General features: G+C 46.5%; 95 protein-coding genes and 1 tRNA gene (2 of these 96 cut by a window edge). 54 read left to right on the plus strand and 42 right to left on the minus strand.

Annotated elements, in window-relative coordinates; all coding sequences use genetic code 11:
• The 3 genes from FSB84_RS11265 to FSB84_RS11275 form a co-directional block, all read right to left on the minus strand.
• Positions 1-4637, minus strand: the 5' portion of a protein-coding gene (locus FSB84_RS11265) for a PKD domain-containing protein (RefSeq protein WP_130541459.1). Its footprint begins 163 nt before the window's first position; the window shows 4637 of its 4800 coding nt (coding positions 1-4637); its start codon is at positions 4635-4637; its stop codon lies off the left edge, out of view.
• A gap of 196 nt (positions 4638-4833) precedes the next feature.
• On the minus strand, positions 4834-5250 hold the full coding sequence (locus tag FSB84_RS11270) for a hypothetical protein (protein ID WP_130541458.1): 417 nt from the start codon (positions 5248-5250) through the stop codon (positions 4834-4836).
• Positions 5251-5268: 18 nt separating this feature from the next.
• Positions 5269-6777 carry a carboxypeptidase M32 gene (locus FSB84_RS11275; protein ID WP_165434909.1) on the minus strand — a complete coding sequence of 503 codons (1509 nt, stop codon included), beginning with the start codon at positions 6775-6777 and terminating at the stop codon, positions 5269-5271.
• Between the two features lie 147 nt (positions 6778-6924).
• Here FSB84_RS11275 and FSB84_RS11280 point away from each other — a divergent pair, with 147 nt between their 5' ends.
• Positions 6925-9342 (plus strand): hypothetical protein, encoded by a 2418-nt coding sequence (locus FSB84_RS11280; RefSeq protein ID WP_130541457.1) that lies wholly within the window; start codon positions 6925-6927, stop codon positions 9340-9342.
• 44 nt (positions 9343-9386) lie between these two features.
• On the opposite strand, the gene FSB84_RS11285 is transcribed toward FSB84_RS11280, so the two are convergent.
• Positions 9387-9953, minus strand: a complete 567-nt coding sequence (locus tag FSB84_RS11285) for a hypothetical protein (RefSeq protein ID WP_130541456.1) — start codon at positions 9951-9953, stop codon at positions 9387-9389.
• 194 nt (positions 9954-10147) lie between these two features.
• Here FSB84_RS11285 and FSB84_RS11290 point away from each other — a divergent pair, with 194 nt between their 5' ends.
• The 3 genes from FSB84_RS11290 (at position 10148) to FSB84_RS11300 (ending at position 11238) form a co-directional block, all read left to right on the plus strand.
• The gene (locus tag FSB84_RS11290) at positions 10148-10339 is read left to right on the plus strand and encodes a hypothetical protein (RefSeq protein ID WP_127131092.1); all 192 of its coding nucleotides are present in this window, start codon (positions 10148-10150) and stop codon (positions 10337-10339) included.
• A 170-nt stretch (positions 10340-10509) separates the two neighbouring features.
• Positions 10510-10740, plus strand: coding sequence for a hypothetical protein (locus tag FSB84_RS11295; RefSeq protein ID WP_130541455.1), 231 nt, complete (start codon positions 10510-10512; stop codon positions 10738-10740).
• Positions 10741-11007: 267 nt separating this feature from the next.
• Positions 11008-11238, plus strand: a complete 231-nt coding sequence (locus FSB84_RS11300; RefSeq protein WP_130541454.1) for a hypothetical protein — start codon at positions 11008-11010, stop codon at positions 11236-11238.
• A 201-nt stretch (positions 11239-11439) separates the two neighbouring features.
• Here the strand turns inward: FSB84_RS11300 and FSB84_RS11305 are convergent, their stop codons facing one another.
• The 5 genes from FSB84_RS11305 to FSB84_RS11325 form a co-directional block, all read right to left on the minus strand.
• Positions 11440-11703 carry a helix-turn-helix domain-containing protein gene (locus tag FSB84_RS11305; protein ID WP_130541453.1) on the minus strand — a complete coding sequence of 88 codons (264 nt, stop codon included), beginning with the start codon at positions 11701-11703 and terminating at the stop codon, positions 11440-11442.
• Positions 11704-11767: 64 nt separating this feature from the next.
• Positions 11768-13945, minus strand: coding sequence for a peptidase domain-containing ABC transporter (locus tag FSB84_RS11310; RefSeq protein ID WP_130541452.1), 2178 nt, complete (start codon positions 13943-13945; stop codon positions 11768-11770).
• A gap of 17 nt (positions 13946-13962) precedes the next feature.
• Complete coding sequence (locus FSB84_RS11315; protein ID WP_130541451.1) at positions 13963-15126, minus strand: HlyD family secretion protein; 1164 nt, start codon at positions 15124-15126, stop codon at positions 13963-13965.
• A gap of 211 nt (positions 15127-15337) precedes the next feature.
• Complete coding sequence (locus FSB84_RS11320) at positions 15338-16333, minus strand: hypothetical protein (protein WP_130541450.1); 996 nt, start codon at positions 16331-16333, stop codon at positions 15338-15340.
• A 662-nt stretch (positions 16334-16995) separates the two neighbouring features.
• On the minus strand, positions 16996-18708 hold the full coding sequence (locus FSB84_RS11325; protein WP_130541449.1) for a tetratricopeptide repeat protein: 1713 nt from the start codon (positions 18706-18708) through the stop codon (positions 16996-16998).
• A 144-nt stretch (positions 18709-18852) separates the two neighbouring features.
• Between FSB84_RS11325 and FSB84_RS11330 the strand changes: the two genes are divergently transcribed.
• The 5 genes from FSB84_RS11330 (at position 18853) to FSB84_RS11350 (ending at position 24960) form a co-directional block, all read left to right on the plus strand.
• A complete protein-coding gene (locus FSB84_RS11330; protein WP_130541448.1) occupies positions 18853-19950 on the plus strand; it encodes a Nif3-like dinuclear metal center hexameric protein in 1098 nt (365 codons plus the stop codon).
• A 44-nt stretch (positions 19951-19994) separates the two neighbouring features.
• Positions 19995-20750: a zinc ribbon domain-containing protein gene (locus FSB84_RS11335; RefSeq protein ID WP_130541447.1), complete on the plus strand. Its 756-nt coding sequence runs from the start codon at positions 19995-19997 to the stop codon at positions 20748-20750.
• 101 nt (positions 20751-20851) lie between these two features.
• A complete protein-coding gene (locus FSB84_RS11340) occupies positions 20852-22375 on the plus strand; it encodes a tetratricopeptide repeat protein (RefSeq protein WP_130541446.1) in 1524 nt (507 codons plus the stop codon).
• Between the two features lie 49 nt (positions 22376-22424).
• Positions 22425-24083, plus strand: a complete 1659-nt coding sequence (gene recN / locus FSB84_RS11345; RefSeq protein ID WP_130541445.1) for a DNA repair protein RecN — start codon at positions 22425-22427, stop codon at positions 24081-24083.
• Between the two features lie 64 nt (positions 24084-24147).
• The gene (locus tag FSB84_RS11350; RefSeq protein WP_130541444.1) at positions 24148-24960 is read left to right on the plus strand and encodes an enoyl-ACP reductase FabI; all 813 of its coding nucleotides are present in this window, start codon (positions 24148-24150) and stop codon (positions 24958-24960) included.
• 151 nt (positions 24961-25111) lie between these two features.
• Here the strand turns inward: FSB84_RS11350 and FSB84_RS11355 are convergent, their stop codons facing one another.
• A complete protein-coding gene (locus FSB84_RS11355; RefSeq protein ID WP_014221625.1) occupies positions 25112-25333 on the minus strand; it encodes a DUF2795 domain-containing protein in 222 nt (73 codons plus the stop codon).
• Positions 25334-25561: 228 nt separating this feature from the next.
• Between FSB84_RS11355 and FSB84_RS11360 the strand changes: the two genes are divergently transcribed.
• Positions 25562-26212, plus strand: coding sequence for an ABC transporter ATP-binding protein (locus FSB84_RS11360; RefSeq protein ID WP_130541443.1), 651 nt, complete (start codon positions 25562-25564; stop codon positions 26210-26212).
• On the opposite strand, the gene FSB84_RS11365 is transcribed toward FSB84_RS11360, so the two are convergent.
• The 5 genes from FSB84_RS11365 to FSB84_RS31670 all read right to left on the minus strand — a co-directional run bounded on the left by FSB84_RS11365 (position 26209) and on the right by FSB84_RS31670 (position 28469).
• Positions 26209-26769 carry a cob(I)yrinic acid a,c-diamide adenosyltransferase gene (locus FSB84_RS11365; RefSeq protein ID WP_130541442.1) on the minus strand — a complete coding sequence of 187 codons (561 nt, stop codon included), beginning with the start codon at positions 26767-26769 and terminating at the stop codon, positions 26209-26211. The genes FSB84_RS11360 and FSB84_RS11365 overlap by 4 nt on opposite strands.
• Before the next feature lie 26 nt (positions 26770-26795).
• Entirely contained in the window at positions 26796-27500 is a 705-nt protein-coding gene (locus FSB84_RS11370) for an ABC transporter ATP-binding protein (protein ID WP_130541441.1), read from the minus strand.
• Between the two features lie 10 nt (positions 27501-27510).
• Positions 27511-27807 (minus strand): Asp-tRNA(Asn)/Glu-tRNA(Gln) amidotransferase subunit GatC, encoded by a 297-nt coding sequence (gene gatC, locus FSB84_RS11375; protein ID WP_130541440.1) that lies wholly within the window; start codon positions 27805-27807, stop codon positions 27511-27513.
• A 76-nt stretch (positions 27808-27883) separates the two neighbouring features.
• On the minus strand, positions 27884-28243 hold the full coding sequence (locus tag FSB84_RS11380) for a helix-turn-helix domain-containing protein (RefSeq protein ID WP_130541439.1): 360 nt from the start codon (positions 28241-28243) through the stop codon (positions 27884-27886).
• Positions 28221-28469, minus strand: coding sequence for a type II toxin-antitoxin system HigB family toxin (locus tag FSB84_RS31670; protein ID WP_207234262.1), 249 nt, complete (start codon positions 28467-28469; stop codon positions 28221-28223). Before FSB84_RS31670 ends, FSB84_RS11380 begins: the two co-directional genes overlap by 23 nt.
• A gap of 215 nt (positions 28470-28684) precedes the next feature.
• On the opposite strand from FSB84_RS31670, the gene trpS reads away from it, so the two are divergent.
• Together trpS and FSB84_RS11395 are read left to right on the plus strand one after the other, a co-directional pair.
• Positions 28685-29695 carry a tryptophan--tRNA ligase gene (trpS, locus tag FSB84_RS11390; RefSeq protein ID WP_225980050.1) on the plus strand — a complete coding sequence of 337 codons (1011 nt, stop codon included), beginning with the start codon at positions 28685-28687 and terminating at the stop codon, positions 29693-29695.
• A 124-nt stretch (positions 29696-29819) separates the two neighbouring features.
• Positions 29820-30455, plus strand: a complete 636-nt coding sequence (locus tag FSB84_RS11395) for a deoxynucleoside kinase (RefSeq protein WP_127131122.1) — start codon at positions 29820-29822, stop codon at positions 30453-30455.
• 1 nt (position 30456) lies between these two features.
• Here the strand turns inward: FSB84_RS11395 and FSB84_RS11400 are convergent, their stop codons facing one another.
• The gene (locus tag FSB84_RS11400) at positions 30457-31008 is read right to left on the minus strand and encodes a DUF922 domain-containing protein (protein WP_130541438.1); all 552 of its coding nucleotides are present in this window, start codon (positions 31006-31008) and stop codon (positions 30457-30459) included.
• 144 nt (positions 31009-31152) lie between these two features.
• Entirely contained in the window at positions 31153-32757 is a 1605-nt protein-coding gene (gene pckA / locus FSB84_RS11405) for a phosphoenolpyruvate carboxykinase (ATP) (RefSeq protein ID WP_130541437.1), read from the minus strand.
• Between the two features lie 227 nt (positions 32758-32984).
• On the opposite strand from pckA, the gene FSB84_RS11410 reads away from it, so the two are divergent.
• The 9 genes from FSB84_RS11410 (at position 32985) to FSB84_RS11450 (ending at position 41748) form a co-directional block, all read left to right on the plus strand.
• Complete coding sequence (locus tag FSB84_RS11410; RefSeq protein WP_130541436.1) at positions 32985-34277, plus strand: aminopeptidase P family protein; 1293 nt, start codon at positions 32985-32987, stop codon at positions 34275-34277.
• Positions 34278-34292: 15 nt separating this feature from the next.
• Positions 34293-35063, plus strand: a complete 771-nt coding sequence (locus tag FSB84_RS11415; protein ID WP_130541435.1) for a CDP-alcohol phosphatidyltransferase family protein — start codon at positions 34293-34295, stop codon at positions 35061-35063.
• A 166-nt stretch (positions 35064-35229) separates the two neighbouring features.
• A complete protein-coding gene (locus FSB84_RS11420; RefSeq protein WP_130541434.1) occupies positions 35230-36240 on the plus strand; it encodes a carboxypeptidase-like regulatory domain-containing protein in 1011 nt (336 codons plus the stop codon).
• 126 nt (positions 36241-36366) lie between these two features.
• Positions 36367-36615 carry a phosphoribosylformylglycinamidine synthase subunit PurS gene (purS, locus tag FSB84_RS11425; RefSeq protein ID WP_130541433.1) on the plus strand — a complete coding sequence of 83 codons (249 nt, stop codon included), beginning with the start codon at positions 36367-36369 and terminating at the stop codon, positions 36613-36615.
• The gene (gene rsmI / locus FSB84_RS11430) at positions 36615-37280 is read left to right on the plus strand and encodes a 16S rRNA (cytidine(1402)-2'-O)-methyltransferase (RefSeq protein WP_130541432.1); all 666 of its coding nucleotides are present in this window, start codon (positions 36615-36617) and stop codon (positions 37278-37280) included. Before purS ends, rsmI begins: the two co-directional genes overlap by 1 nt.
• Positions 37281-37339: 59 nt before the next feature.
• The gene (locus FSB84_RS11435; protein ID WP_130541431.1) at positions 37340-37792 is read left to right on the plus strand and encodes a PepSY-like domain-containing protein; all 453 of its coding nucleotides are present in this window, start codon (positions 37340-37342) and stop codon (positions 37790-37792) included.
• A 116-nt stretch (positions 37793-37908) separates the two neighbouring features.
• Complete coding sequence (locus tag FSB84_RS11440) at positions 37909-38829, plus strand: ketopantoate reductase family protein (RefSeq protein WP_207234261.1); 921 nt, start codon at positions 37909-37911, stop codon at positions 38827-38829.
• Positions 38826-39569 carry an SDR family oxidoreductase gene (locus FSB84_RS11445; protein ID WP_130541430.1) on the plus strand — a complete coding sequence of 248 codons (744 nt, stop codon included), beginning with the start codon at positions 38826-38828 and terminating at the stop codon, positions 39567-39569. The genes FSB84_RS11440 and FSB84_RS11445 overlap by 4 nt, the downstream gene beginning before the upstream one ends.
• Positions 39570-39723: 154 nt before the next feature.
• Complete coding sequence (locus tag FSB84_RS11450; protein ID WP_130541429.1) at positions 39724-41748, plus strand: M1 family metallopeptidase; 2025 nt, start codon at positions 39724-39726, stop codon at positions 41746-41748.
• Positions 41749-42018: 270 nt separating this feature from the next.
• On the opposite strand, the gene FSB84_RS11455 is transcribed toward FSB84_RS11450, so the two are convergent.
• The 3 genes from FSB84_RS11455 to FSB84_RS11465 form a co-directional block, all read right to left on the minus strand.
• Positions 42019-42666: a response regulator gene (locus tag FSB84_RS11455; RefSeq protein WP_130541428.1), complete on the minus strand. Its 648-nt coding sequence runs from the start codon at positions 42664-42666 to the stop codon at positions 42019-42021.
• 84 nt (positions 42667-42750) lie between these two features.
• Positions 42751-43398, minus strand: coding sequence for a 16S rRNA (guanine(527)-N(7))-methyltransferase RsmG (gene rsmG / locus FSB84_RS11460; RefSeq protein ID WP_192909909.1), 648 nt, complete (start codon positions 43396-43398; stop codon positions 42751-42753).
• Complete coding sequence (locus FSB84_RS11465) at positions 43368-44501, minus strand: glycosyltransferase (protein ID WP_130541427.1); 1134 nt, start codon at positions 44499-44501, stop codon at positions 43368-43370. Before FSB84_RS11465 ends, rsmG begins: the two co-directional genes overlap by 31 nt.
• Positions 44502-44710: 209 nt before the next feature.
• On the opposite strand from FSB84_RS11465, the gene tgt reads away from it, so the two are divergent.
• The 9 genes from tgt (at position 44711) to FSB84_RS11510 (ending at position 53210) form a co-directional block, all read left to right on the plus strand.
• Positions 44711-45850 carry a tRNA guanosine(34) transglycosylase Tgt gene (tgt, locus tag FSB84_RS11470; RefSeq protein WP_130541426.1) on the plus strand — a complete coding sequence of 380 codons (1140 nt, stop codon included), beginning with the start codon at positions 44711-44713 and terminating at the stop codon, positions 45848-45850.
• Between the two features lie 103 nt (positions 45851-45953).
• Positions 45954-47054, plus strand: coding sequence for an LptF/LptG family permease (locus FSB84_RS11475; protein ID WP_130541425.1), 1101 nt, complete (start codon positions 45954-45956; stop codon positions 47052-47054).
• Between the two features lie 149 nt (positions 47055-47203).
• Entirely contained in the window at positions 47204-48529 is a 1326-nt protein-coding gene (locus tag FSB84_RS11480; RefSeq protein ID WP_130541424.1) for a citrate (Si)-synthase, eukaryotic, read from the plus strand.
• Between the two features lie 267 nt (positions 48530-48796).
• A complete protein-coding gene (locus FSB84_RS11485) occupies positions 48797-49324 on the plus strand; it encodes a YceI family protein (protein ID WP_130541423.1) in 528 nt (175 codons plus the stop codon).
• A gap of 123 nt (positions 49325-49447) precedes the next feature.
• Positions 49448-49521 (plus strand) — tRNA-Ala (locus FSB84_RS11490).
• A 545-nt stretch (positions 49522-50066) separates the two neighbouring features.
• Entirely contained in the window at positions 50067-51278 is a 1212-nt protein-coding gene (locus FSB84_RS11495) for a tetratricopeptide repeat protein (protein ID WP_147122136.1), read from the plus strand.
• Positions 51275-52015: a sensor histidine kinase gene (locus FSB84_RS11500; RefSeq protein WP_147122138.1), complete on the plus strand. Its 741-nt coding sequence runs from the start codon at positions 51275-51277 to the stop codon at positions 52013-52015. Before FSB84_RS11495 ends, FSB84_RS11500 begins: the two co-directional genes overlap by 4 nt.
• Positions 52008-52643 (plus strand): response regulator transcription factor, encoded by a 636-nt coding sequence (locus FSB84_RS11505; RefSeq protein ID WP_130541421.1) that lies wholly within the window; start codon positions 52008-52010, stop codon positions 52641-52643. The genes FSB84_RS11500 and FSB84_RS11505 overlap by 8 nt, the downstream gene beginning before the upstream one ends.
• 168 nt (positions 52644-52811) lie before the next feature.
• Complete coding sequence (locus tag FSB84_RS11510) at positions 52812-53210, plus strand: hypothetical protein (RefSeq protein WP_130541420.1); 399 nt, start codon at positions 52812-52814, stop codon at positions 53208-53210.
• 78 nt (positions 53211-53288) lie between these two features.
• Here the strand turns inward: FSB84_RS11510 and FSB84_RS11515 are convergent, their stop codons facing one another.
• From FSB84_RS11515 to FSB84_RS11535, 5 genes are all read right to left on the minus strand, one after another.
• Positions 53289-54425, minus strand: coding sequence for an L-dopachrome tautomerase-related protein (locus FSB84_RS11515; RefSeq protein ID WP_130541419.1), 1137 nt, complete (start codon positions 54423-54425; stop codon positions 53289-53291).
• Between the two features lie 327 nt (positions 54426-54752).
• Complete coding sequence (locus FSB84_RS31675) at positions 54753-55031, minus strand: restriction endonuclease (protein WP_130541418.1); 279 nt, start codon at positions 55029-55031, stop codon at positions 54753-54755.
• Positions 54940-55443, minus strand: a complete 504-nt coding sequence (locus FSB84_RS11525) for a hypothetical protein (protein ID WP_147122140.1) — start codon at positions 55441-55443, stop codon at positions 54940-54942. The genes FSB84_RS31675 and FSB84_RS11525 overlap by 92 nt, the downstream gene beginning before the upstream one ends.
• Before the next feature lie 209 nt (positions 55444-55652).
• The gene (locus tag FSB84_RS11530) at positions 55653-56750 is read right to left on the minus strand and encodes a Fic family protein (RefSeq protein ID WP_130541417.1); all 1098 of its coding nucleotides are present in this window, start codon (positions 56748-56750) and stop codon (positions 55653-55655) included.
• A gap of 403 nt (positions 56751-57153) precedes the next feature.
• A complete protein-coding gene (locus tag FSB84_RS11535) occupies positions 57154-58284 on the minus strand; it encodes a Fic family protein (protein WP_130541416.1) in 1131 nt (376 codons plus the stop codon).
• Positions 58285-58693: 409 nt separating this feature from the next.
• Between FSB84_RS11535 and FSB84_RS11540 the strand changes: the two genes are divergently transcribed.
• From FSB84_RS11540 to FSB84_RS11580, 9 genes are all read left to right on the plus strand, one after another.
• Positions 58694-60097, plus strand: coding sequence for a TlpA family protein disulfide reductase (locus tag FSB84_RS11540; RefSeq protein ID WP_130541415.1), 1404 nt, complete (start codon positions 58694-58696; stop codon positions 60095-60097).
• Between the two features lie 138 nt (positions 60098-60235).
• Positions 60236-60811, plus strand: a complete 576-nt coding sequence (locus FSB84_RS11545; protein ID WP_158643857.1) for an RNA polymerase sigma factor — start codon at positions 60236-60238, stop codon at positions 60809-60811.
• Positions 60812-60877: 66 nt separating this feature from the next.
• Positions 60878-62155, plus strand: a complete 1278-nt coding sequence (locus tag FSB84_RS11550; protein WP_130541413.1) for a FecR family protein — start codon at positions 60878-60880, stop codon at positions 62153-62155.
• Between the two features lie 215 nt (positions 62156-62370).
• Complete coding sequence (locus FSB84_RS11555; RefSeq protein WP_147122142.1) at positions 62371-65670, plus strand: SusC/RagA family TonB-linked outer membrane protein; 3300 nt, start codon at positions 62371-62373, stop codon at positions 65668-65670.
• A 19-nt stretch (positions 65671-65689) separates the two neighbouring features.
• Complete coding sequence (locus FSB84_RS11560) at positions 65690-67114, plus strand: RagB/SusD family nutrient uptake outer membrane protein (RefSeq protein WP_130541411.1); 1425 nt, start codon at positions 65690-65692, stop codon at positions 67112-67114.
• A 36-nt stretch (positions 67115-67150) separates the two neighbouring features.
• Entirely contained in the window at positions 67151-67891 is a 741-nt protein-coding gene (locus tag FSB84_RS11565) for a DUF4843 domain-containing protein (RefSeq protein ID WP_130541410.1), read from the plus strand.
• Between the two features lie 37 nt (positions 67892-67928).
• A complete protein-coding gene (locus FSB84_RS11570; protein WP_130541409.1) occupies positions 67929-69443 on the plus strand; it encodes a PKD-like family lipoprotein in 1515 nt (504 codons plus the stop codon).
• Positions 69444-69453: 10 nt separating this feature from the next.
• Positions 69454-70548, plus strand: coding sequence for a TlpA family protein disulfide reductase (locus FSB84_RS11575; RefSeq protein WP_130541408.1), 1095 nt, complete (start codon positions 69454-69456; stop codon positions 70546-70548).
• 24 nt (positions 70549-70572) lie between these two features.
• Positions 70573-72699, plus strand: a complete 2127-nt coding sequence (locus tag FSB84_RS11580) for a S46 family peptidase (RefSeq protein WP_130541407.1) — start codon at positions 70573-70575, stop codon at positions 72697-72699.
• Between the two features lie 685 nt (positions 72700-73384).
• Here FSB84_RS11580 and FSB84_RS11585 read toward each other — a convergent pair.
• A complete protein-coding gene (locus FSB84_RS11585; RefSeq protein ID WP_225980051.1) occupies positions 73385-74566 on the minus strand; it encodes an epoxide hydrolase family protein in 1182 nt (393 codons plus the stop codon).
• Positions 74567-74677: 111 nt separating this feature from the next.
• Positions 74678-75412, minus strand: a complete 735-nt coding sequence (locus FSB84_RS11590; protein WP_130541406.1) for a ThuA domain-containing protein — start codon at positions 75410-75412, stop codon at positions 74678-74680.
• A 146-nt stretch (positions 75413-75558) separates the two neighbouring features.
• Here FSB84_RS11590 and FSB84_RS11595 point away from each other — a divergent pair, with 146 nt between their 5' ends.
• From FSB84_RS11595 to FSB84_RS11620, 6 genes are all read left to right on the plus strand, one after another.
• Positions 75559-76140, plus strand: a complete 582-nt coding sequence (locus FSB84_RS11595; RefSeq protein WP_130541405.1) for an RNA polymerase sigma factor — start codon at positions 75559-75561, stop codon at positions 76138-76140.
• Between the two features lie 75 nt (positions 76141-76215).
• Positions 76216-77409, plus strand: a complete 1194-nt coding sequence (locus FSB84_RS11600) for a FecR family protein (RefSeq protein ID WP_130541404.1) — start codon at positions 76216-76218, stop codon at positions 77407-77409.
• Positions 77410-77640: 231 nt separating this feature from the next.
• Complete coding sequence (locus FSB84_RS11605; protein WP_225980052.1) at positions 77641-81189, plus strand: SusC/RagA family TonB-linked outer membrane protein; 3549 nt, start codon at positions 77641-77643, stop codon at positions 81187-81189.
• Between the two features lie 12 nt (positions 81190-81201).
• Complete coding sequence (locus tag FSB84_RS11610) at positions 81202-82572, plus strand: RagB/SusD family nutrient uptake outer membrane protein (protein ID WP_130541403.1); 1371 nt, start codon at positions 81202-81204, stop codon at positions 82570-82572.
• 15 nt (positions 82573-82587) lie between these two features.
• On the plus strand, positions 82588-83526 hold the full coding sequence (locus FSB84_RS11615) for a discoidin domain-containing protein (protein WP_130541402.1): 939 nt from the start codon (positions 82588-82590) through the stop codon (positions 83524-83526).
• A gap of 57 nt (positions 83527-83583) precedes the next feature.
• Entirely contained in the window at positions 83584-84858 is a 1275-nt protein-coding gene (locus tag FSB84_RS11620) for a TlpA disulfide reductase family protein (RefSeq protein WP_225980053.1), read from the plus strand.
• On the opposite strand, the gene FSB84_RS11625 is transcribed toward FSB84_RS11620, so the two are convergent.
• Entirely contained in the window at positions 84756-85079 is a 324-nt protein-coding gene (locus tag FSB84_RS11625) for a hypothetical protein (protein WP_130541400.1), read from the minus strand. The two genes, FSB84_RS11620 and FSB84_RS11625, sit on opposite strands and share 103 nt — an antisense overlap.
• Before the next feature lie 32 nt (positions 85080-85111).
• Here FSB84_RS11625 and FSB84_RS11630 point away from each other — a divergent pair, with 32 nt between their 5' ends.
• Positions 85112-85459, plus strand: a complete 348-nt coding sequence (locus tag FSB84_RS11630) for a CBS domain-containing protein (RefSeq protein WP_158643858.1) — start codon at positions 85112-85114, stop codon at positions 85457-85459.
• A gap of 77 nt (positions 85460-85536) precedes the next feature.
• Here the strand turns inward: FSB84_RS11630 and FSB84_RS11635 are convergent, their stop codons facing one another.
• The 13 genes from FSB84_RS11635 to FSB84_RS11695 all read right to left on the minus strand — a co-directional run bounded on the left by FSB84_RS11635 (position 85537) and on the right by FSB84_RS11695 (position 100919).
• Positions 85537-86463, minus strand: a complete 927-nt coding sequence (locus FSB84_RS11635) for a bestrophin family protein (protein ID WP_130541398.1) — start codon at positions 86461-86463, stop codon at positions 85537-85539.
• Positions 86408-86980 carry a universal stress protein gene (locus FSB84_RS11640; RefSeq protein WP_130541397.1) on the minus strand — a complete coding sequence of 191 codons (573 nt, stop codon included), beginning with the start codon at positions 86978-86980 and terminating at the stop codon, positions 86408-86410. Before FSB84_RS11640 ends, FSB84_RS11635 begins: the two co-directional genes overlap by 56 nt.
• A gap of 173 nt (positions 86981-87153) precedes the next feature.
• The gene (locus FSB84_RS11645; protein ID WP_158643859.1) at positions 87154-88545 is read right to left on the minus strand and encodes a HAMP domain-containing sensor histidine kinase; all 1392 of its coding nucleotides are present in this window, start codon (positions 88543-88545) and stop codon (positions 87154-87156) included.
• A gap of 17 nt (positions 88546-88562) precedes the next feature.
• Positions 88563-89237, minus strand: a complete 675-nt coding sequence (locus FSB84_RS11650) for a response regulator transcription factor (RefSeq protein ID WP_130541395.1) — start codon at positions 89235-89237, stop codon at positions 88563-88565.
• A 117-nt stretch (positions 89238-89354) separates the two neighbouring features.
• Positions 89355-89648 carry a hypothetical protein gene (locus tag FSB84_RS11655; protein WP_130541394.1) on the minus strand — a complete coding sequence of 98 codons (294 nt, stop codon included), beginning with the start codon at positions 89646-89648 and terminating at the stop codon, positions 89355-89357.
• Positions 89649-89837: 189 nt separating this feature from the next.
• Positions 89838-90299: an Hsp20/alpha crystallin family protein gene (locus FSB84_RS11660; RefSeq protein WP_130541393.1), complete on the minus strand. Its 462-nt coding sequence runs from the start codon at positions 90297-90299 to the stop codon at positions 89838-89840.
• Positions 90300-90333: 34 nt separating this feature from the next.
• Entirely contained in the window at positions 90334-91962 is a 1629-nt protein-coding gene (gene groL, locus FSB84_RS11665; RefSeq protein WP_130541392.1) for a chaperonin GroEL, read from the minus strand.
• A 72-nt stretch (positions 91963-92034) separates the two neighbouring features.
• Positions 92035-92316 carry a co-chaperone GroES gene (locus FSB84_RS11670; protein ID WP_127131260.1) on the minus strand — a complete coding sequence of 94 codons (282 nt, stop codon included), beginning with the start codon at positions 92314-92316 and terminating at the stop codon, positions 92035-92037.
• 251 nt (positions 92317-92567) lie between these two features.
• On the minus strand, positions 92568-94034 hold the full coding sequence (locus tag FSB84_RS11675; protein WP_207234259.1) for a TlpA family protein disulfide reductase: 1467 nt from the start codon (positions 94032-94034) through the stop codon (positions 92568-92570).
• A 17-nt stretch (positions 94035-94051) separates the two neighbouring features.
• On the minus strand, positions 94052-95353 hold the full coding sequence (locus FSB84_RS11680; RefSeq protein WP_130541391.1) for a RagB/SusD family nutrient uptake outer membrane protein: 1302 nt from the start codon (positions 95351-95353) through the stop codon (positions 94052-94054).
• An 18-nt stretch (positions 95354-95371) separates the two neighbouring features.
• Positions 95372-98902 (minus strand): SusC/RagA family TonB-linked outer membrane protein, encoded by a 3531-nt coding sequence (locus FSB84_RS11685; RefSeq protein ID WP_158643860.1) that lies wholly within the window; start codon positions 98900-98902, stop codon positions 95372-95374.
• A gap of 214 nt (positions 98903-99116) precedes the next feature.
• Positions 99117-100235: a FecR family protein gene (locus FSB84_RS11690; protein WP_130541389.1), complete on the minus strand. Its 1119-nt coding sequence runs from the start codon at positions 100233-100235 to the stop codon at positions 99117-99119.
• 93 nt (positions 100236-100328) lie between these two features.
• A complete protein-coding gene (locus FSB84_RS11695; RefSeq protein ID WP_130541388.1) occupies positions 100329-100919 on the minus strand; it encodes an RNA polymerase sigma factor in 591 nt (196 codons plus the stop codon).
• Positions 100920-101112: 193 nt separating this feature from the next.
• Here FSB84_RS11695 and FSB84_RS11700 point away from each other — a divergent pair, with 193 nt between their 5' ends.
• From FSB84_RS11700 to FSB84_RS11735, 8 genes are all read left to right on the plus strand, one after another.
• Positions 101113-101664 carry an RNA polymerase sigma factor gene (locus FSB84_RS11700; RefSeq protein ID WP_158643861.1) on the plus strand — a complete coding sequence of 184 codons (552 nt, stop codon included), beginning with the start codon at positions 101113-101115 and terminating at the stop codon, positions 101662-101664.
• Positions 101665-101753: 89 nt separating this feature from the next.
• Positions 101754-102968 carry a FecR family protein gene (locus FSB84_RS11705; RefSeq protein WP_130541386.1) on the plus strand — a complete coding sequence of 405 codons (1215 nt, stop codon included), beginning with the start codon at positions 101754-101756 and terminating at the stop codon, positions 102966-102968.
• A gap of 141 nt (positions 102969-103109) precedes the next feature.
• Positions 103110-106679 carry a SusC/RagA family TonB-linked outer membrane protein gene (locus FSB84_RS11710; RefSeq protein WP_130541385.1) on the plus strand — a complete coding sequence of 1190 codons (3570 nt, stop codon included), beginning with the start codon at positions 103110-103112 and terminating at the stop codon, positions 106677-106679.
• Between the two features lie 9 nt (positions 106680-106688).
• Positions 106689-108101: a RagB/SusD family nutrient uptake outer membrane protein gene (locus FSB84_RS11715; RefSeq protein ID WP_130541383.1), complete on the plus strand. Its 1413-nt coding sequence runs from the start codon at positions 106689-106691 to the stop codon at positions 108099-108101.
• A 20-nt stretch (positions 108102-108121) separates the two neighbouring features.
• Positions 108122-108955, plus strand: coding sequence for a substrate import-associated zinc metallohydrolase lipoprotein (locus FSB84_RS11720; protein WP_130541381.1), 834 nt, complete (start codon positions 108122-108124; stop codon positions 108953-108955).
• A 2-nt stretch (positions 108956-108957) separates the two neighbouring features.
• On the plus strand, positions 108958-110442 hold the full coding sequence (locus tag FSB84_RS11725; RefSeq protein WP_130541379.1) for a DUF4302 domain-containing protein: 1485 nt from the start codon (positions 108958-108960) through the stop codon (positions 110440-110442).
• 20 nt (positions 110443-110462) lie between these two features.
• On the plus strand, positions 110463-111809 hold the full coding sequence (locus FSB84_RS11730; protein ID WP_130541378.1) for a DUF4302 domain-containing protein: 1347 nt from the start codon (positions 110463-110465) through the stop codon (positions 111807-111809).
• Between the two features lie 11 nt (positions 111810-111820).
• Complete coding sequence (locus FSB84_RS11735; RefSeq protein ID WP_130541376.1) at positions 111821-112861, plus strand: isoaspartyl peptidase/L-asparaginase family protein; 1041 nt, start codon at positions 111821-111823, stop codon at positions 112859-112861.
• Between the two features lie 66 nt (positions 112862-112927).
• Here the strand turns inward: FSB84_RS11735 and FSB84_RS11740 are convergent, their stop codons facing one another.
• Positions 112928-115343, minus strand: the 3' portion of a protein-coding gene (locus FSB84_RS11740) for a T9SS type A sorting domain-containing protein (protein WP_158643862.1). It continues 59 nt past the right edge of the window; only the last 2416 of its 2475 coding nucleotides appear in the window; its start codon lies beyond the right edge, outside the window — the gene reads right to left on this strand; the stop codon is at positions 112928-112930.

Here is a 115343-nt window from a genome sequence, read left to right on the forward strand (position 1 = left end):
ACCAGATCTCCCCAGCGGTTGAACACACGGAAGGAGCGGATACTGAACACGCCCTTTCCTCTTGGATAGAATACGTCATTATGCCCGTCTGAGTTGGGCGAGAACGTATTCGGGATAAACAGGTTGCTATTATCGCAGAATACGTGCAAGCTCACCATATCCCTGCTTAAACAACCGCCTTCATTACTCGCTTCCAGGGTGTACATGATTGTTTGCCTGGGAGCCGCAACCGGTGTAAGGCAGTCAGTGCAACTCAACCCTGCTGCGGGCGTCCACCTGAAATAGGTAGCATCGGGCGAGATACTTCCTTTCAGGATAACTGTTGACCCTGTCCCCATTTTCTGATCCTCTCCTGCATTAACCACCGGCCAGGGATACACGACAACCGGTACATAAGCCGTATCTGTAAAACAATTCCTGTCATCTTTCCCCACCACACGATAGGTCACTGAAGCATCGGGCCTTGCCTTCGGCCGGTCTGCGTCTGCTCTGTCGAGCCCTGTGGCAGGATACCATTCATAAAGCTCTGCTCCATTCGCAAACAGGTTAACACTTTCTCCCTTGCAGAGCGTATCTCCCAAATGGGCCTGTACAGTGAATGGTTGTTTTACGGATACACGTATCGTATCAGTGGCTTCACAACCAAACCCGTTGATCCCTCTCACCTGATAGGTGGTATTCACCAAAGGTGATGCCAAAGGTGTGGGGCATTGAAGACAATTCAGGGTATTATCGGTTTGCCATTGATAAGTATTGGCTCCGGAAGCGGTGAGCGAAGCAGTAGCACCGCGACAGATAACCTGGTCAGGACCTGCGTCCAGCGCAGGAAGAGGATAAGCCTGTATATTTTTCAGAACAGTATCTGCGCAACCAGTTGAGTTAGTAACGATCAATTGAACAGCATATTGTCCGGCATTGGTAAATGTGATGGAGCCGGGGCTTTGCACTGTTGCGGTATTCCCATTCCGGAAATCCCATTTCCAGCGAAGGGAAGAAGTATCGGGTTGCAACAGTTTACCTTCAAAGCTCAGCACAGCCGGTATACAGGCGCCTGCAACACCGGAAATATCGGCCACGGGAGCCGCCACGATCTTCACCGGAAGCGGAAGTTGCGCTACATCGGTACAACCCATCCTGGTGGTCACTTTCAGGGAAACGGGATAGAGCCCGGGCTGCTGAAAATAATGGACAGGATTTTTGACACCGGCGCTGCTGCCGTCTCCGAAATTCCAGTCATAGCCAGTGATCTGATCGTTAGACAAAGACTGGTCATTGAACATTACCCTGCCTGAATCGCAGAGCACCTGAAGATTATTACTAAATGCCGCATCAACGTCATAGATCCTGATGGTGTCTTTGCCGGGAATGGGAACGCGGCAACCTTGCGGGTCTTCAAGTATCATTTTGGGGAGATAAACTCCCATTGTTGAATATGCGTGGCTGGATATGGCGCCGTCAGTAGTATTGGTGGTGCCATCATTGAAATCCCAGATGAATTTTGCTGCATTGGCGCTGGTGCCTGTAAATCTGATAGAGGTAGGTGCGCAGCCGGATGTGTTATCATAGGTAAAACTTCCTGTAGGTCCTTTCACATCCATGGTGGCGAATGCGGAATCCTTACAACCACCTGCACTTGTGATCAGCAGCTTTGCGCGGTAGGTACCGGGATAAGTATAAAAATGAGAAGGCGTTGCCAGGTTGGAACCTGTGCCATCGCCAAAATCCCAAACCGCCCTGGTGAAGTACTGGCTCTCATTGGTGAAAGCAGAAACGAGCGGCGGGCAATTGGTAGTTGTCTTATCTACCGAGAATGCCGCCTTCGGATTACGGATAGCAATATACGAAGTACGGATCAGGGAGTCTGAACAACCGATCCTGTCTTTCACTACCAGTTTGATGGTGTATAAGCCTTCCGCCTGGAATGCATGTGAAGGGGCTTTGGCAGCAGAACCTGAGCCGTCGCCAAAATCCCAGGTGTATTGCCCCGCATCGGAAGTGGTTTGATCCAGAAAACGTACCGGAGCGCCCACGCAACTTAGTGTGTCGGGAGCGTTGAACTTTACTACCGGCCTTGAGATGTTCACGGCTTTGGAAAGAGTGCGGCTGTGAGAGCAACCTTTTGAATCGGTAACTGTGAGTTGGATATTATACACTCCCGGAGTGGTATAAGTGTGCTCAAATGGAGCGGTATTACGTGTTTCAGTGGTGCCATCGCCATAGTTCCATGTCCATTTGCTGATAGGATGGGTTCCATCGGAAACTGACTGGTCGTTGATGGTAATGGTAGCGCCCGGGCAAACAGCGGGATTAGCCGGAGCGAATGCTGCAGTTGGTCCATTTACCCTGAGCACATCAGTTTTGGTGATGGCGTCGCCGCAACCGTTTCTATCGGTAATGGTCAGCCGAATGGTATAGTTACCGGATTCGTTGAAGGTAACGCGGGGCTGTTGACCGGTTGGACTGGCATAAGTTGCCCCGTTGCGGAGGATGGTCCAGTTCCAGGCAGTGATCTGTTGCGGATTGCTGGTGATGGCATTCAGCGTAATGGAACTGCCTTTACAGATATCCGTATTGCTGATAGTGAAGTCTGCTTTCTCGTTGATCACCACCACCTGCCGTTGACTGATATGCTCGCAGGTGCCGTTGGTAACGGTTAGCCTTACGGTATAATTCCCCGGTTGTGCGTAGGTGTGAACAGGATGCTGTGTGGTGGAGGTTTGACCATCGCCGAAATCCCATTTCCATCCTGTTGCGCCTTTGGACTTGTCTGTGAAGGAGCGGGTAAGTTTATCGATACAATTGGTGGGAACTGTGAACAGGGAGATCGGAGGGCGAATATGAACGATCCTCTGAATGGTTACAGAGTCTTTGCATCCATTGCTGGTCACTACCAGTTTTGCGTGAAAGTAGCCGGTGTCTGTAAAATAATGCCCGGGGTTCTGGATATTGGCATATCCGCCATCACTAAAATACCAGTCCCATTCATCGATCACCGCGCCGGTACTTTCGTCCCTGAAAAAGATCTGTTGATTGGCGCAGGCATCGGCCGGATTGGCGGAAAATGCGGGAAGAGGCCTCAGGCCTGCTTTTACAGCATCCCGTACCACAACGGAATCTGTACAACCGCCAGCGGTAGTGTATACTACTTTTACGGTGAAAGTGCCGGCGGTGGTATAAGTGTGCTGTGCATTCATTTGATTGGCGGTGCCGCCATCGCCGTAATACCATTGCCAGTTTACGATTGGATCGATAGAAGTAACGGAAACGGATGGTTGAAATACCAGGGGAACACAACCTTCAACAGGAAGGTTATCGATCTTCACCACAGGCGCACTCACCTGTACCAGTTGTTTTTTCTCGAGTGTATCTGTGCAGCCGGCAGCGTTGGTCACTACCAGCTTTACATTGTACATACCATTGGACGTATAGGTGTGGGAGGCAGTGGCGCCGGTACCCTTGCTGCCATCTCCAAAGAACCATTCCCAGCCTACTGCTCCGGTTGTCTGGTCTGTGAAGTTCACGGTATGCGGGGCTTTACAACCAATAGCATTGGTAGCCGTGAATGCTGTGGCTGGTTTGGCCAGCACCTGTACAGGTTTGGTGATACTGTCTTTACAATTACCAAAATCTGCCACCAGTTTAATGGTGAAATTGCCCGGCTGGCTGAACACTTTTACAGGGTGCAGTGCAGTGGAGCTGCTGCCATCACTGAAAGTCCAGACGGAGCTGACCGGAGCGGGAACAGAAGCATTATTGATAGTGACCGGTTGACCTGCACAGATCTGGGCGGGTGTATTGAAATCGGCATTGGTATTTCCGATATTGATCGTATTCACTTTTATAAGGGAATCGCTGCAGCCGGTTGCGTTCTTTACTATCAGCTTTACTGTGTAAGTGCCGTTGGCTGCATAGATGTGCGCTGGATTGAGATCGGTGGATGTTTGTCCATCACCAAAATCCCAGAGATAGTTCAATGTTCCGGTGCCTGAACTGCGATTGGTAAAGCGGATGGTTGCCGGCGCCTTGCAACTGTTGGGAGAAGAGAAAGTAAAATTGGCTTTTACTCCATTTTGCAGGCTGATATAATTTGATCTTGTAAGCGTTTGCTCGCAACCATTGGAGTTCTTCACCCTGAGCGAAATATTGAACTGGCCGGCTGTTGTATAAGTGTGAGAGGGATGCTGATCAGTGGAAATTGTACCGTCCCCGAAATCCCATTGCCAGCTGGTGATGGTACCGCTCCCGGGATCACTGAGATCTGAAAGCTGTACTGGCAGCGGAAAGCAGCCTGTTGTGGAGGAGGCGGAGAAGTTCACGGTTGGTAATGCATCAACTGTGATATAACCAGTGAGTGTAACCGAATCTTTCTGAGTATCGTTACCTGCAACAAGTTTTACTGTGTAAGTGCCGGGATTGAAATAGGTAGTGGCGGGATGCTGGAGAAAAGAAATGGTGCCGTTACCGAGGTCCCACCGCCACCAGGTGGGATTGCCTTTGGAGGCATCGTTGAATTGCACTATAACAGGTGCGCATCCTTTTTGGACGCTTGCCGTGAAGGCAGCAGACATTTGCGCATAAGCCACACTGTTACACATGATAACAGTCAGGCATAGGTTTAGCCAGGCGGTACGTGTCATGATGGTGTTCCCTTATAAGATATTTGGATGATCCGAGACCGGAAGGTAGGATTTTTCTAAGGGTTTACCTGTAAATACAGCCTGGTATTATAAAAAAATATTTTGAGTAAGATCCTCTACAGGAAAGGATCTTAGTGAGTTATAAGTGTTTTTATTTATTCGTTTGATTTAAGTCAATTCGATTTTGGAGATCTGATTATTTTTTTCGAAGATGAAGGATGTTCTTACCGCCCTGAATGCTCATTTCGGCTTCCACATAATCCATGTAGCTGTCCGTTATCTTCCAATGTCCATTCACTTTTTTCAATGGATCGGTAGCCGTTGGAAAAAGGGCGCTGATGGATGCATTTTCGAGATTACCCTGCCATGTGCCTTTGTCGGGCTCATGGCCGTTACGAAGTCCCTGCACTGTTCCATCGCGCTGGAAGCGGAATTCGTAATCGTTGAACGAAGCGGTAATATCGGTTGCGTTCTCCCGGTAATGCTCAACGTACCAGGCGCCGCTGGTGATGGCGTTCATCAATTCGGCCTCGATCTTTTTTTCGATCATTTTTTTGCAGCCGGTTGTTGCTGCCAGGAGCGGCAGCAGGATAAGGAGTAAAAGTTTTTTCATACAGATATTGGATAATTGTTATGCGTAAATACTCTCGTACTTACGTTGCAGGTACTGCAGAAAATAGCTGATGTTCAGCGTTTCTCCCGTTACCTTTTTGCATAACTCCTCACTGTTGTACATCCTGCCGTAACGGTGGATCTGTTCACGCAGCCAGGATAATAACGAATGCGCATCTCCTTTTTGTATCTGTGTATCCAGTCCGGGAATGCTTTTTTCAGCCATGGTAAAGAATTGTGCTGCATAAAAGCTTCCTAAGCTGTAGGTTGGGAAATATCCGAAACTGCCATGGCTCCAGTGCACATCCTGCAGGCAGCCCTGCTTATCATCGGGTACTTTCACGTTCATGTATTTCATGTAGCGTTCATTCCAGAAGGTGGGAATATCGGCGGTAGTAATGGCGTTTTCCAGCAAAGCTTTTTCCAGCTCATAGCGGATCATTACATGGAAATGATAAGTGAGCTCATCGGCCTCGGTGCGGATAAGCGAGGGCGTTACCTGGTTGATGCCTTTGTAAAATTGTTCGGCATTCACAGCCTGCAGCTGTTCAGGGAAATACTGTTGTAATACAGGCAGGTAATGCCGGCACCAGGCCATACTTCTGCCTACATGATTTTCCCAGAGGCGTGATTGGGATTCATGAATGGTGAGTGAAGCGGCTTCGCCGAGCGGCAGGCCATACTGCAGCTCAGGCAGGCCCTGCTCATACATGGCATGACCGGCCTCATGGATACAGCTCCATACCATATTGCCGAGATCGTTCACATCGATGCGGGTGGTAACGCGTACATCGAGGCTGTTGAAATTGGTGGTGAAAGGGTGCTCTGAAATATCCTGACGCCCTGCTTCCATATCGTAGCCGAGCCCGCGGATCAGTTGCATGCCGAAATCCCATTGTTTGTCTTTCGGAAAATGCTGCTGAAGGAAACTGTTGTTCACCTGCGGGCGGCCCTGTATCTTTTGCAGTAATACTTTGAGTGGCTCGCGGATGGTGTCGAAAGTTTTGTCGAGCAACTGCACATTCGAACCTTTATCATAATCGTTGAGCAGGGCATCGTAGCAATGGTGCTGGTAACCGAGGATCTCTGCTTCTTCTTTTTTCAACTTCACCAGTTCTGCCAGATCGCCTGCAAAAACACTGAAGCTATTGGCCTTGCGGGCTTCAATCCAGCTATGATAACTTTTGTTGATCACTTCTGTGAGATGACGTACAAAAGCGGCTGTGAATTTTTTGTTCCGGTTGTAATCCTCAAGTGTGAGCGCTACGTTCCGTTGCTGTTCTGCATCCAGGTCATGCCGCGATGAAAGCTCCTGTAACAGTACTCCCAGTTTGTCTGTGGTGAATTCCTCATGCGCTATTTCGGAAAGTGTGGCCAGTTGCTGACCACGGAAGCCGGCACCTTTGGGAGGAAGATAAGTTTCCTGGTCCCATTGCAATACGGCGGATGCATAACGAATATCCGCAATGCGACGCATCGCGGACTGGTACTGGTTGTATAGTTCGGCTGAATTGGATGATGTGATCATAGTGCCAAATATCATTATTATTTGCCATAATCATGGAGGCGCAGGAAGGAGCACTGCATAACAACATCTCTTTAACAGACCGGAGGTAAAAAAAATTGCAGAGTTTCAATGATAAACGCAGTAATTTGTTGCCTAGAAGTGATACTCATGAAACGACTTATTCTTCCTTACCTGGCAATCTTACTGCTGATGGTGTGCGCCATCCCTTCCCACGCACAAAAAGTGGATTCCATGATCAATGTTTATGGAGAGCGATATCCACAGGAAAAGATCTACGTGCATTTCGACAAGGGAGTGTACAACCCCGGTGAAACAATCTGGTTCAAAGCCTATATCCAGGCCGGATTCCTGCCTTCGAATATCAGCAGGAATTTCTATGCCGAGCTGATCGATCCGTCCAATGGTAAATTACTGCAACGGAAAGTGGTGCCGGTTTACGAATCCTCCACGGCTTCTCATTTCGACCTGCCGCTGAATCTGGACATTCCGGAAGTGGTGTTCCGCGCCTATACCAACTGGATGATGAACTTCGATTCTGCATTCCTTTATACCAAAACATTGCGTGTTGTTACGAAGAGTGATGCTGGAATGGCGCAGGCGGCCGCACCTCCCATTCTGAAATTCTTCCCGGAAGGCGGCGACCTTGTTGCAGGCCTCGCCACCAACGTGGCTTTCAAGGGAACAGACAGCCGCGGCTTTCCCATTAAAGTGCAGGGTGTGGTGAAAGATGCTAAGGGCGCTACAGTGGCCAGCTTCAAAAGCGTGCATGATGGCATGGGTAAATTTGAACTGGAGCCCGTTGCCGGAGCAGCATACACGGCTGAATGGAAAGATGAAAAAGGAACATCCTATAAAGCGGAACTACCTGCTGTGAAGAACAGCGGAGCGATCCTGCAGATCAATGGAACCGGCCCTCGTCGCTCCTTTGTAGTAAAACGATCTATGGACGCAGGCCCGGAAATGAACAAAGTGTTCATCGTGGCCAATATCTATTCGCAGGTGGTGTACAAGGCAACGGTAGATCTCGGCACTAATTTCATGACCAGCGGACTGATCCCGACAGATAATCTTCCCAGCGGCATCCTGCAGGTGACACTGTTCAACAGTAACTGGCAGGCTGTAGCGGAGCGGATCACTTTCGTGAACAATAATGATTATCTCTTTCTTGCAGATATCGTAGACCTCGGCAAGAACCTCAGCAAGCGCGGCAAGAATATTATCAGTGTGGAAGTGCCGGACACCCTTCGTTCCAATCTTTCCGTTTCGGTAACAGACCTGGCAGTGAGTGATGAAGGAAAAGAAGATATCTTCAGCCGTTTCATGCTCACCGATGAACTGAAAGGTTTCATCTATCAACCCGCTTATTATTTTTCTTCTACTGCAGATTCCGTACAGCAACACCTGGAACTGGTGATGCTCACACACGGATGGCGCCGTTTCAAATGGGAAGACCTTGCTGCCGGTAAAGTACCGCAGATCAAATATCCAATCGAGAATTATTTATCACTCAAGGGCGAGCTTGCTGGCCTGAACCCCAGCCAGATCCCACAGGGCACACTGCTGAACCTGTTCATGGAAGCGAAGGATTCTTCCAGGCAGTTGTTCATGTTGCCTGTAGACAATAAGGGAAGGTTTGAGGAAAAAGGACTTGTATTCTTCGATACCGTAAAACTGTATTATTCTTTCAACAAGAACCAGAAGCTTACAGAATCTGCTGTAGTGAACTTCAATAATGGATCGATGCCTTCGCCAAAGCTGGTTACTTTCAATCCGCTCTGGCGTATCTATAACCCGCTGGACTCAAATGCGGTCAAGCGTAGCCGTTATATTGCAACAGAAGCGGAAAGACTAAGGCCGGAAATTGCGAAGCGTGTGAAGACCCTGGAAGCAGTAACTGTAACGGCCAGGCAGAAATCCAAATCGCAGTTGATGGACGACAGGTATACAAGCGGTATGTTCTCGGGAGGCGATGCCTATTCATTCGATATGGTGGATGATCCCTTCGCGATGTCTGCCCGTGATGTGTTCACCTTCCTGCAGGGCCGTGTACCTGGTCTGCAGATCACCGGCGCTGGTGGACCTGATGGACCGGGACTTACCTGGCGCGGACAAACGCCTACGCTCTTCCTGAACGAAATGCAGGTGGATGCGAATATGTTGTCCGGCACGCCGGTGGCAGATATCGCATATGTGAAAGTGTTCCGTCCTCCGTTCTTTGGTGCGTTTGGTGGAGGCGCCGGCGGCGCTATTGCGGTGTACACCAAGAAGGGTGGGGAAGGAAGATCCAATACGAATGTGCCTGGTGGTATGGAACGCAGGACCATGGTCGGCTATTCTGCACCCAAGGAGTTTTACGCACCTGATTATTCCAAAGAGAATGCATTGTACGATGTTCTGGATGTTCGCACTACTTTGTACTGGGCGCCTTACCTGTTAACAGATAAGAGTAACCGAAAAGTGACATTCACTTTCTACAATAACGATATCTCCAAAAAACTGAAAGTGATCGTGGAGGGAATGAATGAAGAAGGAAGAATGACAAGGATCGAAAAGATACTGGAGTAGATCACAGATATAATTATGAAGAGCCCGGCAATTGCCGGGCTTTTTTATTGATCGATGATGGTGATCAGTTTTTCTGCTTTTGACAGGCTGCTGTCTGCGGACTTCAGGGAATCCGGGATGCGTTCATTATAACTTAATACGAAGGCGCCGTACATTTTCATCATAGGGCCGCTGAAGTCGAGTTTTCCATTCTGACTGTCCACCACTCCGTTCAATTGCATTGTGCTGTTGCCGGGATCGGGTTCCAGATCAAGTGTGATACCAAAGGGCTGTCCTTTGGCTGGCTGACTGATCTCGATATCATAGAAGTACCGGTGATCATAATCAATATAGAATGTGGCAGACCTGTGTCCGTTGAATGCGCTGAGGGCACTGTCGGGCGGAATGACCTTGAGCGGGGTGGAGTCCTGATTTGTCCAGCCATTACCTCTGAAATAAACCTGGGCAGGGTTGTAGGCAACATAGAGGGTTGTTTTCATCCTGATGGAATCAGGAGTATCGCCAAAGGTTATGGTATTATGGACTGTTGTTTTGTTTGGCTTCTTAGCCAGGTAATACATGATGCCACCGATCAGCAGCATCGATACCAGAATGATCCAGGTAGTACGCATGTGATTTGGAGATTGTGTGAATAATTTACCACATTTTATGCAATTAGCATGCCCTGATATTACTACAGTAAGTTATCACCATCAAAACAACTACAACTGACAGCTATAATTTAGAATTTTCATGGTTAGGTAATGCCCATTCAAAGCATCAACTTTATGCCAGAAATCCTCCTCATTTCTAAAAAAAGTATGTTATGAAAAACTGTAATCAATTCACTCCCTTGACAGAGAAAGAAGCTCTGGAAATCAATGGCGGTGGTGCTCTTGACGGCATCCTGGATACACTCACCGGTCTGGTAAGTGCTCTTCCGATCGTAGGACCCATCCTCGGCACTGTATTGAATCTGGTAAAAGGACTGCTGGGAAATCTCCCGCTGCCTGTGTAACCGGATAGATCACTTGCGGGAGTCCTGCGAGGGGCTCCCGGCAACTGATCAGCAAGTATCGGGTTTTAATGTATGTAAATGGGAAAGTATAGCCATTAACGTACAGCAAGAAGGCCCGTAGACTCCTGCGGGTCTTTTTTGCTCCCGGTAAATCTCAACAATCAATAACCATGAATACAAACTTTCAAACTCTCACTGACCAGGAATGTCAGGAAATCAATGGCGGCCTCAATGTTACTATCAATTTGCTGGGCATTCCTGTTAACCTCAATATCACCAGTGTGAACAATCTGGCAACCAGCCTGGGCGGATCAATTTTAAGTGTATCCTCTGCAATTAGCGGTCTGCTGGTAAATATTGGAAATATTGCAGGTAACCTGCTGGGTAACCTTGGCAAATAATTTTAGCCTGCTTGCATCAGGCTAACGGTGACAAATAACCGGAATTCCACGTCTTCCGGCAATGCTTACCACTGAAACTTTTTGGACGGGGAATATAGTATCTGGCCATGGTTTTCAGATACTGTAAAAGGGCTCCAGGTTCATGGAGCCTTTTTCTTTCAAATACAACAGTCATCTATAATTTAAACAGTTCATGGTTAGGTAAATAAGGGGAATAGGAGCAATTTTATTAAGCTAAATCTTCCTTCACTTTTTAAAAATGTAATCATGAAAAGCTTAGATCAATTCAACGCTCTGTCTAATCAGGAGCTCATGGAAATCAATGGCGGCGCTGGTCTGAATGACCTGCTTGCAACACTGAACAGTGTTCTGACGCCTACAGTAGCTGCAACATCTGCCAGCCTGCTGATCCTGAGCTCAGGAGCATCTACAGCCCTGAACACCGTTGCTGGTGGACTGGCTGCATTTCTCTCTAAACTCAGTCTTCCAACTCTGTAAAGAATTTCAATGAACTGGCTGCCTCCCGATAGGCAAAGGAGCAGCCAAAAGAAACCATCCCGGACATTGGATGGGGTTGTAGTGGAGACACTATAACTGTCAGGCATACGTGTAAAAAAGGGCTGGGAATTCTCCCGGCCCTTTTGCTTTCGTTCACATAGGAATTTCTTGATAGGTATGTCTGTATGAAATGGTGGTTAGTCAATATCTCGCGCGCTGCCATTCCTGTACTGCAGCTGCTTCTTCTGATTCCAGCAAAGTAGCCGGATTGGTTTGCAGGATGGTTCCGATCTGGTAGAGTCTGTCGATTGTAATGGGTGTTTTGCCATTTTCCAATCTGCTGTATGCATTCTGCGAAATATTCAGCAGCAATGCCATATACTCCTGGGAGTACTCCCTGTTTCTTCTCAGCGTACGGATCTTTGTTGCCACACGTGCTGTATGTGAAATAGTGGTTTGTAACATATTCAGAGGGTTTCGTACATAGAATGTTGTTTACCAGATTCTGGTTTATATAGATTGTAAAGGATTATCCTTCTGCTCCCACCATCATGCCCTGGTGGTGTTGCCATAATTCGGCATAAGTGGTATTGCCTTCCAGCAATTGTGAATGCGATCCCTGCCCCTGCAATTGTCCATTCTTCAGTACAACGATCTTGTCTGCATTCATCACAGTACTGAGGCGGTGGGCGATCACGATGATCGTTTTCCCATTCCTTCTTAGCCGCTGCAATACCAATTGCACCATCTGGTCTGCAATGGGGTCCAGCGATGAAGTGGCTTCGTCCAGGATCAGGATGTCCGGGTCACGGTAAAGCGCACGTGCAATCGCCAGTCTTTGACGCTGACCGCCGGACAGGTTCACGCCATGCTCGCCCAGCCAGGTATTGAAGCCGCCGGGTAACTGCTCAACAAATTCAAGGATGCCCAGCTGCCGGCTGATATCGATCACGCGCTGCATATCGGGCTCAAATTCTCCCACGGCAATATTCTCCAGCACAGATCCGGCAAAGAGATCGATCTGCTGGGGCACCACGCTTACACGCTGGCGCAGGCTCTCATTATCGAAGTAACGGATATCCGTATCCCCGATAGCGATATGTCCGCCTCTCAATGGGTAGAGATTTTGCAGCAGGGAGATCATTGTGGATTTGCCGCTGCCGCTTTCGCCAACAATGGCGGTGATACTGTTACGGGGAATTTCGAGGTTGAGGTTTTTGAAAACATCCACCCTGGTGCCATAGCGGAAGCTCACCTGGTGAAAACTGATATCGCCTGTTTTGCCGGCTTCCAGTTTGATCTTGTTGGTGCTGTCTTCCTGCTCCAGGTCCATGATCTCAAAGAGACGGTCGGCTGCGATCAATGCATCCTGCATGCTCCTGTTGGCGCCGATGATACTCATGGCCGGGCCGGTGAAATAGCCCACCAGCGCATAGAAGGAAAGCAGCTCGCCTGCGCTGAGCGACCTCCCTACCACCATGTAGGCGCCGGTCCAGAGCAAGGCCACTATCAGCAAACCATTTACGAATGCAGCGGCATTGCCGAGATGCACATTGAAAACGCCTGTATGGAAAATGCTTTTGAGCAGTTTGATGAAACGGGATTCGGTTTTCAGGTTGGCATGTTCTTCCAGTCCGAATCTTTTGATGGTAGTGATGGTATTGAGTGATTCCACCAATTGACTGCCGAGCTCGGCATTGTCTTCCATCATCCTTCTTTGCCATTTTTTATTGAAGCGATTACTGATGGCATACATGATGAGGTAGAGCGGTATCACAGCCATCACCAGAAAGGCCAGCTTCCACTGATAGATGAACATTACGATGAAAGAGAAGACCACGATAAAGGCATTCACGATCAATCCCATGGCAGTATCGTTGATGAATACACGAATTTTCACCGCATCTGTGATCCGGCTGGTGATCTCTCCCACGCGCATGGTGTCGAAGAAAGTCTGGGGCAGTTTCAGCAGGTGCTTGTAATAGCCCAGGATCAGGCTGGCGTCCAGATGCTGACTGGTCTTGAGGGCAAAAAGATTTTTCAGGCTGCCGATGAAGAACTGCAGCAGCAGTATCATGATCATGGTCACGCCCATCAGGTTCAGCAGTCTTGTATTGCCGCCGATCAGTACATGGTCTACAATATTCTGAACATAGAGTGAAACTGACAAACCAAGTATCGTGTAAACAGCGGCCCCGAACAATACCTGGAGTGATACTGCCTTATGCGGACGCAGCAGTGTCCAGAACCTGCGGAGATGTGATACTTTCCCGTTCCCTTCGCGGAAGGTTTCTGCAGGCAGAAGTAATACCAGCACGGAGGTCCAGGTTTTCAGGAACTCTTCTTTTTTGATGGTATGGGCCTGTCCGTCTATCGGGTCCATCACCACTACTTCTTCAGGGGTTACCTTATAGATCACTACATAGTGTACGATGCGCTGCTGCACTATCACGTGAGCGATGGCGGGCACAGGCATATCCAGCATGGCTTCATAGCTTCCCTTCACGCCCCTGGCTTCAAAGCCGAGTTTCTGGGCGGCTTCCACCAGCCCAAGGATATTGGTGCCCTTGGTATCGGTGCCGGCCATTTGCCGGATCTGTGCGATGGGTAACTGCAGGTTGTAATGGGCTGCAATGGATTGAAGACAGGCCGCGCCGCAGTCGGTAATATCGTGTTGCTTTACTTTGGTGTTCTTCTTCAGGTGCATAGGATTTGATTGGATGGTTATTTCACTGGCACTTCCCTGCCATGTTTGGAATTTGGATTGATCCAGTTGTCTGTTCTTTCATAGAGCAATTGCAATAAGCCTCTTCTTGCCAGGATAAAGCGGCATTGGAGGGTCATCCCTTTTTTGAGTTTGCCTTCTACGCCATTGGGGAGTGTGAGGGAGGTATTGTTCAGCGCACATTTCACTTTGAAGAATGGCTGATCGTTCATGATGGTGAAATCATTATCGATACTGATCACTTTTCCGTTCAGCGTTCCCCAGGAATTATAATTGAATGCGTCTACCTGGAATTTCACGGGCATTTCCTGGTAGATATAACCGATATCTGCAGGTGAAACGAATGTTTCCGCTATCATCCCTGAATCGGGCGACACATAACCGAGCAGCTCGCCGGTTTGTACACTGCCTCCTGCATATCGTCCATTGAACTGTTGTACAGTGCCGCTTACCGGGGCCTTGATCTCCAGAAGGTCACGTTCCCGCTGCAGTTGGTCTTTGCCGGAACTGTATTGCTGTGCTTCCACGCGCGCCTGTTCCAGTTCCTGCTGCCAGCGGGCGTTCTGTTCGGCTATTCTTGCCTGATAGTTTGCCTTCGCCTGTTCGTAGGCGTATTTCTTTTCTACATACTCTTTTTTCGCGATCACCTTCTCATCATAGAGTTTGGTGTACATATTGAAATCCGAGCGGAGTTTTTCAAGTCCCGCCCTTTGCTCTGAAAGTGATGCCTGGTGCAACAGGTATTGCTGGCGGTATTGTCCTGATTTTACGCGATGGCCTGCGCCGCTGGCCAGTAAGCGGAGATCATTGATATAGGACTGTCGCTTGTTGAGCTCATAGCTGGCCTGGTTGAGCTTACTGTTGGTGATATCCTGCTGCATCAATAAAAGCGGTTGTCCCTGCCTGACAGTTTCGCCATCTTTCACCAGAACCTTGGCAATGGAACCTGTAGTGAGGCTTCTGAGTTCGGTCTTTTCTGTAATGGGACGAATGATTCCGGGAACATTCACACTAACGTCTACTTTGATAAAGATGGCTGCGATCAATGTGATCACAATAGCGCCGAGCACCGTGGTATAGATGATCTGGCTTTTCACTTTGATGCGGGGTAGCCAGGTATATGCAGACTGCTGCATTACCTCGGCTGGCAGGATCCTGGACATGGGATTCGTGTTTTATATACAAACAATAAATCAGGCTTACTTTACTAAGCGCCTACGGAAAATATTTTTGGACTGACTGCGGTTGGGGGAGTTAGCAGTTTTCGAAAGGGACGGAAATGATTATACGGGCAAATTACCAGTTCAGATTTAATTTAATCGCGAAATGGATATTTTGACCTGATGAGGGGTGGTAACTGGAATGATACGGGTATTATGAATGGGATAGCGCTTCAACCTGTGGCACTTCTGAAAAGCCACCGGTTTTGGAGAATTTCATGTTGTGGACGAAGTTTTTGAGAGAGTCCGATGGATCGATAAGTTCGAAGTTTATTCTTGAGAAAGTTTCTGGTACAAAGGCAACAGACAAAATGATCTGCTCCTCCATTTTTCCTGTAGCATTATTCAATAGTTCTGCCTTTGCATTGACAATAACAGATTTCAAAGGAAGTAAAGCGAAAGTTTCCCTTGCAACCCTGAGCATGCAACTGCTGATATAGTCCTGATACAGCTCATTGAACCGCGTGATACCCATCTCCTTTTTTGATAATTTTCCGGTAGATGTTTGTGATAAAACAAACCTGGGGATGATCTGATCTGTGTTTACATGCAGATCCAAAACTCCACGCTCAGCTTGAAATTCTGCTGTAAGTTTAGATCCCAATTCATTGATCTCACCAAAGGGATTGAACTGTTCAACAGCTTCTTTGTAAGCTTCCAATTGTTTCTTCAGAATCCCGTTAGAGATCCTGTTCAGCGTTTTCCAATCCTGTAAATCACTTTCATATTGTTTTTGAGCTGCCTGGAATTCCTGGTTATCTGTCTGTTGGGCTTTGGGGATCGCATTGTCAAGTTTCCTGATCTTCCCGGCTTTGAGTCCGAACAGTTTATCGGTCAGGGATGGACGATAGTTGTTGCGTTTGTTGATCGCTGTTTCTTCATTCTTATTGGAAAGACCGGGAGCCGGGGGCTCGGGCAAACCAGCCAGCGCCTGCCAGTCCATTTCATCGGAAACATCTTTGTGCACAGATTTCAGCACTTCGATATACTCTTCATATTCCTGTACCGCAGCCGTAGCATCTGACAATTCCTGCTCTTTCAATTGTTTCCTGAAGCGGTCTGCTGCTTCCCTGGCTTTTCTTTTTTGATTCCTTTCTACTCTGTTCAGGGTTGCATTGGTGGAGCGTATGAAACCTTTGATCGTAGTCATAGTCAGATTTGGCTTAATGGTGAGAAGACGCTAATATATGTAAAATGTTTTTTCAGTTGCGCCACCTTTTTATAACGAAAGAATTTGCAGGTAAGTATACGCAAAACAAAAATGGCGGTAAACACCGCCATTTTTTAAACCCTTTAAATAATCCTGTCCATTAAACAGGATCAAGGACAACGATCAGATTGGTCTTGATAGGCATTGAATCCAGGGCTCATTGGATATAGATCTGGATTGTCTTCAATAGAATGATGGATATTGCCCTTGTGCCCCTGCCCTTTAACCTATGCTATAATTTATAGCGGAAAACGGAACAGTAATTTTTGTGATAGGATCTTGGATGTTCTTGTTGGTACGCAAATCTTGCGAAATATCAATTCCTTTCAAAAAAATGGGGGAGGACAAATAGTAGATCAATGGAAAAAAATCCATTTGAGGTAGGCAATAGGGGGACATGGAATGGGAGAATGCTGATACTTATTGAAAAATATATGATCGAATGTTTGTATCCGTTAGGCGGGTTTTTCTGAATTATTACGGTGGGCCGTCTCGATCCCGGCTTAGTGTAGCATATACATTCGTTATAGAGTGGTAGATATACGTAAAAAAAGAAGGTAGGGATTGCTCTGGCCCCTGTCAAAAATCATTGGTATTGCACATTACTGTAGTTGCTCGAGGTAAGACCTTAGACTTTCTTCCTCCGTGAGTTTCAGTTTTTTCTTCAACCTGTACCTGGCTTTTTTCACACTCTCAGGCTCAACCGAAAACACACCAGCGATCTCTTTGTTGTTCATCCCTGCTAAAACGAAGCAGGTTAGCTTCACTTCATTGGGAGTGAGATCAGGATGTTTTTTTGTGATCTTGTCGATTGTATGCTGATGCAGCAGATTGAAGCTGCGAATGAATTCACCCCAGTAATCATTATCGCCGATATTGCTTTTGATCTCTTTTGCAAAACGACGGCAGTCTTCATTATTGCTGGTATACAATTTCTCCTGCAGTTGCTGAAGGTATTCTGTTTTATTGGCCAGCAGCACGGACGTTGTGGCAATCTGCGCCTGCAGCGTCCTGGCCTCTTCCCTCACTTTTTCCACAAGCCCCCTGGCTTCATGTACAGCGTCTTCTTTTTCTTTTTCCAGTTGTTCATAAGCTTCGCGGATGGCGATCTGTTTTTCCTGATCAGCTACACGCCTTGCTGTTTCGAGTGCTGCTGCTTTTTCCCGGTTGATATTGGATTTTATCTTTCTGTACCGGAACCAGATCACCAGGCTCAGGCTGCCGAATACGAACAACAATAATGGAGTCAATCTGCTCTGCCAGTTGTTGAGCCCGCCGATACTGGTTTTCTTATAAGGAAGCACACCCGGATAGGATACGCTCTGGATGGGCATCATAGCGGCTTTCCCTTTAGCAGACATGCTGTCGCGCAGCATTTTTGATTGTCTTTCGTACGACTGGCTCAGTATATTATCATTAAGCTTACGATAACAGGTGGCAAGGCCGTCCAGGATGGCGGGCTTGAGATAATTGAAACTGCCTGCACTGTTGATGCCGTTCAGTGCGCGGCGGAGATAATCTGCAGCACGGTTTACACTGTCAAGTGTCAGGTAAATCTCGGCCCTGTCTTTCATGGCCAGTATCGCATAGTGGTCATTGTTATGCTCCATGAAAAGCTGGATAGCGGCCTCGTTCAGTGGCAATGCTTTTACCCACTCTTTGCGGTGATTCCAGAAATACTGCAGTTCATAATTATAGAAGGCAATGAGCGGAAGGTCTTCGGGTTTCTTTGCTGCGCCAAGCAGTGAATCGATCTGTTGAAAGGCTTTGTCTTCCTGTTCTGCTTCAAAATAGCAGAAAGCCTGGAAGAGCGCTGCTTTGGGACGGATCACATGTTGTTCCGGCGAGCTGGCCAGCGATGCATGCTGTAAATAGGTGAGGGCTTCCGCGTATCTGTCGAGCCGGCAAAGCGCTACACCAATATGATAGTTCAGTTCAGGAAGGATTTCTGCCATGTCGGATTCTACTGCCGTTTTCTGTGCTTCCTGGTAAAACAGATGTGCCTGCATGTAATTGCGCTGTTGCTCATACAGTGCTGCCAGTTGCCGGTAGCTGGTCACCAATGAAGCAGTATTGCTCGTTTTCATTCCGATGTCGATGGCAGACATCATGTATTTTTCAGCTTCATGAATGTTTTCGTAACGGGAGATTTGGTAGAGTTGGTGAAGGATGAAGATCTGTTGATCCGGCTTTTTTGTGCGCGAAAGCTTGTTCACCAAAGAGTCGCCCGGATGGGCAATGACTGGCCGGAATGCCAGCAGCATCAGCAAAGTCAGGAGGAATACAGCAGTAGTCCCGGGTTTCAGGTTCAGCATTTTTTTTCTTAGGATTATAGATACAGGGATCTGGTAAGCGGTTTTCCGGGGAATTGGTGAGCGAAATAAAGAAAAAAGCGATTAAAACAAGCTTAAAAAGATTATAATATTATTAAAAGCGACCGTGTTGCCTACCTTCGCAACATGACCATTCAACAAGTGATCAGTTATCTTGAAGGGATTGCCCCGCCTGCTTTGCAGGAGAGCTACGATAATGCCGGACTGTTGACCGGACAGGCCGGATGGCAATGTACAGGCGTACTCTGTACACTGGATGCCACTGAAGACGTGATACTTGAAGCCATCGACAAGCGCTGCAACCTGGTGGTGGCGCATCATCCCATTATTTTCGGAGGGCTGAAAAAGATCAATGGAAAAAATTATGTAGAAAAGACCGTTATCACAGCCATCAAGAATGATATTGCCATTTACGCCATACACACTAACCTGGACCATGTGATCGATGGTGTGAACGGCCGGATGGCAGACAGGCTGGAGCTGATCAACCGCCGCATCCTGGCTCCCAAAGAAGGGACCCTGAAAAAAATATTCACTTTTGTGCCGCATGCTCAGGCTGATAAAGTCCGGGATGCCATTTTCAATGCCGGGGCCGGAGAGATCGGCAAATACAGCGAATGCAGTTTCGGGGTGGAGGGCACTGGTACTTTCAAAGCTGGCGAAGGCACTGATCCTTTTGTGGGTGAACAAGGCAGGCGCCATCAGGAAAAGGAAACCAAACTTGAAGTAATTTTTCCGGCCTGGCTGCAATCCGCAGTGGTCCAGGCCCTTATCAAATCGCATCCCTATGAGGAAGTGGCTTATGATGTGGTGAGCCTGGCCAATGCCCATCCCGGGCAGGGCGCCGGATTGATCGGCGAACTGGCTGCTCCCAAAAGTGAACTGGAATTTCTCAGCCTCCTGAAAGAGCGGTTCGACCTTCATGTGATCCGCCATACACCTTTCACCGGAAAGGCCATCCGGAAGGTGGCGCTTTGCGGAGGCGCTGGTAGCTTCCTGGTTTCCAAAGCATTAGCAGCGGGAGCGGATATTTATATAACCGGCGATATGAAGTATCACGAATTCTTCGATGCCAACGGAAGGATGATCATCGCAGATATTGGCCATTTTGAAAGCGAACAGTTTACCACAGACCTGCTGGTTGATATTTTGCGGGAAAAATTCACTACCTTTGCCGTCCTTAAATCGGGTGTTCCAACCAACCCGGTCAATTATTTTTATTGATCCTGGTGGACCCGAAAAAAACTTTATAATCTTTATCAAACAATATGGCGAACGTAAAAGAATATTCTGTTGAGGAAAAATTATCCTCACTGGTTTCTCTGCAAAAAGTTGAGTCTAAAATAGACGAGATCCAGATCCTGAAAGGAGAGTTGCCAATGGAAGTGAGCGATCTGGAAGATGAAATCCTTGGACTGAATGCCCGCCAGACACGTATTGAGGAAGAGATCAACGGTATCCAGGAGTTCATCAATTCCAAAAAGAACCTGATCAAGGAAGCAGAAGCCCTGATCAAGAAATACGAAAAGCAAAGCGAGAATGTAAAGAACAGCCGCGAGTTCGAAGCGATCAACAAAGAGATCGAAATGCAGCAACTGGAAATGAAGCTGGCTGAAAAACATATCCGCGATGCGAACGAAGAGATCGCCGACAAAGTGGTGGTACTCGAAAAAGCAAAAAAGAACATCGCTAATAAGGATGGTGTATTGAACACCAAAAAAGCAGAACTGGAAAAGATCATCGCCGGAACTGAGAAAGAAGAAAAACACTTTGCAAAGCTGGCTTCCGATGCCCGCGAGAAAGTGGAAGAGCGTATGCTGTTTTCTTTCGATCGCATCCGTAAGAACTACCGCAATGGCCTGGCCGTTGTACCGGTAGAACGTGATGCCTGCGGTGGTTGCTTCAATGCGATCCCCCCTCAACGTCAGAGTGAGATCCGTCAGCGCAAGAAAGTGATCGTGTGTGAGAACTGCGGACGTATCCTCGTTGACAGAGACCTGTTCGATTCAGTTGATGTGAAGTAAGGCCTGCGAACAGCACGATTCCGTGTTTTTGTACCTTAGTAATATTTTGGCAGTAAACTCCTCCCTTATGGGGGGAGTTTTTTTATGTATTATATTGCAGCATGACGAATGTGCTGCTCTACGCCTCCCATCGCCAACAACTTCGCTTGCTTGCTGCAAGCCTGTTCTTCTGTCTCTTTACCTTTTCCTCCCATGCGCAAAAGGTTTTCGATTTCAATAACGAATGCCGTACCGCTTACAAAGAGATACTGAGCCTCAAATTGCAGAATGGACAAAAGATGCTGGATGCCGAAAAACAAAAGCATCCCAATAACCTGGTGCCTTACCTGCTGGAAAATTATATCGACTTCTTCGTGCTCTTCTTCAATGAAGACCCGAAAGAGTATGAGAAAAGATTTCCGAGCCGCGATCAGCGATTGGCGCTCTTTGACCAGGGACCAACTGATTCCCCTTTCTTCCTGTACTCCAAAGCTGTGATCCATTTTCAATGGGCTGCCGTCAGGATCAAATTCGGTTATAGATGGGATGCAGGCTGGGAATTCCGGCGTTCCTTTTTACAGGCGAAAGAAAACCTCGCCAGTTTCCCTTCGTTCTCACCCAATAAATTGTACCATGGCGCCATGCAGGTAACAGTAGGCACTATCCCCGATGGTTACAAATGGTTGTCAAACCTGCTCGGTATGAAAGGGAATATCAAAGAAGGAATGAAAAGCGTTGAACAATTTGTAAGAGGGAACGATGAATGGGAAAATCTCTTCCACGATGAATCCATCTTTTATTACTGCTATCTTCAATTCTATATTCAGAACAATAAAGAAGGTGTGGCGAAGTTCATAAAGAGTCAGCAGCTGGACCTGGTGAACAATCATCTCTTTGCATACCTCGCCAGTAACCTCGCATTGAATAGCCAGGACAGTGAACGTGCGGAAGATATTCTTGAAAAAAGGAATAAAGGATCAGAATATCTTTCCACTTCAATATGGGACCTGGAAATGGGCTATGTGAAATTGCATAAGCTGGAGCCTGATGCCGCACAATATTTTGATAAGTTCCTGAAAAATTTCAAAGGCAAGTTTTACGTTAAGGATGCATTGCAGAAGCTGAGCTGGCATTATTACCTGGCGGGAGATCAGAACAAGGCCAGCTGGTACCGGGCTGAAGTACTCAAACGTGGCAACACAGATACGGAAGCAGACAAGCAGGCGCAGAAAGAAGCCAGGACCGGCAGGTGGCCCAACAAAACTTTATTGCAGGCAAGGTTGTTGAACGATGGAGGCTATTATAAAGAAGCGCTCCGCCTCCTGCACGGGAAATCTGTTTCCGATTATCATGCAGTGGAAGATCAGTTGGAGCTGTCGTACCGCGTTGGAAGGTTGTATGATGATATGGGAGCAGACACGGCAGCTATTCCATTTTATAAGGAAGCCATCAAACTGGGCGAATTCCGTAAAGAATATTTTGCCGCCCGTGCGGCATTGCAACTGGGCATGCTCTATGAAGGGAAAGGAGATAAGGCAACAGCCATTACCTGGTATGAGCGCTGTATGAAGATGCCCGACCATGATTATAAGAACTCATTGGACCAGCGCGCCAAGGCAGGAGTAGCCAGATGCAAGGGCAATTGATATTGAATTTTTCCGATTCTCAGTTTTTCAAATTAATTTGCCTCCACCTATGCTTAAACGTCTTCACATCCAGAATTACGCTATCATCGATGAGCTGGAGATCGCATTCTCTGCAAAGCTGAACATCATCACCGGTGAAACAGGCGCTGGTAAATCAATACTCATGGGTGCTTTGTCGCTGATACTCGGCGATCGTGCAGATCCATCTGTTCTGCTGAATAAGGATAAGAAATGTGTGGTGGAAGGGACCTTTGCTACCGAAGGCAGGAAGGTGATCAAACAATTCCTGCGCGAGCATGATCTAGATGCCGAAGAGGAACTGGTGATCCGGCGCGAGATCGCAGCCAATGGCAAGAGCCGCGCATTTGTAAATGATACGCCAGTTAACCTGGAGCAACTGCGTCAACTCAGCAATGTGCTGGTTGACCTGCATCGTCAGTTCGATACACTGGAACTGGGCGAAAGTCTTTTCCAGCGCGAAGTGATCGATGCCATGGCCGGCAATGCCGATCAACTGCAGCAATACAAAACTGTATTCCAGCACTGGCATCATACCAAACAGGAGCTGGAAGAATTACTGCAACAGAAAAATCAATTCACCAAAGAATTCGATTATAACAAGTTCCTCTTCGATGAACTGCAGGAAGCAGGCCTTCGTGAAAATGAGCTGGAGGAAGCGGAAGCCAATCTAAGATTGCTCAGCAATGCGGAAGGCATCAAGAACACACTCAATAAGGTTTCTTTTGAATTGAGTGAGGGCGAGCAGCCGATGGTACAGCAACTCAAGGCGCTCTGTCATCAATTGCAGTCGTTCTCCGAATTTCACACAGCCATACCCGTTATCCTTCAAAGATTGCAATCTGCGCAGATAGAGATCCAGGATATTGCCGATGAGATCGAAGGACTGAATGATAAAGTGAATTTCGATCCGCAACAACTGGAACAACTCAATGAAAGGATCTCCACTGGTTACAAACTCCTGAAGAAACATGGGGTTAAAACCACCAATGAATTATTGGAGATCCGTGATCAGCTCGATAATAAATTACAGGCTGTACTGAATATAGATGAAGCGATCCTGAGCAAGGAAAAAGCCGCTGCTCAATTGCAGGGCGAAGCTGTTGCGCTTGCATCTAAGCTTACTGCCCAGCGTCAGAAACAAGTGAAGCCCTTGCAGGACACTGTGAACAAACTGCTGTCGCAGGTGGGTATGCCCAATGCAAGATTGCAGGTGGACATTCAGCCTTATGCCAACCTGCAGGACCACGGAGCAGATAATATTGAATTCCTCTTTGATGCCAATAAGAGCAATCGATTTGAGCCCATCCGCAAAGTGGCGAGCGGTGGTGAATTGAGCAGGCTGATGCTTTGCATCAAGTCGCTGGTAGCTCAATCACTTGATCTTGCCACCTTGATCTTCGATGAGATCGATACCGGTATCTCCGGTGAGGCGGCCAAGCAGGTGGGCATCATCATGAAGGATCTGGCAAAGAAGCGCCAGGTGATCAGTATCACACACCAGCCGCAGATCGCCGGAAAGGCTGATGCACACTACTTCGTATACAAAGAGATCCGCGGTGAGCAGATCAAAACGAATATCAGGGAGCTGAGCAGGGAAGAACGTATCACTGCCATTGCGCAGATGCTGAGTGGAGAGAAACCTACCGCTGCTGCGTTGGAGAATGCCCGTGAAATGGTGATGAACTAAAGTGTAAATGTTATACATTTACCCCCGCAAACGAAAAACCTATAATAAAGTACAAACAACCATTATGTCGTACAACTTACTCAAAGGAAAGAAAGGGATCATCTTCGGTGCACTGGACGAAAAGTCTATTGCCTGGAGAACTGCACTGCGTTGTCATGAAGAAGGAGCCCAGCTCGTGTTGACCAATGCTCCTGTAGCCATGCGTATGGGAGAGATCAACAAACTGGCCGAAGCAGTGAACGCCCCTGTAATTCCTGCTGATGTAACCAATATGGACGATCTGAAGAAACTGTTTGAAGGTGCGATGGCGCATTTCGGCGGTAAGATCGATTTTGTTCTGCACTCTGTTGCTATGGGCATGAACGTGCGTAAAGGAAAACATTACACTGATCTCGATTATAATTTCAGTCAGAAAACACTCGATATTTCATCCCTCAGTCTTCACCGTGTGCTGAAAACCGCCTGGGACATGGATGCGCTGAATGAGTGGGGAAGCGTTGCTGCTTTGACCTATATCGCTGCACAGCGTGTATTCCCTGATTACAATGAAATGGCAGATGCCAAGGCATTGCTGGAAAGTGTGGCGCGCAGCTTCGGATATCATTATGGTGTTCGTAAGAAAGTACGCGTGAACACAGTGTCTCAGAGCCCTGTAAAAACAACTGCAGGTGGCGGTGTGAAAGGTTTCGATGGTTTCATGAGCTATGCTGAAAAGATGAGCCCGCTGGGTAATGCTTCAGCAGACAATTGTGCTGATTACCTGGTGACCCTCTTCAGTGATCTCACCAAAATGGTGACCATGCAAAATCTCTTCCACGATGGTGGATTCTCTTTCACCGGCGTAACACAGGAAGTGATTGAACAAATGGAAAAATAAACGCTGTTATTGATAGTTGAAGGTTTTACAATAAGTCCCGGTTACCTCTGTAGCCGGGATTTTTTTTATAGCTTTATTACGGGCATAAAAAAGACTGTCTGTAATCAGACAGCCTTCATTCAATCAATAATTTTAGGATCCGCTCCTGGGATCAATACTCGTCTTCGTTGAAGAAAAAGTCATCCTGGCTGGGATAATCGGGCCAAATGTCCTCAATACCCTCATAGATCTCTCCCTCGTCTTCCAACTCCTGAAGGTTCTCTACTACCTCAATGGGTGCGCCGCTGCGGATAGCATAGTCAATCAGCTCGTCTTTGGTTGCAGGCCAGGGAGCATCTTCCAGGTAGGAGGCTAATTCAAGTGTCCAAAACATGTCTGCCTGTTTTAATTGTTTATCTGGAAATTAGAGAAATTATTAAAAAAGATACGATACCTCAGGGTATCAATTTTTTCGCAAAAGTAACCCTCTAATTGAAAAAACCAAATCAATCTTTGAGAACTGGGCGGAACATTTTCTTAAATTTTCCCGCTCCCCATTTCAACTGGCTTCCGGGCCGATGGATTGTAGTATCTTGACGCCTTATTCGTTAATCCTCAACGTATGTTATCTGCCACAGGCATTCAGAAGAATTACGGTCAGTTATGGGTGTTGAAAGGAGTGGACATCAATATCGCCCAGGGCGAAATTGCCAGCATTGTAGGCCCTTCCGGATCCGGGAAAAGTACACTCCTGCATATCCTGGGCACCCTGGATAAGCCAGACAAAGGCCAGGTGTCCATCAACGGGCAGGCCATCAATTTCCTGAACGACCGGCAGGTTGCGGCCTTCCGCAACAAACATATCGGGTTCGTTTTCCAGTTCCACCACCTTCTTCCGGAATTCTCGGCTTTGGAAAATGTGTGTATTCCCGGCTGGATCGCCGGCAGAAAAAAGAAGGAAGTGGCAGACCGGGCCATACATCTCCTGCAAACCCTGGGCCTTGGAGACCGCACCAATAACAAGCCTAATGAGCTCTCCGGCGGCGAACAGCAACGTGTAGCCGTAGCCCGCGCCCTGATCAACAGTCCAAAGATCGTATTTGCGGATGAGCCTACCGGTAACCTGGACTCTGCCAATGCAAGGGAGCTTCACCAGCTTTTCTTCGATCTGCGCAAACAATTCAACCAAACCTTCCTGATCGTTACGCATAACGAAGAACTGGCGCAGATGAGCGACAGGATCCTTCACATGAAAGATGGGAATATCATCTAACCCCGGGGCTTCCACGCAATCTCGGCAATACCCATGGTATGTCCAACATAGCGGGATAATACGAAGAGGTAATCGCTCAGGCGGTTGAGGTATTGTAAAATGATGGGTTCTACTTCATGACTTTCCAGTTCCAGTCTCACGCAGCAGCGCTCGGCCCTGCGGCAGACGCAGCGTGCAATGTGTAATTGCGATACAGCAGGAGCACCGCCCGGCAGGATGAAGAATTTCATCACAGGCAGGGTCTCATTCATTGTATCGATAGCTTTCTCCAATGCGGTAACATCGTCCGGCTGTAAATCCGGGATCTTCATTTTCGGTTCCTTTTCAGGATCGCAGGCAAGGGCCGCGCCTACAACAAAGAGCCTGTCCTGCACGGATTGCAGCAGCTCACGTGCTGGCTCATCCGTAATGAGGTCGCGGCAGAGGCCGATGAATGAATTGAGCTCATCCACTGTTCCGTAAGCTTCTATGCGGAGATCTGATTTGGGAACTTTGGTGCCGCCGATGAGGGAAGTATTACCCTTGTCGCCGGTTTTTGTATAAATCTTGAGTGACATGATATTGGCGTTGAAAAGTGCTGCGCTTACGCATGCTGGAGAGTGCCTGCCTGCGTCTTGTCGCTTTCAATGAGGCCATCACGCAGCCGCACGATGCGTTTTGCGTGGTTGGCTATATCTTCTTCGTGGGTTACCAGTACAACAGTGTTACCGCCGGCCTGGATCTTCCCGAATATATCCATGATCTCGATGGAAGTTTTCGTATCCAGGTTACCGGTAGGTTCATCCGCAAGGATCAGCGAAGGATTGTTCACCAATGCGCGGGCAATGGCAACGCGCTGACACTGACCACCGGACAATTCATTCGGCTTGTGATGGCTTCTGTCCTGCAGACCTACTTTCCCGATCACATCCATGGCCATTTCCGTTCTCTGCTTGCGGCCGATACCGGCATATACCAGTGGCAGGGCTACATTTTCGAGCGCGGTGAGACGGGGAAGGAGATTGAATTGCTGGAAAACGAAACCGATCTCTTTGTTACGGATATCGGCCAGGTTATCGTCAGCCATCTTGCTCACATCATGGCCATTCAATACATATTTTCCACCTGTGGGGGAGTCCAGGCAACCGAGGATATTCATCAGGGTACTTTTGCCGGAGCCGGAAGGCCCCATCAGCGCTACGTACTCGTTTTTCAAAATATCCAGGTCGATACCTTTCAGTACCTGTAATTCCTGTTTGCCCATGTAATAGCTCTTGCGGATACCTTCGAGGTGGATGATTGATTGCATACGGATCGGTTTAGCCTTCTTTTCTGATTACTTTAGGCACTTTGAAGAAAACACCATCGGTGCCGGGGGCATTCTTCAGGCCTTCTGCTCTTGAGATGGAACCTTTGACCTCATCTTCTCTCAATACATTGAAATTGTCTGTCATGTGTAAAAGGGGAGGCACACCCGTGGTGTCCAGCTCATTCAGTTTGTCGACGAAAGCGATCATTCGTTGCAGATCATTCGAAATAATTTCTTTTTCTGCATCGCTGAACTGGAGCCGCGCCAGGTTGGCCAGGTTCTCTACCATTGCGTCATTTACTTCCATACTTAACAAAAATAACTGGTTTTGCCAGACTTTTCGGGGGAATGGGATAAAAGGTTTGTTTAAAATACTCAGTGTTTTAATAAGGCTGTATCAGGATTTCTGCGGGAATGCGCAGAATGGAATGAATTTTCCTGATCATAGTGAGATTCAGTTTTCGCTTTCCTGAAAGGATCTCTGATTTTCTTGATCTGTAACCAAGAATAACGGAAAGTTCCGATTCGGACATATTCATTTGCTCCATCCGAAATCTGATTGCCTCTAATGGATTGGGTTTTGGAATAGGGAATTGAACGTTTTCGTATTCTTTGATGAGAATGGAAAGCACTTCAACTTCGTCCGATTCCTTTGAATCTGGCTTAAGATCCTTCTGCATCAAAGCGTATACACGCGCCAGTGCTGCTTCGTATTGTTTGTTATTTTTTATTGGCTTGAGCATAGCTGATTCTTATCGCGTCTGTTTTGTCGTATTGTTTGTGTGTGCCGAACCAGACAATGAAAACGATTTTTAACCGGCATTCAATGTCTACTATCAACCGGAATGAATTCCCATGAATATTAAATACAACGCGCTTATTATTCAGAATAGAGGCGCTTCTGAATTGTATTTTCAATTCATTGGCACTATTCCACCAGGCTTCTTCTGCTTCTTCATACCGGAACAATCCCTGTTGTCCCGGTATGAAGAAGCAGAAGAAGCCAGTCTTTTATTGTTTTCACAGCGATTATTCTCATAGGCAAGCACTTCAAAGATACAACATGTTACCAATTTGGTAACATGTTGTATCAATTAAAAATCCAGGAATTTCATCCGCCTTTAACCCCGTTCGCCGTTCCTTTACTCTTTAAAAACCCCAACGTTTCTTATCTTCGCCCCCTTATGGAAAAAGGAGCAGAACAACAGATAGTCATGAGTGGCATCAGGCCAACGGGTTTTCTTCACCTGGGGAATTATTTTGGCGCACTGCGCAATTATGTTCGCATGCAGAACGAATTCACCTGTTATTTCATGGTTGCTGATCTGCACGCCCTTACCACTCTCACAGAAACAAAAGAACTGAAGTCGAATGTAGCCCGCGTTCTGGCGGAGAATATTGCCTGCGGTCTCGATCCTGATAAAGCTGCTTTGTATTGTCAGAGCCATGTATACGAAACCAATGAGCTTTACCTGCTCCTGAATATGCTTGCTTACAAGGGAGAGCTGGAAAAAACAGTAACGTTCAAAGAAAAAGCCAGGTTGCACCCAGATAACGTGAATGCAGGATTGCTCACTTATCCGGTACTGCAGGCGGCAGATATACTCCTTCATCGCGCAACATTGGTGCCTGTGGGAAAAGACCAGGAGCAGCATTTGGAAATGAGCCGCAATTTCGGCAACCGTTTCAATCACCGCTTTGGTGATGTGTTCCCTGAACCACATGCTTTCAACTACGGTGATGAATTGGTGAAAGTACCCAGTCTTGACGGCGCAGGAAAAATGAGCAAGAGCGAAAATCAGTTTGCAACCATCTATCTTTCCGATGATGATGAACTGATCCGCAAAAAAGTGATGAAAGCGAAAACAGACAGCGGTACGCCCGAGCCTGGTACACCCATGGGTGAGAATATTTCAAACCTGTTCAGCCTGATGAAACTGGTTTGCGCGCCCGATGTGATTGAGCAATTCATGAACACTTATAATAACGGCACCATCCGTTATGGCGATCTTAAAAAACAACTGGCGGAAGACATGGTGAAGTTCATCAGTCCCATCCGCGAGAAAGCCGAAGCCATCCGCACAGACGAAAAATACCTCAAAGAGATCATGGAAAAAGGAGCCGCCAAAGCACGCAAAAGTGCACAGGCTACCATGCTGCTCGTGAGAGATGCCATGGGCCTGAACTATTATTAAAAAAGCCCGGCACTAAAGTCCAAATTCCAAAAAGAATCGATACCTTAATTTCTCATTGCCAAGGCGGTTACATGCTGCTGCAAGGGATGAGGCATTTACCATATTCTTATCATTCAACACAAAAATGGCAAAGAGCAAGAAACCAAAGCATATCGCGATTGCAGGTAATATCGGTGCCGGGAAAACTACCCTCACAGAGCTGCTGAGCAAGCATTACCGCTGGATCCCTCAGTTTGAAGATGTAGACCACAATCCCTATCTGCTGGATTTCTATGAAGACATGCCGCGCTGGAGCTTCAATCTCCAGATCTATTTCCTCAACAGTCGTCTCAATCAGCTTCTCGATATTCATCGCGGTACCGAAACCGTTATACAGGACCGCACCATCTATGAGGATGCTTATATCTTCGCGCCCAACCTTCACGAGATGGGCCTCATGAGCAAACGTGATTTCGATAACTACTTCCTGTTCTTCGAAACCCTCAAGAGCATGGTGCAGCCACCCGATCTCATGATCTATCTCCGCGCCTCCGTGCCCACACTGGTAGCACAGATCCAGAAACGGGGACGTGAATACGAAGAGAATATCCGGCTGGACTATCTCAAGCGCCTCAACGATTTCTACAATAAATGGATCGATGGATACAAGGAAGGTCCATTACTGGTGATCGATATAGACAAGAATAAGTTCCCGGAGAATGAAGAGCACCTGGGAGAGATCATCAGCAAGATCGATTCACAACTCTACGGATTGTTCTAAGCTATTTCTTTATGGATATCACCTGTTGTTTGCCATAACCGGCGAACGCTTCCAGTGATCTAAGATCGTTGGTGATCTTTGTGAGCCATTCCGCCTGTTTCTCCTTGTTGCGGCTGAAATCGGTTTCCTGGTCGTATAGTAGTTGTTGTTTCTGGTATACAGCCATAATGCGGTCGTAAATATTGTTGACATCGTTCTGCACGGTGCCGGGATTGAACCGGTATCCCTTCATTTCCTTTGCCAGTTTCCTTGCAAAGATCTCTGCAATATCGAAATGCCCCTGCTCATGCTGAAGTACAGGAGCGGTTCTAACCTTTACCCATGAACGATTTTTATCGAAGCGGCAACTGATGGTGTAATCAAGACTGGTATCGTCGAAATTGAATTCGATATTGATGATGCTGTTGGTCATGGCAGCATTGGCTGAAGCCGCGTCAGGACGCGCTTTGAAGTCGTCCCAACTCAGCTTGCGCATTTCACTCCAGGGTATGGAGGGTGGCTGTTGCTGTACGGATTGCCAGCTCAGTAACCAGATCAGAATGAATGTTTGCATATTTAGAGTAAAGCTAAGAAAATAAAAAAAACTCCATCCGGGGATGGAGTTTCATTGGCAAAAATCGTTGGAGGCCGGGTTGTCCGGGAAATTTGGGCTATCTAATGTCCTGAAAAAACATGAGATGGACCAGGTTTTCCCCGACTAAATTTTTGGCGCAGCAGCCAGGATTTCTTCCTGAACGCCGGCGGCATATTTTTCAAAATTCTTCACAAACTGGGCGGCCAGGTTCTGAGCAGCCTTGTCGTAAGCGGCTTTGTCGGCCCAGGTATTACGTGGGTCCAGCAGTTCTGTAGGAACGCCGGGACATCCTTCCGGAATGGCGATGCCGAAGATGGGATGATTGTGGTAATCCATCTTATCCAGCTTGCCTTCCAGTGCAGCAGAGATCATAGCGCGGGTGTAAGACAGCTTCATGCGGCTGCCGGTTCCGTAAGCGCCACCGGTCCAGCCGGTATTGATCAGCCACACGCGCACGCGGTGCCTTTTCATCTTTTCTCCCAACATGGCGGCGTACCGGCCGGGATGAAGTGGAAGGAAGGGAGCTCCGAAGCAGGCGCTGAAAGTGGATTTCGGCTCGGTTACACCGGCTTCTGTTCCGGCTACCTTGGCAGTATAACCGCTGATGAACTGGTACATGGCCTGTGCAGGCGTGAGCTTTGAAATAGGAGGCAGTACACCGGATGCATCGCAGGTAAGGAAGAAAATATTCTGCGGGATCTCACCAATTGATGGTTCCAGGGCATTGCTGATATAATTGAGGGGATAGGAAACCCTCGTGTTCTCTGTGATCTGTTTGCTGGAGAAATCGATCGTTTTGGTGCCGGGGAAGAAAGTTGTGTTTTCAACCAGTGCGCCGGGACGGATCGCATGATAGATCTCAGGTTCTTTCTCTTCGCTCAGGTCGATGGTCTTTGCATAGCAGCCACCTTCGAAATTGAAGATATTGTCGTTGGTCCAGCCATGCTCATCATCGCCGATCAGTTTACGGTTAGGATCCGCGCTCAGCGTGGTTTTGCCGGTTCCGCTCAATCCGAAGAACAATGCTGTGTCTCCATTCTCACCCATATTGGCGGAGCAGTGCATGCTCAGTACGCCTTTCTCGTGAGGCAGGATATAGTTCAGTACAGAGAAGATACCTTTCTTGGTTTCACCGGTATAACCAGTGCCGGCAATGAGGATCATTTTGTGTTTGAAGCTGACAACGGCAGCATTGTGCTGGCGCGTGCCGCATTCCTGGGGATCCAGTTTCAGATCGGGAGCGGAGAGGATGGTCCACTCGGGTTGAAAAGTCTCCAGCTCTTCTTCCGTGGGGCGGAGGAACATATTATACGCGAAAAGATTGGTAAACGCTTTTTCGTTCACCACGCGGATGTTCAGACGATAGCGGGGATCGGCGCATGCATAGCAATCACGCACCCATAATTCATTGGCCTTGTTCAAGTGAGCCACGATCTTTTCGCGGATCACATGAAAATATTTTTCTTCGATAGGAAGGTTGAAGTCGTTCCAGTTGACTGTGCTTTCAGTGATCTCATCTTTCACAGTGAATTTATCCTTCGGACTGCGGCCGGTAAATTCTCCGGTTTGAATCACCAGTGCCCCTGTATCGTTGAGAACGCCTTCACCGGTTCGCAGAGCGTCCTGCACCAGCTCCTCGGGGCTTAGTTGATAGTGGAGTGTAGCAGTCTCCTTTAATCCAAGCCTGGTTAATTCTTGAATGGGAATGTTAACAGTTGGTACTGACATAAAACAAGCATTGTTTAAGTTAGACGACAAAGGTAGAATTTAAAAAAATTCAAAACAAAGCCCCATATTCCGGTAAAATTGAATGAAATTCATGTTTTTGGGGGCTTATATTGAATATTATTCAACTAACAATTGTTCGTTGTAGCAATTTACAAAACCTTATGCAATTGGTTGAATAAATACTAAATACTCATTTTATTACATTTACACCTTCAATTCACTACATAATGAAATATCTTCCTCTAAATCAGGACATTTTCGTGCAGAACAGGAAGCGATTTGTAGCCAGTATGGACAAAAATTCGATCGCTATCTTCAACAGTAATGATGAACTCCCAACCAATGGCGATGCCATCCATACCTTCAAACAGAACTCTGACCTTTTCTGGCTCAGTGGAATAGACCAGGAAGATTCCATGGTAGTGCTTTTCCCGGATAATCCCGATCCCCGCTTCCGCGAAGTACTTGTACTGGTACGCCCCAATGAAATGAAAGAAAAATGGGACGGAAAAAGACTGAGGGCAGAAGAAGCGCGTCAGATCTCCGGCGTCAAAACCATTATATGGCTAGATACACTCGATGCTGTTCTCCAGACCTGGATCCATCTCGCAGATACCATCTATCTCAATTCAAATGAGAACGACCGCAAAGCGAACCTCGTTCCGGTTAGGGATTATCGTTATATCCAGGAGATGAAGCAGCGTTACCCGCTTCACAACTACAAACGCAGCGCCCGCATCATGAAGGAGCTGCGCGCCATCAAAACTCCGCAGGAAGTGGAAGTGATGCAGCAGGCCATCGATATAACAAAAGATACATTCATCGATCTCCTCAAATTCATTCGTCCCGGCGTTATGGAATATGAGATCGAAGCAAAGATCTGGCATGGCTTCCTAAGCCGCCGCGCAACAAGGCCCGGCTATGGTTCCATCATCGCCAGCGGAGACAGTGCGCGCATACTCCACTACGTTAATAACAACCAGGAATGTAAGGACGGTGATCTGATCCTGATGGATTTCGGCGCTGAGTATGGTGGCTACAATGCAGACCTGACGCGTACTGTACCCGTGAATGGTAAATTCAGCAAACGCCAGAAAGAAGTATACAACGGTTGTTTGCAGATCCACAATTACTGCAAGAGCATTCTCAAACCCGGTATCACCATCAACGATTATACAGAGAAAGCGGGCGATGAAGCCACTAAAGTTTTCATCAAACTCGGCTTGCTCAGCAAGGAAGATGTAAAGAACGAAGACAAAGACAATCGCGCTTACAGGAAATATCTTTATCATGGCATCAGCCATCACCTCGGCATCGATGTGCATGATCTGGGCACCAGAACAGCGCCCATCAAACCAGGAATGGTATTCACTATCGAACCAGGAATTTATATCGAACAGGAACAGATGGGCATCCGCATCGAGAACAATGTGTGGGTGACCAAAACCGGCAATAAAGACCTGATGGCAAAGATCCCCATCACTGTAGAAGAGATCGAAGCATTGATGAAGAAAAAATAACCTTCCAACCAACTTATGAAACAGATCCCCAATTTATTTACACTGCTGAACCTCGTGTTCGGGTGTATGGCCGTTATCCTGATCCTTCAAACCGGCGAAACCCTTGTTACGAGTAGTGAGCAGGGCACATGGGTTGCGCAGTTGCCAGAGAAGATCTGGTGGGGATCTGTATGCATCGGCATTGCAGCCATTGTAGATTTCCTGGATGGTTTTGTGGCAAGGCTGTTCAAAGCCACGTCGGAGATCGGAGCCCAGTTGGATTCACTGGCAGATGTGGTGAGCTTTGGCGTTGCACCTGGTATGATCTTCTATCAACTGCTGCGTATCAGTTTTATCGGAACTGAAGATGGACTGGATGTTTCAATCTGGGCGCTCATGCCTGCCGTGATCTTCCCCTGTGCAGGCGCTTACAGACTGGCGCGTTTCAATGTAGATAAGTCGCAGGCCTACGGATTCAAAGGCGTGCCCATTCCGGCTGCAGGCCTGGTAGTGGCTTCATTGCCGCTGATCCTGCTCTATAATTATTTCGATCTGAATAGCATCCTGCTTAATAAATGGACACTGTATGCCATGATCATTTTGCTGAGCTGGCTGATGGTAAGCACACTTCCATTGATGGCGCTTAAGTTCAAGGATTTTTCAATAAAGAACAACCTGCCGAAATTCATTTTGCTGATCGTTGCTGTTGTTGCCGGCATCTTTTTGAAATGGCTGGCCGTGCCTGTGGTATTCCTGCTCTATGTGATACTCTCACTGGCAGTGGCAAAAAAGGAAGCAGCACATTAATCAACTGAATAACGCAATTGGAACAGGGTATATCCATAACCGGGTATGCCCTGTTTGCTTTCATCCATCTACACAGGGAGGGCATTCAACGAACCAATGTGCAATTCATCGGGATCAGGCTGTTATTCAGGCATAACAGCCGTAATTATGCGCAATCAATACAATTATGAAAAAAATATTATTGTTCGGTCTAACGGCAATGATCATGTTGAATGCATGCTCGAAAAAAGACAAGGAAAGTGCAGGAGGAGAAGATGATCCCGGAAAGATCATACCCGAGATACCTTTTGATCAACTGCCTGCATCCAGTACAAGTCTCACAGTAGATGGCAATACCCGCTATGTGAATGTAATGGGGAATCAACGAAAGCAACTTCCTGAATTTGCAAACCTGCAGGCAAAATCCAATAAAGTGAGAGGATATGTGAAAGATACTTATGGACGCCCGGTTAAGAATGCATCCATCGGAGTGAGGTCTTCTGTAGTAGGCGGCGTAAGTACTCCTGCATATGGAGTAACCAATGACAAAGGGTATTATGAATTCGAGGTTCCATTTGGCGTTGCCGAATTCTATAATACCGGGGTAGCGGTTGACTTTGAAGGCAACCGCGCAGCGTTGGGCCTGTATCCTGCAGATGGAGAGCTCTCCACCTGGTCCGGCCCTTCGGGAGCAGTGGAAAATTTTGTTTTGCTTCCTTATGGCCAGGGCGATCCTGCCGAACTGGCCACCGAAGCCTGGATCCCGAATAATTATTTTGGCGGTAACATGACACTGGGCTGGGAAATTTGGGATGCTACTTACTCGCCTGATGGATTGCCGCTGGGATCGAAGTTTACCATCAAACTCACACCTCTGAGCCTGTTCCATGCTGCAGAAAAGAAAACGTTCATCATTGTAAAAACGGTAGGCAATATGCACCAATCGATGGAGATAGTTAATCTGCCACTGGGCAAATATAAAGTGGAAGTAAGCGCACCAGCCGGTGATGCTTACCTGGTTGAAACGTTCTTCAATCCCAGGGAAGGACAATATGGATTGACACCCAAAACAGGAACCCGCCACACCCCCTCCTATATCCATGTTACCATTCCAAGAACAGGTAATGGTAATGAAGTATTGCCGTACAGGGGTGATTGGCAGGAAGTGGCCGTTGATGTTAAAAAGTATTCAAGTTGATACAGCTCTTTAACTTATTGAAGAGGTGCCCAAAAACGCCTCTTTTTTATTTGTTTGAGGGCAATCCTGCTTTCTATTTAATAAATCACCAAATTCACATAGTTTTGCGCCTTAAAATCGCACAAAATGACCTATACAGTTCAGGTGACCGTAATGCCGCTGAAAGAATTACTCGACCCACAGGGAAAAGCAGTGATAGGAGGTTTACAGAACCTGGGGATCACCGCCATCAAGGATGTACGTATCGGAAAAAGCATTACCCTGCAGGTAGAAGCTGAAAATGCGGAAAAGGCAAAGCAGGTTGCAGAAGAAGCCACCAAAAAACTGTTGGCCAATCAAGTGATGGAATATTTCGAAATCCACGTTCAACAATAGTGTTATACATTGTTCCTACACCTATCGGTAATCTCCAGGACATCACGCTGAGAGCCCTGGAAGTGTTGAAACAGGTGGATCTGATACTGGCTGAGGATACCCGTACAACGGTGAAGCTGCTCAACCACTATCAGATCCAGCGGCCGATAAGTCCTTACCATCAGCACAATGAGCACCAGGTATTGCAACACCTGGTGAATCAATTGCAGGGAGGAAAGAAAATAGCGATGGTGTCGGATGCAGGAACGCCCGGCATTTCAGATGCCGCCTTTCTGCTGGTGCGTGAATGCGCCAAAGCAGGTGTGAAAGTGGAAAGCCTCCCCGGCGCCACAGCTTTTGTTCCTGCACTCGTGAACAGCGGGCTCCCTACCAACCGCTTTACTTTTGAAGGATTCCTTCCTCTCAAAAAAGGCCGCCAGACCATGATGAAAAAACTGGTCCTGGAAGAACGCACCATGATCTTCTACGAATCCCCTCACCGCCTGGTGAAAACACTGGAAGAGTTCATCACTTATTTCGGGCCAGACCGCCAATGCAGCGTCAGCCGCGAGCTTACCAAGATGTTCGAGGAAAATGCCCGTGGCACACTCGCGGAAGTAGCAGCTCACTTCAAACAAAAAGAAGTGAAAGGCGAGATCGTGATCGTTGTAGCAGGTGTGGATTAAGATTCCCTTATCATTTTGCGGTTTGATATTTGCATCTTCCTCATAAAACAAAAATCAATATGAAGAAGAGCATCGCTTTGTTCATGACCATCGCATTGCTGGTTGTGGCGCAAAATACCCTCTTTGCTCAGTTGCGCAAGGTGCCGGCTGCAGTAACAGAGGCGTTCAAAAAGAAATATCCCAACGCACAGGATGTGGAATGGAAAGATAAAATGACCGTTTTTGTGGCCGAATTCAAGGAAAGCGGAACAGAGTATGAAGCAAGGTTCACCAATAAAGGAGAATGGAAGAGCACTGAAAGTGAAATAGGTGTAACCGATATCCCCGGCGAAGTGAAGGAAGGATTCAATAAGAGCAAATTCACAGAATGGGAACTGGATGAGGCCTACAAGATACAGGTGCCCGGAGATAAAGTGGAATACCGTTTGCACATCAAGAAAAGTGATCTTCAGAAGAAGAACCTGCTCTTCAGTAGTGAGGGAAAATTACTGAAAGACAATATCACGCTATAGACAATTATCAATCAGCATAAATGAATGCCAGCCGAATCATACGGCTGGCATTTCCTTTTATTTTGAATTATGTAGTCTACTACATATATTTGTTTACACCGGAAATCTACCCCATTATGAATAAGATCTATATTATCGGGTATGGAGCAATCGGTAAAGTGCTGGCAGTAGCCCTCAAACTCAATGGTCATGAGGTTTGCATCATTCGTGGCAGTATTGCCGATGCCCCGCCGCAGTTGCAGGAAATAACTGTAGAATCAGCTTCCGGCAATTGGCCCTCAACAGAAATTCACATTGGTTCCCTTCAACAATTCAGATCGCTGGAAGATGGAATTATCGTCCTCGCCAATAAATCATTTGGCAATGCACGATTAAGCGAAGTGCTGCAATCCAAAGTGGGAAATGCTCCCATAGTGATCATGCAAAATGGTCTGGGCGTTGAAAGGTCATTTATCGAAAAAGGATTCAGCAATATTTACCGCACTGTGCTTTTTGCAACCAGCCAGAACCTTCAGGATGGTCTAGTTCGATTCAAGCCTGTTGCGGCTTCCGCAGTAGGCGTTGTCAAAGGCAATGAGCAGTTGTTGAATGAAACGGTGGAGCAGCTGAATACGCCACAGTTTCCTTTCCGTGCAGAGAAAAGTATTCAGCCGGTGATCTGGAAAAAGGCCATCAGCAATTGTGTTTTCAATTCCATTTGTCCATTACTGGAAACCGATAATGGAATTTTCCATCGTGATGAAAATGCGCTTGCGCTTGCAAGAAGAATAATTGCCGAATGTGTGGAGATCGCTGCAGCGGAAGGAATTCGTTTGCATGCGGACGAAGTGGAAGCAAGTCTTTTGCAGATCAGCCGTTCATCCGATGGTCAGCTGATATCAACCTACCAGGATATCCTGAACAAGCGGGAAACGGAAATTGAAACGCTCAACCTGGAAGTGGCGGCCATCGCTCAAAGATTGCACAAACAACATGTAGTCCGCGAAACCCGCCTGCTGGGTGAGCTTACCTTACTGAAATCAAAACTTCACAGATGAAGATCATGCTGATTACCGGCGGCAGCCGCGGCATTGGAGCTGCAACAGCTTTGCTGGCTGCTGCTAACGGATACGCCATAGCGCTGAATTACAACAAGAACAAAACTGCGGCAGATAATGTGGTGAATGAGATCAAATCCGGTGGCGGCAATGCTATTGCCATTCAGGCGGATATTGCTGTAGAAGCAGAAGTGGTGCGGCTCTTTGAAGAGGCTGACAGGCAATTCGGAACTTTGGATTGCCTTGTCAACAATGCCGGCATACTGGAAAAACAAATGCGGGTGGAAGATATGACGGCAGACAGGTTGAACCGGATCTTTGCAGCCAATATCACCGGACAGATCATCTGCGCGCGGGAAGCCATCAAAAGAATGTCAACCAAACATGGCGGCAAAGGTGGCGCCATTATCAATGTATCTTCGATTGCTGCAAGACTGGGCTCGCCGGATGAGTATGTGGATTATGCTGCCAGTAAAGGCGCTATCGATACATTCACCATTGGTCTTTCAAAAGAAGTAGCTGCCGAAGGAATACGCGTGAATGCCGTAAGGCCGGGACTGATCTATACAGATATTCATGCAGATGGCGGAGAGCCTGGACGTGTAGACAGACTGAAAACTTCATTGCCGATGAAACGCGGAGGCCAGCCCGAAGAAATAGCAGAGGCCATACTCTGGCTCGCTTCAGATAAGTCTTCTTATGCAACAGGTAGTTTCATTGATCTCGGTGGTGGACGATGAATCATCTTTGTTAAGTCACTCATAAAACTCCTGCTCCGGGTGTGGAATGGGTGTTCCATTCGCATACAATATGATGAACAGAGTTCATCTTTTTGCTTTTTTGCCTACCTTAACCCGCTATTAGGGAAATTTCAACATCTAAACTGAGGAAACAATGCGAAAACACATTCTCTTATTTGTCATGGGATTCAGCGCAGTGGCCACTTCCCGGGCACAGGCTGACAGATGGCAACAACGTGTTAAGTACATTATGGACATTAACATGGATGTGAACACGAACCAATTTACCGGAAAACAAAAACTGGAATACACCAATAATTCCCCTGACACCCTTAAACGCGTATTTTATCATCTGTACTGGAATGCGTTTCAACCCGGCAGTATGATGGATGTACGCAGTCGCGAAATGGGCACTAATTCTCCTACCAAAAGGCCCGACTGGGATTCGCGCGTGAAGGACAGGATCCAGCACCTCAAGCCCGATGAGATCGGTTATCAGAAAGTACTTTCTCTTACCATGAATGGTGAGAAACAAGAATACATCATGCATGAAACCATCCTGGAAGTAGTGCTCAGCAAACCAATCCTGCCGAAATCGAAGGTTGTGTTCGATATGAACTTTGAATCGCAGGTGCCTTTGCAGATCCGCCGTTCAGGAAGAGACAATCCCACTACAGGTGTCCGCTACTCCATGAGCCAGTGGTATCCCAAACTCTGCGAATATGATTTTGAAGGATGGCATGCCGATCCGTATATCGCACGCGAGTTTTACGGTGTATGGGGCGATTATGATGTGAATATCACTATCGATAAGGACTATACGATCGGAGGAACGGGTTATCTGCTCAATGCTCAACAGATCGGCCATGGTTATGAAGCGACCGGAACCAAAGTACCTGCCGCTTCCGGCAAAACACTCACCTGGAAATTCAATGCGCCTAATGTGCATGATTTCATGTGGGCTGCAGATCCTGACTATAAACATATCAGCCGCCAGATCCTGAATGGTCCAACCATTCATGTGTTGTACAAATCCGGTGATGCTTTCATGAAAGCGCAATATGACCGCCTCTCAGAAACTGTAAAACAGAACAGCTATCAGGGGAAATATGAAAATTATGTAAAGGATTATGAAGCAAGATGGACAACCGTTGCCGATGCAGCAGTGACCGTGCTTCCATTCATCGAAGCTAATTTCGGCGCTTATCCTTACAAGCAATATTCTTTTGTTCATGGCGGCGATGGAGGCATGGAATATCCAATGTCTACATTGATCGTAAGCTCCAGTCTTGGTACTGTTTTCCACGAATGGCTGCACAGCTGGTACCAGGGTATGCTGGCTACTAACGAGTCTGAGTATGCGTGGATGGACGAAGGCTTCACCAGCTATGCAGAATCGCTGGTGTCTGAATACTACAGGGGTGTTTCCAAAACTGTGGTAGAGCAAAGCACAACAGGTACAGGACCGCGCAAGAAAGCAATTGATAAGGGCTACAAACGCGCAGATATTTTCAATGGCGATGATAATCCACACGCCGATTCATATGAAGGCTATATCAATCTCGCCAAAAGCAGGTTCGAAGAGCCGCTGACAACGCATGCCGATCACTTCGAAACCAATTACGGATACAGCGTTGCTGCTTATTCAAAAGGCGAGGTATTCATGGAACAGCTCGGTTATATCGTGGGCGCTCCTGTACGCGACAGGATCCTCCATGAATACTACAATACCTGGAAGTTCAAACATCCCAATGTGAACGATTTCATCCGTGTTGCTGAGAAAGTAAGCAATATGCAGCTCGACTGGTACCGCGAATATTTCGTGAACACCACCAAAACCATCAACTACAAGATCGATAGTATCTGGAGTGAAGGAAAGGGTACCAAAGTGCGTCTCAGACGTGTAGGTTATTTCCCAATGCCCATCGATCTGATGGCAACTTTCAAAGATGGAAGCAAACATCTTGCATACATTCCTATGTATCTCATGTTCGGCGCCAAAGAAAATGAATATGCAAAAGCATCTTTCACAAAACATGAGCCCTGGAGATGGACCAATCCCACTTATGAAGTGTTGATCGATAAGCCGCTGACAGAGATCAGCAGCCTGGAGATCGATCCTTCCAAAAGGTTGGCTGATATAGACAGGAACGATAATAAACTGGAGTTCAAATGGTAGATTGAACACCTGAATGATACAAGCCGGTAACATGCACTGTTACCGGCTTTTTTCTTTATACAAAAGGAACAGCCCGCCCTGGTGGACGGACTGTTCCGGTTAAAGATAAGGTAAGGTTAATGTTCTGTGTTCCCAGGTTTCTTGCACAGAAAAAAACGTACGATCAGCAATGCCGATCAATATTTTGATTTGGCTATACGATGCGTATACCAGAAGGTTAACAAAGGTAAACGGATGTTGCAGGTACTGCAATACCACTTTGTGGTAAGCTTATCTGCCGAAGAATTTGTTGATGGCTTCAACGCGGTTATTCACGTGCAGTTTCTCGTAAATATGATACACATGCTTGCGAACTGTTTCCTGGCTGATGAATAAGCTGGCGGCTATTTCTTTGTACAACATGCCTTTGGCCAGTAATTCAAGTATTTCTTTTTCCCTGTTGGAGAGTACGTTCAGCGTAGATGATTCCGGAACTTCTGTGGGATTTTTTTGCTTTTGTTGAAAAGCCGCCACAACCTTTCTGGCGATCTGGCTGCTCATCGGAGCGCCTCCATCCTGTAATTCGCGGATTGCTTCCAGTAGTTTATGCGGTGCTGTCTTTTTCAATATATAACCATTTGCACCTGCACTCAATGCTTCAAAAATCTTTTCGTCATCCTCATAGACCGTACACATCATGAACAGAATGTCTTTGTATTCTGACTTCAGTTGACGTACACAATCTATGCCATTTTCACCTTCACCAAGATTTATGTCCATCAGAACAATATCCGGTTTCAGTTTGGGTATCTGGTCCATGGCTTCCGCTGCGGAGCCCACACTACCGATCAAACGATACCCTTCAGACATGAGAATGATCTGTTCGAGCGCGGACCGGATATCCTTATTATCGTCAACGATACAAATTGTAATGTCCATTCAGCAAATTTCAAACTTTTCAATACACCAATAATACCACTTTGTGGTAGTTTTTCGATGGATGAAATTGGACTGTTGCGGAAATTACACAGACACGTAGAGCAGGTATTTCTCTTTGAAATATTCCTCTCCGAATATCTCGTGCACTTCCATAATGCGTGGTTTACAACCACTTTCGGAAATTTCCTGTGTGAGATCGCCTCCTTTGAGGCAGATGAGACCAGGCTTGACGCCCATATCCGGCTGTGCTTTTTTCAGCAGGGGCTTGCTCCAGGTCCAGAGCTCTTTCAGCGGCGCCACCGCTCTTGATACCACGAAATCGAACTTGCGGTTCTTTATTTCTTCCATGCGCGAATGTTGCGCAGTTACATTTTTCAAACCAAGACCTTCTGCAACAGCCTGCACCACTTTGATCTTTTTACCAATGCTGTCTACCAGGTGGAATTTCACTTCAGGAAAGAAGATGGCCAGCGGAATGCCGGGAAATCCGCCACCAGTGCCGAGATCGCCGATCACAGCTCCTGGCTGGAACTCGAAAGCAGCAGCAATGGCCAGGGAATGCAATACATGCTTTTCGTACAAACTATCAAAGTCCTTGCGGGAGATCACATTGATCTTCTCGTTCCAGTCCGCATACAATGCTTCCAGCGCAGCCAGTTGCTGCAATTGTGTTTCATTGAAATCACCAAAGTACTTGGTGATCAGGCCCAGTTTTTTTTCGGCTTCTTCCATAATGCAGGAGCAAAGATGCAATAATAAATGAACATCCAGATATCCAGTAACCACCACCAGGCAAAGAGATCTTTCTCATTCAGTTTTGCCATCGCTTTGTAGTACACGATCGCCTGTGTGATGGCGCGGACCGCAAAGATCCCCAGGGCTAAGCGCCAATCGAAGAAGATAAGGGTGATTATGAATAATGGATAGAAAAGGAAATGCGTCATGGAATACAGGCCCAGCAGGAACTTATGTTTCGGCTTATAGAATTTCCCTGTAGTGAAATGCCTGTTCTTCTGATGCATCCAGTTCCTGAATGTTTTCTTAGGCTCGGATAAGGTAACCGCTTCAGGATCCAGTACAATGGCCGTATTGGTGGGAGTGGCTACTTTGTTGATGAAGAGATCATCATCGCCACCCGGCACATGGTTCAATGCAGAGAAGCCTTTGTTGGCAAAGAACAATCCTTTTTTGTAAGAGAGGTTCCTGCCCACACCCATGTACGGCATACCTGCAAGCGCATACGAAAAATACTGCAGGGCGGAGTGGAATGTTTCAAAACGGATTAACCTGTTGAGCAGGCCGGGGCGTTTGTAATAGGCGCCATAGCCAAGAACGATATCGATCCCCGGCGCGTAGGCGTCCTGCATTTTCTGCACCCAGAATTCGGAAGCGGGAACACAGTCCGCATCCGTCAGCAGGATGATCTCATGCTTTGCTTCCTTGATGCCAATGGAGAGTGGGTATTTTTTACCAGGGATGCCTTTTGCCTCCTGTGAGAGGTTCACGGCATTGAGGCTTTTGAATGTTTTCCTGAATTCTTCCAGGAGGAATCTCGTTTCATCCTGGCTGTTATGATTCACCACTATCACTTCGTGTGTGGAGCTATAGGTTTGCACCAGTACACCGGGAAGGTTACGGGCCAGGTTACCCGCTTCATCGCGGGCGCAGATAATGATGGAAACCGGGTGCTGTTGCGTCTTTTCGCGAACAGGCGCCTGGTACCAGGCCACCCTGCGGAAGAGGAGCCAGAAGTATAATAATTGAACGAAAGCAACTACGCAAAAGGCACAGAAAAGTATCAACCACCAATCTATGCTCTTCAACAATGATATCATGAAGGTTGCAATTTAGGGTCCAATGCAAAGGAAATAATGCGCGAAAATAAGAAGGTAACACCTGAAAGCAATACATCTAAGCATCCACAACTGTTGAAAAATAAAGATTTTTGTAATGTGTGTAATTTGATGGTAATCACCATAGCAAGGGTTCGCTCACCTTCAAACTGGCTGTAATCCGTATCTTGCAGCCCGATTTATCAAATATTATGGCGAGTTTACAATTTCAGTTACAGGCTACAGACGGGCATTCCGCGGCAAGAGCGGGGAAGATCACAACAGATCATGGAGAGATCCTGACCCCCATCTTCATGCCGGTAGGAACCGCGGGCAGCGTGAAAGCAGTGAGCCAGCAACAACTGAAGAACGATGTGCAGGCACAGATCATTTTGGGAAATACTTATCATCTTTATCTCCGCCCCGGCCTCGAAACCCTGGAGAAAGCCGGTGGCCTGCACAAATTCAATGGCTGGAACAGGCCCATCCTGACCGACAGTGGCGGTTACCAGGTTTTTTCGCTGGCATCCAGCCGTAAGATCACGGAAGAAGGGGTGGTGTTCCAAAGTCATATCGACGGATCAAAACATTTGTTCACGCCGGAAAATGTAATGGATATCCAGCGCAGCATCGGTGGCGATATCATCATGGCCTTCGATGAATGTCCGCCCTATCCGAGTGAATACAAATACGCCGAGAAATCCATGCATCTCACGCACAGGTGGCTGGACAGATGTTTCGAGCGTTTCAACGGCACACCTGACAGGTATGGTTATACGCAGAATCTTTTTCCCATTGTACAGGGAAGCACTTATGCTGATCTGCGGAAAGCGAGCTGCGAATATGCTGCTTCCAAAAATGCGGCAGGTAATGCTATCGGCGGCCTCAGCGTAGGAGAGCCCGATCACATGATGTATGAGTTCACACAACTCTGTTGCGAGAACCTGCCTGCAGAAAAGCCGCGCTATCTCATGGGCGTTGGCACTCCCTGGAATATCCTGGAATGTATCGCGCTTGGTGTTGATATGTTCGATTGTGTGATGCCCACACGCAATGGCCGCAACGCCATGCTCTTCACTTCCAAAGGAGTGATCAATATCGATAATAAAAAATGGGAGCACGATTATTCCCCGCTGGACGATGGTATCGATAGCGATATCAGCAACTACTACAGCAAAGCCTATCTCCGTCACCTGATGAAGGCGAAGGAGATCCTGGGGCTTACCATTGCCAGCGTGCACAATCTGGCATTCTATCTCTGGCTGGTAGGAGAGGCCCGGAAACATATCCTGGCAGGGGATTTCATCAGCTGGAAGAATGAGCAGGCGGCCATCCTGCAACAGCGCCTGTAAGCCTGAAAAACTAACCTGATTTGCAATAGTTTTAGGAACCCCGGGCTCTGAGGATCGCAGTTTTTGGGCTACATTTGCCCGGCCGCCGGCTCAAAGGCTTAGTATGAAAAAAATCGACTGGTACATTATCAAGAAATACCTCAGCACTACCATCTTCATGGTACTGATCTTTAGCGTGATCGCTGTTGTGATCGATACCAGTGAGAAAGCCGATGATTTTGTAAAGAGCGGGCTCAGTTCCTGGCAGATCGTTACCGATTATTATCTTGGCTTCGTGCCCTTCATCATCAGCATGATCTTTCCGCTGATGGTGTTCATCGCCGTTATCTTTTTTACCTCTAAAATGGCTGCACGGTCCGAGATCATCGCCATGCTGGCCAGTGGAGTGCGTTACAACCGCGTGCTGGCGCCGTTTATGGCTGCCGCACTTTTCCTCGGCGGAATATTCTGGGTGGCCACACAGATATGGATCCCTAAAGCCGCCACCATCCGCGGAAATTTTCAGACCACTTATATCGACAGCAAAAGTTCCTATGAGCAGGGCGAGCTGGCCAAAAGAGGCAATAACTATTATCTCAAAGTAGACTCTGTAACCTTTGCGGGTTTCCGTGAGTACAACAATGATCGTCAGATGGCCTATGGAGGTTTCTTCATGGACCGTATCAAAGGCACTCAGTTAATATACAACCTGCGGGCAGACAATATCCGCTGGGACACGGCAAAGAAATCATGGGTGATCGAGAATGCAATTGAAAGACATATCGATGGTATCAAAGAGTCCATTAAGAAGATCGATACCATGAAGCTGGCGCTGAACGTAAAGCCCACCGAGATCAAGCCGGACAAATACCTGAAAGATAAATTGACCACCTCCGAGCTGAAAGCTTTTATACAGGCAGAAGCCAACAGGGGAACTGAAGGTCTCAACGATTTCAAAGTAGAAAGATACCGTCGCGACGCCACTCCTTTTTCTGTGCTCGTGCTGACATTGATCGGGTTTTCTGTGGCTGCGCGCAAAACCCGCGGTGGCAGCGGGCTGAACCTCGCTGTAGGGATCATCACCGCTGCAATATTTGTTGTGATGGATAAATTCTCCCTCACTTTCTCCACTAAAAGTAATTTCCCGCCCATACTGGCCGCCTGGACACCCAATATTATTTTTACATGTATTGCTATCTGGTTACACAAGAAGGCGCCCAAATAAGAATTGGATGAGAAAGTAATTAAATCAGTATTAATAATGGTTTAGTTTCTAACCATAAACAACAATTTTTGTTCTATTGAGCGGTATTGTTATAACTTTAGCCATCGATTCTACACTTATTTTGCTTGTTTATATAATTATTCTACAACATGGGTATTCTTAAGGAAAGGTTCAAGGCGAAGGCAGATGAATCAGCCGTTGAAGTCAAGAATTTGCTCAAAGATCACGGAACAAAAAAGATCGGGGAAGTACAGTTGTCGCAGATCTATCAGGGTATGCGTGGTATCACCGGACTGGTGAGTGAAACCTCCCTGCTGGATGCACAGGAAGGTATCCGTTTCCGTGGTTATTCTATCCCTGAATTACAACAAAAACTCCCGAAAGCCAAAGGTGGCAGTGAGCCTTTACCGGAAGGATTGTTCTATCTGATGCTGATTGGTGAATTACCTACTGAAGAAGACGTTCATCATGTTACATCCGTATGGCAACGCCGTTCACATGTGCCCAACCATGTGTTTGCCGCCATCGATGCACTGCCTATCACTGCCCATCCGATGACCATGTTCGTAACCGGTATCATGGCCCTGCAAACAGAAAGCAATTTCGCCAAACGTTATGCGGAAGGCATCAACAAAAAAGACTACTGGGAACCTATCTTCGACGATGCAATGGACCTCATTGCCCGTCTGCCCCGCGTAGCCGCTTATATCTACAGAAGGAAGTACAAGAATAATCAACATATCCAGCCTAATGGTCTGCTTGACTGGGCAGGTAACCTGGCGCATATGCTCGGTTTCGAGAACGAAAGCTTCAAGGAACTGATGCGTCTCTACATGACTATTCACGCAGATCATGAAGGAGGTAACGTTTCTGCACATACGACGCACCTGGTAGGTTCTGCTCTCAGCGATCCTTACCTGAGCTTCGCAGCTGGTATGAACGGTCTCGCAGGTCCCCTGCACGGCCTCGCCAACCAGGAAGTGGTGAAATGGATCTTCGAACTCCGTGAGGAACTCAAAACAGAAACTCCCTCCAAAGAACAGATCGAAGAGTATGTGAAGAAAACACTGTCTGAAGGGAAAGTGGTTCCAGGATATGGTCATGCAGTGCTTCGCAAAACCGATCCACGTTTTACTGCACAAATGGAATTCGGTAAAAAGCATTTGGCTGATGATCCGCTGGTTCAAACAGTTTGGAACGTGTATGATGCAGTGCCTCCAATTCTTCAGTCGCTCGGCAAGATCAAGAACCCATGGCCGAACGTGGATGCACATAGCGGTGCTTTGCTGGTTCATTACGGAATGGTGGAATATGAATTCTACACAGTGCTCTTTGGCGTGAGCCGCGCACTCGGAGTAATGAGTAGCCTGATCTGGGACCGCGCTCTGGCGCTGCCGATCGAAAGGCCAAAATCGGTTACTACCGAAAATGTAAAACAATGGTTGAAAGGCGAAGCTGAGATCTGGGGCGACTAGTTTCCTTACTCATCTTTCCACATTATAAAAATTAGCTCTGGTCCCTTGCGGGTCAGGGCTTTTTTTATGTAGTTAATGGAAATACCACTAGCCTCCAGGTTAGTGGGGATGAGAGTATTAACTCCTGAACCTCGCTCTGGTAAAGGATTTACTCTGATCGGCGGTGTAGGTAGTAAGTTTTTTCCAATGCTATTGGATTGTTAATTGCAATCAAACGTTTTGCGTAATGATGTTTAAACATTAATTTTACATTCTAAACTTGATTTTATGGCAACATGGACAATTGATACAACACACTCAGAAGTTTCTTTCAAAGTAAAGCACCTGGTGATTTCCACTGTTACGGGAAAATTCAAATCATTTGAAGGCACAGTAGAATCTGATAAAGAGGATTTCGCTGATGCCAGGATCAAATTCAGCGTAGACATTAACAGCATTGATACCGGCAATGAAGGTCGCGATGGTCACCTGAAATCTGCGGACTTCTTTGATGCCGAAAAATTCCCTTCCATGAGCTTCGAATCCACTGAGCTGGTGAACCAGGGTGGTGGAGATTATGAAGTGAAAGGAAACCTTACTATCAAAGGCGTAACCAAACCTGTAGTGCTGGATGTTGAGTATGGTGGTATCCAGAAAGACTTTTACGGCAATACTGTAGCGGGTTTTGAAGTATCCGGCAAGATCAATCGTCAGGATTTCGGTCTTACCTGGAGCGCAGTTACAGAAACAGGCGGAATTGTTGTGAGCGATGAAGTGAAGCTTCACATTAACGTGGAAGCGATCAAAAAAGCATAATCGTAAATGCTCTCAATAAATAGATGTTGAGCCGGTGTAGTTTTCTGCACCGGCTTTTATTTTTTATTTGGAGACAATGAGCCATGCTACTATATTTGCACTCCTGAATTCAGCCAGGTAAATGGGGAATTAGCTCAGCTGGCTAGAGCGCTTGCATGGCATGCAAGAGGTCACCGGTTCGACTCCGGTATTCTCCACAGGACATATTTTTTAAAATGGGTAGCTTTTTAAGCTGCCCATTTTTTTGCGCCTACTTCAGAGTGAAGGGCTATCTCCAAGGTGTTGATATTTGAATAGTTATATTTTCATACGCTTGTTTTGTTTTTTTATTTTCATCACTCCATGTATAAGGCCACATCTCTAAACGACTGTATGTAATCGCTCCATTGAAAAAACGAAAAGATTGCCACCTGGAATGATACCAAAAAGCAGGAGGTTGCTCAACGCATGATTCTGCATGCTTTTATGGCAAAGGAAGCTATCAAAGGTAGAAGAGATGCCAGTATAATTAGTGAGGTCCAAAATAAAGTGAAATTAATTTGTAGGATAGATGTTTCAAAATATGATCTTTCTGATAAAGGGTTTAGAAGGTTATAGGAGGGCCTTTCCCGTTAAACCAATATCAATATTGCCCTTTCAAAAATATCCCTGACCAGCTCCTGTACCCCGGTATTGCCAGGTCTCTTCACTTATACCTAAATTCCGGTATGCTTTCTATATGAATTTTCTTCAATTTTGAGCAATGAAAGTTCTGACCATTTACATAGTCAGTTTGTTTTTCTTCATTGCACCCGTCCGATCCCAGTCTCTGATCGATAGTCTTTACGTGGACAGTCTTGTCAATATTCTAAAAAATGCCCGATCGGACAGTACAAAAGCCCGTGCATGTTATTCGCTTTCCTTTTACTGGTCAAAATATGATAGCACCAATGCCTGGCATTACCTGGAAGAGGGCCGGCAATACAATGGGAAGAACAAATACCTGCAGGCTGTACATGTTTTTCACAAAGCTGCCTGTTTTTTCGATCTGGACCAGGACAAGGCGATGCAAAACTATCTGGAAGCAGCAAAGCTGTTCAGTAATTTCACGAACCCTGAAAGCTACCGGTTCCAGTCAAGATGCTGGGGAAATTATGGCGCACTCCAGCAAAGAAAAGATAATGAACCGGAAATGGTCAGTGCATTGCTCACAAAAGCGATCCCATTTGCAGAGAAGTCTGGTGATACGGCGCTGGCAGGGAATTATTATTCAGATGTTGGAATGGTATTCTCCAACCAGTTGCTGCATGAAAAGGCAGCCTACTATTTCAATAAGGCCCTTGCATGTTTTAGAATAAACAAACCTGCTCTGAAAGATGAAGTAATGACATTCCTTCACGCGGCCAGGAGTTTATGCCTCATGGATAGCCTGAAGGATGCAAAGCCGCTTCTGGACAATGTTAGAGCACTTTTAAAACCATTTCCGGATTCCGATCGAAATATAGATCTTAACATCACAGAGGCTATTTATTATAGAAAAGTGAACGATCCCGGAAAAGCTCTCCAGGTAATCCGTGATGGTATAAACCTGGCTGAAAAAATGGGCAGGAAATATTCCCTGAGTGAAGCATTGTACCAGGAGTACAAGACTTATTTTATGATGGCGCGATATCAACAGGCGCTGTTCTCCCTTCAAAGAGTGATGCAAATTACTCCTTACGAATTTGATGACAACAGGGTGATGCATTACAAGGAAATGGCCAGGGTATATAAAGCCATGGGCAATATTTCGAAAGCTTATGAATGGGTTACCAGGTACAGTGCATTACAGGATACAATTTATAAGGAGAATCTTGCAAAACAAATTGCGGACAATGAATCCCGGTATCGTTTTGTTACCAATGAAAAAAGATCATCCAACTGCAGTCGGAAAGGCAGGAGGCTGCCCTGGTGCACAGGAACCAGCAGTTGTTGAACTGGTTGCTGGGAGTAGCCGCATCCCTGTTCCTGCTTGCAACATTGTTCCTTATTTTCTATTATCGCAATAATAGAATGCAAACAAAACAGCAATGGAAAGAATTGCAGCAACAGCAGGAACTGATGCTTGCCAATGCCATGCTGGAAGGTGAAGAGCAGGAGAGGCGCCGCCTTGCGCGCGATCTGCATGATGGATTGGGCGGCACACTGGCAGGCATCAAAATAAAATTATCAGGACAGGAAAAGAAAGAAAAAACTCCGCAACTAAGTGAAGTGATCCTGCAGTTGGAAGGTTCTATCAGCGAGCTACGACGGATTGCAAGGAATATGATGCCTGAAAACCTGCAAAAGGTAGGGCTGGAGGAGGCTTTACGGGATCTCTGTGAATCGTTACAGAGCGATAATACCCTTATCGAGTTCCATTCCTTTGGCTTGCAGCCGGATATTCCACTGAATGTTCAGGCCAATATTTACCGCATCGTTCAGGAACTTCTCTCAAATGCGGTCAAACATGCAGCTGCTTCAAAGGTCATTGTGCAATGCAGTCAAAATGGAAAAATCTTCTTTATTACAGTGGAAGATAATGGGCGGGGATTCGAGATGAGTACCGTGAATGATGCTGAAGGCATCGGTTTTCAGAATATCAGGAACCGTGTTAAATACCTGAATGGAAGTATCGATATCGAATCTGTACAACAGGAAGGGACAACCGTAAATATTGAATTGCATGTCTGATATAAAAAAGACCCTCGCTATCGTAGATGATCATCCCATCGTGATTGAAGGGCTGAAAGCATTGATGAAGGAGAACCTGGCATTTGATCAGATCGTCACGTTCACCAATGGTAAGGACTTTATGAGTTTTCTTGCCAGCCAGTATGTGGACCTGGTATTGCTCGATGTTACCCTGCCCGATATGAGCGGCATCGATCTCTGCAAACAGATCAAAGCCTGCTGTCCGGATACCATAGTACTGGGATTGAGCAATCATGCCGAACGGAGCATAATTTTGCAGTTACTGGATTGCGGCGCTTCTGGCTATATGCTCAAGAGCGCACCGGCGGATGAGTTGCTGGAATGTATACAGGAAGCACAGTACGACGAAATGGTATTCAGTTCTGATGCGAAAAAGATATTGACAAGGCCAGGTGGTAGACATTCCAAACAATTGCCCTCCATTACTAAAAGAGAAAAACAAATATTACAGTTGCTGGCAGCCGGAAAGACCACCACCATAATCGCGGGAGAATTGCATCTTAGTCCATTCACCATCGATACTTATCGCAAGAACCTGCTGCAAAAATTTGAAGTAAAGAATACATCCGAACTGTTAATGCTGCTGGTGAAAGAAAACCTGCTTTGAATACCTGATCTCTTCATTCAGTTTGCTTATACCTGATTTCAGGAGGTGCAAAAAACCGATATTACGGTATTGTGCGTCCTGCCCGGCAGGAATAATTTTGGCTTCAGATCAACACCAGGGAAGCCGAAAACTGGTTGAAGAGTAGGCAAACAAAATAAATTCACCGCTATGAAGCAAGTAAAAAGATTATTACTGGGAACCTTATTCCTGAGTGTATTCGCATTGGTGTCCTGTTCCAAAGACAAGAATGATGATCCTGATCCGGGCGGAGATGGCCGTGGGAAAAAGATCAAATACAAAGTGACTGTTACCGATGGAGTTATTGGCACTGTTATTTATGGTTTTGATGACAAGACTACCACGCTAACATCGGTTAGCGGCAATAGCTGGGAAAGTAATGAACTGGATATTCCTTCCGGGGTAATCAGGGGCAGCGTGGCCGGTAATGGGATCGGTAACAATACAAGCTCGAAACTGACAACAGAAATATTTGTAGATGGGAAAAAGGTAGTAGAAAATACAGGTACAGGAAAAGCTCTGATGGCTTATTCGGGATACGATTTCTAGCAAGAATAAAAAAGACCAGTAACAACTGGTAACATAAGAAGGATAAACTGCTGCATGGCGGTTTATCCTTTTTCCATTTTAGAAATACCCTTCTGCTGCTGTTATCTTCACACGCAACAAATAATAAGGAGGCTTGCTTTCTTCCTTACCCAGATTCCAGAAGGGCCGTTTGTGAAGTTGATTGGATACCAGGTAAAGGTAACCATCAGGCGCAATTGCCAGCCCATCAGGCCATGAGATCAATGCGGTGTCCTTCACCAATACTGAATAGCCTGCGGGAGTTGCCATTACCACAGCACTGTTTTCGATATCGGTCACAAACAAAACACGGTTGCCTGCTTTTATACCATCAGACTTTGGCTTAGCAGCATAGTAGACGATCTTTTTTGATAATGCACTATCATCGGATCCCGGGCTCGACAATGCTGCCGCCGGTACCCGGAAAATACTACGACCACTCAGTGCGCCATAATAAATCCATTCCATTTTCCTGTCGATGGAGATGGGATTAAGGGGATACCTGGGCTTCAGCACGCTGCCATCCGGAAAGAGATGACTGATCACTTGTTTATCGATCACAATATCTTCATCAACCGGCTGAAAGCTGTGATGGTTTTCCAATACACGTCTTGCATAACCTGTTTGCAGATCTATCACAATAAATGCGGGCATTGCAGGTAGCACCAATCCTGCCATCGACATATCTGCGATCACTGCTGCATGATTTTTTTCATCGATGACGAAATCCTGCAAAAAAGAATTTGACCGGAGCACTGCATCCGGAATTGGATAAACATGCAGGAGCTTCCTGGTTGAGATATCCCAGGCAATGAGCTTGGGAGCTTGTACAGGCTGGGCTTTCCTGTCTCCAAGATCCATCACCCAAAGTACATTGTCTGAAGTTGCCTGGATACCGATTGCGGCATTGACACCTTTGTACGAATGCCCTTGCGGCTTCCTTGTCCATATAGTATCGGGGAAGTCCACTACAGTACCATCCGGCAAAATTTCTTTCACCTTATAGGGAGATGCTGTTGCATCGCTCATTGTAATGAATACCCTTCCTGTTGGTGATATAGCCACATTGCCCGGACGTTCTTTGTTGAATGAGGTCACAATTTCAAGTTTGGCATTCGACTGGGCGGTTGCCGGCAATATGCTGAACTGAAACCAGGCAATGAATATCGACCAATACAGGAACAGTTTTATCATCATGAAAGCTGATTGTTTGAACAGAAGCGTGAAGATTCTATGGAAGCCTCATTGTTTGCCCAAAAGTAAACTATCGACAACTTTCATACAATGCGCTACCTCACAAATAAAATGTGATGTAGCGCACAGCAGTAGAATAAACTATTTGCCCAAATTTGGTTAGACAACTGTCTGATCAGGGCCACGGTAAAAAGCTCCGCAGTGATGTGGGGCTTTTTTTGTTTTCCAAGAAAATCTCTACCGGGCTTTTAAATCGAATCAAAGCCTGCATATTGATATAGGAATGGTGTGGAACTATGCTTCATGTTGAATAAGTATAACTTTACTAAATTATTCCATTTCTAGTTTGTTGACTTCCTGAACAAGCTCGTAGAATTTTATTAGATCAATTTTTACGACTCGTGCAGTACGGGAGGCTGGCTTAGTGAAATCGGAATTCGTTACCAGTTGGCCCCTTACAGCTTTTTGTATTTGGACGGTTCCAACAAGGTTTCGTATGGCAGCTTCTCCTACTTTTTTATTGAAGGCGGATTGTTTCGCTTGTACAATTGTAAGAAATGGATCGCGTTTCATTGGTGCAAGTGAAAAGACTTTGATATTCAGCACCATTATCACGAGTAGCCTTAGTTAATTCTGTCTCATTACCTGAGACTCGATATATATAATCGACCAGCTCTTCAAATTTTCGTGGTGATATGTTTTTAGTAATATCAATCCCTTCTTTAAAGGCTCGAAGCAGGGTCTTAAGATTTTTGGCTACGATAATCCTTGAGTTTTCCTGAACTACCAGATATTCTTTTTGGTAGACGAAAGCTCTCACTACCTCTATTACCTTTAATAGATTTTCAGGGTAATGTTTTTTTTGTATACTTTCTTCTAGATGTTCCTTCAAAATGGAAGTGACAATTTCAACAAGTTGCAAACTACCCTCCCGAATAAGGTTGTCGAAAACGCCTAAATCAGCTTTGAATGCTTCTTCTCCTGTTTTTTTATTTTCATTTGTGCTTTTTCCTTTTAGCAAATCGATACCGGTTAGAAATTTATTTTCGAGACTACATTTCTTTCAATGCTTTATTATCTGTGTCGAAATAAAATGACCGCTCACTAGGTAAATCAATGTTCTTGAGCTTCGAAATGGTTACTCCGCCGTTGCCACCAAACGAAAAAATTTTATAGTCAACATTTGGCTCCATTCTAATCTAAATTTGAATTATGTTGAGATAAGACTTTTTAATGAATGCTTTCATTCAATATATAACTCGTACTACGCCCACCTGCCGGTACTTTCAGCAATATGCCTTTTTCGATCAAATCCTGTATATCTCTGGATGCTGTATCCTGTGAACATTTGGCAATTGTTGCCCATTTCGAAGATGAAAGCTTACCTTGAAAGCCATCAAGAAGCATATTCAATAATTTCTTTTGCCTGTCATTCACGGTATGAGTTTTTGGATTTTCCCAGAACCTTGCTTTTTGTATTACTTTTTCTAGTGTTTTGTCGGTTGCGCTCAGTGCGTGGTCAAGGCAATTTAGGAACCATGTCAGCCACTCCGTAATATCTAAATCGTCTTTCTGAGTTTTTTCGAGTACACTGTAATATCCATTGCGTTCAACTCTGATTTGTGCCGACATACTGTAAAAGCGTTGCACGCTTTGATCCGCGCGTGAAAGTTGCATGTCAGTTATTGCGCGTGCGATCCGTCCATTGCCGTCATCAAAAGGGTGTATTGTCACAAACCAAAGGTGAGCTATAGCCGCTTTAAGTACGTCATCTATATCATTTGTAGTGTTGAACCATTCTATAAAACGAGTCATTTCCTGATCCAGCTTGTCTGCATCTGGTGCTTGGAAATGCACTTTTTTACGGCCCATCGGACCGGAAACGACTTGCATAGGATCGTCTTTTGTATTGTTACGCCACGAACCCACAACGATCTTATGCATGCCGCTTCGGCCGGTCGGGAATAATACCGCATGCCAACCAAAGAGCCGGTCGGAGCTTAATGGTTTGCTATAATTCTGTGTTGCATCCAGCATCATTTCAACCACTCCTTCAACGTTCCGGTCGGCGGGAACCAATCCGGCTATATCTATCCCCAAACGACGGGCAATAGATGAACGAACTTGATTTGGGTCTAAAATTTCGCCCTCGATTTCACTAGACTTCAAGACATCTAAAGTGAGCGTTTGTAAAGTGGCTTCAGCTTGCAGATTAAAGCCTAAGCTCTCCATTCGTCCCACAAGTTTTCCTTGCTTATAGCGTACATCTGCAAGCAATTGGGTTATCGCTTCTTTTTTCCAGTCAAAATGGGGCCTTATTCTCCGCATTGTCAAGTATTTTCCGCATTTTATGCGGAGATTAAGATGCCTATTCTCCGCATTTTTTGAAACTTTCTACTTAGCATTTTGAAAATTCCGGCAGGGAGGCAAAAGCCTCTAAATCGTCCCAAAATCGGTTAGACAACTGTCCTGTTAGGGCCACAGGAAAAAGGTTCACAGTGGTGTGGGCCTTTTTGTTTTTGAACACATTCTCCAATTGTATTTTATTCTATCATTTAGAGTGATATTATTAAACCATCAGAATGACTTGGAAAGATTACGAGACAAAAATTCACGAGTACTTCAAGAGCCAATTTAGAAAACATACTTCAGCAATCAATTTCGTTAAACATCGTTTGAGCCTCACAATAAAAATTACTTATAAAAAATTGAAGTTGTTTCATTTACTTGGCTACTCGGCAAACTCTCTTTCAAGTATATCAAGATATTTATTAAAACGATACATTTTGTTGCGCTGCTTGCTATCTTCTTGCTGCAATATCTCGTGGTCGACAAAGAACCCAACCAGTTTCTGTGCTGTTTTATAAGTGCTGCCAATCAACTCTGCAACATCGTTTATTGACATGAGGGGCGTGTGGCAAAGTTGTTCGAGAAGATGAACGGCGTTTTTACGGACACGTGAAAGATCGCTGTCAATAACTGCATGGCACTCTTTCAACATAGCATCGATTGCCCAGGCTCGCTTAACAATATCTTCCGCCGAAACCTTGATGCCCCGCAGAAAATACTTTATCCAGCCTTCGTAATCTCCTTTCAGACGTACGGCATCCAGCCTGTCGTAATATTCGCTTCTGTATTTCATAAAAAAGAAAGATGGATAAAGAACAGGTTCGTTGATAAGCCCGGAATCCATCATCATTAATACGATCAACAACCGCCCGATTCGTCCATTGCCATCCAGGAACGGGTGTATTGTTTCAAATTGGACATGTGATAACCCAGCCTTTATTAGGGCAGGTAATGCGCTGCTCTCATTGATGAATTTTTCAAGATCATTAATGAGATTTTCAAGGTAATGGGCTGGTGGTGGTACGAGATTACCCACAAAAACAGGAACCTTTCTGTAATTCCCAGGCATTTTGCTTTCACCACGAACGCCCGATAAAAGTTTTTTGTGGCATTCGCGTATTAGCCTAGATGAAACAGGCAGGTTTTTCTCATGCATAAGTTTTATGCCATAATGCAAGGCATCAATGTAATTAAGAACTTCCTGTACATTCTTGTTTTCGGATTTCTCTTTGGATTTGTATTCAAGCACCTGCGTTAAAGTGGTGTTGATATTCTCGATCTGACTTGAATAAATAGCCTCTTTTGCAATGTACACATCCAGAAATCGTCTTTTGCTGGGTATTCTGGTCTGGGCTTCCATGAATTTACCCAGGCTTTGCATGGCATCGCCATAAAGCTCTAAGAGATCTCCATCGAAATCCAAAACAGGGTTTGGTGGCAAAGGAGCGGGAATGAAGTAATTGTGTTCCCCGATCTGTTCATAATGGCCGCTTCGCGATGAGTGTTTTTTCATGGTAAATCCAATATAAAAGTAATTCCAGCTGATTATTGTATCAATGTGCTAAAATAATACAATAATGGGTCTGTTGTGTACTGCTATTGTATGTTTATTTAACAAAGGTATAATAACGTAGGGTTTGTAAGGGCCTTATTGGATGATACTTCTGTTTATGCATCATTCCGGCAGGTTAGCAAAAGCCTCTAAATCAACCAGTAATTGGTTAGAAAACTGTCCGGCCAGGGCCACCAAAATCTCCAGCGTTTATGTTCATCATAAACGCTTTTTTATTTCTGTCAACTTCCAATAATCCGTTGAAATTTTAAAGACCTCATCACCAAAATAGTTTTCTTTCACTTAGTACGTTTTCTTCCAGCAAGGGTCTTCCGATAACAAGCGCTTTATCGCTTTTTAAAATGCTGGTATGAAAGATTTCAATCGTGTATTTTTCCCGTTTGCAGTTTTCTTTTTGATGACAATTTTTTCTGCTTCGCATGCATGGAGCCAGAGTGCAACTATTGAATGTACTTTTTCATCTGCTCAGCAAAGCAAGCCCCGGATCTATCAGGCTGCCTATGGCCGTCTGCATCAGGTGGCTTCAGCAATGGTCCGTCAACATCCTGAACAGTCCCGCTTTTCGATCCAAATACCATTAAAGAAATCCGGTTTTTATTATGTAGGTGCCGGAGATGAATTCCAGGTACAGGGTAAGCAAAGGATCTATTTGCAACCCGGGAAAACAGTGCAACTACAATTGAATGATACAGCCTGTTCCATCCTGTTGCCGGACCCTGTGAATACATTCCTGTTGCAATGGCACCAACGCATATGGCCATTGTTGGGTGAACATGCCAGGAAGCAGCAGGAGAGAAGTAATATGACGGATTTCAATGCAAAACTTGAGAGCTGGTTAAAGGAATGGGATATCCTGCCGCTCATTCCTGCAACCGGCGACCATGCACTCGACAGCAATTTGCAAATGATTACGCAGCTCGATCTGGTGTTCGCGGCAACCAGTTATCTCACACTCGCCAAAGCCACCAAGGAAGAGCCCACCGGTCTGCACGCTTTTTATCGAACCATCGATACCAAAAAACTCACAAAGGAAGGAGGAGTTGAATATCATCCTTTCGGAATGAAAATGCTCGAATCCCTGTATTACCTGAAACAAAACCTTCAGGGAAAACCCTTTGCTTTCGGACTCGATATGGAAGAACGACTGGAAGATATTCAACATCCGGTTCTGCGCGCAGAACTGGTGATAGAAGCATTGCGACAATTGAAAACAAAAGAAGGGCTGAAGGCACTCAAAGATCGATACGGCCCCATGATCAACAACCCTGCCCAACAGCGTCGATTCAAAGAGCGTCTCGCCATCATGACCACCAGATTGCCGGTGCAGCAATGGGCCGTTGAAGGCTTCTCACTCCCTGATACGGCAGGCAGAATAGTGTCGTTGCAGGATATGAAAGGAAAAATAGTAGTGGTTGATGTCTGGGCAACCTGGTGTGTGCCCTGCGTTGCCGAGTTCCCTTCACTGAAACAACTCGAACACGATTATGGAAAAAGGAATGTCGCTTTTGTTGGCATCTCAATGGACTCGGAAAAGTTCCGGGACTACTGGAAAAATTTTGTTGCGGAAAAAGCGCCGGGAAGCATCCAGCTTTTTGCCGGACCCCAAAGCCCTTTTTCAAAAATGTACAAGATCGGAGGAATCCCACGTTTCATGATATTTGATAGTACAGGAAAGATGTTGTTTGGTGATGCTCCAAGGGCATCGTCCTTTGAACTGAGATTATTGCTGGACCAGCTAATTGGCAAACAATAGTCCCTGGATCTTGCTTTGGAGGCTGGATACGCGGGAATAACGAGCCGGCTATTGGCCCTGTGAGATGCATTGATTTTTTTAGCATCTTTACTACACTAAACCTCCGTATTGCTGCACTCCACACTATATGATGAAAAGTTGACCCTCCAAAATATTGCAGAGGGTGATCAGGATGCATTTTATGAGCTTTACAAGCAATATGTGGATCAGTTGAGGAACTATATCCGGCGCGTTACAGCAGACGAGCTGGCCGCAGATGGAATTCTGCAGGAAATATTCCTGCGTGTATGGCTGAACAGGGATGAACTGACAGAACTGAACAGTTTCAAAGCCTGGATCTTTACCATCGCTGCCAACGAAACCATGCGATTTCTGCGGAAGAAAATTACTTACAGGCAACTGCTTCTTAAATCGTCTATTGCTTCTCCCGCGCAACAAGCCATTACACCAGACCTTGAATATGATATGGTGGAGCTTCGCCGGCTGATACAATTGGCCGTTGACCGGCTTTCTCCCCAACGCCGATTGATCTTTTCCATGAGCCGAGAACAAGGAATGAAACCTGCAAAGATCGCAGCCGAGCTGGATCTTAGTATTAGCACCGTCAAAAATTCGCTTTCCACTGCACTCAAAGAGATCCGGTCATATTTAAGAGATGCCGGTATCGTGATCAACATACTCGTTATCCTCAATATCCTTTTCAAAAAAATGTAATTGGTACGTTCTCTTCTGTGCCGGGTCTTACTATTCACTTAGCTATTAAACCTTCAATCATTCAATATGAACAAGGACCGTATTGCATATATCATACAGGCTTTCAAAGGCAATTCATTGACCACAGCGGAATGGGATGAATTGGAGGTGTTGCTGCAGGAAGAGAACAACCAGTCACTGAGAATTTACCTGATGGAGCTATTGGAACACCAGCCCGGAACAGTGAAGGCCACACTTTCTGAAAATGATGAAACCATCCTGCAAAACATTTTGAATAGCGATCGGAAAACTTCTGAACAGCGGAAAATAATGCAAGCGATATCAGGTGAACAAAAGACGTATGGTAAAGCCAGAATGATTTTACGCTGGACGGCTGCTGCTGCCATTTTCCTGGCGGTCATCGGTGGATGGCTGATCTGGCAGAACTTATCCAAATACCCGTCCGGTCCGGCGCCCAAAGAAAACCTCGCAGAGGCATTCAATATCAAAGCTCCGCAACAAGGCGCTGTACTCACACTCTCGGATGGTACCAGGGTATTGCTGGATACGGTCAATAATGGATTCAGGACCAGTGAGCACTCAACTGATCTGCAGTGGGATAACGGTGAACTTCGCTATGGAAGCTCTTCACGGGCTACGGGAGCGCATGGAGCAACTGCCTACAATACTCTGGAAACACCTGCCGGCCGGCAGTTCAGGATCCAGCTACCTGATGGTTCAAAAGTCTGGCTGAATGCGCAAAGCGCCATCCGGTATCCGGTAGCATTCACCGGGAAAACCAGAACGGTGGAGCTGAAAGGTGAAGCTTACCTGGAAATTGCAAAGGACCCCCGCAGGGAATTCATCGTAACCACGGAAACAGGTATTCAACTGGATGTGTTGGGAACAGCTTTCAATGTAAATGGTTACAGCAGCGAAAAAGAAGTGAAAGTAACATTGGTGGAAGGTTCACTGCTGGTTAAAGCACAGGCCGCACAAAATAACCGTGAAGCCGGCACGAATGCTGTGAAAATCAAACCCGGTGAACAGGCCACACTGGCACTGACGCCCAATGGAAAAGTAAACCCCTCTTCCAGGATCGGTATAGACCCCTCCGTGGATATGGACCAGGTGCTGGCCTGGAAAAATGGCCGGTTCAATTTTGAAGGCATGCGCCTGCGCCAGGTGATGAAACAACTGGAACGCTGGTATGATGTTACCGTCGTTTATGAAGAAGGCGTTCCCGATACCGAATTCTATGGGGAACTGAGTCGCGACAATTCCCTGGGCGATATCCTGCTTGCTTTCAAAGACGCAGAACTGAAATATAAATTAGAAGGACGAAAACTAACGATCATGAAATAAAACCTGCTGCTGAATGCCATGAAAAAGGTGTCGCTTGCCGGCGACACCCGAAGGTTTGGCAGAAAATAATAGGAGTCTGTTTTTCCAATCAATCAACCAAAACCAGTGCAAATTATGAAAAAAACTGCCCCGCCCACCGAGGCCCTGGGGAGAAAGGGGACTTCGTCCGCTATCCCCCTGGCAAAGGTGGTGGCTTCATCAAAATTTTGTTGGTGATGAAATTAACCACGCTACTGCTTACCGTATCTATGCTGCATGCTGCTGCAGGTACGGGCCAGACTGTTTCGATCAATGCGGCCAATATGCCGCTGAAAAAGCTGTTTACAGAAGTGAAACGGCAAACCGGCTTTACTGTTTTCGGAAGAAATGAACTCTTTCGGTTGTCTAATCCCGTTACTATCGATGCCAGGAATATGCCACTTGCCGATTTTCTGCAGCAAGTAATGGTATCACAACCACTTCAGTTCAGGATAAATGGGAAGGATATCATCCTTAGCCGGAAATCCAGTCCTGGCGCTGCCCGGGAAGTATCAGTCCTGCAGACAACAGAAACATTCGCAACAATAAACGGCACCATTTATGATGCGGAGGGGCTGCTGCTGGAAGGGGCGTCTATCATGCTGAAACGAACGGGTAAAACCACCCAGTCAGACAGCAAAGGACAATTCTCTCTCGATGCATTGCCGGATGATATCCTTGTGATCAGTTTTGTTGGCTATACCACGCAGGAAATAAAGGTTGGCAATAACCGTTACCTGAGGATCCGGCTGAAGCAGGAAGAGGTGCGCATGAATGATGTAGTGATTACAGGGATCGTCAACCGGAAAGCAGAAAGCTTTACAGGGGCTTCCGTCCGTTTCAGCAGGCAGGAACTGATGCAGGCAGGAGCCCGGAATATTTTTCAAAGCCTGAAAAGCATGGACCCCGCCCTCAATATTTTTGAGAGCCTGGCAAACGGATCCGATCCGAATAAGATGCTGGAAATGCAGATCAGGGGTACTTCTTCCTTCCCTGATGTGAAAGGACAATACGCTACCAATCCCAACCAGCCACTGTTCATTGTGGATGGCTTTGAAATGACTATAGAAAAAGTAAATGATCTCGATATCAACCGCATTGAATCCGTAACCATCCTGAAGGATGCTTCTGCCAAAGCATTGTACGGTTCGCGCGCGGCCAATGGCGTGATTGTGATCGAAACAGTGAAAGTGAAACCCGGGCAGCTCAGGATAAATTATACCGGAACTTATGGCATCGAAATACCTGATCTATCCAGCTACAATCTCACCAACGCACGCGAAAAGATCACGCTGGAAAAGGAACTCGGCGCCTACTACCGGCCACAACCACCCGCCGCTTTGGTGTACGACAGCCTTTATTACGCCAACCTGCGTGAAGTGCAGAACGGTGTAAATACAGACTGGCTTGCACAACCCACCAGGGTTGGCTTCAGTCATAAGCAAACAGTTGGATTTGAAGTAGGGGACGACAGGCTAAGGACGGGGCTCACTCTTTTCATGAACAATACACAGGGTGTTATGAAAGGGAGTGAAAGGAAATCGATCGGTGGCGCCTTTCAATTGACCTATCGTTATAAAAAAATCCTTTTCAGGAACCTCCTTCAATATACCGGGATCAATACCGCCAATTCACCTTATGGCGAATTCAGCGAATACGCCCGCCTGAACCCTTACTGGAGGCCTTACAACGAAGATGGCTCGGTAAGGAAATTCCTGGGCATCGGTCCCGTTCTCAGTGAACCCGTATACAATCCGCTCTATAACGCGATGTTGAACACCACTTCCTCCACCAATTATACAGATCTCACCAATAATACCTACCTGGAATATTTTATCTCGAAGAGCCTTAAACTGGTTGGCAGATTTGGATTTGCCAATACAGTCAACGGATCAGATGTATTTCTGCCGGGAAACCATACCAGCTTCATTGGCCTCACAGGTGAAAACATGTTCCGCAGAGGATCATACAATAAAGGAAACGGAAAAGCATCGATGGTCAGTGGCGACCTCAACCTGAATTACTCCTCCAGTTGGGGAAGGCACAGCGTATTTGGCAATGTGGGAGGAAATATCAGGGAAGATAAAAGCGAAAGCTTCCTGTATTCTGCTATCGGATTTCCCAACGACAGAATGGATAATATCCTTTTCGCCAAACAATATGCAGAGAATGCCAAGCCTACCGGCGCCGAATCCATCAACAGGGAACTGGGGATACTGGCCATCGGCAGCTATTCGTTCGACAACCGGTTCTTCGCTGATTTTTCTCTGAGGACAAGTTCCTCTTCTCAGTTCGGTTCGTCTAACCGTTGGGGTAGTTTCTACTCGGCAGGAGCCGGCTGGAATCTCCATCACGAGAAGTTCTTCCAGAAACTTCCTCAGATTACGATGCTGAAACTGAGAGGTTCTGCAGGATATACAGGTTCGCAAAATTTCAATTCTTACCAGGCACTGCTGCTATACAATTACTTTGTGGATGATTCCTACCAGGGCTTACCCGGCGTTTATCTCAACGGCCTCTGGAACCCGGAACTGAAATGGCAGCAGAAACTCGATTATAATGTTGGAGTGGACGCCAGTATCCAAAACAGGATCAATATCAGGGTAGATCTTTACAAAGCGATCACCACCAACCTGCTGACAGACATTACGATCCCTCCTTCACTTGGTTTCAGCTCCTATATAGCCAATCTCGGGCAGATCACCAACACCGGTATGGAGTTCAGGGTGAGCTACAGAATGTTTGTAAATAATCAGAATCGACAGTCGCTCAATTTGTTTGTAACGGGAATCACTAACCGAAACAGGATCGTAAAGATCTCCAACTCGCTCAAGACGCTTACGGAAGAGCAGGATAAATTATCAGAAGGATCCAATAAACCACTTGTACGTTTCCAGGAAGGACAGTCGCTGGATGCTATCTGGGCAGTACCCAGCCGCGGCATCGATCCTGCCACCGGCAAAGAGATCTTCGTAAAACGAGATGGCTCATTCACGGATCAATGGGATCCGCTTGACAAAGTGGTGGCGGGTGTGAACCAGCCGAAGCTGATGGGCACCGGCGGATTCAACTTCGAAATAAAAGGGTTCAGCGTCGGCCTTATCGCCAGGTACAGGCTCGGCGGCCAGATCTATAATCAGACACTCGTTGACAAAGTAGAGAATGCACAACTGAATTTCAATGTGGATAAACGAGCTTATTATGATTCCTGGAAAAAACCGGGAGATAACGTGCTCTTCAAAAGTATCGGAACCGTCAATACCCTCACCCTTGCTACATCCAGGTTTGTGCAGGACCTGAGTGAACTGGAGATCTCCTCGGTGAACATAGGGTATGATTTCTACCGTCATGCGTTTGTGCAAAAATTGAAAATGCAAAGGTTACAGGTACTGATGAACATGAACGATATACTCAGACTCTCTACGGTTAGAATCGAAAGAGGTACGGCCTATCCCTTTGCACGCTATTGCACACTAACGCTTATGGCCAATTTTTAAACTGAATAAAAGGAAAAGCATGAAAAAGCTATGCTATATACTTTCGGTAGCCGTCCTGTTCCTGCTGATTTTGTCATCCTGCAAAAAATGGATGGATGTGCAGCCGAAGATCAGCATCAAATCTGATGTTTTGCTGCGTACCGAACAAGGCTACAGGGATGCGCTGATCGGCTGCTACACATTGATGAAGAGCCAGAGGCTGTATGCACGGGAACTGACCTTCGGCTTTGTGGACGCTGCGGCTCAACAATACGACACCTACAATAATTCGGTATATAACGATGTGGCCATGTGGAACTATACCACTGTAGCCTCAGTGAGATCGAAGATAGATGGGATCTGGTCGGGCATATATAATATACTGGCCAACGTGAATAATATCCTGGACAATATAGACAGCGATAAAGGCATCTTCACCAACGGTAATTATGAACTGATCAAAGGCGAAGCGCTGGCGATCCGCGCCTTCCTGCATCTAGACCTGCTGCGTCTCTTCGCATCCTCCAATCTTTCATTGAAAGCCATTCCCTATATCAAAACACTATCCACCAAAGTGATCGGTTCTTCCAATGGCAATGAAGTGATCGGTCTTATCCTCCAGGATGCCGCCGCGGCTGAAGAACTCTTGAAGGAGGATCCCATCAAATCCGGCAAAAAATATATTTACAGCCAGGATGAATTCATGAATAACAGGCACCAGAGATTGAATTATTATGCATGCAAAGCTATTGCTGCCAGAGCTTGCCTCTGGGCCGGGAAAAAAGTGGAAGCACTCGCGAAGGCCAGGGAAGTATTGCAGGATGCCGACCGCCTCTTTCCCTGGATCCAATCTTTGGATATTTCCGCAACCAGTGAGCGCGACAAAGATTATACCTTCTCAACGGAGAACCTCTTTGCACTGAATGTTCATGACCTGAAAAATATCTCCAACACCTGGTTCATGGCGGCATTGCCCAATAACCTGCTCTTCAGGGGCTCCTACTTCTACGAAGAAATGTATGAGAAGTATTCAATAGGCGCCAATGACTACCGCCTGCTCTTTACTTCAAAACTTTCAGGCTGGGATTATGTCCTTTATAAATATTATCAGCCCGATAATTACAAGGCTGCTTATGCGGGTATGATCCCGCTGTTCAGAAGATCTGAATTGAATTATATAGCAGCGGAATGTTTGATCGGTGTGAATAATGAAGAGGCGATTGATCTGCTGAACGAAGTCCGCCGGCATCGCGGCATCAGTGCGGACCTCGATCATTCACTGTCCAATGCAGAAGTAACAGCGGAGTTACTCAAGGAGTATCGGAAGGAATTCCAGGGCGAAGGGCAGTTGTTCTACTATTGCAAGCGCAATAAGCTCACTAATTTCCCCGATGGCTACCAGACTGTAACCGATAAAGAGTATGTATTGCCAAAGCCTGAAAACGAGACCGAGTTCGGGCAATGAGGCAGAAACTTTTTTAGTAACCGAAATTCAACTGTTATGAAACTGATCATTCGATATATGATTTTCCCGCTTGCCCTTGTGGCATTCGCAGGCTGTTCCTCCAAGGATATCCAGGGCTACGAAACTGATCCCGGCCTGTTCTTTCAAATACCCGGATCCGGATCAGTGGCGTTGAGGGATTCAATCATCTACTCTTTCCCCGCCAAACCGGATGTGGGAGATCATGATACCCTCTGGTTCAAAGCCTGCATCATGGGCAATGCTGCCTCCTTTGACCGGGAGATCGGCATCAGGATCAATACAGACAAGACCACAGCTGTTGAAGGCACGCATTTCCGGATAGAAGGAAGAAAGATACCAGCCGATTCATTTTCCGTGCGGGTGCCGGTGATCATCTACAAGAATGGCTTAAAAGATAAATCTGTGCGACTCGAGATCGAAGTAACCGAAAACCAGTATTTCAAACCAGGGTATGATCGATACAAAAAAGCTGTATTCATTTGGGGCGATATGTTCCTGAAACCTGATATATGGGATAAATCCAATTACAGGTCAGCCTTTGGTGAGTTTACTCCTACACGTTATGCATTTATTCTGAAAGCCTGCAATATCACGGAGCTGCCAGACCCAATGAACCTGACCTTACTGGCCTATTACAACTCCGTTGCCCGTAAGGCATTGTTCGATCACAATGCAATACCCGGTAACACGCCGCTCACAGATGAACTGGGAACGGTTGAGTTCCCCGTGTATACAGGTGTTGGTGGTTTGGGTTAGAGAGCCTGCTATCTTATAACGATTCAACAAGGAAACAATGAAATCAAAATATTGCGGCATACTGATTGCCATTTGCATATCGCTGTTCACGGCCTGCGTGAAGGATGAGGGGAATTATTCGTATGGAAATCAAACGGATTATTTTATCGATTCCACCAGTGTATCATCCTTCTTCACCCTTAAGCAAAATGAACAATTGATCGTAGAGCCTTCCCTTGCCAATGGCGTTTCAGGGAACGGGTTGAACTATGAATGGTTCCTGAAGCAGGAGAGCTTTGCTGTGGACCCTTCCACGGGAGGGTATTACGATGTTAAGATCGGAACAGACCGTCAGTTGAATTACAAGATCACGGAAAAACCGGGAAGCTATATACTGGTGCTGTACATAAAGGACAGCAATAACGGCGGGATCACGCAATTACTGAAACGACAGCTTACAGTGAGCTCCTTCGCTTCCCCGGGATGGATGGTATTGCATGGAGATGGCATTTCCTCGGATATCAGTATCGTAGTGAACAATCGTTTTACCCCTGCTGCTCCCTTGTCTGCCGATTATGTTCAGGAAGATGTTTTCTCCCTCACGAATGGTAAGAAGATAGAAGGTGAAGGCGCTGGTCTGTTTTATTTGGAAGATCGCTGGGTAGAGGTTTTTACAAAGGGCGATAAAGGAGGATACCGGGTTAGTGGTAATGACCTTCGTACGCTAAACCCTTACAGTGGAATGTTCGTGATGCCGCCAGCAGCTCCGGATATCCGTTACGACGTTTATGCATCCTGGTCATATAACGAGTTGCTGGTGAATAAAGGCGACCTGTATTTTGCTTCCCAGCCCGAGGTATACAAGTATTTCCCTTACGGCGTCAAATGTTTTGGGGAAGATTATGTTGCCGCTCCGTTCCTGGCGAGTATCAATTTATACTTCACTTATTACGGCGTTTTTTACGATACCAAACACAAACGGTTCCTCTATATCGATTACGAAAGGAATGTGAAGCAGTTCGCTGCGCCCGGGCCCAATGCCGCGTTCGATATGAGAAATGTAGGTAAAGAGATGGTTTATGCCGAACATGGATTCGATAACAGGTGGTTCTGCCTCATGCAGGATGCAGGAGCGCCTGCGTCCAGGGAACTCTTTGTTTCGAAATTCAATACATATGATGATGGCAACCGCGCCCTGGCAAGGATCGATATCAGCGCCGCGCAGGGTATGGCTGCTTCCACCTTCTTCGCGTTCGGTAACAGGGGAAATATCTTCTACCATGCGGATGCAACGCATATTTATCAGAATAACTATACGGGCGATAAAAGCTCTTCACTTCGTATGGACGTTGGCGGTAGTTTCCCGGGTTATGAAGTGACCAGGATGAATGTATTCAAATGGAGGAATCATCCCTATGATGGCCGTCTTCTGATGGTAGCCCTCTACAATGCCGCAGAAAAGAAAGGAAAACTATTGCAGATAGATATCAATGAAGTAAGCGGTGTATTCGGATCGATAAAAGAATATGACGGCTTCGGAAAGATCACTGCAATGAATTACAAACTAAAATAAATAATCCCGCATGTTGAAGTCATGGTTAATGATCCTGTTGCTCTCCACCGGTTCGGTGATGGCGGCAGGAAAGGAAAAGTATTGTACCCTCGAAGGTGAGATCAAAATGCTCAAGACGCCGGCCGAAGTAATGGTTTTGCAAAGAACAGGTGAATTTGAATCGGATTCGGTAACAGCCGCTGTTGTTGATGCGCAGGGACATTTCAGGCTAAAGATCCCTCTGAAATACAACGGGCTGGTTTTGGAGATAAGGGTCAAAGGAACACACGATTTTTGCAATTTCATTGCTGAACCAGGTACTGTTCATATTGCCGGATCAAGCGGTAAATTTTACCTGGCAGCAGTTGAAGGAAAAGCTGAAAACAAACGCTGGAATGAATACCAAAAGTTTCAGTACGAAATGAGTAAACAACAAAACAACATTTTCCGGCAATCCGGGCTGTCTGATGAGGAACGAAAAAGAATGTTTGATGCTTTTGCTGAACGTCAAAAGCATTTTACTGATTCCTTCATGCTTGCAAACAAGTCTAGTGTGGTGGCATTGTACATGGCGCGGGTGCCGCTTCCCATGATGAAGCATACGCAGATCGACGCTGTTTTACAACAATTCGATAAGAAACTGCAGGCCCATCCCTATTACAAGGAAATGAAAGCAAGGGCCGATGTGTTGAGAAGAGTGGCCCCGGATGCCGTTGCGCCGGATTTCAAAGTTGTTAAAGAAGATGGCAAAACACCCATTCAACTTTCTTCCTTCCGCGGTAAATATGTACTGCTGGATTTCTGGGCTTCCTGGTGTGTGCCTTGCCGTGAGGAAAACAAACACACGCTGACTATCTATGAAAAATTTCACCCGAAAGGACTGGAGATTGTTTCGTTCTCGCTGGACCATGATTTGGCAGACTGGCAAAAAGCCATCGAAAAGGATGGCATTCTATGGAACAATGCTTCAGATCTTACCGGTGGTAAAAGATCGAAGGTGGCGCAGGAGTATGGGATCGACGGCCTGCCCGCCATCTGGCTGATAGGGCCGGACGGTAAAATCATAGCAGAGAGCATCCGTGGGGAAGAGCTTGAAAAAATGCTGGAATCCATATTCAGAAAATAATACAGTAAAAATAGAGCAGTAGTGATGAAGAAGACGATCATTGTAATTGCAGCACTGATAATCTCCGGGCTTACAACGGTAACAAAGGCTGATGAAGGAATGTGGTTGCTGCCATTGTTGAAAAAGTACAATGAGCAACAATTGAAGGAAATGGGATTGACGATCCCCATAGAACAATTGTCGGGAGCGGATCCGGATGGCATTGCGGCTTCCGTGGTGATGTTCGGTTCCGGTTGTACGGGATCGGTGCTTTCTGAAAATGGGCTTGTGCTTACCAATTATCATTGCTCATATGATGCGATCAGGCAGCACAGTTCTGCACAACGGGATATTTTCAAGCTGGGTTTCTGGGCCGCTGATACGAAGCAGGAACTGCCGGTTAACGGCCTCTCCGTTACGATCAACAGAAAAGTGATCGACATAAGCGATGAAATGAAAGTATTGCTGGCCGATCCCTCAAAATGGGCAGCGACTGCTGAAAGGGATTTATTGAAGGGGGCTATAACAGTCTTGAATAACCGCTATCAGCGCCTGTTTCCGGGCATGAACCTCTTGTTCAGATCATATTTCAATAACAAGCTGCATGTTTTGTACGTGCAGGAGAAGTTCGATGATATTCGCCTGGTGGGAATTGCCCCTAAATCTGTGGCAAAATTCGGCGGCGAAACGGATAACTGGAAATGGCCGAGACAGAGCGCTGATTTTGCGGTTTTCAGGATCTACGCAAGTGCTTCAGGTAAACCTGTACCCTATGCTCCATCGAATGTTCCGCTGAAAGTGGAACATCATATCAAAGTCTCTTCAGCAGGATACCAGGAAGGAGATCTTGCCATGTCGATGGGGTTCCCGTTCAATTCCAGCCGTTATGCTCCGGCCGCTGAAGTAAAAGAAAAGATGATGGTGATGGTGCCACCCGTAATTGCTGTACGTCAGCAACGGCTCGCTATCCTGGACGAAGCCATGAAACTGGATGACCGTATCAGGCTTCTTTATGCAGCCGGTTATGCCGGTTCAGCCAATCAATACAAGGATGCAGTGGGCTTTCAGGAATGGTCCAACAGGCTGGACCTCTACAATAAGAAAAAGTCGAAGGAATTGTCCTGGGCAGGAAACCTGAGTGATTCACTGGATATCTTGTATGCGAAAGCGGCTGAAGACAAAAAAGCGCTGCAGTATTTGTCGGAAGTATTCCTGGAAAGCTGGAGTACGCTCGGTTTTGTGAATGGATTTGGCCGGGCATTCCTCGGTATCAAACCAGGAATTCCAGGCAATAAGGGCTCGCTCAAAAATCTAAAGAACAATATCCGGTTAAGTTACGGTGCTTTTGATCCTGCAACAGATAGAAAAGTAGCAGAGGCTGTACTGAAAATCTATATGGACAGCATTGATCGCAAATACTGGCCCGATCCTTTGCTGGAAGCAACAGGTAAACCAGGTTTTACTGTTGAAAAATACATTGATAGCCTGTACCGGGGTTCAGTGTTTGCGGCCAGAGACAAACTCTTCATGTGGATGGATAAAGCTGTTACTCCCATCAAACAAGATCCTTTGTTTTTATTTGCAGAGGCAGTATCGAAGAAACAATTTACTTTATTCAGAAGTATCGAGCAGGTCTCCAGGCAAATTCGTTCATTACAGCAGAAGTACGATCAATTGAATCTGCAGCGCTATAATGGCCCTGTTTACCCCGATGCCGATCGAACTATACGTTTCTCCTATGGAAAAATAGAAAAGCTGCAGTATGAACAACAGGATTTTCCTTTTCAGATGATGTTCTCTTCAATGATTAAAAAAGGTAGCCAGTTATATCCGGCACAATCGGACAGGTATAACGATTATCTGCTTCATCCGCAATTGTTGAAGTTATGGGAGCAATTGCAGCAGTCCGGTGATCCTTCCGCACGGGACATGCCGGTTACATTTATCACTAATGGCGATGTAACGGGCGGGAACTCCGGCAGCCCAATGCTGAATGCCAGGGGAGAGCTCATTGGTTTGGTTTTCGATTGCAACTGGGAGTCGATGACGAGAAGCTACCAGTACGAACCTTTGTACAACCGCGTGATCTGCGTGGATATCCGGTATATCCTGCGGTTGACGGAGTTTCTTTCCGGTTCGAAAAGAATAGTGGATGAGTTGTTAGGGACATGAATCCGGAACAAAGGCGCAGACAGTCCTGTGCCTTTGTTCACTTTGCAATTTGATCCCGATGGGCAAAAGATGTAACTGGAGTTTTATATATTGCAGTAGCAATTGAGTTCTTTATACTGAAGCCCTCTTTCAACCCAGGGCTTTAGTATATGTTCAATAAGAAAAAACGAAGGCATTCCACTTGCCTCAGCAACACAACGGTTATCAAGTTTGTGGAATTGTTGATTGTTACAGGCCAGGTCCTTTTGATTGTTTTGCGAGCACGCTAAGTGTGTGAGAGAATAGGCCTGGTAAGTTTGTCGAATTACATAATGTAATTCAACAACTCATAAACTTACATCCGCAAGATCAATTGGTTACAATTTTGGGATCGTCATTTAGGCCTTGATTTACCGGCTTCTGCAATAAGAAATACTCCTTTGTGCAATAAAAATGGTTGTTCTGCCTTCAATTACCCGTCAAATAATATTGGAATAATATTTACGTGCTGCTGTGATTCAACAGAATATAAAAATGAAAAAAGTTGTCGAATTACTATAAATAATTCGACAAACTTTTCACTAATCTGCTGTATCTCAAATTACTGCTTATGATGCAATGATTCGGAAGTATGTTTGCGCATTAAACTACGCAATAACTATGCAATAAATAGAAGGTGTTTTTGAATCGCTGAATTGCTTTTCCTTTATTTAGTCAGCTGCTCCTTAAAAAACGTATCCACTTCTTTCGCCCACAACTCCGGTGTTTCCAGCGCGGCAAAATGACCGCCTTTCTCCATCTTGCTAAAACGTTTTACATTCACCCTTCTTTCAGCCCATTCCTTTGGCGTAGGAGCATCACCGGGGAAGATCGCAACACCCGTAGGCGTATTCACTTTCCTGGCAGATGCGAGCTCCTGCGCATTGTCTACTGCATAACTGCGCATGGAAGAATTAATGGTTTGCGTTACCCAATAGATCATAATATTCGTAAGCAGTTCATCTTTTGTAAAATGGTTTTCGATACCATCTTCCTGTGTACGCCAGCTGTTGAACTTTTCAATGATCCAGGCTGCCAGCCCTGCCGGAGAATCATTCAGTCCATAAGCCTGCGTTTGTGGTTTAGTGGCATGCAGCAGCGAGTAGGCTCCTTCTTTAAACCACCATTGTTGAATGATTTGTCCGAACTCCTGTTCAGCTTTCGACATCTTGCTCCAATCCTCGGAACCATTGGGATATCCTACATCTGATAAATGAATGGCAGGTACATTTTCCGGGTATAGATTGGCGAGAGATTTGGTGATGCCCTGTCCTATATCACCACCGGCAGAAAAGAAAGTATCATAGCCGAGTACGTCCTTCATCAAAGTGGCGAAGATCTTTGCGGAGCCATCATCGGTTTTTGCCACATGACCTGAAAAACCGAATCCGGGGATAGAAGGGATCACCAGGTCATAGTCTGTCAATAACGGGATCACTTTGATATAACGGTAAAAACAATCAGGCCAGCCGTGCAACAACAGCAATGGTTTTGCATTGGAGCTTTTGCTTTTGATATGAAGGAAATGAATGGTAACACTATCTATCTCCACCGTGAATTGTGGGAACTTGTTGAGAGCGGCTTCCTGTTTGCGCCAGTCGTAACCATTTTGCCAATAGGCCACAAGGCTTTGAAGGAATACAGGATCAGTACCGTATTGCCAGCCGATATTGGCGGGTGCATCTGGCCAGCGGGTATTCCGGAGACGGTGTTGAAGATCGTCAAGGACTGTTTGCTGCACGTTGATGGTGAAAGGTTTTACTGTATACATATGGTCCTTCTTTTTAGATTGAGCGTTTACGGAAATTGTTGTAACTGCGATCGACAAAAAAAGAATGATCTGTTTCATGGTATCAATGTTTGATGAAACAAAAATCGTATCAGGATATGACAGCCCTATGTCAACAGCAAACCCGTTGCCAGAAAAAAAGTTTTACGGTAAATCGGGAAAGGATAATAATTAGTTTCCTGTTTTCCCCATCGCATATTGAATGCCGCCCAACAGATGCTTCAAAAACTCAGGCTCTGCATAGGATGCCCCGGTATGGCCAAGTGCGGTATACCAGGCACGGCCTCCGTCATAGGCATGGAACCAGCTCATGGGGTGCGGTTCCCCGTTGGTGCCGCCGGTATAGGATTGTTCATCGATGGTGATCAGTACCGATGTTGCCGGATCGATGCTTTTGAAGTTGTACCACTCATCCTTCCTTTTCCATTCAGCAGGAAGATGTTTGGTGGAAAGATGTTCATGGTTGATTACCCGCAGTTTTGCTTCCTGCTGCTCAGGATGGCTGGCGAAATAAGCACCCACCAGTTTTCCATACCAGGGCCAGTCGTACTCCGTATCGGAAGCAGCATGTACACCTGCATAGCCGCCGCCTCCGCGAATATATTCCTCAAAATCCTTTTGTTGTTGTGCATCCAAAACATCACCGGTTGTGTTCAGAAATACTACAGCTGCATATTTTTTCAGATTCTCAATGGTGAAAAGAGATGCGTTCTCTGTTGTGTCTGTTTTGAATCCGTTCGCCCTGCCTAATTCCAGGATCGCCGTTTTCCCCTGGGGAATGGAACTGTGCCGGAACCCGGCCGTTTTCGAGAAAACGAGAATACGGGAAGATTTGTCACGGTCCTTATCACAGGAAAGGCTGATGCATGCGGCAAAAAGAATAATGACTGGTTTGAAATATTTCATGAGGAAATTTTAGAGGATCATCATAATACTATAAATGTATAAAAGCCGTGCCATATCTTTAAATTCCTTTTTACCTTCCTTTGAGTTCACCTTACCTTTATTGTTATTCAGGATTTGTAAAGTTTAAATTGCTGGCTGTTAATTAATTGACAGAAGAACAATCATATGAGCATGAAGAGTTACTGACTCTGGTAGCCAATGGCGATGAATCGGCGTTTCGCGAACTGGTGATGCGCTATTCAGGCCTGCTGTATACTTATATCTATAAACATATCGAATCCAAAGAGGCTTCGGAAGAGCTGGTGCAGGACGTGTTCTTCCAGATATGGCTGACCCGCGAATCACTCCGCGAAGTGCGTAATTTCAGGACATACCTGTATGTAGTGTCCCGCAACCAGGCATTGAATGCCGTCAAAAAAATGATGCGCGATTACCAGCGCCATCAGGAATACCAGCAATGGGAGCAGGTTCCCGAGCCCGAAGAAAATCACCTGAAGCGTGAACTGCAACTATCCATTATCGAGGAGGCCATCGAAAAACTCCCGCCCCAGCAGAAAAAAGCCTGGATATTGAGCAGGAGAGAGAGACTTACGTATCAACAAGTGGCGCAGGAAATGACTATCTCCAAAGAAACGGTGAAGACCTATCTCCAGCATGCCCATCAATTCATCGGGAAATATTTGATGGACCGCATGAGCGCGCTGTTACTCTTGCTTTGGGTAAAATAATTTTCAAAAAAATTTCCTCCCCTTTACCCCCGATCTTTTTGTTTGGTTGTCCGTATAATAAACTGCGCCGTTCCAATGCAAGAAAGGCTGATTTATTTATACGAACGATGGCTGGCCAAAACTGCTTCCGAGCCGGAAAGACAGGAGTTTATGGCCTTGCTGGAAAATGCTGGTCCGGAAAATGGACTGGCCCCTTTGATGAAAGATGCCTGGCAGAAAGCAAAAGAAGAGGAAGGGCTGTTCACTGATGAACAAAAGATCAACCTGGCCAATACAGTAATAGCCAAAGCAGCTAAACCAGCGGAATCAGGCACTCCGGTCCGCAGAATGCAAAGCTTCCCGCGTAAATGGCTCCGGTATGCAGCTGCTGTGGCGCTGCTCCTGGGTGTGGCTTTCGTTTATTACCTGGCAGTTGATAAGCAACCGGCCACAGATCCCAGGAACTTATCTGACAATAACCCTAACAACAACATTCAACCTGGTGGCGATCGCGCTGTACTGACCCTTGCCGATGGCACGGAGATCGTACTCGACAGCGCCAGTAACGGAACACTCGCCAAACAGGGCAATGCCCGTGTGGTGAAACTGGCAAACGGACAAATTGCGTATGACCTTGCAGGTAAGTCTCAAACTGAAATGCTGAACACGATGAGGACGCCTAAAGGTGGGCTGTATCAGCTTACACTGCCCGATGGATCGAGGGTTTGGCTGAACGCTGCCAGCTCCATCACTTTTCCTGTAGCCTTTATCGGAAAAGAACGAAAGGTAAAGATCACAGGTGAAGCCTATTTTGAGGTGGCGCGTAATCAAAGCAAACCCTTTCTGGTTGATATCGATGGTGAATCCCTGGTAGAAGTACTGGGCACCAGTTTCAATATCAATGCTTACAGGGATGATGTTGGCATAAGATCAACATTGATCAGTGGGAGCATAAAAGTTTCATCGGAAAATAAAAAAATGGATCCCGCCATACTCAGGCCCGGGCAAACTTTCATGGATGGAAAAATCGCCAGTCTTGATATTGCCCACGTACTGGCCTGGAAGAATGGCATACTTGATTTTACAGGAAGAAGTCTTCAGTCTATCATGAAAGACATTGAAAGATGGTACGATATCGATGTGGAATACAAAGGAGCAATTCCGGATCTTAAACTAAAAGGAGAAATGGACCGGGGCGTTCGATTGGATGACCTGATACGGATCTTAGAGCAATATGGATTACAGACCCAACTGGAAGGAAGAAAACTGATCATCGCAGAAAAAAAATAACCTTATGTAAAACCCTATACCCACTACCCAAACAAAAACCGGAAGTGCTTGAGACCACTTCCGGAAGGATGTTCAGGGTAACAGTAAAAAAGAAGCCTGATAGGACTGCTTATTACATCACCCAAACCAAACAAAGTTATGAAATTTTGTTCGTCGTTGGCATGCCCTCAGAATGCCAGCTTCCCTCCGGCTTCCAGGCTGAAGAGGGGAATTACCAAAACCCTGTTAGTAATGAAGCTAACTGTATTTCTTCTTACTGCCGCCTTCCTCAATGTTGCGGCCAAAGGTTTGTCTCAGCAAGTCACTTTCACCGGGAAGAATGTTTCGTTGGAAGAGGTGATCGCTGTTGTGAAAAAACAAACGGGTTATTTTTTTCTTTACAAGGAAGATGCACTGGCCAATGCAAAACCAGTAACAGTGAAAGCGAATAATATGCCGCTCACAGAATTCCTGGATATTGTTTTCCGCAACCAGCAATTGAAATATTCGATCAACAGCAAAACGATCAATATCTACCCGTCTCCAATTGATGGCGCACATCTTCTCCCGCCTTCGGAAAAGCCAGCTGGAGAACTGGTGCTTTATCCGCCTCCGGTAAAGATCCAGATCACAGATTCCGCTGGTTTGCCGCTTTCCGGTGCCACCGTTGTGGTACAAAGCAATAAGAGCTCAGGGATGACAGACGCGAAGGGATTTGTGAATCTCACCCTCCAGGCAGGTGATGTATTGCTTGTTTCTTTTGTTGGTTTTGAAACACGAAGGATCACGGTGAACAGTGAGGCCATCAATCGTGGCACACTCTCCATAGTAATGCAGCGCGATGTGGCCGATCTGCATGAGATTGTTGTAGAAGTGAATACAGGCTATCAGCGCATCCGCCCGGAACATAGTACCGGCGCCATTTCCAGGATCAGCACGAAAGAATTTGAGTCGAGGGTCAGTACCAATTTCCTGGATGGACTGGTGAACAGATTGCCCGGACTTATGATCAACAATGATGTGAACTTTGTCAGTGACGGAGGCTCTTCTTCCAGACCTCTGTTCAATATCCGTGGTATTTCCACCATGTCTGCCAACCAGAACCCCTTGATAGTGGTGGATGGCTATCCAACGGAGCTCACGCTGAACATGATCGATCCCAACGAAATCAAATCTGTTACCATACTGAAAGACGCAGCGGCTGCTACGGTATATGGAGTAAGAGCCTCCAACGGTGTGATCGTGATTGAAAGGAAGCAGGCCGCACAAGGTAAGCCCCGCTTCGCTTTTCGCGCAACAGGGGCCATCACGCCGGAAGAGAATTATGGTCGCTACCGATGGGCGGATGATGCATCATCTATCGTTACCAACTACCAGAAAACAACACTGGCAACCAGCGTCAATGCAAACTCATGGGCACAGATGTCTGCTCCAAACACCGGATCCGTAAGACGTTCGAAAGCATTTTACATTTTGGCGCAGCAGGCAGCAAAAATCATTACACCTGAACAGGCTGCGGGCTCTTTCGCCGAAATGGAGAATTACGATAACACTGATGATTATAAAAGATTATTCCTCCGTCCGGCATTCACGCAAACCTACAACTTCAATGTATCCGGAGGTAGCGCCAATGCACTCTATTATATTACTGCAAACTATACAGGCAATAAGCTCTCACAGATCAGGAATGCGAATGACAGGTTACTGCTCTCTGCGAGAAGCACATTGAAGTTCTCCAGAAAGCTATCCCTTGAATTGACCACGGATTACCAGGAGGATAACGTCAATGCATCGCCTGTGCCTGGCATCTCGGAAATTGCGCCTTTTGAACATTTCCAGGATGTGAATGGCAATCCTTCCTTCATCTGGGGACGAAGTATTTCACCTTACCTGAACAATGTGATGCTGTCTCAGGGATTGGCCGATAATCTGTATTATCCATTGGTAGACGTGAACGAGATCAGTAATAAGAACCATACCGTCAATAATAAATTCATAGCCAATTTCAATTATGCCATTGGAGGCGGTTTCGATCTGATGTTTGGAGGGATTTATGAAACCTCACGTTCGGACGCCCGATATTTCGCTACGGAATTGTCTTCCGTGGCAAGGGATTATGTGAACAGTTATGTAACACGCGATGTAGATGGCACGCTCAAATACAATGTTCCCAAGGGCGGATTCCTGCGTGAGCAATCTGCTACAACATCCAGCTACACTGCAAGGGCTCAATTGAACTATAATAAAAAGTTTGGTCAGCATACCTTCAATGGAATAGCAGGAGCGGAACTGAGGAACCTCATCAACAAAAGTAATCTGGGTTCTTATTTCGGTTATAACGATGAAACCCTGCAGCATCAACCAGTTGACCTGTATTCCATCAATACCGGGGCTATCAGGGGGATATTTCAACTGGGCTCACCCTGGGAAAGACAATATAGTAGTTTGTACAATCAGCAGTACACGGAGGACAGATTTATTTCAGGATATTCCAACCTGGTTTATTCGTTCAGGAATATCTATAGCTTATCCGGAAGTATCCGGATAGACCAGTCCAATCTTTTCGGCACCAATCCGAAATATAAGTACAAACCGCTATGGTCGCTGGGAGCGATCTGGAATATAGACAGAGAGGATTTTATGAAGGATGTGGATTGGGTGAAAATGCTCCGTCTGCGCACGGCATATGGCTTCAACGGGAACGTGGCTAAGATGTCGCTGCCCCAGGTGATAGCCGAGGCTGCCATGAATCCATATACTTCGCCCTCCAGCCCTTCCCTTAAGTTGTATTCTTATGCCAACAGCAGCCTGCGATGGGAGCAAACAAACAGCTTCAACGTTGGCGTGGATTATGAGTTCTCGAATAAGATCAGGGGCTCTATCGATTATTACAGGAAGAAAAGTATCGATCTGCTCGCCGATGCTCAGATCGATCCCACAATCGGTACCAGCCCTTCTCTGATCAACAGGGCCACCATCAAGAATAATGGTATCGAGTTTGGGCTGAATGCGGATTGGATCCATACTAAAAATTTCAACTGGAATACTGGAATCGTAGTGGCACGCAATACCAGCATGGTGCTGGATGTTTACCAGAAAACGAATTTCGGACCACAAACCCTTAACTCGGTAGGATACGTGAAAGGCTACCCGGTTGGTGCAATGTTTGCTTACCGGTATGCCGGACTGGATACTGCCGGTTATTCGCTGATCAGAAGTAATAGCGGAAAACTCTATCATACAAATGACAGCAGGCCACAATCACCTGCAACGATCGCCATGAATAGCGACACTGCCGGTGTCTCCTACTATATGGGACCTTCCATTCCAACCATCAATGCAGGCTTGAGCAACCGGATCGATATCGGCAACATGTATATCTTCTGCATGATCAACTACTACGGAGGATTCAAAGTAAGAGTGCCCAGGCCCAACCCTTCAGCATTAAGACCGTTGGAAGGCGCAGGCGATTACTGGAAAGTGAAAGGCGATGAAAACAGAACGGATGTGATGGGACTGGCTGCCTACAGCAGTTTCAACTCCAACAACGCATACAATTACGCAGACAAATACGTGGTGAACGGAGATTATATCACGCTGGCTGATCTTACTGTCTCCTATAGTTTCGACAATCTCAGATTCGTGAAAAAAGCAGGCTTCACTCATTTTGAAGTAAAAGCACAGGCATCGAATATTTTCACGGTTGGCCTGAACGATTATAACTACAGCATGGCTACGCGCAGTTATGAAAAGCCGTTCCTGACGCCAACCTACACGCTTGCCATTTTTACCAACTTCTAAAACTGCAAACAAGTGAAACACTATAAATATATATCGATCCAGTTATTGTTGTTTTGTCTGGTTTTTGCCGGATGTGATAAATATCTGGATATAACGCCGAAAGGGAAAAGACTGCTCAGCACTACCGCAGATTATGATCTGTGGTTGAATGATGAATCGGTTGTATTCGGTCTTTCGCCGGTAAACAACCTGTCGAATTTTTTGGCTGATAATGTAGATATGGTAAATATCGCCCTTCCTCCCGTTCAGGCGCATGAGCTGATCTATACCTGGGCTTCGCAATTTTCCACTGATCTGAATGCATCTCCTGCATTTTGGGGAGAGCATTATTCAAGGATCAATCATTTCAACACAGTACTGGTTGGAATAGATGATGCTATCGGTGGAACGCTTGTTCAAAAGAAAGGACTGAAGGCGGAAGCCTTACTGGGAAGAGCGCTGGAGTATTTTCACCTGGTGAATGAATATGGAAAGCCTTATGATTCCACCACAGCCAGCCAGGACCTTGCAGTACCTTTCGTGACCTCCAACGATGTTACACAAATAGTACCTGCAAGAAGCTCCGTTGCGGAAATACACAAGCATATCATCGATGACCTGAATGCGGCCATTCCCGATCTGTCTGCCGATAACAGCGCCAATCGCTTCAGGGGCTCAAAGGCAAGCGCATACAGCATTTTGGCGAGAGTGTATTTTTATGCCAGGAATTATACGGATGCCCTGAAGAATGCAGAGCTGGCGCTAGAGCATACCAAAGCTGCAATGATAGATTTCAATGGAACGATCCCTGCATCCAATCTGATCAGTGTTCACCCTGATGTGATCTATGGAAGAATGGTGATAGGCAGCAGCATACCTTCGCTGGACTTTATGCGTTCTTTTGCCGGCAATGATCTTCGTGTAAGAAAACTATATTACAGCCTGGATGGCTACACCTTTACACAAAGAGGCGCCACGCAATTCTTCCCTGCATACGTTACTCCTTCATTTACTTATGCCAATACAGGCACTTCAGTACAGGAAATGAAACTGATCATTGCTGAATGTGCCGCACGAAGCAATGACCTGACCACCGCGCTGCAACAACTGGATGAAGTCCGAAAGAACAGGTTTGCAGCTGCCAGCTATGTTCCCTTTCAATCGAACAACCAGGCAGAAATACTGGACGAAGTGTTGACAGAAAGAAGCCATGAGCTTCCCTTCACCGGCCTGCGCTGGCTGGATATGCGCCGCCTTGACAAGGAGAACAGGATAGGAACAGTGCACAGGTACGATGCGCAGGGCAATATCATTGCTACGCTGGAGCCGCACAGCGACAGGTATACGCTGCAGATACCCGTACAGGTATTGACTTATAACCCGGGCATGAAACAGAACCCTTAACACAAACCGACAACAATGCGTAACATTCATATATTCCTTATTTTCACTTTTGTAGTTTGGCTTACAGCCTGCAGCAAAAACAATTCGCCCGCTCACTTGCCTGAAGGCTCTGTGATCTTCCAACAGGCTGCCGGGAAGGATACCATAGAAATGCCTCTTTCGATATTGAAGGATTCTGCCATAGTGGTAGAGTTGAGAGCAATGCTGGCTAACACAGGTTCCGGATCTGATCACTGGGTAAACTTTGCAGTGGACAGCACAAAGATCACAGACTACCGGTCAAGGTTCGGCGAGGGTTCATTGATGCCAACCACCTCTTATTTATTCTATAAGCCAACAGTTCGCATATCCGCAGGCGAAACCCTTTCTGAAATTGCACAGATCAATTTCGGACTGCAAACGAAACTGAAAGAATATACCACCTATGTTGTACCAGTGGTAATTCAATCTGTGGATGGAAAAGTGGAAGGCGTTGCCACCGAACGTGTAGTGTATCTCGTGTTCAAAACTGGAAAACCATTGTTCATCAATAAGGATAGCTGGACCATCGCAGGTGTGTCTTCCGTGTATGCAACATTGGCTGCTGCCAATATCCTGGATAATAATAATCTCTCTACTTACTGGGCCAGCAATATCACCGAATCCATGCCTCAGTGGATCGCGATCAACTTCAACAGAACCATAACTTTCACTGCCGTGAACTATTATATCCCAACGGCTTTGAATTATCCAACACAGGGTGGTTATCCTACTTCCATTCAGATAGAGACGAGTATGGATGGTGCCAGCTGGACTAGCAACGGGATTTTTGCCGGCGCTATCACCAGCAATATGCAAACACTGGAAACGGGTGAAATAACAGCCAGGTACCTGCGCTTTACTTCGCTTGCCTCCGTGAAGTATATTTCGGCATACGATGCCATTTTCATCAGCGGTATTTCGCTGGTGCCTTAACGTGAAAGTTTATTTATTCAAGAACATAACAAAGTGCAAATGATAAAAAAGAGCATTTTGGCAGCCGCGTGCTGCCTGCCTTTGAGCCTGTTGGCGCAAAAAGGTTTTACGATCCGCGGAACGATTGGTAAACTCGACCCTCCCGCAATGGCCTATCTCAGTTATAGCAGCGAAGGAAAGAAAGTGGTTGATTCCACTGTGATCCGGAAAGGTAAATTCACCTTCACGGGTAAGCTGAATTCTCCGGCCCAGGCAGAAATGACCGTTAAACACGATGATCTGCCCAAACCTAAATATTCTTATACGGATTACCTGGCTTTCTATATCGAGAATTCAAACATTTCCATCACTACAAAGGATTCCATTTTTCGCGCTGAAGTCAAAGGTTCTCAAACCAATGAGGATGATAAGAAGCTTCGCACCATGCAAAGGCCTTACAAAAGGTCTGCTGATTCTTTGGTGGCTGTGTACAATAAAATGACACCTGAACAGCGCAACGATAGCTCATGGCGGAAAGCAGCTGGTGATATTATGCGCGTCACACAGATCAGCTATGATAGTGTGAACCGTGTGTTCATGGCTGCTCATCCTAATTCCTATATTACCTTGTTAACCTTCAAACAGGTGGAGCTGGCCTATGATTTCAACCCAGATACCGCAGCTGTGCGCTTTGCACGTTTACCTGCAAGCCAGCGTGAATCCGCTCTGGGCAAACAACTGGCTTCCATCATCGAAACAGGTATGAAAACGAACATAGGAGTGATGGCCATGGATTTTGTGCAAAACGATACAACAGGAAAACCTGTGAAGCTGTCGGATTTTCGTGGGAAGTATGTACTGGTTGATTTCTGGGCATCCTGGTGCAAACCCTGCCGCGCTGAAAACCCTGTAATGCTGGCAGCTTACAATAAATTCAAAGACAAAAACTTTACTATCCTCGGCGTTTCCCTCGATGATGAAAACGGTAGAAGGGCCTGGCTGCATGCAGTGAACCAGGACAAATTGCCCTGGACCCAGGTGTCTGAATTGAAAGGCTTCAAAAGCAAGGCTGCTGAATTGTACGGCATCGAAGCCATCCCTGCCAACTACCTCATCGATCCCAATGGAAAGATCATTGGCAAGAACCTGCGGGGGAAGAACTTGGTAAAAAACTGGGCGAGTTGTTCCCCATGTAGAAATTATGATCTGCAATTCTTCCTTGAAAAGGTTCCGGTATTCCGGAGCCTTTTTCAATCCAGCTTCAATTTCAATATCACCGGTTTCAGCAGCTTCTCCGGATTTGTTAAACTGCCATCGGGTTGTAAACTTCTCAACTGTGCATTGGCGATGTAGTGAAATTCATTATCGATGATCGTTCCTGTTGTGGACGTATTGAAATCCTTCCTGAATGATTGTAGCGTTTTCGCTTTTGTGATCAACCCCTTTTTTACATCATAATTGAATTGTACGATCCTGTCGTCCTGGTTGCCGGAATCCTGAATGGCAATCAATGTTCCCTTGTAGAAATACAAGCCATCGATCCCATTCAGATATGTGATATGCTGGTGGTTCATCTTTGTTTGCCTGCCCGTAGGTACTATTGCCTTTGCTTGCCGCCAGTATTGCACCTGATATCCTCGATAATACAACCGTTAAACAGGTTTTTCTAAAGAACGAGAATTACATACCTGCTGATCCGGAAGCTGCTATCAGTCCCGATGATAATCTGACCAAAGCCATTGAAATGATGGCAAAACATAACCTGGAAATATTGCCGGTGGCAGACTCTCTTAATGGAAAAATCGCAGGATCAATTTCCTTCAGGGATATTCTGTCAGCCTACCGGCTTCAGTTAGATGAGCATGATGAAAAGATCAGTATTTCATTGAAAAGAAGAACACTGAAAATGATCGTGCGTAGCAAGAACAGAGTTTCGGTACTGAAGAAAGATTGATCGTAGTTGCCAGATAAAACAGAAAGCCGGGACCTGCTGCAAGCAACCCGGCTTCTGCTATTCAGGGAAAGAAAGTCCTACATGATATAATACACCTTCTGTTTCTTACCTCCTTCTTCTGCATGAGTCTGCGGCAATTCCTGGTCGCGCAACATTTGTCTGAGATTCTTTTCGATATTCCTCGCAATGGTGGTCATCGGCGTATCTGTTGGCTTGTTCTCAAATGGATCCTGTAAATGGATCGCCATCTTTTCAATCAGTAAGAAACATGCCGATACAGCCATCACTAACGGTATCTCAAAAAATCCGAAATACTCGATCAAACTGAATGGTAATAAACAGATGAACAGCAGCAAAGAAAAGTGAATGTACAAACTGTATGTACTGGGAAACACTGTGTTCTTGATCCTTTCACATTTACCCATTGAATCGCACAGGCGTGTAAGTGTGCGATCGATCTCCACCTGCTGGTAGCGGTTGATCCAACCTTCTTCCTGAGCTTCGCGAAGGTTGCGGCCATGCATTTCCAGCAGGGCTCCGGGCACATGATCGTAGTGTGAAAGGAACTGCAGCTCTTTCACGTTGAGATATGGCTCGAGGCCTGCTGCAGGCGGCTTCTGCCGCAGCGTTTGTCCGAGACTGTAACACCAGGCGATCTGTCTTCTGATCATTCTTTCACGGAATCTTTGTACTTCATCTCCCGGATACAATACATCCGTATAAGTGAGTACCTGTCTTGCGAGCGTCCGTGAATCATTTACGATGGCGCCCCAGATATGTCTTGCCTCCCACCAGCGATCATATGCCTGGTTGCTCCGGAAGCCAAGCAGGAGGGATATCACTGTTCCAAGTATCGCCGGTACAGCAAGCGGGATGCTGATAGGCGTGAAATGCACATACTCATGAAAAATTGCAATGGCTGTTGTGTAAATCAACATGAAGACCAGCTCATTGCGTATCTTCCCGAAGATGTACCGCAGCGGAATATTGTTTTTTAATAGCATAGACTTCTGTTTCTGTTACGTTGTATTCGTTTTCAATAACTGCATTCCTCTCTGGCGAAGTGCTGGCAGGAACTGCCTGCAGCTTCTTTGCCGGCGCGAATGTTTTCAATAACGGGACACCTGCTTTTTTGAACAAGGGAGCAGGATTTACGCTCTGCGGATGTACAGGATTGAATACGAAATGATCCGGAATAACAATGAGATCGATCTCATTGGCATCACAGAAATTATGGAATACGGCGGATGTATTGCCATAAAGATGCCGGAGTAAAATGCTCTGAATGGCTTTGGGATGCTGCTCTTTCAGTCGCTTGCATCCATTGCGGAATGCATCAGTAACGATGTCCCTGTAAGGCAGTTTTCCATTATTGCCTACAATATCGCTGGCATGGAAAGGGATCTCGAAAGCATGGAAAAGAATAATATTCAGGTTCTGGTGTTGCAGGCTCTGAACGGTTTTTTCCACCAGTTCCAGCGATGCCAGTGAGTAATCTGTGGGAATCAATACATTTCTCATTTTGTATACTTTGAATTCATTAATCGGTTATGAATGCAAAGATGAGCTGCAGTGATTAAGGGTATTTAAGACACACTTAAAGGACCTGTAAGAATTCGATTAGAATATGATAAGAGATATTAGATAAAGCTAAGAGCAACGCGTATTCTGCCGGAATCCACTGCCAGCAGGGCTTACACAACGTGGTCGGAATGTGCAGCCATTGGCAGGGTCAATGTTACGATAGTGCCCCTGTTCTCTTCCGAGTGTACATCGATATTGCCGGTGTGAAGGCGTAAGATGGCCTGTGTCAGCGGAAGGCCCACGCCATAACCTTCATAGCTATTCGTATTGGAGGCCCTGAAAAACGGCTCATAAATATGTTTCAGCTCATCCGCGGGGATACCGATGCCTTCATCGGTGATCACCACCAGCACTTTCTTACCGGAGGATTCAACGCTTAATCTTACGATCCTGTTATTGGAGTATTTGCAGGCATTCATGGCTACATTGGTGAGCGCCAGTTTGAGCAGGTTGAGGTTGCCCAGCACAGAGATCCTGTCTTCATCCGCCGGCAAAGCTGTAAAATCCAGTTGCAGCTGATTTTGCGGATCGATCTCATCGATGGATTCTTTCACAGTAAAGGCGAGCTCATCCATTCTCAGCAATTCCCAGTTCTGCTTTTTTCCATCGAATCCTGATTTGGCCAGGTTGAGCAGGCTGCTGGTGAGTTTGTGCAGTCTTCCTGCTTCGCGGGAAATGATCATGAGTGAATTGCGGTATTCATCCTGCGACCTTGCTTTGGAGAGCGCGATATCGGCTTCTCCGATGATGGCGGTGAGCGGCGTGCGCAACTCATGCGAAGCATTGCTCACAAAATTGTTCTGGGTTTCAACGGAGGTTTGTAAACGATCGAGCATCTTGTTGAAAGTGCCGGCAAGTTCCCCGATCTCATCCTTGCCCTGCTGGTCCTCTTTTTCCTCCAGGCGCAGGTGCATATTGTGAGCGCTGATATTGTTAACCTGGCTGATGATCTTCCGTACAGGCTCCAGTGTTTTTCGCGAGAAAAAAAGACTGATGGAGAATACCACTACCACTGAAAAGATAAAAGCGATGGCCTTGGTGCGCAGCAGATTCCTGAGCATATCTTCCCCATGCTTGTTCACGGCGGATTTGATGATCAGGTAACGACCATCTTTGGTATTATTGTACAGAAGTCCCGCATAATACACACCCTTCACATGCTCGAACACCACTCCGCCTTGTTTGTTTTCCACTTCTTTTACAAACGACATATTGAGTGGCAGGTCATGCCGGCGAAGGAGATGCTGGTTAATGCTATCGTATCTGAAAACGTATTCTTTTTCGTGCGGGAGAACTTCCAGGTACTGATCGCGCAGCTCGTTCAGGGCATCTGCGGAGACCTGGTCTTTTTCGAAGAGGATGCGGGAAGATAGCGCTGCTCTCAGTTCCAGCCTTTTCAGGAAATCGTTGAAAGCGAAACGGCTGGTAAAATAATATACACTCATACTGATGGCGAGAATGAGTGCGGCCGTGATGGCCGTGAACAGGAGTGCGGTTTTCATCTGGATCCTCATATCGGCTATCCTTTGATGATATAGCCCATGCCGGTAACAGTATGGATCAGTTTTACAGAACTGTTTTTATCGATCTTCTTTCTCAGGTAGTTCACATACACATCCACCACATTGGTGCCCATGTTGAAATTGATGCTCCATACGTTTTCCAGAAGCTCGATGCGGGAAAGTACTTTTCCTTTATTGCGCAGCATGAATTCGAGCAGGCGGTATTCGGTAGCTGTAAGAGTGATCTCCTGCCCGTTCCGGTGCACGGATTTGGCAGCGGTATTCACTACCAGGTCTCCGGCCTGCAGCAGGTCTGAAGGCTTCACTGCATTGCTGTTCCTCCTGGCGAGATTGCGCAGCCTGGCTTCCAGCTCGGGGAATTTGAAGGGCTTGGTCATATAGTCATCCGCGCCATTGTCGAGACCAGACACGATATTCTCTGTGGAATCCAATGCTGTCAGCATCAGGATGGGAGTGCTGATATCGTTGCGGCGAAGTTTCTTGCAAAGCTCCAGACCGTTGATGCCCGGCAACATGATATCCAGTATAATGATGTCGAAATTATTGTTCAACGCCATATCCAGTCCGATATGTCCGTCAGGAGCCACGGTTACGGAATAACCAGATTCACTCAGTCCTTTGTTGATCATTACAGCAACTGCTGCTTCATCTTCAATTAGCAATGTTCTCACGATAGTTCAATTGTGGGGCAAAAATAGGGGTTGAATTCATAGAAGTTTCTTAATGTATCCGGGATCTCCGGATTGTTGAGGAATTAAAGGGTTGATACGGACGATATTAAAACAATTTTAATGCAACAGGTCCATATTGTTCCATTTGAAGATCTCTTTGGTGATAGTGCGGCAGTTCCCCGAAAGTTCGTCCAGCGTGCAGGAGATCATTTTGATATTGACAGGTAATTCGGATCGTGTTTCCGTTAGTTCCATAAACAATACTTCAGTTCCATCAGCAGCGCTGTTTCCTTTTAGCTTTTTGAAAAGGGCGTAAGCTTTCGGTTGTTTGTTGCCGATATAGAACTTGCCGATCGTTTGCAGCTCTCCTTTTACTTTCAGGTGGATCATAATATAGAAATTCTGTTCCATGGTCAGAAATTATGGATGAAGTGATGATTTCTGGTTCAGCTTCTTCAACAGGAAGATGAGAAGCAGTATCACCAGGCAAATGATGCCGGTAGTAATTGATAGTTCATTGCATGTTAGGTTTGTGCCTGACCGTTTGAAAAATAAAAATAAGGGCAGGTCAGTCCTGCCCTTATTGGCGTGCGAGATCAATTACTGGATGGCGATTGTTCTGGAAACTTTTTTGGACTTTTCATTTTTCGGCAGGGAAAGCCGTAAGATGCCATCTTCGTATTTTGCAGTGATATTACCGGCATCCACTGTGTCGTTCAGCCGGAAGTTCCGGCTGAACGCCTGGTGACGGTATTCCTGCTGGATGTAATTGTCTTTTTTCTCCTTCTTCTCTTCTGTGTTCTGGTAAGATACCGTGATCATGTCGTTACCCGCTTCGATAGTCAGTTTTTCTTTCTGAATGCCGGGTATCACCATCTCGATCTCGTAATTGTTGTCTGACTCGCGGATATTAACGGGGACCTGGCGCTGTTCTTTCAATCCATTGAATCCCCAGAAGGAATCATCGAAGAAGCGCGACAAGTTGTTTTGAAAGATCTGATCCACAACGTTTCCGAAACTTGCCGGTTGATGACCATTTTCTTTTTTAATGATGTTTGCCATAATATCCTCCTTTTTAAGAAAGTGATGAATATGGTTAGTAATCCATGCTGCTCATAGCGGGTGTTGCAACAGCATCTTCTTCTTTTTTAGGCTTATTGCTGATCACGCATTCGGTGGTCAGCAGCATGCCTGCAATGGAAGCTGCATTTTCAATGGCAATACGGGTTACTTTGGCAGGGTCAATCACACCTGCTTCCAGTAATGGCTCGTATTGTTCTGTACGGGCATTGAACCCGTAATCATTTTTTCCCTCACGAACTTTCTGTACTACGATACTGCCCTCCAGCCCGCAGTTCCTTACGATCTGCCGAAGTGGTTCTTCCACTGCCCGCTTCACAATAGCAATACCTGTTTGCTCATCTTCATTGCTGCCTTTGAGGGACTCCAGCACATCGATGGAACGGATATATGTGATACCACCTCCCGGTACGATGCCTTCTTCCACTGCTGCGCGTGTAGCATGCAATGCATCATCCACGCGGTCTTTTTTCTCTTTCATTTCCACTTCAGTAGCCGCGCCTACGTACAATACCGCCACTCCACCAGCCAGTTTTGCCAGTCGTTCCTGAAGCTTCTCCTTATCGTAGTCGGAAGTATTGTTTTCCATTTGTGCCCTGATCTGTTTTACCCTGGCATCGATCTCTTCCCTGTTCCCTTTTCCACCAACGATAGTGGTATTGTCTTTATCGATAGTGACGGATTCTGCGGAACCGAGGAAACTGAGGTCCGCATTTTCCAGTTTGAAACCCTGTTCTTCGCTGATCAGTTTTCCATCGGTAAGCACTGCAATGTCCTGCAGCATTTCCTTTCTCCTGTCTCCGAAGCCGGGAGCCTTCACTGCAGCTACTTTCAGGATACCCCTGAGCTTGTTCACCACCAGGGTTGCCAATGCTTCTCCATCCAGGTCTTCTGCAATGATCAGTAAAGGGCGACCTGACTGTGCAATTTTTTCCAGTACGGGTATCAGGTCCTTCATCACTGATATCTTTTTATCGTACAGCAGCACGAAGGGATTTTCCAGTACGGTCTGCATTTTTTCTGAATTGGTAACGAAATAGGGGGAGATATAGCCCCTGTCGAATTGCATGCCTTTCACAACGTCCACTGTAGTTTCCGTACCGCGTGCTTCCTCCACGGTGATCACGCCTTCCCTTCCAACTTTTTCGAAGGCTTCTGCAATCAATTTCCCAATGGTTTCATCGTTGTTGGCAGAAATAGTGGCTACCTGTGTGATCTTCCTGGCATCAATTCCAACCGGTTGTGATTGTTCCCTGATGGAAGCAACGATAGTGGTCACTGCCTTATCGATACCTTTTTTGATGTCCATAGGATTTGCGCCTGCAGCCACATTTTTCAAGCCTTCCTGTATGATGGCCTGCGCCAGCACGGTGGCTGTTGTTGTTCCATCTCCGGCGATATCAGCGGTTTTGGAGGCCACCTCTTTTACCATTTGAGCCCCCATGTTTTCGATGGGATCTTCGAGCTCTATTTCCTTTGCCACACTTACGCCATCCTTTGTAATAGCGGATGCGCCGAATTTTTTCTCCAGTACAACATTCCTGCCTTTGGGGCCCAGCGTTACCTTCACTGCATTGGCCAGGATGTCTACACCTCTTTTCATTTTTGTTCTTGCATCTGTATCAAAGAAAAGTTGCTTTGCCATAGTTGTAAGCTTTTTACTAAATGGAAAGAAATTATAATTGAACAATAAGAAAATGGATTATGATATTGGCTGCTAGAGCACAGCAAAGATGTCTGACTCACGCATGATCAACAGGTTCTCCCCGTTCACCTGTATCTCTGTGCCGGCATACTTTCCGTATAAAACGGTGTCGCCGGACCTGACCGTAACGGGCTCGTCCTTTTTACCAGGACCTGCCGCAACCACGGTGCCGCGCTGAGGTTTTTCCTTTGCTGTGTCTGGGATGATGATGCCTCCGGCTGTTTTGTCTTCTCCCGGAGCGGGTTTCACAATAACCCTGTCGTGAAGTGGTGTGAACTTGAAATTGTTTGCCATAGTTTTATGATTTTGAATAATGAAACACAAATTCATAAAAGATGAATAACAATCATTGACGTTTGTATTCAAAATGGCGATTTTCAATTTGTATGCCAGCGCAGGTTTCATGTCATTTTTTACCAGGTATTTGAAAAAATGACATTGTTTAATTTGTCAGAATTTCAGCATTCCTTTTACCCCGAAAAAAAGCCCCCGGTATCCGGAGGCAATTCTTTTTCACAGGTGAACGGATCACTATAGATGTTTAGTTACAGCGCTAAGTATTTGTCCAGTTCCTCACTGAGCTTTTTGTTGGAGGGCCGCATGGCATTGGCTGAAATGATCTTTCCTTCTTTATCGATCATGATAAAACGAGGAATGGCGGCGATATTGAATTCCTGGATGAAGGTGGAATTGAAAGCATTGTCCGCCATCAGTTGCACGCCTTTGAGATTGTTGTCGGTTACATATGCGATCCATTTATCCGTGTCTTTGAGCTCGTCCACTGAAATGCTCACAAAGCTGATCGGCTTACCATGGTAGTTAGCTTCCACTTTCTTGAGGTGTGGTATCTCTGCTTTGCAGGGGCCGCACCAGGTTGCCCAAACATCGATGTACACGATATTGCCACGCAGGCTGGCGAGCGATATTTTTTCACCGGACACCGTCCTGAAATTAAAATCCGGCGCTGGCGCTCCTTTTGTGAATTTCTTTATTTTGGCGTAGATCCCGTTGACGATGGAGCTATAGTTGTTGTTGCGGGCAATAGCGCTGTAAGCAGCATAAATACTGTCTGCTTCAGCAAGGTCTTCAGACATTTTCAATGCAATGGAAGCAATATCATATTGCCAGTATTCCCTGATGAACGCATTACTGATCTCATTGCCCACCACCTTGCTCTGGATGGCTTCGGACTTAGCGCCCTTGTTGAAATCATCCCGGTACTTTGGCTTATAGATCAGAGCCCCTATCTCCTGGTCCATCCACCTCCTGTAAATGGCCGATGCTTTGAAAAGCGCCTCATCATTCATAGAGGTACCGAGATGATTGATGGAGTCGATTGCATCCCTTTCTGCCCTTGTGAGTTTCTTTACCTCCATTTCATTCCTGGCTGAGTCGAGTTTTGCCCTGTCGAAATTGCCGGCCATTTTTTGCATCAGTGCAAAAAAATTGTCACGTTTTTTCATGTCCACACCGTATACGTAAGTATAATCCCGGACGATATTCCTGGCTGCATAATCGATATCACCCCTGCGATGAGCAGCGAATGCAGGGTCTTTGATTTTTGTTTTGCTGATCAGGAGATATTGCTGCTGTTTCCAGTTTTCCATTTTTTTCTGGAAATCAGGAAAAGACACCATGTTCATTTTTCCTTCTTTCACTTCTTCACTCAACTGTCTGATATTGTTGTTCAGGGTTACGATAAGATTGTTCTCGATGTTTCCCTTTCCACGGAAAAGGATTTTATCTTTCTCTTTCGTAATGTTCAGGTCGAAGCCGGGAGCAAGGTATACGGCACCAACGCCACTGAGACTGTAGTATCCTTTTTCAATATCGCTGAAACTTTGACTGAATTTTCCGGAGCTGTCTGCCTGGACTGTCCATTTTTGTTCATTCAGATTGCTTAGCTCCAGTGATTTGCCGGCAGCTGATGCCAGTGTTCCACTTAGTTTGATGGGCTGTGCAAGGAGGCTGCTGCAATAAAGCACCGAGCCAATAAGAAGTATTCTTTTCATAATTCGCGTTAAAGATTTTATCGTTCGTTCAAAGGCATGTCGGGATTGAAATTGATCACGGCCTGCGGGATTTGTAAAGTATATTTTTTGCTGTCCGGAGTAAGTGTATAGATATCAGTACCAAGATTTCGTATAACGGTAGGTGTTTTACCTTCCCTGGCCAGTCTTCGACTGTCGAACCAGCGGATCGGGCTGGCGATCAGCTCCCTTCTTCTTTCATTCAGTACCCAGTTGAGCACTTCAGCTGCATCGGTGGAATGGAGGTCAACATGATTCCTGTCGCGTTTTGCATTGATGCTGTTGATGATGCCTAGTGCTGAATTGAGATCGGGTGAAGGTTTGCGCACCAGGGCTTCTGCCTTGGTGAGCATGGTTTCAGGAACGGAGATGCCAAAATTGGTTTGCCTGATCCTCAGCCCGCTTGTTTTGGAGGCCAGTAGTCTTTCCCGGTTATCTGTAGTGCTGAACAAAGCGGCTGCACTGGCAGTGAGCTTTGTTCTCAGTACATGGGTGAGCTCGTAATTGCTTCGGAGATAAAGGTTCTCAGGATTGGACAACAGGTCAGGTGCAGTAGCGTTGGCCGCCGAAATATCAAGCAGATCACTTTTCAATGCGAGCGCAGCATCTGCATTTTCAATGGTGTTATCGTAGTCCTGCATGTGCAGGTAGATCCTGGCCAGTGACGCGTATGCAGCTGCTTTACTGCCACGGTAAGGAACGGGATGCAGATCGGAAAGGTTGGGCAGTGCATCACGGATGTCTTTGATCATTTTTTCATAGCTATCTTTCACGGTAGACCTGGATGGCGTTTTCGCATACATATCAGCGGAAGTAACATACGGGATGCCCGGATCTGATGCCGCAGTGGCGGGATCATAGGGCTTCGCATATAACTGGGCAATGCAGAAATGCGCGTAAGCCCTTGCCAGCAATCCTTCTGCTTTCAGTTTTTCTTTTTCAAGTTGTGATCCTCCTCTGGAGTCCATCACTTCATTGATCACGAGATTGGCATAATAAACAGTTTTGTAAGGCATGGACCAGAGTGTGGGATCTTCATTCACATAAGGCTGGTCCTGCCAGGTGTACAATCTTGCTGTAATGCCGTTGGGGGTACGGGTAGGCAGATATTCGAAATTGTCGCTCAGCTGGATCAGCGGCCAGCCGAAATAACCATTCACGTCATCTGCATTCAGGAGTTGATCATAATCCGGAGTAGCGCTAACAGTAACCACGCCGGGCTGATCCACTTCCAGGAATTTTTTCTCACAGCTTGTGATGAATAAGACGGATGATAATATGATGGGGATGATCTTGTTCATGTTAATGATGATTGTGCATTAAAAATTAGCCAGTACGCCGAAGGTATAAGTGGGAGTGATGGGCAGGGTTCTCTCACCGCTTTCCATCAAATGGGCCTCAGGATCGATCCCATTTTTATTCTTTACCCATTTCCATGCGTTCCTCACCTGGAAGTTGAGTTTGATACTGTTCACAGGCCAGGCGCCCAGCATTCTTTTATCGAAGAGATAGGCAACGGCCACTTCGCGCAGCTTTATGAATGCGGCGGAAGCGAATTTCTGATCGCTCCAGTTATACTGGTTGCTTTGCATTACGCTTTTCCGGGGGATCTGTGTATGCTGCTCATCTCCCGGCTTTTGCCACCTGGAGGCAGCTACCCGGGATATATTCGTATAGCCTTCTCCGTTAAAACTGTTGGAGAAATAAAACTCATCCAGCATATCGGTAGCCATAAAATGACCACCATTGGCGATGAAGAGGAAAGAGAGGTCCCAGTTGCCATACTGCAAAATATTCGTAAGTCCTGCCGTGTATTTGGGAACGATGGAGCCGATCACCACCAGGTCTTCATATTTAAGATTGGAGTATTGTGCCGCGGGGATTTTCACACGCTTTCCATCTGCCTGTACATCCCACATCAGACCAGCGCCTGTTTCATCCACACCTGCCCATTGATAAGCGAAAAATGTACGGGAGGGAAATCCGGTGAAATTCCTCGGGAATCCAGCCAGGCTGCCATTGTTGAGATTCGTATATCCCACCTTGTTAGTATTGAGGCCGAGATTCACTGTTGTCTGCCAGCGGAATTTACTGTTGTTGATATTGATGGTGTTCAGCCTCAGCTCAACGCCTTTGTTGGTGATATCGGATGTGTTCAGGTTGATCAGGTAGAAGCCTGTACGGGTGGGATCCCAGGTCTGTGATGCCAGCAGGTCTGTGGTTTTCTTATGATAGAAATCCACGGAACCGCTGATCCTGTTGGAAAGAAAACTGAAATCCAATGCCAGGTTATGCGTGAAAGTAGGCTCCCATCGCAGTTCCCTGTTGGCAGGTGAATTGATGTTGAGATGGGTATTGTTGAGATTGAAACTGCTCCATGCCTGCGCGATAGTCCTGAGTGATGACGAAGTAAGATCAGGTACGTTACCTGTAAGGCCCGCAGTATATCTCAATTGCAGCAGGTTCATCCAGGAAGGGGCTTTGATGAAACTCTCGCGCAGCAGGTCCCATTTCAATCCGGCAGAAGCCAGTATCTGTTTGTTCAATCCCGCCGAACGATCGAAGCGGCTGCTCTTGTTGATGCGCGCACTGGTGCTGAAAGTGTATTTCCCTTTGTAAGCATAGGAGCCTGCAAAATAATAGAAGATATAACGATCATCCAGTGTGCTTTTCTTGAAATAGTTCTCGTACTCAAATTTACTGAACAGTGTGCTGACAGGATTCTCCACGCCAACAGTTGTGATATACCTGAAGTCAACAGGGAAGTTTAGATTATTGGATGGGTCGTATCCGAAACGGGAGTCCATCGAATTATCGAAAAGTGATTTTTGTCTTTCAAGCCCGAGCGTCATGTCCACCCTGTGATCATGATTGAAAGTATGGTTCAGGTCCAGCTGGGCGCGCACATAAAAATTCCTGGTGGTGTTCCTTGTTTCAGAAAGTATACCGCCTTTGGGAATGTTGAAAACCGGCAAGGTTCCATCCAGCGTTGCATAGCTGGCAACAAGATTTCTCGCTTCGAATGAGTTTGCATTGTAGATATCCTTTTTCAGCTCATCGATATTCTCTGATTTATAGCTCACGCTGAGCGCGATGCTGTTGTTGAATTTATAGCTGAGCGTGGATTGAAGACGAAGATTATTGGTCTTGTTGTTGAAATCATAATCAGTCAGGTTATCGAGCGGGGCATAGGTGAGTGAAGGAAAACCGGCGTCCACAAATTGCCTGCTGAGATCATCATTCCATCTGTAGGGGATTTGCCTGGGGCTGCCATCCGGGTTGCGCAATCTTTCATAAGGAAGGATCTTGACAGAACCCGGAACAACAGAGTTGGAACTGCCGCCGAATCTTTTCAGGGCAGACACGTCCTGGTCGTTCACGCTATAGTTGGCATTGATGGCGAGCGTGAGCTTGCTGGTAAGTTTGATATCACTGTTGAAGTTCACATTGGTCTTCCGGAATTCATCACCCTTGTAAAGATTGGTACCTTTTACATAGCCGAAGGAAGCATAGTAGCTGAAACGGTCTGTGGGCGCGGCGCTGATGCTGACCGTATTGTCTGTGGAATAATAATTGTTGAAGAATTCCCTGCCTGCTTCTTTGAGGTTATCGTAAGAACCGATCTCCTTCAATCTTCTGTCTCTTTCTTCAGCTGTTATCTTTCCTTCTTCAAAATCGAACAAGGTAGCGTATACTGGTGTGTAGGCGTCGCGTGAATAGCTGTAATCGTCCCTGGCCGGAAGATTGTTCGGGAATGCGTAGAAATCTTCTTTTTCGAATTCCACCATTTCTGCGGGGCTCAGCATGTTGAGGTAACTGAGTTTGGGCCTCGGGTTGATATTGAAGGAAGAACGGAAAGTGACTTTTGGCGAAAGTGTTTTTCCTTTTTTTGTATTGATCACGATCACACCATTGGTGGCTTTCACGCCCCAGATGGCGGCTGCGGCCGCATCACGGAGCAGGGTAATGGTTTCAACATCGTTCGGATTGATGGTAGACAGGCTGCCTTCGATGGGGAATCCGTCTACAACGATCAATGGTTGTTGATTGCCGAAGGTAGAAACGCCGCGCATCAGGATGCTGGGATCATCTTCCCCTTCAATACCATTGGCGCTTCTGGAGATCAGCAATCCCGGCGCCATGCCTTCGATCAGGTTGATGAGATCCGGAGAGGTCCGGCGTTCCAGGTCTTTTGCAGTGATCACGGAATAGGAGCCGGTTGCCCGTTCTTTCGGTATTTTCTGGTAACCTGTGTTCACGGAAACGGTTACATCTCCCAGTGAGGATACTTTGGTTTTCACTACTATCAGGATATTGTTCTTCCCGTTCACTTTTACTTCCTGTGTTTCAAAATTCACGCTGGATACTATCAGAACGGCTTGCTCGTTCACTCCTTCCAGTGTGAACTCGCCTTTGCCGTTGGTGGCTGTTCCTTTGTCTGTGCCTTTCACCGTCACCGTTACACCACTGGCGGGTTCGCCGCTTTCCGTAGTGATCCGGCCCCGGACTTCGATAGTAGGTGGGTAGATCTGAAATACAGGCGGCGTGATCCTCTTTGCAGAGATCACGATGGTCTTTTTCTGAATGGAATAATCGAATAATTGTTCCTTCAGTACATTGTCCAGGAACGCCAGCAAAGGCATCTTATCCGCCTGAATGCTTACCGGAGCAGCTTTCCGGAGGATGGCTCCGTCATAGAAAACTACAAAACCCGTTTGTTTTTCAATGGCGGTAAACACTTCCTTCAGGGATGCTTTCTTCCCTGAAAAAGTGATGGTCTGGGAATTACTTTTGGCGCTGATATGCAAACAGAGCCCCAGTAATAGAATGCCGACAAATGTGAGCCGCATAAGCAGTTGTTTTTTCGCAGAGGTTAGGAAACGGGTGTTGTCACGCCCTTTCCGGAGAGCATTTAATTGCATAAATTCGCAACAGTTTTGGGTTTGATAATAATTAATAGTCAGCAACGGCTATCTTGATTTGACTACCCGAAATATTGCCGGGCCCGATCGCGACTCGGGTTCCGGTTTTTTTCAGATGATCAATTCTGTCCTGTTTTGTTGTTTATGGTGTTACCACCAGTTTTCTTTCTCCCTCCAGCCTTACATGGAGATCGGCTTTTTCCAGTAAGTTGATCAATTCAGAAAGGTTCAGATCGCGCTGCATCTTGCCCTGGAATTCCCGCCTTGGAATTGCGCCTTCATAACTCACTTCGATATTGTACCAGCGCTGCAGTTGTCGCATCACGGCAGGGATATCGGCATTCACGAAATGGAAGAGACCATTTTTCCAGGCAACAGCTTCGTCTGTATCTGCATCCTTCACGTCAACGGTGTTCTCATCTACCTGTGCCTGCCGGCCTGGTTGCAACAGCGAAGAAGATGAAGAATGATTGTTTTTCACTTTTACAGTTCCTTCAAGTAGAGTAGTGCGTTCGATTGCTTCATCAGAATAAGCATTGATATTGAAACGCGTTCCGATCACTTCCACCTGTTGTTTACGTGTGGTAACGATGAATGGCTTGCTTTTATCTTTCGCTATTTCCAGGTAGGCTTCACCATCGATTTCCACTTTTCTCTCATTGCCGGAGAAGGTGCTTGGATAGCGGATAGAGCTGGCAGCGTTGAGCCATACCTGTGATCCATCGGGTAATTGCAACTGGAATTGCCGGCCTTTGGGCGTGCTCATGGTATGCCAGGCAATAGCGCCATCGTTTTGCGGAGGATACATGAGCTGTCCACTTTTCACTTCCACCCTTATGCCGTTCACCTGCAGCATGCTGCCATTTTTCACAGTGTCCAGCACAATTTGTTTTCCGTCTGCCAGCGTAAGGATGGCGCCATCCTTTCCAGGCGGAACATCTTTGACAGCAAGAGCTGCAGGCTTTTGTTCTGTGGCCCTTTCAGGTGTTGACAGCCAGAGCCAGGTAACCAGTGCTGCGGCCACTACAGCAGCCGCTGCTGCGATCCTGAACCAGGGGCGCTTCACCAAAGGCAGTTCTATGGCAGGTTGTGGGCGGCTGGCTTCCAGGTCCTGCCAGGTTTCATCGAACAGTTCCTGGAACATTGGCGCCAGTGCCGGATCATTGCTGAGGGCAAACAGTTCCTGCTGTTCGGCTGCGCTGATGCTGGCATCGAGCTGTTTTTGAAAAAGCGCTTTCAGTCGTTGTTGGGTATTGTTCACAGTTACAGGTTTTGATGAAGTAACAGAACGTGAACAGTAGAAACGAACGGCAGGAGCCGGACTACCAGTTGCAGTAAAAATATTTTTTGTTTGCTACCATTCCCTCAGCAGGAAGGCAAAAGGAAGAAGTGCGCCATGCTTGTTCACATGCTCACGCACGGAGCGGATAGCCTGGGCCATATGATTGCGGACGGTGTTGGGAGAAAGCTGCAGGCGCTCTGCGATCTGCTCATAACTGAGATGATGATCGCGATGAAGTGTATAGATGATCCTTTTTTGAGGAGGAAGCCTGTTGATGCCATCACGGTATATCCGGAGCAATTCTTTTTCCTGCAGCTGATCAACCGGCTGCTGGTGAAGGTTGCTGACAGCTTCATACAATACCTGCTGCAAAGCCTGGTCCCTGCCCGCTTTCCGGAACATGTCCAGCACCAGGTTCTGTGTGATTCGTTTGATATAAGGAAGAATGATCATGTGTTCCGGGAACTGTTCTCTTTTTTCCCAAACCTTCACAAAGGTTTCCTGCACTACTTCTTCAGAGAGTTCCCTTGATTTGGTAAGATAGAATGCGAATGCAAAAACAGGTTGCTGGAATTGTTCGTAAATGGAGTTGAAAGCCGCTTCATCACCTGCTGCAAGCCGCTTCAGTAGCTGTTCTTCATTATATGATGCCTGCCTGATCAATGGGTATGAACTTGGATATGCAACTTACAAAAGTTGACGCTATTCATTCTATTAAAATGATATTTGTCCGGAATTACTGGTTTACCGGTATATTCAGGAAATCCTGTTTTTTCGTTTTTAATTATATTTATAGCGTTTAAAGGAAAAGGAACTGACTGCAGATAGCTTACATACTGACCAAGAACTATTCCGTTTGATAGCGCTCGATGATGAGGAAGCCTACAGACTTTTTTTTCAGCGTCATTTTGACCGGCTATTTGGAGTGATGCTCCGTTATATCGGCCGGAGGCCGGATGCAGAGGATATAGTGCAGTCTGTATTCCTGAAAGTATGGGAAAAACGGAAACAGCTTCCACAGATATCACAGCCCGAAAGCTGGCTGTTCATCACTGCCCGCAATGAATTCGTGAACAGGTTCCGCAAACTCAGAACGGAACAGCAATACCGCGATTATCTATCCGACATGTTTGCTGAAGAGCTGGATGCTCCTGATAAGTTGCTGATTATCCGGCAGCGTGATTCGCTGATCCGGAAAGCCCTTCATGGCCTTCCTGAAAAACAGCAGCAGGCATTTCTGCTCAGCAGGGAAGAGGGACTAACCTATGAAAAGATCGCGGAGCGGATGGGCGTTGCCCGCACCACCGTAAAAGAACATATCTCCCGTGCCATGAAAACTTTAAAGGATTTCATGCTTTCCAATGAAGGAGAGCTACTGGTCTTATTCTGTTTTTCCATTTTTTCATAATTTTTTTAGAGGCATGTCCTCCCATATTTAAAACCGTGCGTCTTTACTATACCGGAAGGAATTATTGAAGGCTGATTTCAAACCTTGTCATGACCAACGAACAATTCATAACCCTGCTGTTGAAATTCAAACAGCAACAACTGACTGGAGAAGAACTTGATCTTTTTCTGAAGGAAGCATCATTACCTGAGCGCGAAGCACTGCTGGGTGAAATGCTTACGGATGATCTGGCGGCGTATACTCCCGGTGTCTCCACAGATCCGGAGGCTGCTGAGAAGGTCTGGAATAAACTTTCTGAGGCAAGGAACAACAATGAAATTCCGGAAGCTGCACCTGCGAAGCTGTACAGACTTCGTAACTGGAAATGGGCGGCTGCCGCTGTTGTGATCATTGCTGCCGTAGTTTGGTTAAGGCTCATGAGCGGCGCGGATCACAACAGCCAGATGGCAAAAAATGAAACGGCTGCCGCCATCGAACCCATTCAGCAATCCGTTGTGCTCACGTTATCTGATGGCAGGACCATTCAGCTGGATAGTGCAGCCAACGGTAAGCTCGCAGATGAAGGCGCAACCCAGGTGATGAAAACTGCCAATGGCGAGCTCAGCTACCAGGTAACAGATAATAAGCTGGCTGCAGCACAGGAAACCTTGTTCAATTCCATGAGCACACCACCGGGCACTCAATATCATTTTACACTTCCCGATGGCACACGGGTATGGATGAACGCCGCTTCGTCTATCAGCTTCCCCACTGCTTTCACCGGAAAGCAACGCCTGGTGAAGATCAAAGGCGAAGTATATTTTGAAGCGTATCAGAACAAGGAACAACCTTTCCTGGTGAATGTGAATGATCGCGGACTGGTAGAAGTATTGGGAACATCTTTCAATATCAATGCTTACAATAATGAACAGGCTATTAAAACAACACTGCTGGAAGGCAGCCTGCTCGTAGGCAACTGGCTGGAGTCCGACAGAGCAAAAGACCAGGTGAAACTCAAACCAGGCGAACAGGCTTTGCAAAAAGAGAATAATGTACCGGTTGTTTTGAAGGATGTAGATAAAGAAAAAGTGATGGCCTGGAAAACCGGGATCTTCAATTTCAACAATGCCAGTTTACAGGAAGTGATGAGAGAGCTGGCCCGCTGGTATGATATTGAAGTAGTGTATGAGAAAGGAGTTCCTGAGCTGGAATTTGTTGGTAAGATCAGCCGGAAACTCACGCTGCAACAGGTGTTGAACGGATTACAGGGAACAGGGTTCAAATTCAGGATAGAGGCTGGCCGCAAACTGGTCATCACTCACTGATCTGTATAAATTGTACCGGCCTGCCCATCCGGGTAACTGGCCGATTCCATGAAGTAACCATTCAGATTTTATAATAATGCACAGGCAGGCCACTGCAATGCCGGTGTAAAGAATTTGTATTGCCTTGTAAACAAAGCGCGGATGAGACCCAAAACCATAACACTAATTGCGTGCCTGCTATTATTCCAGGCAACTCTCTTTGCTCAGAAAATCAATTTCACCGGTAAGTCGGTAACACTGCAAAAAACATTTGCTGCCATCGAGTCGCAAACCGGATACTCGGTGTTCTGTAACAAAGAACTGTTGAAGCAGGCGAAACCTGTAAACGTTACTGCTGTTGACATGCCATTGCAGAAATTCCTGCAACTCATTCTGGAAGGGCAGCAGCTCCGGTACGACATCGAGGGCAACACCATTTTCATCAAGCAAACGGAGAAAACGGCCCCTAAACCCCCAAACGATGATACCCATTTGGCTCCCGCCAGCCGGGAGCTGAAGGGTAAAATCCTGGATGCCGCAACAGGCAATCCAGTTGCCGGAGCAAGCATTCATATTCCTGGCAGGAATACAGGTGTGAGCTCCGATGCAAAAGGAGAATTCAGTATCAAAGTGAATGATGGCGAAAAGATAGAGATCAGCTCTATCGGTTATGAATCGCAGGAGCTCATCATCAGGGCAGCAACACATTTCCTCGATATCCGGTTGAACGTTGCGCAGGAAGCGATGAAAGATGTGGTGGTAACGGGTTATCAAAAAGTGAACAAACGCACATTCACCGGCTCTGTTGGAAAAGTGAAATCCGATCAACTGGCAACGGCCGGTATCTCCGATGTGGGCAAATCATTGCAGGGTATGGTAGCTGGTGTGGCCGTGGAAAATACCAGCGGCACCTTCGGTACCAAATCAAAGATCCGCATCCGTGGCACTTCTTCTATCAGCGGCAACCAGGAACCGCTCTGGGTTGTGGATGGCGTGGTGATAGACGATCCCGTGAACCTCAATCCCAATCAGCTTTATTCAGGTGATGCCGCCACAATGCTCAGCTCGGCCATCAGTGGTATCAATCCTGATGATATAGAAGATATTCAGATCCTCAAAGATGCATCAGCTACCGCCATGTACGGAACTCAGGCCGTGAATGGCGTGATCGTTGTTTCTACAAAGAAAGGAAAGATCGGCGCACCGGTGGTGAGCTACAAGAATAATTTCAGCATGGCGATGAAGCCTTCCGTTACACAGTTCAATGTGATGAACTCCAAACAAAGGATGGAATTTTCAGAAGAGCTCTATGATAAGAACATGCTGGACTTCACCAACCTCAACCGCAACTACGGCGCATTTGGAAAATTGCTTTCGCAATTGTCTCGCAAGGAGATCACCTGGGACGAATACTATGACAATATCCAGCGCGCCAAAACCTACAATACAGACTGGTTTGATGAACTGTTCAGGAATTCTGTAAATCAGGAACACAGTATCAGCGTAAGTTCGGGAACAGAGAAATCACAGATCTATTTGTCCGGAAGTTATTTCAGGGATGCAGGACAAACAGTAGGCCAGCATCTGGACAGGTACACTGCCAATATCAGGGCCAATTTCGATTTCACTAAAAAGTTCTCCCTCACCGGCACACTGTACGCTTCCGCGAGGAACCAGCGCAGTTTTGGGACAGAGAACTCAACAGAGGCCATTGCCGGTATTGTTGAGCGCGCTTTCGATATCAACCCTTATACCTATGCGCGCAGCACCAGCAGGGCTATGAGACCCTATGATGATAATGGAAACCTGGAATATTACCAGATGAACTATGCGCCTTTCAATATCGTGAATGAACTGAAGAATAATTTCATCGATATCCGTTTACGCGAGATCAAATTCCAGATCGATGCCAACTGGAAGATCACGAAGAACCTTTCTTACAATGGGATCTTCTCAGGCCGTATGTCATCTGTTGCCAGTGATCATATCGCAACAGAAAAATCGAATACTGCACTGAGTTATCGCGCCATGCAGAACAGTTCAGTTCGCGGCGCCAATACAAATCTTTATAATGATCCGTTCGATCTTAGTCAGTACCCTATTTCTGTTTTACCCCGGGGTGGTATCGTGATCACCGATAACACCCTCGGGGAATTCTACACGGTTCGGAATTCACTGAACTGGAAATCTTATTTCGCAGAGAACCATAGCATCGACCTGCTGGCTGGCACGGAGCTGCGCCACAGGAAGTACCTCACGGATTATTACAAGGGCTATGGTTTTGAATATTTCAGCGGGCTCACGTCCAGCCCGGATTACAGGGCCATTCAACGTGATATCCTCTCCGGTACTGCGGACCCTTATTATGGTAAGTCGCAGAACATTCAGCATGAGGCCAGCTTCTTTGCCAACCTCGCGTATTCCATTCAGAACAAATACAATTTCACACTCTCAACGCGTGCAGACGGATCCAACAGGCTCGGTACTTCCGAGCGTTTCCGCTTCCTGCCCATCTGGGTGGTGGGCGCCAGCTGGAATATGGACGAGGAAGCTTTTATCAAAGACATCGAAGCCATCGATTTCCTGAAGCTGAGAAGTTCTTACGGATTGCGCGGGAATATCAGCGGTCTCGGCAGTGCAGAGATGCTGGCTTACTACGGAACTACTACACGCTTCGATCCCAATACCATCGAAACAGTGATCAATATCACTTCTCCTGAAAATCCTACGATGAGATGGGAGAAAGAAAAAATGTTCAATGCAGCTGTAGAGTTCGGATTGTATAACAGGGTAACTACCACGCTGGAATATTATAGCCGTTACAATTATGATCTCATCGGTGGTATCGAAGTTTCCCGTGTGAGTGGTCAGCAACGCAAGACCGTGAACTGGGCCGATATGCGCAACCATGGGTTTGAGGTTACCATCAATACCAGCAATATCAAGAGAAGGGATTTCGCCTGGAACACCATTTTCACCTTCGGATACAACAAGAATGAAGTAACGCGTATTCAGCAAAACAATACTGTGTTGCTGGCAACTGTGGGAACTGGTGCAGCTGCAGTGGGCAAGCCGGTGAGTGGTTTGTATTCTTTCCGTTTTGCAGGACTGAATGCTGACGGTCTTCCACTTTTCTACAATGGCAAAGACAATCCGACCTACCAGATCTCGAAGTACAGTCGCGATCTCAATATGCTCAGATACGAGGGAAGCCGCGATCCGCTTGGTTCCGGCGGTCTTACCAACTCTTTTCGTTATAAGAACCTGAATTTGTCTTTTCTCTTTACCTATTCTTTCGGCAATGTGGTTCGCCTGAATCCCATCATGCAGCGTTACTTCTCCGATGTGGAAGCGTTGGACGCAACACTGGTCAACAGGTGGCGTGCGCCGGGACATGAGCAATATACCAATGTGCCGCGCATCATCGAAGCTGAAACACGCACCATGCTGCTGGAAGCAAGCGCCGATCCATTCACGTTCTACAACAGAAGCGATATCAGAACAGCCAACGGCTCATTCATCCGTCTTAAGAATGTAATGGTCAATTATGCATTGCCCAATGCACTGATCAAAAAATATGGAATGAAGGGGCTGCAGATCACAGCACAGGCTCAGAACCTGGCGCTCTGGGCCGATTCCAAATTGCAGGGACAGGATCCAGAAGCGCTGGTCTCCGGCATTTCGATCCCCGCTGCCACCACTTTCACCTTAGGTCTGAACATTAACTTATAAGCAGGAACCATGAACAATATTGCTAAATATCTTTTTTTACTTTTCACTGCCGGCATACTCCTGGGCGGTTGCAAAAAGTTCCTGGAAGTGAACCCCGACAATCGCGTGAGGCCACAGTCCGTGGAGGATTACCAGGCAATCATTACCGGCGCTTACCCACAGGCATTCCATATGTTTACGGAATTGTACACCGATAATTACCGGTTCTACGATTATCCCGATTACAACAATGCCAATATCAATTCCTGGCTCAAGCCCATCTATCTCTGGTCCGATGAATACATCACCGGCAATGCCGTTACTCCGGAAGCAGGATGGAGAAAATATTACAACAGTATCTACAATGCAAATGTGGTGCTGGAAAGTATCGACAAAGCTCCCGGAGATGATGCGCTTCGCAGCAATGTGAAAGGAGAAGCCCTGCTGGTACGCGCTTACGCGCATTTCATGCTGGTGAACATCTTTGCCAAACATTATGATGCTGCAACAGCCGCTACTGATCCCGGCGTTCCTTATGCACTGGCAACAGAGAAAGAAGCAGGATCTACTTACAAAAGGGATAATGTAAAACATGTGTATGATCTTATCGAGAAAGATGCGTTGGAAGGAATTGCACTGGTGAATGATGCTCAGATGAAAGTGCCAAAGCACCATTTCAACAAAACAGCAGCCAATGCATTCATGAGCCGATTCTATCTTTTCAGGGGCGATTGGGAAAAATGTATCGAATACAGCAATAGAGTTCTCAACGCCAATTCAAGCGTAAGGAATTTGCTGGTTGACTGGGACAAGGATTTTGCTACCGGCAATTACAGCGCCTTCGCAAATGCCTATTGCTCCGTGAACCAACCCAATGTGCTGATGATGCAATACACGCTGGAATGGAATTCATTCTATCTTACCGGTATGTATGGAAACGAGTTCAGGAGCACGTTTGCTGCGGAAGATATTCGCGGCCGCATGTTCACTTTCACCAGTAATCAAACACCCAATTACATTATTCGCAAATTCAGGTCGGTTCAATCGGAAGGTCACCAGTATTCGGATGTGGCGCTCTTTGTTGTGGAAGAAGTGATGTACAATGCGGCGGAAGCCTATGTGCGTAAACAGAATCCTGATTATGATTACGCCATCAATGCGCTGAATACGATCCTGGTGAAACGTATGCGTCCTTACACAGCGCTGAAACGTTCGGATTATCCCACTGAAAAGGCAATGCTGGATAAGATCCTGGATGAAAGAAGAAGAGAGCTTTGTTATGAAGGATACAGGTGGTTCGATATAAAACGATACAATATTCCTGTTACCCACTGGAATGGTGTGAGAAATATCGAGCTGAAAGCCGATGATCCCAGAAGGCTTTTCCAGATCCCGTTTGCAGAGTTGACTGCCAACATCGATATGGAACCGAATCCCAGGTAATCACTGCAAAATTAACTATCATGTCTAAACGAATTATATTTTACGCCATCGCCTGTTGCCTGCTTGCCACATCCTGCAAGAAGGAAGATGCGATCCCTTACGAGCCTTACGAAGCCCCGGCCAAACCTGATAATCCCACTGACCTGGCCATCTATGATATTTTCACCGAATACCAGAGCAAGATCATTTATCGCTGGGACAGGCGCTATATCACTGCCGACGCCTTTGCTTCTCCTCCCAATGAATCCATTGTACTGCCTTATGTGGAGAACGTGCTGCGCAAGCTGTTCATCGCTCCTTACGACAGACAGAAGTCTGAATTCATGCGTCAGAACATGCCCATCGAGATGATCCTTTTCGGTACAAAAATGAATTATGTGGAAGGCGATGAAAGAAATTTCAGCGCTTCCGGTACTGCATACGGATTGAGCCGCGTGATTGTGACCAGTGTAAATGGCTATGATCTCACGGATGCCACCTGGCTGAAAAATCAATATGCCACTTTACACCATGAGTTTGCGCACGTACTGGATAAAAAGTTCGGCAGACCTGCAGGGTTCGACAAGATCTCTGAAGGGAAATATGCAGGCGGCACCAGCTATGCGGCCTTTACACAGGCGGAAGCGCGCAGCCGCGGCTTCTGGCGGAACTATGGCATGAGCAATGAATCGGAGGATTTCGCTACCTGGGTGGATGGTATTGTTACCACTCCCAAAGAAAGCGTGCTGCTGATCGCGGATGAGAACACCTTCCTTCAGCAGAAGTACAAAATGGTGTACAATTTCTATCTCGAAAAAGGCATCGACCTGCATGTATTGCAGGCTTATTTACAAAACGTACTCGATAATCTCTGATCATGAAACTTATCAACCAAACAATACTGCTTTGCTTCCTGACAGTACTGCTGGCTCTGGACGCCTGCAGGAAACCCACCACCCAATTGCCTGAAAGGGAAATGCCTCCCTCTGTAGCAGAACTGGCTGCCGCATATAAAAAGATACTGGTTGCCGCTACTGAAGGCTGGTATGTATTATATAAACCAACAGCAGAATCGGAAGGCATTGCCATGAAGATCAAATTCGAAGAAAATGGAAAAGTGAAAATCATTTCCGGTCTGAGGAACTACCACGAAGAAGCAGATAATGAATACTCCTTTGCGGGTGAAACGATCCTTCAACTTGTATTTGCTGATAATTCTGTTTTTGGCGAGCTCACAAGAACTGTGAACGGCTTCAATAAATTCAAGATCGTTCAGCAGGAAGATGGCAGCTTTTCACTGAAGAGGGCGGATGGTTTCGATAACCTCAGCTATGCCCTGGTGAAAGTGAATACAACCAACCAGCAGGTACTGCAATCACAGATACAGGCAGTGCTTGATCAGATAGCGTTTGAAGAGGAGCAGGAAAGACTTACCACGGAAGCAAGAGAAAAGATCGCTGCACTGGTGGAAGCCGATCCTGGTTATTACTGGGAGAACCTGCTGCTGGAAAATTTTGGAGCAAGACTGGAAGCCATCGATACAACCGCCCGGACCATCACACTTGCATGGCCTGCAACCGGTTCATCAACAGCTGTGTCGCACACCATCAATTACAAACCGGTACCTGCTGGTATGGCGCTGGAACCTGCCATTACAAAAGATAGCTACACCATCGATACTTTGAAGTTCGGCGCATTTACAGATGGGTCGCTCGAGATCATTTCTGCAGGCAATGCAGGCGCCGGAAAGCTGGGCTGGATGCATGTTCCGCCATTCCCTTACCAGAACGCGATTGCCGGAGCCCCCAATACGTACACAACTGCCGACTATTTTGTAAGGAATGGCGAACTGCCGCGCTTCTTCGGCTATACGCTGGACAATATGGATATCTATTATAGTCCGGCCCTGCAGCCTTATATCGAAGACCTCAAAGCATATTTCGTAACACAGGGATTCAAGGCCGATGAGTTGTTCCGTTTACAATTCTATAACAACAATTACAACGGTACTACTATCCCTGATGATCATGCGCAGCGCAACCAGTTGCAGTTGCTGATCAGGAACGGTGCCGGTACCAGCACTTTCCAGGTTTTCCATTATGATCTGCAAAAACTGGGGCCCAATCATGTTTCGATGGTAAGCTTCGGTACATCAGGTTCCTCCGCAGCTCCATATAAGGAAAAAGTGGTAGCGTTCATGAACGAGATCTTTACAGTTGAAGGATTTACTGTAGTACCCGTGGGCAGGAATGGTACATCCGCAAGTGCCCTGCAAAAGCTCAGACTGGTGAGCAGGAAAGACAGCCGGATCTGGCTTGAATTATTAGTGAACAATACAACACTGACCATCTATTTCGATTAACTCAACTTGTAATTACAGAGATGAAAAAAATAATCATTATTGCATTTATCGCTGCTTCATTTGCAGGTTGCAGTAAAACATATGAAGGAACAGTGATCCCTGAAGATGTGCCGGACCTGGCTGCGCTTCAGAACGGTTACATGCAGCAGCTTGCAGCATCAACGGAAGGCTGGTACATGGAATACAAGCCCACCAGCAATCCTACTAAAGTGAGCCTGCTGATGAAATTCAGCAATGACGGAAAAGTAAGCCTGGTATCGGATTATAAAGGATATACCGATGAACAGGAGAATGTACGGTTCCGGGTTGGCGGCAATGTAAAGCCCGAACTGATTTTTGAAACCTATTCCGTGATGCATGCCATCGCGGAAAATATCGGTGGCAAGTTCGAGTTTTACATCAGTCCGAACGCAGACGGAAATTTTTCCCTCACCCAGATAAACGGTCCGGTAAACACTGTGTACACACTCCGTAAAGCTGTGGCCACAGATAGGGCAGATATCCAGGCAAAGGCCAATACTGCCCTCCTTTTACAGCAATTTGCCGGTAATGCTTCAGCTTATTTTAAGAATTTGGAACTGGCCAGTTTTGATGCTTTCTGGGAACTGAACACAGATCAGCAGACATTGAAACTAACCTGGGAAGATCAGGCCGGAACGCCTGTAAGCAAAACTGTAACGTATAATTATATCGCAAACGGTATAGCCCTGAGTGAACCTGTAACCAAAGATGGGATCAGTATCGATGGCCTGTATTTCGGCACTGCTACTGCCAATGAGCTCGAAATAACAGCCGCAGGAAATGCAGGAGCGGGAAGGATCGCAGTATCCCATACACCTGCATTTCCCTACAAGGGCACAGCTAACCTGTTCATGCGTATAGACAACGTGTTACCGAGATTCTTCGCGTACACACTCGATGATCCGGCTAGCTATTACAGCCCGGACCTGCAGCCGCATGTAGCTGCCTTGCGTGAGCTGATCTCTCCTGCGCAACTGAGGATACAATTGTATCACTACAATATGAACGCGGGCGGCACAACACCAGCCAATCAATTGTACTCGATGCAACTCCTGGTAAAGAATGAGGCTGGCGCCAATGTATTCATCCCATATTATACTTCCCTGGCAAAAATGGATGAGAGCCATGTAGTGGTAACACCGCTGGGTACCACCAATTCTGTTGGCGCGCCGTATCTCACGCCAGTACTGGATTTTATGAAGATCATCTTTCCTGAAGAGGGGGTAACTGTTGTTCCCTACGGAAGATCAGGAACACTTCAGCGTTTACGCGTGATCAGCAGGAAGGATTCCAGGATCTGGTTCAATATCATCGTGAGCACGCCAACCGGTATTTATGTAGACTAAAAAAATGTACAGTGAAAAGGACTAAATTCATTGCATGCATTATTCTGATAGCACTCTCAGGCCTTCAATGGAACAAACCTGTAAAGCCTTCGCCTAAATATGTACTGGTACTGCATGGCGGCGCCGGTACGATTGTGAAAAAAAATATGACTGATGCCGCAGAACAGAAATACCGGGAAGCTCTAACCGAAGCTTTGCAATCAGGTTACAAACTGTTACAGGATGGAGGTTCTGGTCTGGATGCTGTTGTGGCCGCCATCAAAGTAATGGAAGATTCTCCCTTGTTCAATGCAGGTAAAGGCGCTGTATTTACCAACAACGGGAAAAATGAACTGGACGCAAGCATTATGGATGGAGCAACACGCGCCGCAGGCGCAGTTGCCGGAGTAACCACCATCAAGAACCCGATCACCGGTGCGAGAGCAGTGATGGAAAAATCAGGGCATGTAATGCTGAGCGGACAGGGCGCCGATGATTTTGCGAAAGCACAGGGACTTGAAATTGTGGATCCTTCCTATTTCTATACGGAAGGAAGATGGAAGGCGCTGCAAAGGTTGCTCAAAAAAGATTCGGCCAAAACGGAACTGGACCATGATGAAAAGAAAACTTCCTTTGTTCCAGCTTCCCCCAACAATGACGATAAATTCGGTACTGTTGGCGCAGTGGCGCTGGATAAGAATGGTAACCTGGCGGCCGGAACCAGTACCGGTGGCATGACCAATAAGAAATATGGACGGGTGGGTGATTCACCTGTCATCGGCGCAGGAACTTATGCCAATCAGCAGGTAGCTGTATCCTGCACAGGATGGGGTGAATTCTATATCCGTACTGTGGCTGCCTATGATGTAGCTGCACAAATGGAATACAGTAAGCTCTCAGTGGAAAAAGCTACGCGGCAGGTGATTGAAAAGATCGGCAAGCTCGGTGGTAACGGAGGTATGGTTGCACTGGACAAAAATGGAAAAATGGCCATGCCCTTCAATACTGAGGGGATGTTCCGCGCCGCCATAACAGAGGACGGCAATGTGTCTGTGTGGTTTTACAAGGATTAGATCGAAAAAAGATCCCCGGCCTTGTGAAGCGCCGGGGAAAAAGTAAAAGGGAGGGGTTAAGAACGTTTACCTGATCAGGAAAGGGATGCTGTGTTCCCCTGATCTGAAATAATACATGCCGGCAGGCAGGAATAAATTCAATTCCTGTGTGCCGGCATTGATGTTTTTCTGCAATACCATTACGCCGTTACTGTTGTAGATCTGTGCTGATCCCGGTTGTGTGGAACTCACTGTGATCTTGCCATTGGTAACAGGATTGGGATAGATGCTGATGGATGCAGTGGAATGATCAAAGCGCAGGCTCACAGTTTTGCTGAGAGAACTGTTATTGTTGATATCCCGCTGGAGCAGTCTGTAATAGTTGATGCCGGATGCAGGCTTGGTATGTGTAAAAGAGTACTGTTGGGTTTTTGTGCTGTTACCGGCTGCGGGAACGGTACCGATAGTATTCCAGCTGGATTGATTGGTACTGTGCTGAACCAGGAAATCTTTCGTGTCCGTTTCAGATCCGGTTGTCCATTTCAGTGAGGAAGCGTTTTTTTCTTTAGTGGCAGTGAAGATGCCCCATTGTAAAGGCAGCACCAGGGCTGCTTTGTCTGCAATGGCAAAAGGTGAAAAACTGCCTGTGTAATTGTTGTAAGTGAAACTGGTAATACTGCTGGAAGTACTACCGCTGTTCTGTTGACGCCATTTGCCATCTTCGAAATGGAAGAGGGCAGGTTCCGTCATTTCACCGTAGGTGCTGGTGCCGGGCCAACGGAAGGACAGATCGATTCCGGTGCCTGCATTGGGGTTGGCTTTTGAAATATTCCATGTATGCCTGATCCGTGCTTCTGCAACGATGTCGCCGCTGGATCCTCCATTCTTGAATACTTCATCATACACCTTCACGGAAAACAGATCTGCCGCTCCGGTTTTGTTGGTAATGGTAAGAGGAGTATATGCAGCGAGCCCGGCAGGGAAGATCCTGGGCTCGCCATCAGGCACATTGATGTTAAGCTTTCCTGTTCCGTTGAAGCGCAAATGTGCTGCTGCTCCGGAACCCAGTACCTGGTTACAGGTGAGATCATAATTACCCCATTGCCATATAAGGTTCACGCCTTCGAAGCTGATCATGTCTACTGTTTTATTGCCGTTTGGAATGGGCACATATGTAGTGGCTTTGAGCAGAACGATGGAGTTTTCATCCGGAATGATGCCGTACAACCAGTGTGCGGATGTTTCCCAGGCATTGCCAGCGCTGCCTGCCCATTCCCTGATCCTTCCTTTCAGTGATGGATAGCCGTTATTGGCGCTGGCATTGATGAACCAGTAATCGTTTGTGCCGTTGGTGGTTTCACCCATGAAATCCCATCCTGTAAAATTGGCCTGTACTTTCATTGCGGCGGTGGCCCTGCCGGTAATACCTGCGGGCGTGGAACCATTGGCGCCGGTGGTTTTGGCGGATGTGGTCATATCGAAGGCGCATCCGCTGAAAGTTATATTGGTAGCGCCACCTCCGATGAAGCCTCCGCCACTGGCGCTGTTCACCCGTCCGGTGCTGTAGCAGTTGGTAACCCTGCTGCCTGCAGTTCCGCTTGCATTGCCGATAAAGCCGCCAACAGGAGAGCCCGTTACAGTACCTGTGGAATAGCAGTTACTGATGGTAGTTCCATTTCCAAATATCGTTCCTGCAAATCCACCAACAGCAGCGCTGCCGGCATTGAGAGATACGGTGGAAAAGCAATTGGAGAAAGTGTAATTGCCATTGGCCACAGCTCCAAAAAATCCGCCGGCCTGTCCATTACGGTTCATGGAAAATGCGCCACTGGCGCTGCATTTGGTAAATACGCCGGTGTTACTTTCCGAGTATCCTATAAACATTCCAGTCTGCCCAAGATTGTCTGATGTGGAGTTGACAACTGCGTCAACGGAACAATCCTTTGCTGTTACTGCCTGCATTCTTCCGAGCATACCTCCGATATAAGCGTGTATACCATTGTTGGTGAAAATGCCATTTCTGATGCGCACAAAACTGAGATTGACGGAACCGTTTGCCACCAATAAAGCGCTGCCCTGCCAGGTATTCACTGCGCCGGTTACTTTGTTAACGATCACCCAGGGGGATCTCAATGTCAGATTTTTGATGGTGGCATTGGATGTAAATCCGAAGAAGCCAACATATTCAGGACCACGGTTGATGTACAATCCGTAAATGTAAAAACCCTGTCCGTCATAAGTGCCGGCAAAAGTGCCGCTCTGCTGATTGCCTACTGCCTGCGAATAGCCACCGATACAGGGGAAGCCATAATAGCCGCCACTGCCATTGGGAAACCAGTTGGCAGTGCCAAGAGCATCGATATTGGCCGTCTGGATATAATAATTTGATTCAGCCCACTGGTCAGGATTCTGTGAGATCCAGTAGAGATTTTCCAGGCTGGCAATCTGGAACGGGTTGGATTTTGTACCTGCGCCTTCAGGTGCAATGGCAGTCTGCGCCCGG

The sequence above is a fragment of the Pseudobacter ginsenosidimutans genome (assembly GCF_007970185.1).
GTDB classification, from domain to species: domain Bacteria; phylum Bacteroidota; class Bacteroidia; order Chitinophagales; family Chitinophagaceae; genus Pseudobacter; species Pseudobacter ginsenosidimutans.

Coding starts and splice junctions, on each gene's coding strand:
- FSB84_RS11270 (WP_130541458.1), bottom strand. CDS start 5,250: ATGAAAAAACTTTTACTCCTTATCCTGCTGCCGCTCCTGGCAGCAACA.
- FSB84_RS11275 (WP_165434909.1), bottom strand. CDS start 6,777: ATGATCACATCATCCAATTCAGCCGAACTATACAACCAGTACCAGTCC.
- FSB84_RS11280 (WP_130541457.1), top strand. CDS start 6,925: ATGAAACGACTTATTCTTCCTTACCTGGCAATCTTACTGCTGATGGTG.
- FSB84_RS11285 (WP_130541456.1), bottom strand. CDS start 9,953: ATGCGTACTACCTGGATCATTCTGGTATCGATGCTGCTGATCGGTGGC.
- FSB84_RS11290 (WP_127131092.1), top strand. CDS start 10,148: ATGAAAAACTGTAATCAATTCACTCCCTTGACAGAGAAAGAAGCTCTG.
- FSB84_RS11295 (WP_130541455.1), top strand. CDS start 10,510: ATGAATACAAACTTTCAAACTCTCACTGACCAGGAATGTCAGGAAATC.
- FSB84_RS11300 (WP_130541454.1), top strand. CDS start 11,008: ATGAAAAGCTTAGATCAATTCAACGCTCTGTCTAATCAGGAGCTCATG.
- FSB84_RS11305 (WP_130541453.1), bottom strand. CDS start 11,703: ATGTTACAAACCACTATTTCACATACAGCACGTGTGGCAACAAAGATC.
- FSB84_RS11310 (WP_130541452.1), bottom strand. CDS start 13,945: ATGCACCTGAAGAAGAACACCAAAGTAAAGCAACACGATATTACCGAC.
- FSB84_RS11315 (WP_130541451.1), bottom strand. CDS start 15,126: ATGTCCAGGATCCTGCCAGCCGAGGTAATGCAGCAGTCTGCATATACC.
- FSB84_RS11320 (WP_130541450.1), bottom strand. CDS start 16,333: ATGACTACGATCAAAGGTTTCATACGCTCCACCAATGCAACCCTGAAC.
- FSB84_RS11325 (WP_130541449.1), bottom strand. CDS start 18,708: ATGCTGAACCTGAAACCCGGGACTACTGCTGTATTCCTCCTGACTTTG.
- FSB84_RS11330 (WP_130541448.1), top strand. CDS start 18,853: ATGACCATTCAACAAGTGATCAGTTATCTTGAAGGGATTGCCCCGCCT.
- FSB84_RS11335 (WP_130541447.1), top strand. CDS start 19,995: ATGGCGAACGTAAAAGAATATTCTGTTGAGGAAAAATTATCCTCACTG.
- FSB84_RS11340 (WP_130541446.1), top strand. CDS start 20,852: ATGACGAATGTGCTGCTCTACGCCTCCCATCGCCAACAACTTCGCTTG.
- recN (WP_130541445.1), top strand. CDS start 22,425: ATGCTTAAACGTCTTCACATCCAGAATTACGCTATCATCGATGAGCTG.
- FSB84_RS11350 (WP_130541444.1), top strand. CDS start 24,148: ATGTCGTACAACTTACTCAAAGGAAAGAAAGGGATCATCTTCGGTGCA.
- FSB84_RS11355 (WP_014221625.1), bottom strand. CDS start 25,333: ATGTTTTGGACACTTGAATTAGCCTCCTACCTGGAAGATGCTCCCTGG.
- FSB84_RS11360 (WP_130541443.1), top strand. CDS start 25,562: ATGTTATCTGCCACAGGCATTCAGAAGAATTACGGTCAGTTATGGGTG.
- FSB84_RS11365 (WP_130541442.1), bottom strand. CDS start 26,769: ATGTCACTCAAGATTTATACAAAAACCGGCGACAAGGGTAATACTTCC.
- FSB84_RS11370 (WP_130541441.1), bottom strand. CDS start 27,500: ATGCAATCAATCATCCACCTCGAAGGTATCCGCAAGAGCTATTACATG.
- gatC (WP_130541440.1), bottom strand. CDS start 27,807: ATGGAAGTAAATGACGCAATGGTAGAGAACCTGGCCAACCTGGCGCGG.
- FSB84_RS11380 (WP_130541439.1), bottom strand. CDS start 28,243: ATGCTCAAGCCAATAAAAAATAACAAACAATACGAAGCAGCACTGGCG.
- trpS (WP_225980050.1), top strand. CDS start 28,685: ATGGAAAAAGGAGCAGAACAACAGATAGTCATGAGTGGCATCAGGCCA.
- FSB84_RS11395 (WP_127131122.1), top strand. CDS start 29,820: ATGGCAAAGAGCAAGAAACCAAAGCATATCGCGATTGCAGGTAATATC.
- FSB84_RS11400 (WP_130541438.1), bottom strand. CDS start 31,008: ATGCAAACATTCATTCTGATCTGGTTACTGAGCTGGCAATCCGTACAG.
- pckA (WP_130541437.1), bottom strand. CDS start 32,757: ATGTCAGTACCAACTGTTAACATTCCCATTCAAGAATTAACCAGGCTT.
- FSB84_RS11410 (WP_130541436.1), top strand. CDS start 32,985: ATGAAATATCTTCCTCTAAATCAGGACATTTTCGTGCAGAACAGGAAG.
- FSB84_RS11415 (WP_130541435.1), top strand. CDS start 34,293: ATGAAACAGATCCCCAATTTATTTACACTGCTGAACCTCGTGTTCGGG.
- FSB84_RS11420 (WP_130541434.1), top strand. CDS start 35,230: ATGAAAAAAATATTATTGTTCGGTCTAACGGCAATGATCATGTTGAAT.
- purS (WP_130541433.1), top strand. CDS start 36,367: ATGACCTATACAGTTCAGGTGACCGTAATGCCGCTGAAAGAATTACTC.
- FSB84_RS11435 (WP_130541431.1), top strand. CDS start 37,340: ATGAAGAAGAGCATCGCTTTGTTCATGACCATCGCATTGCTGGTTGTG.
- FSB84_RS11440 (WP_207234261.1), top strand. CDS start 37,909: ATGAATAAGATCTATATTATCGGGTATGGAGCAATCGGTAAAGTGCTG.
- FSB84_RS11445 (WP_130541430.1), top strand. CDS start 38,826: ATGAAGATCATGCTGATTACCGGCGGCAGCCGCGGCATTGGAGCTGCA.
- FSB84_RS11450 (WP_130541429.1), top strand. CDS start 39,724: ATGCGAAAACACATTCTCTTATTTGTCATGGGATTCAGCGCAGTGGCC.
- FSB84_RS11455 (WP_130541428.1), bottom strand. CDS start 42,666: ATGGACATTACAATTTGTATCGTTGACGATAATAAGGATATCCGGTCC.
- rsmG (WP_192909909.1), bottom strand. CDS start 43,398: ATGGAAGAAGCCGAAAAAAAACTGGGCCTGATCACCAAGTACTTTGGT.
- FSB84_RS11465 (WP_130541427.1), bottom strand. CDS start 44,501: ATGATATCATTGTTGAAGAGCATAGATTGGTGGTTGATACTTTTCTGT.
- tgt (WP_130541426.1), top strand. CDS start 44,711: ATGGCGAGTTTACAATTTCAGTTACAGGCTACAGACGGGCATTCCGCG.
- FSB84_RS11475 (WP_130541425.1), top strand. CDS start 45,954: ATGAAAAAAATCGACTGGTACATTATCAAGAAATACCTCAGCACTACC.
- FSB84_RS11480 (WP_130541424.1), top strand. CDS start 47,204: ATGGGTATTCTTAAGGAAAGGTTCAAGGCGAAGGCAGATGAATCAGCC.
- FSB84_RS11485 (WP_130541423.1), top strand. CDS start 48,797: ATGGCAACATGGACAATTGATACAACACACTCAGAAGTTTCTTTCAAA.
- FSB84_RS11495 (WP_147122136.1), top strand. CDS start 50,067: ATGAAAGTTCTGACCATTTACATAGTCAGTTTGTTTTTCTTCATTGCA.
- FSB84_RS11505 (WP_130541421.1), top strand. CDS start 52,008: ATGTCTGATATAAAAAAGACCCTCGCTATCGTAGATGATCATCCCATC.
- FSB84_RS11510 (WP_130541420.1), top strand. CDS start 52,812: ATGAAGCAAGTAAAAAGATTATTACTGGGAACCTTATTCCTGAGTGTA.
- FSB84_RS11515 (WP_130541419.1), bottom strand. CDS start 54,425: ATGATGATAAAACTGTTCCTGTATTGGTCGATATTCATTGCCTGGTTT.
- FSB84_RS31675 (WP_130541418.1), bottom strand. CDS start 55,031: ATGGTGCTGAATATCAAAGTCTTTTCACTTGCACCAATGAAACGCGAT.
- FSB84_RS11530 (WP_130541417.1), bottom strand. CDS start 56,750: ATGCGGAGAATAAGGCCCCATTTTGACTGGAAAAAAGAAGCGATAACC.
- FSB84_RS11535 (WP_130541416.1), bottom strand. CDS start 58,284: ATGAAAAAACACTCATCGCGAAGCGGCCATTATGAACAGATCGGGGAA.
- FSB84_RS11540 (WP_130541415.1), top strand. CDS start 58,694: ATGAAAGATTTCAATCGTGTATTTTTCCCGTTTGCAGTTTTCTTTTTG.
- FSB84_RS11550 (WP_130541413.1), top strand. CDS start 60,878: ATGAACAAGGACCGTATTGCATATATCATACAGGCTTTCAAAGGCAAT.
- FSB84_RS11555 (WP_147122142.1), top strand. CDS start 62,371: ATGAAATTAACCACGCTACTGCTTACCGTATCTATGCTGCATGCTGCT.
- FSB84_RS11560 (WP_130541411.1), top strand. CDS start 65,690: ATGAAAAAGCTATGCTATATACTTTCGGTAGCCGTCCTGTTCCTGCTG.
- FSB84_RS11565 (WP_130541410.1), top strand. CDS start 67,151: ATGAAACTGATCATTCGATATATGATTTTCCCGCTTGCCCTTGTGGCA.
- FSB84_RS11570 (WP_130541409.1), top strand. CDS start 67,929: ATGAAATCAAAATATTGCGGCATACTGATTGCCATTTGCATATCGCTG.
- FSB84_RS11575 (WP_130541408.1), top strand. CDS start 69,454: ATGTTGAAGTCATGGTTAATGATCCTGTTGCTCTCCACCGGTTCGGTG.
- FSB84_RS11580 (WP_130541407.1), top strand. CDS start 70,573: ATGAAGAAGACGATCATTGTAATTGCAGCACTGATAATCTCCGGGCTT.
- FSB84_RS11585 (WP_225980051.1), bottom strand. CDS start 74,566: ATGAAACAGATCATTCTTTTTTTGTCGATCGCAGTTACAACAATTTCC.
- FSB84_RS11590 (WP_130541406.1), bottom strand. CDS start 75,412: ATGAAATATTTCAAACCAGTCATTATTCTTTTTGCCGCATGCATCAGC.
- FSB84_RS11600 (WP_130541404.1), top strand. CDS start 76,216: ATGCAAGAAAGGCTGATTTATTTATACGAACGATGGCTGGCCAAAACT.
- FSB84_RS11605 (WP_225980052.1), top strand. CDS start 77,641: ATGAAGCTAACTGTATTTCTTCTTACTGCCGCCTTCCTCAATGTTGCG.
- FSB84_RS11615 (WP_130541402.1), top strand. CDS start 82,588: ATGCGTAACATTCATATATTCCTTATTTTCACTTTTGTAGTTTGGCTT.
- FSB84_RS11625 (WP_130541400.1), bottom strand. CDS start 85,079: ATGAACCACCAGCATATCACATATCTGAATGGGATCGATGGCTTGTAT.
- FSB84_RS11635 (WP_130541398.1), bottom strand. CDS start 86,463: ATGCTATTAAAAAACAATATTCCGCTGCGGTACATCTTCGGGAAGATA.
- FSB84_RS11640 (WP_130541397.1), bottom strand. CDS start 86,980: ATGAGAAATGTATTGATTCCCACAGATTACTCACTGGCATCGCTGGAA.
- FSB84_RS11645 (WP_158643859.1), bottom strand. CDS start 88,545: ATGAAAACCGCACTCCTGTTCACGGCCATCACGGCCGCACTCATTCTC.
- FSB84_RS11655 (WP_130541394.1), bottom strand. CDS start 89,648: ATGGAACAGAATTTCTATATTATGATCCACCTGAAAGTAAAAGGAGAG.
- FSB84_RS11660 (WP_130541393.1), bottom strand. CDS start 90,299: ATGGCAAACATCATTAAAAAAGAAAATGGTCATCAACCGGCAAGTTTC.
- groL (WP_130541392.1), bottom strand. CDS start 91,962: ATGGCAAAGCAACTTTTCTTTGATACAGATGCAAGAACAAAAATGAAA.
- FSB84_RS11670 (WP_127131260.1), bottom strand. CDS start 92,316: ATGGCAAACAATTTCAAGTTCACACCACTTCACGACAGGGTTATTGTG.
- FSB84_RS11675 (WP_207234259.1), bottom strand. CDS start 94,034: ATGAAAAGAATACTTCTTATTGGCTCGGTGCTTTATTGCAGCAGCCTC.
- FSB84_RS11680 (WP_130541391.1), bottom strand. CDS start 95,353: ATGAACAAGATCATCCCCATCATATTATCATCCGTCTTATTCATCACA.
- FSB84_RS11685 (WP_158643860.1), bottom strand. CDS start 98,902: ATGCGGCTCACATTTGTCGGCATTCTATTACTGGGGCTCTGTTTGCAT.
- FSB84_RS11705 (WP_130541386.1), top strand. CDS start 101,754: ATGACCAACGAACAATTCATAACCCTGCTGTTGAAATTCAAACAGCAA.
- FSB84_RS11710 (WP_130541385.1), top strand. CDS start 103,110: ATGAGACCCAAAACCATAACACTAATTGCGTGCCTGCTATTATTCCAG.
- FSB84_RS11715 (WP_130541383.1), top strand. CDS start 106,689: ATGAACAATATTGCTAAATATCTTTTTTTACTTTTCACTGCCGGCATA.
- FSB84_RS11720 (WP_130541381.1), top strand. CDS start 108,122: ATGTCTAAACGAATTATATTTTACGCCATCGCCTGTTGCCTGCTTGCC.
- FSB84_RS11725 (WP_130541379.1), top strand. CDS start 108,958: ATGAAACTTATCAACCAAACAATACTGCTTTGCTTCCTGACAGTACTG.
- FSB84_RS11730 (WP_130541378.1), top strand. CDS start 110,463: ATGAAAAAAATAATCATTATTGCATTTATCGCTGCTTCATTTGCAGGT.